This is a genomic window from Sphingopyxis sp. (assembly GCF_035944815.1).
In the GTDB taxonomy this organism is placed as follows: domain Bacteria; phylum Pseudomonadota; class Alphaproteobacteria; order Sphingomonadales; family Sphingomonadaceae; genus Sphingopyxis.
The window spans coordinates 1-115,343 of the sequence record NZ_DASZAU010000004.1 but is presented as its reverse complement, the minus strand read 5'-3'; the positions used below and the strand labels follow the sequence as shown (position 1 = coordinate 115,343).

The following is a 115,343-nucleotide window of genomic DNA, read 5'->3' as shown; positions in this document are numbered from 1 at the left end:
GCGCTGGCGATAATGCTCCTCGAGTTCGCTACCGGGATCGATGCCGTGCGCCCCCGCGCGTTCCTGCCGCCAGTCGCCGTCCCAGATTTTTGAGCCGCGGATAACGGCATCGGGGTTGACGATGTTGACGCGGATCCCGTCGCCCGCCCCTTCGAGCGCGAGGCAGCGGGCCAGATGGTTGGCCGCCGCCTTCGCCGAGGCATAGGCCGACGCATTGGTGGCGGCCGCGACCGCATTCTTCGAGCCGATGAACACCACGCTCGCGCCCCCTTGGCCTTTCATCCGCTTCAGCAGCGGCCAGGCGGACCGGGTGGTGAGGAAATAGCCCTCGGCGAGAACGTCGTAATTCCTCTTCCAGAGCGCCGTCGTCGTCTCCTCGAGCGGTGCCGAGGAGGCGATGCCGGCATTGGCGACGAGGATATCGAGCCCGCCGAATTCGCGGGCGCACAGGGCGAACGCCGCCTCGACATCGGCCTCGACGGTCACGTCGCAGCGCGCGGCGCGCACGACGTCCGCCCCGAACTGCCGCGCGAAGCCCGCGCGGACCTCCTCGACGGCGTCGGCGTCGCGATCGGCGAGCAGGACGCAGGCCCCGTCGCGCATCAGCCGCGCCGCGGTCGCGGCGCCGATCCCGCCGGCACCGCCGGTGACGAGGGCGATGCGGCCGGCGAGTGGCCGCGATGCCGGCATGCGCTGGAGCTTCGCTTCCTCGAGCAGCCAATATTCGATATCGAAGGCTTCCTGCTCGTCGAGCGCGATATATTCGCCGATCGCCTCGGCCCCGCGCATCACATTGATAGCGTTGCCGTAGAATTCACCGGCGAGCCGCGCGGTCGTTTTGTCCGAGGCGAACGTGATGCGCCCGACGCCGGGGATCAGGACCACGACCGGGTTGGGATCGCGCATGGCCGGCGAGTTCGCCCGCTTGCAGCGATCATAATAAGCGGCATAGAGCTGGCGGTATTCCTCGATCTGGCCTGCGAGATAGGCCTCGTCGTCGAGACGCGCGGGATCGAGCGCGAGCGGCGCGATCTTGGTACGCAGGAAATGGTCGGGGCAGGACGTGCCGAGCGCCGCCAGTCGCTGGAGATCGGCGCTGCCGACGAATTCCAGCGTCTCGCGATCGTCGGAGAAATGCCCGACCTTGCGCCTCGAACCGGTCATCAGGCCGCGCAGGCGCGGCATCACCGCCGCCGCGATCGACGCGCGGTCGGGAGTCGGCGGGATGATGCTTCCCCCGAAGGCGGGTTTGGCCCCCAGGCGTTCGTTGAGATAGCGGGCGGCGTCGGCGATGAGGCCGATCGTATGCTCGTAGCAATCCTTAGCATTGCCGGCCCAGCAGATGATGCCATGCCCCGCCAGCATCACGCCCTGAACGCCGGGGTTCGCTGCGACAAAGTCGCGAAGCTGGACGCCGAGCGTGTAGCCCGGTCGCTTCCAGGGGAGCCAGCCGATGCGGCCGCCCCAGATCTCCCGCGTCGCGGCCTCGCCCCAGGAACTCGCCGCGAGCGCAATGATCGCGTCGGGGTGGACATGGTCGACATGCGCGAAGGGCAGCATCGAGTGGAGCGGCGTGTCGATCGAGGCCGCCCGGCCGTTCAGGTTGAAGGTGCAATGCGGAAGATAGCCGACCATCTTGTCGTCGTCGTCCGGCCCGCCATAATGGCTTTCGAGCGCCAGCAGCTTGTCCTGATAGAGCGTCGCGAAGCCGTCGAGCGCCATCGAACCGATGTCGCCGCCCGAGCCCTTCACCCACAACACCTCGACCTCATCGCCGGTGAGCGGGTCGATTTCGGTGAGCTTGGCCGAGGTATTGCCGCCGCCGAAATTGGTCACCGTCAGGTCCGAGCCGAGAAGATTCGAGCGATAGAGGAGGAGGGTTGCCGGATCGAGGCTTGCCGCATGCGCATCGTCCCAGCGGCTGGCGGGAACGGCAAAAGGCGTGGCGTTCGTTGGAATATTGGCGTGGGCGTTCATGGCATTCCTGTCCGTGCTGGAATCGTTCCGCCTCTCGGGCGCTGTGAAGGCCCATAGCGATTTCACTAGAAACAATCAATCCTGACTGTTACTGATGCACGAAATTCGTGATCGGATACGAGGGAAAATGAGCGCAATCATCGTCATCGATCTTGGCAAGACGCTGAGCAAGGTGAGTCTCTGGTCGTCCTCGGGCGAGATGCTGGACCGCCAGGTGCGGCCGAACGAGCGCGCCGAGACCGGCGACATCAGCCGTCTCGACGCCCTCGGCATCGAGACCTGGCTGGTCGAAGCGCTCGGCCGCTATGCGGGCGAGGATGTCGGCGCGATCGTTCCGGTCGGCCACGGGGCGGGGGTCGTCGCGGTGAGCGGTCTCACCCCCATCTTCCTCCCGCTCGATTATGAGCAGCCGGTTCCTCCCAACATCCTCGCAGCCTATCGCGAAGAACGGGACAGCTTCGTCGTCACCGGCTCTCCCGCCCTCCCCGGTGGCCTCAACCTCGGCGCGCAGCTCTACTGGATGGACCGGCTTTATCCAAGGGTGATGGCCGGCGCGACGCTGCTGCCCTGGGCCCAATATTGGGCCCTGTTCCTCAGCGGCCGTGCTGCTAGCGAGGTCACAAGCCTCGGCTGCCACAGCGACCTCTGGAACCCCCTTCGCGGCCGCTTCGCTCCGCTCGCGGACCGGATGGGCTGGTCGCGGCGCTTTGCCCCCCTGTCCCGCGCCGGCGACATTCTCGGCCCGATCCGGCCCGAGATCGCGGCGCGCACCGGCCTTCCGGCCACGACGCAAATCTATACCGGGCTCCATGATTCGAACGCGGCGCTCCTCGCCGCCCGCGGCTTCGCGGAAATCGAAGGCCATGAAGCGACGATCCTGTCCACCGGGACCTGGTTCGTGGCGATGCGCCTTACTGCGGAGGCGGTCGACCCGACGCGCCTTCGCGAAGGGCGCGATTGTCTCGTCAACGTCGATGCCTATGGGCGGCCGGTTCCGTCGGCACGCTTCATGGGCGGCCGCGAGATCGAGACCGTCATCGAAATCGACACGCGCCGCGTCGATATCCGTCCCGACCAGCCGAAACTTCTCGCGGCGGTTCCGGCCGTCATCGAAAAGGGCGCGATGATGCGCCCGACGCTGGCACCGGACAGCGGCCCTTTCCCCGACATCAAGGGCGGATGGCTCGCCGAGCCGGCCGACTGGTACGAGCGCCGGGCCGCCATGTGCCTTTATGCCGCGCTCGTCGCGGACACGTCGCTCTCGCTGATCGGCAGTCGCGATCGCCTGCTCGTCGAGGGCCGGTTCGCCGAGGCAGAGGTGTTTGTCCGCGCGCTCGCGGCCCTCAGGCCGGAAACACAGGTCTTCACCGCCAACGCACATAATGACGTCTCGTTCGGTGCGCTCCGGCTCGTCGACCCGTCGCTTCGCCCGCGCGGCCAACTCGTGCGCGTCGAACCGCTCGGCGAGGATCTTTCGCGCTATCGACAGCGATGGACGGCCGAGACGGGAGCTTTCGCATGACCGTCGCGAGCGTAGCCGATTTTCGCGGCGCCGCGCGGCGCCGGCTTCCGCGCTTTCTGTTCGACTATATCGACGGCGGTTCTTACGCCGAGGTCACGCTCGGGCGAAATGTCGAGGATCTGGCGCGCATCGCGCTCCGGCAGCGCGTCCTTCGCGATGTCTCCGCGCTCGACCTTTCCACGGAATTGTTCGGGCAGCGGCTCGCCCTGCCCGTGGCGCTTGCTCCCATTGGTCTCGCCGGTCTGAATGCGCGGCGCGGCGAATGCCAGGCGGTGCGCGCCGCGAACGCCTGCGGAATACCCTTCACCCTCTCCACTGTTTCGGCATGCGATCTCGACGAGGTCGACCGTAGCGCCAGCGCTCCCTTCTGGTTCCAGCTCTACATGATCCGCGACCGCGCCTTCATGCGCGATCTGCTGGCCCGCGCAGCAGCGATGAAGGTCAGCGCCCTCGTCTTCACCGTCGACATGCCCGTGCCCGGCTCGCGCTATCGCGACTATCATAGCGGACTTGCCGGCGCTCCGGGGCTTGCCGGCGCCTCGCGGCGGGCGTTTCAGGCGATGCTGAAACCGCGCTGGGCCTGGGACGTCGGCATAAGAGGCAGGCCCCATACGCTCGGGAATGTCGCGCCGGTCCTCGCCGGCCGGACGGGTATCGAAGACTTTTTCGCGTGGATGCGGAACAACTTCGACCCGGCCATCACCTGGCGCGACATCGAGTTCATCCGGTCGGAGTGGCGCGGCCCGCTCATCATCAAGGGAATTCTGGATCCCGACGATGCGCGCGAAGCGGCAAGGGTCGGCGCGGACGCGATCGTCGTTTCGAACCATGGCGGCCGCCAACTCGACGGAGTCCTGTCGAGCGCGCAGGCACTGCCGCCCATCGCCGATGCCGTGGGCGACGCCCTCGCGATTCTCGCCGATGGCGGCGTGCGATCGGGGCTTGATGTCGTCCGCCTTCTTGCTCTCGGCGCGAAGGGTATCCTGCTCGGCAGGGCGTGGGCCTGGGCGCTGGCGGCCGACGGAGAGGCGGGCGTGACCAAGATGCTCAAGCTTATCGAAGCGGAAATGCGGGTGGCGATGGCGCTGACCGGCGCGACGAGCGTAGCCGATATCAACCGGAGCATTCTCGTCTAGGCCCTCATCCATCGGAGCCGGCCCGGCAGCTCCGACTTGTACGCTGGAAACCGTCCCTATTGGCTGTTCGTGATCGGACAGCCCCAGGACAGTTGTCGTGCCAGCCGCGGGCCATGACGCACCCGAGGCACTCACATACTTGTTCCCGCGAAGCAGCCTGTCCTGGCGAACTGCCCGAGACTGCGATCGGCAAGGTGCGGCGGATCGTGCTGCGCGCGGGAGAGAGGAGCAGCCGAAAAGGCGTGGAGAAGCGTGGCTCGGAGCCGCCCAGCGCGCTCCGCGCAAACAGAACTCGAATCTTACAAGCAGCCTTGACTGCTAATTCAGCTCGCCTAGGATGCGGCGGACAGGGCCCCGGCAGACGGCCCAAGGGGAGCGATGATGAAAGTGACGAAGACCAAGCGTTTCACCCCGGCATCGCGTCTTGTGCTCGGACTCTGCATCGCGATGGCCGCGCCCGGTCCCGCGATCGGCCAGTCCGACACCGACGCTGAGCTCATGAGCGACTTCGAAACCCCGCCCGCAAGCGCCCGCCCGCGCGTCTGGTGGCACTGGATGAACGGCAATGTCACCGAGGACGGGATCGCCAAGGACATCGCCTGGATGAAGCGCGTCGGGATCGGCGGCCTCCAGAATTTCGATGCGAGCCTGATGACCCCCAAGGTTGTCGACAAGCGGCTCGTCTACATGACCCCCGAATGGAAAAAGGCCTTCCGCTTCGCGGCCGAGCAGGCCGACGCGAACGGGCTCGAGCTGGCGATCGCGGCATCGCCGGGCTGGTCCGAAACGGGCGGTCCCTGGGTGAAACCCGAAGAAGCGATCAAGAAGCTGAGCTGGTCGGTGACCGAGGTCATGGGCGGCCGTAAACTGGCGGGAAAGCTTGCGCCCCCTCCCGAGACGACCGGTCCTTTCCAGGCCGTCACCGACGGAGACGAACTTGGTATCGGCGGAAGCACGAAGACGATTCCGTCCCTCTACCGCGACGTCGCCGTCTACGCGATTCCGCTGGATGGCTCCGCCCGGCTTTCGCCGCCGACGGTGCGGCGCGCCGACGGCACGGCGGCCGACCTCTCGCTTCTCAATGACGGCGATTATTCGAAGACGGTCGATCTCGGCAAAGGGACCGCCGGGGCTCCTCCTGCGTTGCTGCTGACCTATGACGCGCCGCAGGAGGTGCGCTCCGCGACGCTCTTCATGCGCGAGGTGACCGGGCTCGGAGCTTCGCCGCGCTTCACCCCGACCCTCGAAGTGCGTTCGGGATCCGAGTGGACCCCCCTCGCGAAGCTCGAAGTGTCGAACGTGCCGACGACAGTCGCGTTCGCGCCGGTACGCGCCGCCGAATTCCGGGTCGTATTCAGCCCCTACACGGGCAAGAAGGGGCCCTCGCTCATGGCTGGTGCCCCGGGCGTCGTGGTGCCCGGCTCGCTGGCTCCTGATACCGGCCCGCCGGCGGTCAAGGTCGCCGAACTCACATTGTCGAACAGCGCGGTGATCGACCGGTTCGAGAGCAAGGCGGCCTATTCGCTCACCAACGATTATTACGCCCTCGCCACGAGCGCAGACCCCGCCGAGGCAGGAGTCGCGGTCAAGTCGATCGTCAACCTCACCAGCCGGCTGCGCCCCGACGGCACGCTCGACTGGACGCCGCCCAAGGGCAAGTGGCGCATATTGCGGATGGGTTGGACGCTCACCGGCAAGACAAATCACCCGGCGCCTGCCGAGGCGACGGGCCTCGAGGTCGACAAGCTCGATGGCGCGGCCGTCGAGCGCTATCTGCGCCACTATCTCGACATGTATCGCGAAGCCGCGGGAAGCGAACTGGTCGGAGCGCGCGGCGTACGCGCGCTGCTCAATGATTCGACAGAGGTCGGCACCTTCAACTGGACGCCGCGCATGGTGGAGCAGTTCCGGCGTTTGCGCGGCTATGACCCGACGCCCTGGCTGCCAACGCTCAGCGGGATCATCATCGGGACGCGCGCGGAAAGCGACCGCTTCCTCTACGACTATCGCCGCACGCTCGCCGAACTGCACGCCAGCGAACATTATGCGACGGTGGCACGGATCGCGAAGGAATATGGGCTGACCACCTATGGCGAGGCGATCGAGGATCGCCGGATGGTCATTGGCGACGACATGGCCATGCGTCGTTACGCCGATATCCCGATGGGCGCGCTGTGGGTCTGGAACGATGCCGGCGGTGTCCGCCCCACCCTGCTCGGCGATATGAAAGGGGCGAGTTCGGTCGGCCATTTCTACGGCAAGAATGTCGTTGCGGCCGAATCGATGACCTCCGCATTGACGCCCTGGGCGATGGCACCCTCGGACCTGCGGCGCGTGATCGATCTCGAATTCGCGCACGGCATCAATCGGCCGGTCGTCCACACTTCGGTGCACCAGCCGCTCGACGACAAGAAGCCCGGCCTGTCGCTGATGATCTTCGGACAGTTCTTCAACCGGCACGAAAGCTGGGCTGAAATGGCCAAGCCATGGGTCGATTATATGGCTCGCAACAGCTTCCTGCTCCAGCAGGGCGAGAATGTGGCGGACGTCGCTTATTTCTACGGCGAGGAGGCGCCGATCAGCGCCATCACGGCCTACGCCCCGCTCGCCGACACGCCCGTCCGTCATGCCTATGATTTCGTGAATGCCGAGGGACTGTTGGACGGCCTCAGCGTCGATGCCGACGGGCGGCTGCGGGCGCCGTCGGGAAACAGCTACCGTATTCTCTATCTTGGTGGCCGCAGCAGCCGGATGACGCTCGCAGCGCTCCGGAAACTGGCGGCGCTCGCCGAGGGCGGCGCGACGATCGTCGGCATGCCGCCCGCAGCGAGCCCGAGCCTTGCCGACGATCCCGCGCAGACCGAGGCGCTCGTCAAGCGGCTCTGGGCCGGCGGGTCCGAGACGCGTGTCGGAAAGGGCCGTGTGATCGCAAGTTCCGACATCGAGGCGAGCCTTGCCCGCGTCGGCGTCCTTCCCGACGTAGACCTCGGCACAGCCGCGCCAGACACGATGTTCGTCCATCGCCGGCTCAAGGACGGCGACCTTTATTTTCTCGTCAATCGTTCGAAGAAGCCGGTGACGATCGACGGGCGCTTTCGCGTGACCGGCAAGGCACCCGACAGGCTGGACGCCGTCGACGGAACGTCGGCGCCGCTCTCCTATCGGCAGGATGGCGCGGTCACGGTGGTCCCGATCGAGCTGGGTCCCGAGAAAAGCATGCATATTCTCTTCCGCAGGCCCGCGGAGGCCACCGAGCGGACCGTGGTACCGGCCGCGCTTGCGCCCGCCACCGAGCTCATGGGAGGGTGGACGGTCGCGTTCCAGGCCGGCCGGGGCGCTCCCGCCTCTGCCGAGCTGTCGAAACTCGCATCGCTCTCAGACCATAGCGATCCTGCAATCCGCTATTTCTCGGGCGAGGCGGTTTACAGCAAGAGCTTTCGCCTGCCCAAGGGTGCGCGCGCCGGCAAGCCGCTCTGGCTCGATCTCGGTGCTGTCGGCGACCTTGCCGAAGTCCGGGTCAACGGACAGGTCGTGGGCAGCGTATGGCAGGCGCCCTTCCGTCTCGACATCGGCTCAGCGCTCCGACCGGGGGAAAACCGCCTCGAGGTCAGGGTAGCCAATCTCTGGGTCAACCGGCTGATCGGCGACATGCAGCCGGGCGCGACGAAGACGACCTTCGTCACGATCCCTACCTTCAAGTCCGATGCGCCGCTGCGTCCCTCCGGACTGATCGGCCCCGTCAGGCTCCAGCCGCAGCGCTAGAGCGGGATCCGATCCGGCGCGGCGCCACCGCGCTTCCCGGCCCGCATCGGCGAAATGACGACATTTCGCCGATGCGGCTGACCGTAAGTTGCCGCCCGCGGTGCAACTCTGCTTGAAAATCGGGCTGCTATCGTTCACCCCATCGGCAACGCGGCCGCGCGCAACCCCTGGCGGCCCGAGGGGACCCGAGTTGATGGCAAGCAAGACGTTACCGAAGGACAATACCGTCAAGACCGCGAAGCCGCCGCGCAAGACCCAGGCCGAGCGGAGCGCTGCGACGCGAAAAATCCTGCTCGATGCGGCGATCAAATGCCTGTTCGAGCATGGCTATGGAACCACGACGACGATTCTCGTTGCCGAGATGGCCGGGGTCAGCCGCGGCGCGATGCTGCACCAGTTTCCCTCCAAGGCGGATTTGATGAGCTTTGTGGTCGAGGCCGTCTTCGAGGACGAGGTTCGCCAATATGGCAAGCTGCTGAAGGGCATCGACGATCCGCGCGAGCGTCTCCTCGCCTATCCGATGGCGGTCTGGAAGCTGCACAGCCGTCCCGCCGGGGTCGCCGTGATGGAGATTTTCCAGGGATCGCGCAGCGATCATGCGCTCGCCCGGAAACTCAAGCAGACGCAGGCGAAAATCGACAAGTTCGCAGTCGCCTCGCTCGAGTCCGAATTCCCGCATGGCGTTTCGATTCCCCTCCTGCAACTCATCGTGGGCGTCGCGCGCGGCCTCGCGGTCTCGCAGCTCATCGCGCCGACCGCACGCAGCGCCAAGGAACCGATGGAGCTTTTCCAGGATTTGCTGCGCGCCGGGATGGAGGCGCATCTCCTGCGCGCCGACACCAAGGGCAAGAAGAAGTAGCGGCGGGTCCGTTTTCATAAACAGACAGTATTGACTGTATGTCTATACTAAGGCACCTTGGGCGTCTGCCGCTTCCCCTTTTTGGCGGCGCAAGGAAGGATGTCACATGAAGTTGATGCTCGCAGCCACCGCGCTGCTTCTCGCCGCCAGCCCGGCCCACGCCGAGCCGGCGAACACCGCCGCCGCCCCGGCCGCGGCTCCCGCCGCACCCGCTCCGGCGAATGCTCAGCCCTTTTCGCGCGACACCACGCTCGAGGCGTTGATGGCCAATCCCGCCGCGAAGACCGCGACGCTCACCGTTTTTCCCGACCTCGACAAGCATCCCGCCTGGGACATGATCAAGGCCATGAGTGCAAAGCAGATTGCCGAGGCGACGGGTGCCATCCCGGAAGACAAGCTCGTCGCTCTCGACGCAGCGCTCAAGGATGTGAAATAAGCGCCATCGCCGTGGCGCAGAACAGGGCCGCCCCGTCGCGACGCGACCGGGCGGCCTTTTTCGTCAGGCGGCGATCTCGAGCGAAGGAATCTCGCCTGCGAGGACCTGCTCAGCGGAGGACCGGCTGACGGCGAGAGCGAGCGGGCCCTCAGGCACGGCCCATTTCTTCGCCGCGTCGTCCCAGCGCGAATAGGTCCGCGCGTCGAGTTCTATTGTCACCCGCTTGCGTTCGCCGGCAGCAAGCTCGGTTCGCGCGAAGCCCGCGAGCCGCCAGCTTTCCCGGCCGAGCCGGTCTGCGGCGCGAACATAGACCTGCGGCACGTCGGCACCGCTGCGCCCGCCGGTATTTTCCACATCGAAGGACACGCGCGGACGCCCGCCTTCCCGTTCGACCGACAGGTCATGATAGGAAAAACTGGTGTAGCTGAGCCCGAATCCGAACGGGAAAAGGGGCACATGTCCGCTGATCTCGTACCAGCGGTAACCCGCATTCGCGCCCTCGACATAGTCGATGGCAAAGGGAGCGACCGTCGCCGCCGGATCGCCGGCGGCGCGCGCTGCGGCGCGCGCGGCGACTTCCGCGAGCCCGCCGGGTTCGGTGCGCGGCGCCTGCTCGTCGGTTGCCGGGAACGTGATCGGAAGCCGGCCCGAAGGGTTCGCATCGCCGAGCAGCAGGCGCGCTATCGCTTCGCCGCCCCGTTCACCAGGGAACCAGGCCTCGAGCACAGCCCGAACCGAGGAAAGCCACGGCATGAGGACGGGTCCGCCCGTCTCGAGGACGACGACCACATCGGGATTGGCGGCGGACACTGCCTCGATGAGACGATCCTGCTCGCCGGGCAGGGCCAGGGTCAGCGCGTCGATGGCCTCGCACTGCCACTGCGTCGCGAAAATGATCGCGACATCGGCCTCGCGGGCGAGCGCGGCAGCGGCATCGATGTCGACGCCGTCGGCGTAGCGAATGTCCGCCTGCGGAAGCCGCTTGCGCAGGGCTTCGAGGGGGGATGACCCATGGTCGGTCTCGCGGCAGAACCATGCCGCATCTCCCCCGTCGAGCGGTCGCTCGTAGGGAACGCCGGCGCGCGAGCGTACCTGCGAGGAGCCGCCACCCGAAGGCACGCCGCAATCGGCGCGCCCGCCGATAACCGCGATCGTGCGGATATCCTCGCCGAGCGGCAGCATGCCGCCTTCGTTCCGCAGCAGCACGGCGCCCGCTTCGGCGACCTGCTGGGCGATACCGGCGTTGCGCGTCTCGTCAATCTGCGGCTCTTCATCCGCGGGGTCGAGCGCACCGACCGCGATCATCGCGCCGAGGATCCGCGCGGCCATGTCGTCGATGCGGCTTTCGGGCACGCGTCCCGCCTCCACCGCATCGCGCAAGCGGTCGGTAAAGAAGATCGCGCCGTTGAGCATTTCGTCCAGTTCGATGCCCGATTCCTGATCGAGGCCCGCCAGCGCCGCCTTCTCGGTCGAATGAACAGCGCCCCAGTCGGACATCACCCAACCGGGATAATTCCATTCGCCTTTGAGGACGTCATTGATCAGCTCGGCATGCTCGCCGCCATATTCGCCATTGATGCGATTATAGGAGGTCATGATCGAGGCAGGCTGGCAAATCTCGATCGCTATCTCGAAGGCGAGAAGATCGCTTTCGCGCAGATCGGTTGTATCGATCCGCGCGTCGGCCACCATCCGGCCGGTTTCCTGCGAGTTGAGCACAAAATGCTTGAGCGTCGCGCCGATGCGATTGCTCTGGACGCCCGCGACCGAGGCACCGCCGAGGACGCCGGTCAGCAAGGCATCCTCGCCGATATATTCGAAATTGCGGCCGGCCCAGGGATCGCGGGCCAGATTGATGCCGCCCGCGAGCATGACGTTGAAGCCCTTGGCCCGGGCCTCGCTCCCGATCATGGCGCCTCCCGCAAAGGCCAATCCGGGGTCGAAGCTCGCGCCCGTCGCGAGCGACGAAGGCAGCGCCGTCGCGCTGTCGCCCGGTCGCATCTCGAGGACGTTGGCGACGCCAAGGCTTGCATCGATGATCCGCAGGTCGGGAATTCCCAGCCGCTCGCAGCCGCGCGTGAATCCCGAGCACATCGGCATGTCGAGCTCGCGTGCGCGCGGCGAGATATAGGGGAAGGAGCTGACGACGAGCGACAGCTTCTCGTCGAGCGTCAATTGGGCAACAAGTCCCAGCGCCCTCTCGCGATGCCCGCCCACCCCTTTGGCTCCCTGCTTGATCGCGTCGAGATCGGTCATCCTGCCCTGTCGCTCCCTATCGTATTTTTCGGACCTGCTGCCCATTCTCTAGGCAAGCGTCGAAGATTTTACAAGCATTTATGACTGTTTGTTTCTTGATTGAGGCGAGTGCAACATGCCCTCTTGCGTCCTTGCTACAAAACAGTCAGATATGCTTCTAAATGCCCTCGATGCAGGGGCCGAAACGGGAGACGATGAAAATGAGTGTTGAATTGGATCGCCGCGCCATCCTCCTCGGAGCCACGGCCGCCACGATCGCAGCGGCGGCGCCTGCCGCGGCAAAGGTCAAGACGCAGCGCCGGCCCGGCTTTCTCTGGGGGACCTCAGGTGCAGCCTATCAGGTCGAGGGCAATAATGTCGGCAGCGACATCTGGCTGCTCGAGCATCTGAAGCCGTCGCTTTTCAAGGAGGTGTCGGGCGATGCGGCCGACACCTACCACCGCTACGCGGAAGACATAGCGCTCGCGGCCTCGCTCGGCTTCAACACGCATCGCTTCTCGATCGAATGGTCGCGCGTCGAACCCGAACCCGGGCAATATTCGCTCGCGGCCATCGCTTATTATCGCGGCGTGATCGACGAGATCCGCAAGCACCGGATGACCCCCGTCGTCGTCTACAATCATTTCACGGTCCCGCGCTGGTTCGCCGGCATCGGCGGCTTCACCCGCGTCGAGAATGTCGATCATTTCGTGCGCTACTGCCGTTTCGTCACCGAGAGACTCGGTGATCTTTTCGATATCGCGATCACGCAGAACGAGCCCAATCTCTGGGCGCAATTGTCCTGGACCCCCGCCTATCCGCGCCTGCGGGCGGCGTTCGATGCGGCCAACAAGGCAGCCGCCAAGGCAGAGGGCCGCGAAATTTTCGCCTCGCCGACGCTGACCGACTGGAAAGTGCAGCAGCCGATCATGATTGAGGCGCATCACAAGGCGCGCGAGGCGATTCGTGCCGCCTCCAATGGACGCATCGAAGTCGGCTTCACCCTTTCGCTGCCCGACGACCGTGCGCCGCGGAGCGGACCGAGCGGCGTCGAACGCAAGCGTGCCGATTATGTCCTCCCGTGGCTCGCCGCAGACTATGACTTCATCGGTCTTCAGAATTACAGCTATTATGAGGTGGGAGAGAAGGCGGACCTGCCGACACCGGCGGGCGTCGAGGTCGCACAGACCGGCGCTCCGCTTGCCCCCGAGACCCTCGCCAACGTCGTCCGGATGGTGGCGAGCCAAACGAAGAAGCCCATCCTCATCACCGAACATGGCTGCGCGACCGAGGATGACAGCCGGCGTGTCTACCTCATCGAGAACGCACTGAAAGGCGTCTACGACTGCATCCGCGACGGCATCGACGTGCGAGGCTACCTCCACTGGTCGCTGCTCGACAATTACGAGTGGTTCTACGGCTATACGCAGAAATACGGTCTCGTCTCGGTCGATCGCACGACGTTCAAGCGGACCCCGAAGCCCAGCGCGAGGGTGCTGGGCCGGATTGCGAGCCGCGGCCTGCCGGCAGGCCTTGGCCGCCGCTGATGTGGCGACGACGGAGCGAGGCCCCGATGCGGTCTCGCTGCGCGCCCATCGTGTCACGGCCGGTCGCTGCGCACCCCCGGCCCGGCTGATATTTTACGGTCAATATTGATTGCAAGTTCGACGAATGCTATCCCGGCACCGGCGGCATTCATGACGCCGTACGGGGTCGCCCCGGACCTGTGGAGAGCCCATGACACGTTTTCTGTTTTCCTCGCTCGCGATCGCGTCCGCCCTCGTCTCGGCGCCGCTCGTTATGGCCGGTCCAGCTGCGGCGCAAGCTGACCCGGCGCGCGGCGAGACCCTTTTCAAACAGCGATGCGCGATGTGCCATACGGTCAAGGGCAAGGGCGGCAAGCTCGGTCCCGATCTGACCGGGGTTGTCGGTCGCAAGGCGGGCTCGGGAAGCTTCGCCTATTCGCCCGCCATGAAATCGTCGAAGCTCGTCTGGAAGCCGGCGACGATCGAGACCTATCTCGCCGCGCCGACCAAGCTCATCCCCGGGAGCCGGATGACGATCTCGGTGAGCAAGCCGGACGAGCGCAAGGCGCTCGCATCCTACCTCGCTTCGGTCAGGTAGAAATCTCCCCTCGCCTGCGGCGTATCGCCGCGGACCGTCAAAATAGGCGGCATTCCGATTATGGAATGCCGCCCGAGTTGTCCGGCCATTTGACCGGCGGCGGGAGAGAGAGGCGTCTCCCGAAGCTAGTCACTTTTGCCAAGCGGCCCGGCGCTTCACCGGGGCATTCTCACGATCATGCAGCCGTAGGGCGCCAGATCGATATCGCCGTCCGGCGAGGCGACCGTGCGCGCCTCGGCGCCTGTATTCTGCAGGAAGCGATATGTTCCCGACGGCCCGCTGCGGCAGACCTGCTCGACCCCGGGCGGCAGCGCCGGCGGGTGGATGCCGGCTTGGGCGAAGAGCGGGTCGAACAGGCTCGCTGCCAGTCCGGGGGTCAGATAGGTGCCGACATAGATCACTTGGCCGGCTCCGAGCCGGCGACGGGTAATCGCCGCCTCCCCGGCCAGAAAACGCGACGCCCATCGCCCGATGACTTCGGTGCCAGGCGCGGGATCGACGATTTCATAGCCGTGCGCGGCGCGGATTTCCGCGCCGCCCAGCTCGATGAAATGCTCACGCTTCGCAGACTCGGCGACGCGACCGCTCTGAAGCGCCTCGACCTGGAACACCGCGCCCGACAGTAGCGATGAAGCTCCGGGAGCGGGCAAGCGCCCGAACTCCCTGACGCTGACCCCGCAAAGGCCGCGCAGCGCTCCGGGCGCTGCCGTCTCGAGGACATGGTTGTTCTCGTTCCGGGTCGCCGTCCGCGCCCCGACCACGATTATGCCGCCGGCCTCGACGAAGGCTGTCAGATTGTCCGTCCACCGCGCGTCCCAGAGCGCCAGATGCGGGACGAAAGCGATCTTCGCCCGCGCGAGGTCGTCGCCCGGTGCCGCGAAGCTGCAGACGATATTGCGCTGGTAGCAATGGTGATGGAGCGGCAACGACAGCTCGGCGAGGCTCGGCAATCCCAGCGAGAAGCTTGCCTGGGCGATCTCATTCTCCCAGTCGGCCGCGAGGATCGCGACGTTGGCATCGACGCTCGTTCCGAGGATGTCGCCGCGCACCGCCTTCAGGTCGGCGATCGTCTCTTTGAGCTCGGCGTAGCGGCGGCGCGGCACCCGGTCGTGGTCGAGCGCGCCCATCCAATAGGCCTCGGCGCCATAGCGCGCACTCGTCCAGCGGAACCACAGGATGCCGTCGGCGCCGCGTGCGACGGACGAGAAGGCGAAGCGCCTGAGCTCGCCCGGTTCGGGCGCGGGAATGGCAAAACCTGGGTGCGCGCCGCTGCCGAGTTGCAGCTCCGGTATGATGAAATTGCCGCTCCATCCGCGAAAGCTGTCGAGCTGCATGGCCTGCGAATAGCCGAGCCCCGCCTTCAAATATTCGTCGCGCAGCCCGGGATAGACGTCGGTACCGAGGAAATCGAGGTCGGCCCCGAAGTCCCGAAGGTCGGTATCATTCAGCCGGCCGATATTGTGGAAGAGGAACCAGTCCGGATTGGCGGCCCGCAGGATCGCGAGCTGCTCGCGCTGGAAATCGCGTGTCGCATCGGCAAGGAAGCGGCGATAGTCGAGAAGATGCGACGGATCGGCGGATGCGGGCCGGTTGTTCACCGGCGTCTCGATCTCGCCGAAATCGCCATATTGCCGGTTCCAGAAGACGGTCCCCCATGCCGCGTTCAGCGCACCGATATCGCGGTAGCGCGCCCTCAGCCACAGCCGGAAGGCTGCCTGCGCGGCGTCCGAGTGGGTTTCGGAGAAATGCGTGTTGAACTCATTGTCCGTCTGCCAGCCGATGACGTGGCGATTGCCGCGATAATGATCGGCGAGTGCCCGGGTGATGCGGCGGCTGTGGTCGCGAAACAGCGGGCTGGTGACGTCTGCATGTTGGCGCGAGCCGTGGCGCTGCGACCGGCCGTCGCCATCGACGCGCAGGATGCCGGGATGACGGTGGCTGAGCCAGCGCGGCGGTGTCGCGGTCGGTGTGCAGAAGATCGTGTCGATGCCGTGCGCCCCGAGAACCGCGATCGCCTCGTCGAAAAGCGAGAAATCGAACCGCCCTTCCTCCGGCTCGACGACGCTCCAGGCAAACTCCCCCATGCGAACGGTCTCGATACCGGCCTCGGCCATCAGCCGCGCATCGTCGGAGATCTGCTCGCGTGGCTCCTGTTCGGGGAAATGACAGATGCCGATGAGGAAGCGGCAGTGCGGCAGCGGCCGCCACGGCCCAATGTCCTGACCCATCGCGGTCACTTTCCGGCCGGCTGCCCGCAATCGGACGAAGTCAGGCCCATCGTCCACGCGATCGCCTGCTCGAGGAGACGGACATTGTTCGCATCGGAATAGGTCTCGGGGCGGTGGCCGATCGCCGAGTAGAAAGAACGGCCGCGCCCGACGCAGCGCGTCCAGGCGACGGGATGATCGCCCATCCGCAAGTCGCGCATCCCGCTCGTCGGCTCGTAGCTCGTTTCGTCGATCGTGAGCAGGACGCGTGTCTCTGGGCCACGCGGGCTTTTCTCGAAACTGTACCACTCCTCGAGCATCGCCCAGTCGGGCGAAACGCCCGCGGTGATCGGCGAAGCCTGGTCGTCGATGCGGATCCGGGCGGTCTGATGCACATCGACATGGCCGATGAAGCGGGCCCCGATCAGCCTGTCGGCATACCAGTCCCAAAGATAGAGCGGATCGCCGCCCGACCCGTGTATCGCGGCAAATCCGCCGCCGTCCTCGACATAGCTGCGCAGCGCCGCCCTTTGCCTGACGGTCAGGACATCGCCGCTCACATTGTTCCAGAACACCGCCTTGAAACGGCGGAGATTGGCCTTGGTAATATCGCCGGGATTGCTCGTGAACACGAACGACCAGCCCCGCCGGTCGGCCATCGCGCGAAGCGCCGCCTGCGCCGCCTCTACTGAAGGGGCGTCGCGAAACCCGTTGCTGTGCTCGAACACGAGGAGTGCGGGCTTGTCCGCCGGAACGGTCAGCGGCGTGCGGCTGTCGGGCGCATAGCGCGCACAGCGCGCGACAGTCTCCGCCCGGGTCAGCGGGAGCTTCGCGAGGGCGCCGCCGAGCCCGTCGACGACGGCCGCATCGACCTTAAATATGCGCGCGACCTGCCGGAGCGAAACAATGGTGGCAAAGCTCGGCGCCTCTTCGCGGGCGATCATCGGCGGCAACCTGGCGAGGATGCCCGCCTCGTCGATGAGATGCTTCGCGCGCGGGTCGATCAGAAGGTCGAAAAGCGGGGTGTCGGCCGAGTAAGAGGCCGTGGCGAGCGGGCAGTCCGTGACCGGAGCGGCCTGCGCCGCCGGGACGGCCCCTGCCCCCGCGATCGCAACAACGGCAGCGGCGAATGCCTTCCATCCAAGAAGCGCCTTCATGCCTGCAATCCCTGCTTATACCGGCTCCGCCGGCGCTCGATGACACGGACGATCCGGCGGTGTGTCGGCCCCGAGACCGGGTAGAACCAGATCGCGACGATGCTCGCCAGAAACAGCAGGAACGGCCCAAGTCCGTAGAGAAGAACGATCCCGTGCAGCGTCGCCTCGCTTTGCGGCCGATTGGGGACGTAGCCGATCCAGCCCATGATAATTCCGATCATGCCGGTGCCGATGCCGAGGGCAATCTTTTGCGAGAAGGCAATGAGCCCGAATATCGCCCCTTCGGCGCGAAGACCCGTCTTCCACTCGCCATATTCGACCGTATCGGGCAGCATCGACCAGAACGTCAGGATGAAGGCCGAGTTTCCGATACCGACGAGCACCAGCGGGGTCCACAGCATCGCTCCGCCACGCGGCGCCGCCAGCAGGATGAAGAGATAGGCGGCGAGGTTGAAGCAGGCGCCGGTGATCCAGACGAAACGCTTGCTCGTCCTGCGGGCGATGATCATCCAGGGGAGCATGGCGATGGCGGCTGCTCCGAGCGTCACGACTAGGCCCGACGTGACCGCGGCTTCCGATCCCACCCAATATTTGAGATAATAGATGAGCGCCTTCCCCGACATGGTGTAGCCCGTGAGGCCAGCGACGGTCGCGAGCAGAAGCATCAGGAAAGCGCGGTTGTGCCGCATAGTCGCGAGCATGTCGGCGAAACCGGGATGGCGCTCGCCGACATCCGCCACGTCCTCGCGCGTCGCCGCAAAAGTCACGAACAGGATGATGCTCGCGAGCACCGAATAGACGACGCTGACCAGGAAGAAGCCGGCCTGGCCGCCCCCGAAGGCCTTGGCCAGCGGCAGGGTGAGCGAGGCGAGCAGGAGTCCGCAGCTGATTGCGAAGAGCATTCGCGCCGCGGCAAGCTGGCCGCGCGCGTCGCTGTCCTGCGTCAACTGGGCCGACAGTGCGATGTATGGGATGTTCACGAAGGTGAAGACGGTGCGGTAGACGAGATGGGTTGCGAAGCAATAGGCAACGAGGGCGCCGCCGCTGAGCCCGAGCGGCAGGAACATCGCCGCGACGGAGAGCGCGAGCGGAACCGAGCCGAACAGCAGATAGGGACGGTACCGGCCCCAGCGGCTTCTCGTCCGGTTGGCGAGCATGCCGATGACCGGATCGGTGATGCCCTCCCAGACAAGCGCGACCATGATGATGAGGCCGGCCGTTCCCGGATCGAGCTCCAGCACGTCGGTGTAGAAGTAGAGCAGGAAAAGCGAAGCGAAGGTAAAGCTGAGGTTGAAGGCGAAATCGCCCGCCCCGTACCCGATGATGCGCCCGAGACCGAGACGCGCGCCGGCAGCATTGGCCGTCATGCGAGGTCTCCCTGCGCGACCTGCGCGCTTGCAACGGGATGGCGGAGGCAATGGAGGGCGAACATCGCCACGTAGAAATAGCAGAGCAAAGGCACCGCGAACGATGCGGCGAGGCCGAACCCGTCGGCGACCACACCCTGCAGGAGCGGGATGAGCGCGCCGCCGACAATCGCCATGATGAGATAGGCGGATGCCTTCGCCGTGCGGTCACCAAGGCCCTCGATCGAAAGGGTGAAGATGGTCGGGAACATGATCGAATTCATGAGCCCGACGAGGATGACCGACCACAGGGCAAGCCATCCCGCCGTCAGGATCGTCGTGCCGAGAAGCAAGGCCGCGCCGACCGACGCCGTGACGAGTATCAGGCTTGGCAGAATACGGCGCATGAGGCCGGCGCCGAGAAAGCGGCCGGTCATCGCGCCGCCCCAGAAGAGCGACACATAGAATGCGGCTTCGGCATGAGTCATCGGGACGACGTGCGGGGACGAGATATAGTTGATCAGGAAGGTGCCGACCGCGATCTCGGCTCCGACATAGAAGAAGATCGCACCGATGCCGAGGATCAGCCGCTTTTCCGTCCACAGCGAAGGCCCCTCCTCGATGGCACCCTCGTGCCGCACCGCGAGCCGGGGAAATTTCCAGGCGAGGATCAGGAGACCGAGGATGACGAGCGTGGCGGCGATCGCGGCGTAGGGCTCGCGAACCGCCAGCGCGTCCTGGATGCGTTCCGCCTGGGTCAATATCCGGCCGGCTTCGGAGGTTCCCGAGGTGCTGTTGGCGAGGATCAGCATGCCGCCGAAGAAAGGCGCCACCGTCGTTCCGAGCGAATTGAAGGCCTGTACGAGGTTGAGGCGGCTCGAGGCGGTGCTGGCGGGCCCGAGCATGGCGACATAGGGGTTCGCCGCGACCTGGAGCATGGTGATGCCCGAGGCCAGCACAAAGAGTCCGCAAAGGAACAGGCCGTAGGACGGCAGCGTTGCCGACGGAAGGAAGAGCAGCGCGCCGACCGCGGTTGCGAACAGCCCGCCGGCGATCGAGCGCTTGTAGCCGAGCCGCTCGAGAATCCAGGCCGATGGCAGCGCCGCGAGGAAATAGGTTCCGAAGAAGACGAACTGGATCATCGTCGCCTCGGTGTAACTGAGCGCGAAGACCGAGCGCAGGTGCGGCACCAGCACGTCGTTCAGGACGGTGATGAACCCCCACATGAAGAAGATGAGAGCGAGGATCGCAAGCGATGCGCCGTGGCGCCCGGGCGCCTGGTCCGAGCCCGGCGCCGTCCCTGAAAACTGAACCAACTTCCCTCTCCCCGAGGATTATAAACAAGCGTTTCTGACTGTTTGTTTCATCTTGCCGGCTAGGCTGTCAACCCTAATCGGCGACGCGGCACAATCAGTAGGTCGTGCGCCCTCCCGAAGTGTCGAAGGTCGCAGCGGTGGAAAAACTGCACTCCTCCGACGCGAGGAAGCAGACCATCGCCGTCGTCTCCTCGGTTCGGCCGAGACGCCCCATCGGAATCTTCGAGCGCATGAAATCGATCTGGCTCTGCGGCATCTGGCCCAGCAGCGGGCTGTCGAAGACCGCCGGCGTCACCGCGTTCACGAGCACGCCCTTCGTCGCAAGCTCTTTGCCTAGCGACTTGGTGAAGGCGAGCACCCCGGCTTTCGACGCCGAATAGGCCGCGGCATTCGGATTGCCTTCCTTGCCTGCCACCGAGGCGATGTTGATGATCCGCCCATAGCCCCGGTCCGTCATCGATGCCGCCAGCGCGCGGCACGCGTAGAAGGTGCCGGAAAGATTGATGTCGATCACCTTGTGCCAGCCTTCGAGGGGAAATTCGGTCACCGGCGTCGTCGGTCCCGTGATGCCCGCGGAGTTCACGAGAATGTCGATCGCGGGCGCGGCCGCGAGACTTTCCGCCGCCGCCGCCTCGACCGCTTCCCACGAGGCGATATCGACCCGAACGGCCGCAAGAGCGCCGATGTCCGCATGCGCACGCGCCAGGGCGTCGGTGTCATGATCCCACAGGATGGCCCTCCCGCCTTCGGCGACAATGCGCCGCGCGACGTCGAGCCCCAGTCCCGAGGCGCCGCCGGTCACGACTGCGGTACGGCCCGCGAAGCGATCAGCAAAAATTGTCATTGTCCATCCCTTTCACGAATGCGCAGATACTGCCCCGGGGCGCCGGTGGACGGCGCGAGCGGGGATCATTCGACAAATTCCGCCACCTGCCGCTGGCGGCCGATCAAAAAGGCGTCCGCCGCCAGCGCCAGCGGCGCGGCATCGACTTCGGATTCGCCGCGGCCCACGAGCGCCGCAAAGCGGCGGTAGATCGACGGATATTCGCGGCTCGGTCCGATATTCTGGCGGCTGCCCGCGATGCTGAGTTCAGCGCCGCCCATGGCGAGCGACATCGTCCCGACGTCGGTCACGACCTCGATCGACCAGATCTGCTCGCCCTCCTTCAGAAAATCGAGCGTCGCCTCGAACTGCCCCGCGTTACCAACGCGCCCTTCGAGTGCCGCGGCAATCGGGGTCGCGCAGTTCGCGGGAACGTCGAGCCGCGCGGCTGTGAGAACGAGACTGTCCGGAAGAATGCGGGTCAGGATCGACAAGGCATTGATGCCGGGATCGAACACGCCGAGTCCGCCGGGTTCCCAGATCCATCGCTGGCCGGGATGCCATTCGCGCACATTCTCGCACCATTGCATCCGGACTTCGCGGATATTTTTTCCCGTCAGCCACGCCCGGGCCGGGAACACCGCAGGGGCATGCTGCGAATGCCAGCCGGTGTAGAGGCTGAGCCCGCTTCCCCGCGCGATCCGCTCGAGTTCGGCGAGCGCCGACAGGCTGCCCGCGGGCGGCTTTTCGAGGAGGACATGTTTTCCCGCAAGCAGGGCCTCGCGGGCGATGTCGAAGCGCAGTTGCGGCGGCGTATTCACCGCTACCGCATCGATATCCTCGGCCGAGAGCGCCGCCCCGAGATCGGGGTAGACCGCGAGGCCGTCCGTGCGGCTGTTCGGCGATACGCCCGCCACAAGATAAAAGTCCCGGTCTTCCGCGATCGAGGGGATATGCTGATCGATGCTGATCTTGCCGAGCCCGACAAGCGCGATCCGGATGGACATCAGTGATTATCCCGCGGAACGCCGAAGGTCGAACTGATCCGCTGGAACGCGTCGGCGCCCTCGAGAATGGCCCCTTCGCTGAGATGTCCGACCGAGCTGCGCTGAAGGGCCTGCCAGGGGGTTTGCGACGCGGGGTAGCGATAGCCCCTGTTCGCCTCGAGGGCCGCGCGCCGGCGTGCGATCTCCTCGTCGGCGACAAGCAGGTCGACGCGTCCGCGCAGCAGGTCGACCCGGATGCGGTCCCCCGTCTCGAGGATTGCGAGATTTCCGCCCGCGGCGGCTTCCGGCGAGGCGTTGAGGATCGATGGCGAGCCCGAGGTGCCCGATTGGCGGCCATCGCCGATGCACGGCATCGAATGGACGCCTTCGCGAATGAGCCGCGCGGGCGGCTGCATATTCACCACTTCGGCGGCGCCGGGATAGCCGATCGGCCCTGCCCCCCGCATCACGAGAATATCGGCCGCGGTCACCGCGAGCGCGGCGTCGTCGATCCGGGCATGATAATCTTCGGGCCCGTCGAACACGACCGCGCGTCCCTCGAAGGCGTCGGGATCGTCCGGATTGGAAAGATAGCGCCCCCTGAATTCTTCCGAAATCACGCTGGTCTTCATGATCGCGGAATCGAACAGGTTGCCCGTGAGGACGAGGAAACCCGCTCGCTCCTTCAGCGGCTCGCCGAACGGCCGGATCACCTCGGGCAGCAGGGTTTCCGTCTCCCGGCAATTCTCGCCGATCGTACGGCCGTTGACGGTTCGCGCGCCTTCGTTGATGAGCCCCGCACCGATGAGCTGCGCGACCACCGCCGGCACGCCGCCCGCGTGATGGAAATCTTCGCCGAGATATTCCCCGGCCGGCTGCAGGTTCACGAGCAGCGGCACCTCGAGACCGATCCGCTGCCAATCCTCGATCGGCAGGTCGACCCCCATATGGCGCGCGATCGCCGCGAGATGGACGGGCGCATTGCTCGACCCGCCCAGCGCCGAGTTGACCACGATCGCATTGTGGAAGGCGTCGCGGGTGAGGATTTGCGATGGCCGAAGGTCCTCGCGCACCATGTCGACGATGCGAAGGCCGGTCCGATAGGCCATCTGCGCCCGCTCGCGATAGGGAGCGGGGATAGCCGCCGATCCCGGCAGCTGCATGCCCAGCGCCTCGGCGAGCGAATTCATTGTCGTCGCCGTGCCCATCGTGTTGCAATAGCCTGGCGACGGCGCCGAGCTCGCAACGAGGTCTAGGAATTCGGCATAGTCGATCTCGCCGGCAGCCATCCGCTGCCGCGCTTCCCACACAATTGTTCCCGACCCCGTGCGCCGGCCCCGATGCCATCCGTTAAGCATCGGGCCGACCGACAGGGCGATCGCCGGAATATCGACCGTCGCGGCCGCCATCAGCAATGCCGGCGTCGTCTTGTCGCAGCCGATGGTGAGCACGACGCCGTCCAGCGGATAACCGAAAAGGCTTTCGACGAGCGAGAGATAAGCGAGATTGCGGTCGAGACCCGCGGTCGGGCGCTTGCCGGTTTCTTGGATCGGGTGCACCGGAAACTCGATCGCGATACCGCCCGCCTCGCGAATACCTTCGCGAACGCGCTTCGCGAGTTCGATATGGTGACGGTTGCACGGCGCGAGATCGCTGCCGGTCTGCGCGATACCAATGATCGGCTTGCCCGACTGGAGTTCTTCGCGGGTCAGCCCGTAGCTCAGATACCATCCAAGATAGAGCGCCGTCATGTCCGGATTTGCGGGATTGTCGAACCAGGCGCGCGAACGCAGCCCCTTGCCCTTCGTCATGGCCTCTTCTCCAAGCGGCGGCCCCTTCTCCGAGTCCGATCCGATAGCCTCCTCCGTAGATGCAAGAACGACATTTGCAAACAGGAATGATTGTTTGTTGTGTCACATCCCGCGTTTTCGCGGTGAAGCGCCGGCAATCGCGGCCGGTTCAGCGGGCTGCGCCGACATAGACCCCGAAGCTGAAACGATCCCCAGCGATCACAATTGCCAACCGCCCGCCCGCCTTCTACTAACAAGCAGCCCAGACTGGATTTATATGGCCGATTCCGTGCCACTCGGCACCTGGCCCCGGTCGGCCAATAATTCAGGTGGATGATAGGAGAAGACGATGACCCTCACGCGGCGGGAGTTTGGTTTGGCCGGCTCGGTGGGGCTACTGGCTACATTGTCGCCGCGCGCGGCCGCGGCCGCAACCGACCCGCGCGTCAAGCAGGCAGCCTGGTATGATACGGTCAAGCGGATCGGCCAGACGAACCTGAACGAACGCGATCCCGAGCATGGCGACCCGGAGAGATGGGCGGCGTTCTGGGCATCGGCAAAGGCGCAGGCGGTGCTTGTATCCGTGTCCGGCCCCATCGCATTCTATCCAAGCAAGATCCCTTTCTTCCACCACAGCCGCAGGCTGGGCGAACGCGACTTCGTCGGCGAATGCGTCAGCGCGGCCAGGAAGCGCGGATTGCGTATCATCGGACGCATGAGCCCTGACCATCAATGGTATGACGAGGCCACGGCCGCTGCCCATCCCTCCTGGTTCCGGCGGCTGCCCGACGGCAAACCGATCCTCTTCGATCCGAACATCGCCATCACATGTCACATGAGCGATTACTTCTCGGATCAATTGCCCCGAACGCTGGAAGAAATCCTCGATCGCTATGAATTCGACGGCATGTTCACGAACGGCTGGCCGACGATCCAGAAGTGCTATTGCGATACGTGCCGCAAGATCGGCGATCCCAATTCCGCGGTGTATCAGGCGGCGTTGCAAAAGCAGCACGATGCCTCGCTCGCATTGTTCCGCGGGATGATCCTCAAGAAAAATCCCGGCGGCTTCTTCACCAACTCCTTCTTCGGCGGCTTTGGTGGGGGCGATATGCCATGGCGGCTGTCGCGCAGCTCGTCCTTTTCCGCCGGCGATGCGCAAGGCCGGCCCAAGCTGGAAGATCCCGTCTGGGACGGTTCGATCGACGCCAAGATCGCCCAGTCGCTGATGCGCGATCGTCCCTACGCGCTGGTGACGTCCGGTTTTGGCAGCACGTCGGGCAGCGACTGGCGCCACATCTCCAACACCACCGCGGAATCGCTCAGCCGAATGGCGCAGACTGCGGCGTCGGGCGGCGTGGTGTGGCATCACATGCTGGGCATGACGCAAAGCTTCAGTCAGGATCAGCGCTGGCAGGAGCTGGTCAAGCCCTTCTTCAACTGGATGGCCGCGAACGACATTCATTTCCAGAACAAACGGCCACTGGCGAAGGTCGGCGTCCTGATCTCGCCCCGGTCGATGGAGCAGTACAAGGCGCCGGCCGGCAACGAGCGGGCGACCGCCGTCGAGGGCATTTGCAAGGTGCTGGTCGAGAACCGGATCGCCTATGACTTCGTGCACGTAAATGATCTGGGTGCCGAGCGGCTCGCGCAATATGACACGCTGCTCCTTCCCAATGTCGCATTGATGAGCGATGCCCAGGCGACCTCGCTGCGGCAGTTCGCGCAGCGGGGTGGATCGCTGATCGCAACGTTCGAGACCGGCCTGTATGACGAGACCGGAAAGCCGCGCGCCGATTTCGCGTTGGCCGATGTCTTCGGCATCCACAAGATCGGCGATCGGCAGAAATGGAATCCGCCGCCCTTCACGCCGCAGGCAATGCACTATCAGGCATTGAAAGGCGCGAGCCCGTTGACCGACGGTTTCGGCAACACACCATGGATCGCCGGCCCGCTTTGGCGTATCCCGCTTGCACCTGTGGCCGACGCACCGGCAACATTCATGCCGCTCGCACCCGACGGTCCGCCGGAGATGGTATTCGCCAATGGCGGTCCGACAAACGAGCCGGCCGTCGTCATGCGACAGGTCGGCAAGGCCCGAATGGTCTATTTTGCAGGCGATAACGATGCGAGCTATGAACGCGCCGACATGCCCGACCTCGGCCGCCAGCTTGCCAACGCGGTGCGCTGGACGCTCGGCGACGACGCCGGGCTCACGGTGTCAGGAGATGGGCTGATCGAGGTGAACGTCTGGGAAACCCAGGCCGGCTTCGCGGTCCATCTGCTGAACTACAATGCGCCCAATGCGCTCAACGGACGCCTGCGCAAGCCCATCCCGCTGGGTACGCAGTCGGTTACGCTAACGCTGCCGACGGCGACAAAGGTCCGCCGCATCGACCTGCTCGAAGCAGGCGAACCGGTCGAGTTCACCCAGGAAGGCCGCACAGTCCGCTTCGCCCTGCCCAGCGTCGGCTTCTACGAGGTCGCGGCGCTGATCGTTTGAAGCCGGAGCCGCCTCGCCCGCTCGATCCGAAGGAAGTGTAAATGCGCCGGAAGATGTCACTGATCCTGGTTTGCGGCATGCCGTGCCTGCTGGTTGCTGCCGCCCCGGGCGCCAGCACCGCACCGTCATTCGTCCTCGCGCCGGCCACCGAAGCCGAGGATCCGCCCTTCAGGCCGCAGCGCCTGGTCCTGCGCCGCCTGCCCAAAGCGGTCGGGCCGTCGATTACGCTGTTCAACGGCAAGGACCTCAACGACTGGGACACATGGCTGGGCTATGCCGACCCGGCCGAGACGTACCGCGCCAATAGCGGCAAACCGCTCGGGACCGCTTATGCCGGCGGCACGTTCAATGTGGTGACCGAGGATGGCATGCCGGCGCTGCGCGTGTCGGGCAAGCTATTGGGGGCGCTCACTCACAAGGGCGATTTCGGCGACTATCATCTCCGACTCGAATATAAATGGGGCAAGGCTCGCGGCTCGTCCCGCGCGGACAGGCCTGCCAACAGCGGTTTGCTTTACCACAGCTTCGGACAGCCGGGTGTCATGTTCGGTACGTGGATGAAATCGGTGGAATTCGCGCTGCTGCAAGGGTCGAGCGGCAAGGTCGTGCCGGTTGCGCCGGAGATGCGAATTCGTACCTCTGTCGCGGTCGACCGGTCGGTCATCGATCCGCGTCGCAGCTTCATGCTGGGCGGCCGCGACGTCGAGATCAGGGCGCCGGCGAGGGGCGTCGAGGCGGGCCGCGATGCCGAGCGTCCCGCCGGCCGGTGGAACCGGCTGGACCTGTACGTGCTGGGGGACAAAGCGATCCATGTCGTCAATGGCGCGCCGGTGATGATGGTTCACGGTATCGCGACGGGCGATGCGCAGACCGGCAGCACGCCGCTGACCCACGGCCGTATTCAGATCCAGTCGGAGGGGTCGGAAGTCTATTTTCGCAATATCGTGCTGCAACCGATCGATCGTTTACCGATCGTGATGGCTCGCTGACGCCTCGCAGCGATCGCAGCACGTTTGACGCGTGCCGCGATCGCTTCGCGGACCCTAATCGGCCAACTCGCCCACCACGAACTGACCGGAGATTGCTCCCACCTTCAGCTTCAGGCGGGTGGTCTCGACCCCGCCCCTGCTCTGGTAGCTGACCTCGGTCGCGGGAGCCACGGTCCCACTATGCGGATCCCAGATCTGCGGTTTGTTCACCCGGCCGCGGAGTTCGACCATGGTGTCGAGCGGCGTATCACTCGAATTGCCGAAGAAGTAGATCTCCTTCCCCTCCTTTTGCCGGTGGATGTAGCCGAAGACGCCATTGCCCGAGCGCGGGGACGGGTTGCCATCAATCGCCACGTCAGGCGCGGCGCCCAATCGGTCGAACACATCTGCCAGAACCGCGGCACTCGGCTTGGGGACAAAGACCGTCTTGCCGCCGCGCCGGTTGGCGCGGATCGGCGTGACGCCTTCCGGCATCGGCGCGGCGGGGTCGAGGCCGAATATTCCCCGCACCAGCGCGCGAACCTCCTTGTCCTTGCCGAACTCGGCGGATTTGAACGGCAGTCGTGACGTCGCGATCACCGTTCCGCCGGCGTCGTGAAACGCCTTGATCTTGGTGAGCGCGGCGACCGACAAGACCTCGCCGCCCGGCAGGATGACGATCTGGTATCGCTCGCGATTGACCTTGTTGTCCACCACCAGCGCGCCCGGCTCGACCTTCAGCTTCGGGCTCCTGAGATGCTCGGGATCAACGAAAGTGAAGTCGCGATGAAGCTCGTCCACCAGCATGCCGCCAACGGCCTGATAGTCGGTGTCCTGCGAGATATAGTTGCCATAGGGCAGAGGCGGCGCGTTGCCCGGCGCATCGAAGGAATAGAAGGCCTGTAGCGATTCGATCGGATACACGATGGCGATGTCGGCAACATGCCGCCCGCCCTGTAGCAGCATCGAGCTACGCCCCGCCCAGCGGGCGAAATCCCGCTGCTCGCCGATAGCGCCGCGCGTCAGGAACGGCGTCACGACGAACCGCGTCAAGCCACGGACGTACAGCTCGATCAGGCGGCGATAGCCCATCGTGGTGGCTGACGCGCTGAACACCTCGGCCCCGGCGACCGGCAAATCGCGCAGAGAGGCAACCGAGCTCATCAGCTTGAAGCCGTCGCGCCCGAAGCCATGTCCGAAGATCACATCGGCGAGCGGCACGTCGGTGTGCGCGAAAAACGAGAAGGGATCGCCGTTCATGTCGGTCGGCTGCGGGTCGTAATTTCCCGGTGGATGGCCCATCGCCTGCACACCGTGCGCCCGGGCCCAATCAGTGGCAAGCTTCGGCAAGCCCTCGCCCAGCAGCTGCGCGCGCGCCTTGAAGAAAGCGACCCGCGCCGCCTGGGTTTCCGGTCCGATATCGCGCCACAGCGCGGCATAATAGGGCGCGGGGTCGCGCCCCGTCAGCGCCGTAAAGCGCGCGGCAATTCCGGGCGACCATGAATTCTCGAACGAGTAGATGCCGACGTCATCGAAGAAACTCGCGAAGATGACCGACCCGACATAGGGTTTGAACGCATCGTTCATGCGGTCATAGCTGTTCTTGATAAACCAGCTGGATGCCACCGGATCCATCGGGTCGATCGACACGGCAGCATCGCTTGCAATGCCGCTTGGCTTGGCGCCGACAAGCGAGAATATCTCGAGTTTCCAGTCGCCTTTGGGCGCATGCCATTCAAGGCGGCCGGACGTGAGGTTTGACCGCAGGTCAATCCGCCTGCCGCTCCGCACGTCATGCGCACTGATGGCCTGAACCACACCTTCCACCGGGACATCGATCGACTGGCCCGCGGCCACCGCCAGCTCGGTCCGTTTCAGTACTTTCCGCCGATATTCGAGCGGCGCGGTGTGATCTGCGATGCCGCTTGGATAGCCTGCTTCGTCATAGAATACCGCCAGCCTTCCGCCACGGCGCGCGATGTCCAGCGTCTCGCGGATCGTTGCGACATATTCGGGCGTCCAGAACCCCGGGCCGCCGACCTTTCGCCGTATGGGCTGCGACGGGAGGGCCATCGAAAGATCGGACAGGAATGTGCCGAGGCCCGCCTCGCCGGGCAGGGCTTTGGGAAGCCACTGCGATGCACACTCCGGATATTTGTCCTGGAGCGCGACGCCGCGGCGGATGCTGCCAATGTCCACCGGCACATCCTTTTCGGCCCGCACCGGGTCTCGCGAGGGGCTGAACATGAACGAGCCATATTCACCGTCCTCCAACGCCCGGCGAACTTTATCCGCTGCCTCTTCCGGAACGACCGTGGTGCTCAAGGTCGCGATGGGTCGATAGACGGGTGGCGGGTCGCGGAACATCTGTTCCGTCAAGACGGAGGCGGGCTCCTTGCCATGAACCGGAACACCGGCCGCCCATATGCCGGCGGTTGCGCCCGCCAGCAGAAGCGCCAAGGCGCGGTTGGTGTTCACCGACTTTTCTCCTCGCATAGCGGCGTCGGGTGCGCGGACCTGACGGAGTTTGAGTTGGGTTCAGCCGGCAGCGCCGACGTCGACCGCGAAGCTGAACAGGTCCCCGGCCAGCGGCTGGGCGGCCAGATCCGCCGGACCCAGCCCCTTGCGCGCGGTCGTCGCATAGGCGGTTCGGCCATCGGGTCCGCCGATGGCGATCTTGGTGACATTGGCGACCGGGAACCGCACTTCGGCCGTCACCTCTCCCGATGCATCGTATCGCCGTGCGCGCCAGCCGTCCCAGAGTCCGAGCCAGACACCCCCCTCGGCGTCGCAGCAGACACCGTCCGGCCAGCCATCCCCGGGCGCGATCGACGCGAACAGTCTGCGATCGGAGGCGCTGCCGTCGGCACCGATGCTGTTTGCCCAGATCTCGCGCGCGAGCGTATCGACCGTATAGAGGATCGTACCGCCGGGCGACATGGCGGGTCCGTTGGTAATGCACGCCGGCGGGAGACCGCAGTCACGAACCTCGCCGTCGTAGCGGTAGAAACGGCCGACGGCGTCGGTCTCGCGGTCATCCATTGTGCCGAACCAGATAGCGCCGTCAGGACCTCTCGTCCCGTCGTTGATCCGGTTCGAGGGAAGGTCCGGCTCGACCTCTGCCAACAAGCTGAACGCGCCGCTCTCCGGCGCGAAATGATAAAGTCCGTCGGCGAGGCCGGCGACGAGGCCATCCTCTGAAGCGGGCAACACCCAGCCGATCTTCGCAGGCGCAGGCCAGCTGTTCCGGACGCCCGTCGCGGGGTCGATGGCATGGAGAGCCGGAGCGTTGATGTCGACGCACCACAGGAGCCCCCGCGCGCCGTCCCAGACCGGACCCTCGCCGAGTTCCGCCTGCAGCGAGTGGAAGTGCGTCGCTTCGAGGGTCATGATCAATTCCAGTGTTTGGCGCGGCTCGTCTTCCCGATGCCCGGGTTGAGCGTGTTGACGGGATCGAGCGCGCGATAGTGATCGGCCAGTGCCGGCGCCGCCGGATAGAGGTGGCCCACATTATGTTCGGCGGGATATTCGGCGCCCCGCGCCCCCATCAGGGCGAGCAGCCTGTGTTCGAGCGCCACGGGATCGACGCCCTTTCGGACAAGATAATCCTGGTGGAACACGTGGCAGAAGAAGTGGCCGTAGTAGAGCTTGCCGACGAGATCGCGCTCGATCTCCGCGGGCAGGGTCTCCAGCCAGTCGATGCAATTGCGCGGCAGCGCGACATCGAGCGCGACGATATCCTCGACCTCGCGAGGATGCAGCGCGCGGTAGCGGACCGCCGCGCCTGCGACAGCGAAGCGATGCAGCATGGCCCGTCCGGCCTCGGCGGGGCTGCATTCGAACATGTCGCCGGTTTCGCTGGGGAACATGCCGCCGAACAGGCGGCGGGCGAATCCGGCCGTGTCGCGCGACACCTTCACCACGAGATGATGCTCATAGGCGTCGCGGAAAGCGCGCATCCGCGGCGGCAGGTGATCGCCGAACAGCCTCGATGCCGCGTGCAGTAGCCGGTCCGCGAGCGCGGCGGGAAGGATGCGCGACAGGCGCGCGAAGCGGTCGATCGCGGCCTTGAGTCTGAACAGGCGCGGCAGCCGGGCGGTCCCGAGCGCATCGATCGCGAGCACCATGTCCTTGCCGTAGCGATCGGCGAGATCGAAGGCGTCGCGATGGATATATTCGCCCGAGATCGGGAGCGACGGTGCATCGAGAAGCAAGCGGCGCCGGATCCGCGTCAGTTCATGGGGGTCGTTGGTGCCGACATAGAAGACCGCCGGATCCACGTCCTGCTCGAAGCTGTCGACGCGAACGGCAAATACGATGAGCTTGCCCGCGCTCCCCGATGCCTCGAACAATCGTTCGGGATCGGCATTGTAGCGGGCGGGAGACGGCGCATCGACCGCCCGCACGATGCGGTCATAGTCGCTGGCGGCCGAGGCGGACCTGTCGTCCGCGACAATGTCTTCGTCTCCGAAGCGGCCTTGCTCGAGGTTCGCAAGGATCGTCTCGGGATCCTCGCCAAGCGCGATGCCGAGACGGTTTTCGAGTAAGAGCCGGCCATCCTCCTCGACCCGTCCGTAAAGGGCATATTCGGTATAGGCGGGGCCCCTGCGGACCAGTGCGCCGCCCGAATTGTTGCAGATCCCGCCGACGACCGACGCGCCGATACAGGATGAGCCGATCACCGAATGCGGTTCGCGGCCGAGCGGCGCGAGGCGCCGCTCGAGTTCGTCGAGGGTCGTGCCCGCGAGGCAGACGACCTGCTCGCCGCCGCGCAGGGGGAAGACGCCCTTCAGCCGCCCGGTGCTGAGGATGACGACGGGGCGGTCATAGGCACCGTCAGGCGTCGAACCGCCGGTGAGACCGGTGTTTGCCGCCTGGACGATCAGGATGCGTCCTGCCGCCACGCAGGCTTCGGCGACGCGCCACATGTCGACCAGGCTGCCGGGACGGACCGCCGCCTCGACTTCGCCCGTTCCGAACCGGTAACCCGTTGCATAGGGAGCCGCCGCCGCGCCGGTCAGCACATGGGCCGGGCCCGCGATCGCGCGCAGCGCCGAGAGGAAGGGCGCGGACGAGGGCCGGTCAGCGGCCATCGTTCCAGGCGATGACCTTGTGCTTCTGCGCGCCGAGCTTCTCGATCCCGAGTTCGATGACATCGCCTTCCTTGAGCCAGACCTGCGGCGACTTGCCCATGCCGACGCCCGGCGGCGTCCCGGTCGTGATGATGTCGCCGGGGAGCAGGAGCATGAACTCGCTCACATAGCTCACCAGTTCGGCGCAATCGAAGATCATCGTCCGGGTGTTGCCGGTCTGCATGCGAACGCCGTTGACGTCGAGCCACATGTCGAGATCCTGCGGATTGCCGACCTCGTCGGATGTGACGAGCCAGGGTCCGACCGGCCCGAACGTCTCGCAGCCTTTCCCGCGGTCCCAGGTCTGGCCACGCTCCATCTGGAACTGGCGTTCCGACAGATCGTCGACGACGAGATAGCCCGCGACATGATCGAGCGCCTTGTCCTTGTCGACATAGGAGGTCCGCTCGCCGATCACGATACCGAGCTCGACCTCCCAATCCATCTTGGTCGCGAGGCGCGGCTTGCGCACATCGTCGCCGCATCCCTGGATGCATGAGACCGCCTTGGTGAAGATGACGGGCTCGGGCGGCGCTGCCTGGCCGGTTTCCGCCGCGTGATCGGCATAGTTGAGCCCGATCGCGATGAACTGGCGGGTGCCGGCAACCGGCGGCCCGTATCGCACTGGCTGCTCGACCAGCGGCAACATGCTCCAGTCGAGCGCGCGGAGACGGTCGAGCCCCTCGCGCGACAGGGTGTCGGCATCGATGTCGGCCACGACATCGCCGAGGTCGCGCAGGTTGCCGTCGGCATCGATCAGCCCTGGGCGTTCAGCGCCGGCGTCGCCAAATCGAACGAGTTTCACCAGTCATTCTCCTTCATATTTCCCTGCCCTTCCGGACCCGGGACTTGTCTTTTGCCCCCGCAGCGGCGGCACGGAAAGGTCGCCGCGCGCAATCCGCCAGGGAGGCCGATGCGAATTCCGGCCGCGATCGTCGCTCGCCCCTCGCGCTAGGCGGGCGGATCGAAACCGGCGGCCGCGATCGCGGCACGCGCCGCGGCTTCGTCCTGCTCGGTCGTTCCACCCGATACCGCGACGGCGCCAACCAGGCGGCCATTTTCGAACAGCGGGTAGCCACCGCCCACAGCGACGACGCGCGGCAGGCGCGAAAGCGGCGCGAAGGCGGGATCCGATGACAGCTTGTTCCAAAGACCCGTCGGATATCCCATCGAGGCGGCAGTCCACGCCTTGCCGATCGCGACATCTACGGTCAAAAAGCGTGCGCCGTCGCTGCTCGCAAAAGCCCGCAAGGTGCCCGCCGGGTCGACGACCGCGACCGACGCCTCGAACTTTGCATCGGCGATGAAGTCGAGGGCCGCCTCGACGAGATGCGCGGACGCGCGGCGACTGACCGACGCGGCGGCGTTTGACAGGAGGCCCGCGCCACCGGCCGCTGGCTGATCGCTCAATAGGGCCATGGTGCCCTGCTGAATACACCGCCATCGACCCAAAGCGTCTGGCCCGTGACGAAGCGCGCCGCATCACTGGCGAAAAAGAGAATGACGTCGGCGACATCGCCGGGTTTGCCGACTCGCCCGAGCGGCGTGATCGGCGCCCAGCTCGCCTCGTAATCGGGCGACTCTTCGAGCGTTCGCGCCGTCTCGATCGCGCCCGGTGCGACGCAGTTGACGCGGATGCCATATTGGCCGAGCTCGACCGCCGAGGATTTCGTCAGCTGTTCGATGCCGCCCTTCGAGGCCGTGTAATCGACGAGGTTCGGGAACGCATGCTTGTTGCAGCCCGAACCCAGATTGACGATCGCGCCGCCGCCCGCCTCCTTCATCAGGCGGCCCGCCGCCTGGGTGTTGAGGAAGCATCCCTTGAGATTGGTCGCGATCACCCGGTCCCAGCTCTCTTCGGCGAGGTCCAGGAGAGGCGACCAGGTCTGCACACCGGCATTGTTCACGAGCAGCGCGGGCGCCAAGCCTGCCCAATCGGCTGCACGGCTGTGGAAGGCGTCGACTTCGGCTCTGGATGCGACATCGCAGCGCAGCGCAAGCACCCGTCCGCCGCCCGCCGATGCCTCGGCAGCGCTCGCCTCCGCCCCTGCCACGTCGCTGTTGAAACTGAACGCGACGTCATAGCCCGCCGCGACGATCGCCGCGACGAGATGGCGACCGATGCCGGTGCTGCCGCCCGTCACGATGGCAAGACGATTGGTCAAAGGCTCATTCCCCCGTCGATCACCATATTCGCGCCCGTCATGAAGCGTGCCTCGTCCGATGCGAGCAGGATAGCCGCAGCGGCGATTTCGTCCGGTGCGCCGAGGCGCCCCATGGGCTGGCGCGCGACGAAGGCGGCGCGCGCTGCCTCGATGTCGCCCGTCGCCGCCCAGCGGTCGTGGAGCGACGGTGTCTCCACCGTACCCGGGCTGATCGCATTGCAGCGGATGCCGCTTTTCACGAAATCGAGCGCAACCGACATGGTCAGTCCGATCACCGCGGCCTTGGTCGAAGCATAGGCAAAGCGCCCAGGGGCCGCCATGACCGACGAAACCACCGATGCGATATTGATGATCGAGCCGTCGCCGCGCTCGATCATGCCGGGCAGAAACGCACGGATGACCGCCGCGGTGCTCCGGACGTTGAGCCGGTAGCTGTCGTCGAGTTCGTCCAACGGCGCGTCGAGGATCGTGCCCGACGCGACCTTGCCGACGCAATTGACGAGCACGCTTACCGCCCCCGCCGCCCGCACCGCATCGGCCAGCGCGGCGTCATCGGTGACATCAAGGATGAGGCGCTCGACCCCGGGCGGCAGCACGTCGTCGGCGAAACGCAGGTCCGCGGCGACGACCTCGGCGCCTTCGGCCGCAAAAGCCTCGGCGATGCTGCGGCCGATCCCCTGCCCCGCCGCGCTGACGAAACATCGCTTACCCGCGAGACGCCCGCCCTTGCCTGCCATTCGATGATCCTTTCCCACAAGACTCGCGCAGCCATGCCGCGACGCCTCAATTGCGGTTTAATAGCGTAAGTAACAAACAGTCAATCCCGACTGCAAATATACTGCTCATCCAGCTCTCGATGGAAGCTCGACCGCGGCCGAGGCCGCACGGCACCGGCCTCAGGGCGTGTCGGCGGCTGCGATCCCCATTAGACGCCGGTTTGCGGCCCGGTCGGCGCTACCCGCCGCAAAGTCGTCGAAGGCATGCTCGGTCACCCGGATGATATGGTCGCGGATGAAGGGCGCGCCTTCCGCGGCCCCGTCTTCCGGGTGCTTGAGCGCGCATTCCCACTCCAGCACCGCCCAGCCGGGGAAATCATATTGCGCCATTCGCGAGAAGATGCCCGAAAAATCGACCTCACCATCGCCAAGCGAACGGAAGCGGCCGGGCCGGTCGACCCACGACTGATAGCCGCCATAGATGCCGACGCGCGGCGAGGGTTTGAACTCGGCGTCCTTGACGTGGAAGCAGCGGATGCGCTCGTGGTAGACATCGATGAAGCCGAGATAGTCGAGCTGCTGCAGGACGAAATGGCTCGGATCGTAAAGGATGTTGGCGCGCGCGTGACCGCCAACCGCGCCCAGGAACATCTCGAACGTCACCCCGTCATGAAGATCCTCTCCCGGATGGATTTCATAGGCGACGTCCACCCCCGCCTCGTCGAACGCATCGAGGATCGGCTTCCACCGCCGGCCAAGTTCGGCGAACGCATCCTCGACCAGTCCTGCGGGCCGCTGCGGCCAGGGGTAGAAATAGGGCCAGGCGAACGCGCCCGAGAAGGTCGCGTGCGCCGCAAGGCCGAGGTTCCGGCTCGCGCGCGCTGCCAGTCGGAGCTGCTCGACGGCCCAGCGCTGGCGTGCGGCGGGATTGCCGCGCACCTCGGGCACGGCGAACGCGTCGAACTGCTCGTCATAGGCGGGGTGGACCGCGACGAGCTGGCCTTGCAGGTGGGTCGACAGCTCGGTGATCTCGAGGCCCTTGCCCGCGAGCATGCCCTTGACCTCGTCGCAATAGGTCGTGCTTTCGGCAGCAAGAGCAAGATCGAAGAGCCGCCCGTCCCAGCTCGGGATCTGCACGCCCTTGTAGCCGAGACCCGCGACCCAGTCCGCGATCGCCTCGAGCGAGGAATATGGCGGCGCATCGCCGGCGAATTGGGCAAGGAAGATGCCCGGTCCTTTTATCGTGCGCATGCCTGCTCCCTTCAGATGTTGAAATCGGTCCAGCCGCGCCCGTCGCGGCTGGCAGCGACTGCGGCCGATACGAAGGCCATGCCGCGCAATCCCTCGTCAATCCCCGGCGCCGCCGTGCCGGGCTCGCCGCGCAGCTGCCGCGCGAAGTCCCGGTAGATGTTGGCGAAGGCCTCGAGATAGCCTTCGGGATGCCCGCCGGGCGTCCGCGTCGCGCCGCTCGCCGCGGCGCCGAGTGCGGTGCCGGCGCGCAGGATTTCTGTGCCGCCGTCGGCGCGGTGGACGACAAGGCTGTTGGGCTCTTCCTGGCGCCAGACCAGGCCGCCGCGCTCGCCGTAGAGGCGAATGCGAAGGCCGTTGAGTTCGCCGAGCTCGATCTGCGAGGCAAGGAGGACGCCCCTCGCGCCATTCTCGAAGCGCAGAAGGACCGCGACATCGTCGTCGAGGAGGCGCCCCGGTACCACCGTGCCGAGATCGGCGAACAGGCGGTTGACGCGGAGACCCGAGATATATTCGGCGAGATGAAAGGCATGGGTGCCGATATCGCCGATACAGCCGCCTTCGCCGGCGCGCGCGGGATCGACGCGCCACTCCGCCTGCTTGCCTTCGGCCGCGCCCGCGAGCCAGCCTTGCGGATATTCGACGACCACCTTGCGGATGGCGCCGATATCGCCGCGGGCCACGCGCTCGCGCGCTTCGCGGACGAGCGGATAGCCCGAGTAGGTATAGGTGACGCCGAAAGCGAGCCCCGAGGCCGTTACGGCATTTGCAAGCTCATGCGCTTCGGCAAGCGTCGCGGTGAGCGGCTTGTCGCTGAGGACCGGAAAGCCCGCGGCAAGCGCGGCCTTCGCCGCCGGAAGATGGTGATGGTTGGGCGAGACGATCGCGACGAAGTCGGCGCCATCTCCCCGCGCCCGTTCGCCCTCGAGCAGCGCGGCGACGTCGCGATAGGCGCGCGCGGGATCGATCCGGTACGACAGGCCGGCGGCACGGGACCGCTCGGCATCGCTGCTGAAGGCCCCGGCAACGAGTTCGATCTCGCGGTCGAGTTCGGCCGCAATGCGGTGGACCGGTCCGATAAAGGAGCCTGGTCCGCCGCCGATCATGGCCATCCGCAATCGTCGCATCGTCTGTTCCTTCAACCGTGATCTTGTTCAGGCGCGCAGCTGCGCGAGGAAAGCGTAGGATTTGGCCGCCGCCTCGATGCGCGGAATCGCGAAAGGCGGCTCCTGTTCATAATAGAAATGGCGCACGCCTGCGGCGTAGGCGGCGGGAAGGACCCGCGCCCAGTCGACGCTCCCCGTTCCGACTTCGGTCGGGTCGGTGCGCATCTGGGTGTTGGGGACCAACCCGCGCTTCACGTCCTTTACATGGAGCTGCCGGACCCGTCCGCTGTAACGCTTCAGGAACGCGACGGGGTCGAGGCCCGCCGATACGATCCAGCCGATGTCCGCCTCGAAATGGACGAGCGCCGGGTCGGTTTCCTTCGCGAGGATCTCCCAGCCGGTGCGCTTGTCTATCGGCGCGAATTCGACGCTGTGGTTATGGTAGCCGAGCGACACGCCGCCGGCCTTGAGCGGCACGGCCTTCTCGTTGAGCCTCGCCGCGAGCTTCACCCACATGTCGGCGCCGGCCTCGCGGACCGTGCGCGCGATGAGCGCGGCGAAATCCTCCCCCGGCTGCAACTTTGCGCCGGCGGGCAGCTGGAACATCGGCACAACGATCTGGCGGGCGCCGATCATGCCGGCGATATCGAGAAGCTTCTGGCTGTCGTTCGACAACGAAAAATCGCCCTGCGCGCCGACATGGATCGAGCTGATCGAGACGCCGGCGTTGTCGGCCGCGCGGCGTATCGTCGCCGCGTCGCGCCCGAGCAGGCCTGGCAGCTCGATATCGCGAAACCCGATCGCGGCGACCTTCGCCAAGGTGCCTTCGAGATCCTTCTGCGGCTCGTCGCCGAGCGCATAGAGCTGGATGCCGACGGGCAGCGACAGGCGGTCGAAGAAGCGCCCTGCGGGCGCCCGCATCGCGCAGGCGGGAAGCGCAAACGCGGCGGCGGTCCCGGCAGCACCCATCAGAAGCGAACGGCGGTCCAGGGCGAGGTTCATGGCAAGTCTCCAGGCGGTGTAGGGGATTGGGACGAGGTCTCTCCTCGCGCGGCGAGCGGTCGCGCCGACGGAGGCCGGAACGCCACGAGAAGCAGGAGGGCCCCGACCATAGCCAGGGCGGACGGGATCAGAAACAGCGCCTGATAGTCGGTGGCCCTTCCCTCGGCGGTTTCGATCGTGAGCTGCGACATGAGCCACGGGAAGAGAAAGCTCGCGACGACCATGCCGGCGCCCAGAATGAGGAAGTTGAACAATCCTTGCGCGCTCGAGCGCACATCCTCGGGAAAGGCCTCGTCGACGAAGATATAGACGGTCGCGAAGAAGAAGGCGTAGCAGATGCCGTGGAGCAGTTGCACCGCGACGATCGTCGGCACGCTGTCGGGCAGGAAGGCGAAGACGAGGAAACGCGCCGCGTGCCCGAGTATCCCGATGATGAGGACGGGGCGCCAGCCGAGCGCCGCAAGGACGCGTCCGAGAATGAGCATCGTCAATATCTCGGCCACCTGACCGAGGCTGAGGACCACCATCGAAAGATTGCCCGCAATGCCTACGCGTTCGGTCAGAAAGGCGTCCGCCATCACGAAATAGCCGTTGTGAACCACGGCGTCGATCAGGGTGACGAGGAACAGCACGCCAATGAAGGGCGTCCGTAGCATGCTTGCGGCACGCCGCCAAGCGAGGCGGTCGATGCCGCCGCCGGTGCGCGGCGGGGTGTGGGGAAGCGTCAGCGAATAGGCCGCCATCGCGAACGACAGCAGCGCGCCGACGAGGAAGATCGTCCGCACCTCGGACCCGTCGGCATCGGCGCCGAGAAGCAGAATGAAAGGCCAGCTCGCGATCACCCAGCCGATCGTGCCGCCCATCCGCACCGATCCGAACTGGCGCGCCGGATGCGGGAGATTGGCGAAGGCCATGCTGTTGGCGACCGACAGGGTCGGAACGTAGACGAGACTATAGCCGAGATAGAAAAGGAAGAAGGGCAGAAAGCTCGTGCTGTAGGCTGTGCCGAGCAGGCAGAGGCCGCCGATCGCATGGCTCGCAGCGAGGAAGCGCTCGGCCGCGAAGGTCCGGTCGGCGAACTGGTTCGAGAAGAAGATGCCGACGATCGCGGCGATGCCCCAGCTCGTTCCGACCAGTCCCTGCTCGCCCGCGCTGAACCCGAGCATCGACATATAGGGGAATAATTTGGGCTGCCATGCGCCCCAGATCGCGACCTGCAGCACCATCATCAGGAACAGGCGAAACCAGACCGTCATTTTCACTCCCCGTCGGCCGGCTCGAATCCCCGATGCCGTGCTCACCCCCTGCTTAGCGGGTCGCAACTTACGGGACAACATGCTTGTAACTTTATCAGAGAATCGGTACATCAGACGGAAATACCGGCGGGAGGATGGAGATCATGGACAGACGCAGCATGCTGCGCAACATCATGCTTTTGGCAGGTGTCGCGGCCGTCCCGCACACAAGTGCCGGGGCGCTGTTCGCCGGACCCGAGTCGCTCCCCGCCCCGACGGCGAAGCTGCTCGCGGCGGTTGCCGATACCATCATTCCGGCCACGGACACGCCCGGCGCCCTCGCGGCGGGCGTTCCGGACGCCTTCGAAAAGCTTCTGGCGAACTGGGCGGCACCCGTGCACCGCGCGAAGCTTGTTGGAGCGCTCGAGGCGATCGACACCAAAGCGCAGGGCGAGACGGGCACGGCCTTCGCTGCGCTCGCGCCGGACGCGCGGTTCGGCTTCCTCGATGCCTATGACAAGGCGAACGGCCTGAATGCCGACTATGCCGAGCTCAAGGAGTTGATCGTCACCCTCTACTATCTTTCCGAACCGGGAGCGACGGTCGAGCTTCGCTACGAGCATAATCCGGGCGCTTGGGAGCCCTCGATCCCGGTCACCGCCGAAACCCGCGCCTATGGCGGGCCGTCCGGCTTCTGACGCGACGTACGACCTGCCCCACGGGAGTTTGAAGAATGTTTGACGCCATCGTTATAGGATCCGGCATGAGCGGCGGCATTGCCGCCAAGGAACTCAGCGAGCGGGGCCTCAAGACGCTCGTTCTCGAACGCGGCGTGCGAATGGAACATGGCGCTTCCTACTCGGATTCGGTGCTTCCCTGGGAACTGATCAACGCCAACAAGGTCAATGAGGAAGAGCTCAAGCGCGACTATCCGGTTCAAGGCCGGCAATATGCGATGAGCGAGGTCAATAAGCACTATTGGGCGAAGGACAGCGAGCAACCCTACAGCGTCGATGAGGACAAGCCGTTCGACTGGTTTCGCGGCAATCTCCTCGGCGGCCGCTCGGTGATGTGGGGACGACAGACCTACCGGATGAGCGAAATGGATTTCGAGGCGAACGCCAGGGATGGTCATGGTTCGGACTGGCCGATCCGCTACGCCGACCTTGCACCCTGGTATTCGCACGTCGAGACCTTCATCGGGGTTTCGGGGTCCAGGGAGGGGCTGCCGCAGCTGCCCGACGGCGAATTCCTGCCGCCGTTCGCGTTGAATGATGTCGAAAAGGATTTTGCAGCGAAGGTCGCGAGCAAGTTCGACGGCCGCCGTGTGATTCCGGGACGCTGCGCGCATCTGACCGAAACGCGCCCGCACCATGAAGAGCTCGGCCGCATGCAATGCCAGGTTCGCTCGCTGTGCGAGCGGGGATGCACGTTCGGCGCCTATCATTCGAGCCTGAGTTCGTCGCTACCCGCCGCCATGGCGACCGGCAATTGTACGATCGTTACCGACGCGATCGTGCACAGCATCATTCAGGACCCGAAAACCGGCAAGGCGACGGGCGTGCGCGTCATCGACGCGAACAGCCGCGAGGGAAAGACCTATCAGGCGAAAATCATCTTCCTATGCGCCTCGACGATCGGCAGCGCGCAGATCCTGCTCAATTCGGCGTCGGAGAAGAACCCCACGGGGCTCGGCAATTCCTCGGACATGCTCGGGCGCAATCTGATGGACCATATCATGGCCGGAACCGCGGGCATCTACCCCGGCTTCCGCGACAGTTTCTACCGCGGCCGCCGGCCTACCGGCTTCTATTTGCCCCGCTTCCGGAACGTCACCGAACCCGGCGATTTCCTGCGGGGTTATGGATATCAGGGCGGCGGGATGCGGCTCGGCTGGAAGACACCCTGGAAGGCGGGCAAGGGCGTCGGCGCGCCGGTGAAGGAGATCGCGCGCAAGCCCGGCCCCTGGGTCGTGTTCCTGAGCGCCTTCGGCGAGATGCTGCCCAACCCCGAAAACCGGGTTACCCTGCACAAGACGAAGACCGATATCTGGGGCATCCCGCAAGTTCACATCGAATGCGCGCATGGGGACAATGAGACCAGGATGGCCAAGCAGATATCGACGGATGCCCGCGCGATGATCGAGGCGGCGGGCGCTATGGTCATAATGGATGCTGCCGGAAAATTGGGAACGCCTGGAGCCGGAATTCACGAAATGGGTACCGCCTGCATGGGCAAGGATCCGAAGACCTCGGTTCTGAACAAATATAACCAGCTTCACGACGTGCCGAACATCTTCGTCACCGACGGCGCCGCAATGGCGTCGGGCGGCTGCCAGAATCCGTCGATCACCTATATGGCGCTCAGCGCGCGCGCCGCGCATCACGCGAGCGAATTCCTGAAGGAAGGCGCGCTCTAGAAAATCGCGGCCGAGCGGCGTCGCGGAACCCCCGCGGCGCCCTCCCCCCGGGCGCCTTCTGCCCGCGCGCTCGAGCTGGCGCCGCATCGCCGTGCCTCGGCCGTTCCGGGTTCGACCGCCGGTCGGCCCGGCCTCAGAAGATGCCGAGCGTTCCGCCCTTTGCCTTGTGATCGCGAAACAGCGCGAGGCGCGCAGGGTCGATGAGCGGTTCACTGTCCGCCTGCCCGATCCGCCAGATCGTTGCCGGGTCCGCCCCCGCCCGCCGCCATCGCGGCTTCGATCGGGCGCTGCCAGGATCGCCGGTTTTGATGAAGGCCAGCCAATGGTCCTGGACAAGGCGCGAGAGGGCGCGGTCCTTGCCGGTGAAATGCGCGTCCGAGATGTCGAGGTTGCCGAACACATAGGGCAGATCGCCCGTGTGGAACGCGCCGAACGCATCCGGATCGCTTCCCGGGAACGGATGCTCGAAATGGTAGGAAAAGACCGGTACACCTTGCGCCGCGCGCGCCTCGGCCCACAGAATGAGCCCCGCGATACGGCGATCGCGGGCGATTCTGACCCCCGATCGTGCCGCCTCCGCGTCGGTGCCGTGCGGGTAGAGCGCGAGCGCTCGCGGGGCGAGATCGCCGAAGCGCTTGCGCACCTCCGCCTCGAAGGCGCCGACAGTCTGCGGACCGTCCGCGGCGGCGCTTTCGTCGCGCGTGAAACCGATGATGAGAGGAACCGGCGATGCGAGCGGGGTTGCCATATTTTCCGGACTGGCGGGGATGACCTTGCCGTCAGCGACGGGCAACGGGAAACCGACAGCGGATTTCAGGATGGTCTCGACGGGCGCCGCCCGGAGGCCCGCAATGTCCTTCACTCCGGCCCGTGCGACAGTCGCGCTTCCCAGCGCCTCGGCGGTCGCATAGCTCGGACCGGGGATGCCAAGCTCCGGCCCGCTCTGGAGCACCGCGCGGTGAAACAGCCCGCTTGCCAGGGGCGAGACGAGCAGATCGTTGACGAGCGCCGATCCGGCCGACTGCCCCGCTACGGTGACGTTCGCCGGATCGCCGCCAAAGCGCGCGATATTGTCGCGGACCCAGCGCAGCGCCTCGATGGCATCGAGAAGACCATAGTTCCCCGAAGTCCCGAGCGGCGACTCCCTGGCGAGCTCGGGATGCGCCATGAAACCGAGAAGACCGAGCCGGTAGTTGATGGTGACCACCACCGCGCCCTTGCGGGCGAGCTCCGCGCCATCATAGACGGCAGCGTTCGATCCGCCGCCGACAAAGGCGCCGCCATGGATGAACAGATAGACGGGCCGCTTTCCCCCGCCATCTGGCGACCAGATATTGAGATAGAGGCAATCCTCCGACAGCTCGCTCGCCGGCATGAATGCGGCGCTATAGGGACCGAACGGCTTGGGGTCCGGCTGCGGGCAGGACGGCGCGAAGTGCGTCGCATCGCGCCGGCCGGTCCATGCCGCCGCGGGACGCGGAGCCCGCCAGCGCAAGTCACCCACCGGCGCCTCGGCATAAGGAATGCCGCGAAAGACGCGGACGTCCTTTTCGATCCGTCCCGCGACCTCGCCGGACGCGGTCATCACGACGTCCTCGCGCGCGCTCGCGGCCGGGGCCAGAAGCGATGCGAAGGCGGCAACGACAAAGGCGCATCGCGCCCGCATCGCAGCAGCGGCGGGCTCGCCCCGATCGCATTGGCCGGCAGTGCGCCCCGGCGAGCGGTTAACGGCAGACATAGCTTCCAGCCTCCTCCATTGAACCCGAGCCGCGGTACTGCGCCGCCTTCGGCCAGGCGCAGGCGGGCCGGCTTCGAAGCGCCTTCCCCGGCGCGCTCGTGTAGGCGGCAAAGGCGCTTTCGAACTTGGTCGCCGTGAGCTGGTCGGGCGCAATCCCGCTTTCCGCCCAGCGGTCGATTTCGGCAAGATAATCGACCGTATCGGGTCCGCTTCCGCCCGTGCAATGTCCGACGCCGGGAAGCATGAAGAGCCGTGTCGCCCCTGCAAGCCGGCTTCCGACGGTTCGGCGCATCGACTCGAAGTAGCGGATGGAATTTCCGGCCGGGATCGCGGCGTCGTTCCAGCCGTGATACATGAGCAGCTTCCCGCCGCCTCCAAGGAAGGGCCGCAGGTCGGGGTCGAGCGCGTCGATCATATTGCTTACCGTCGCCCTGCCCGCCTTCCATTCACGGTCGATATCGAAATTCTCGGCCGACCAGCTATCGTCGCTGTGGACGAAATTGCGGTAGAAGGCGGTCGCCATACCAGCACCCTGCGGCGTCGACCCGGTCAGCCAGCTGCTCCAGTCGCCTTCGCTTCCTGGCGGCAATCCGGGCATCACGAGCGTTCCGTCGCGCAGGCGGCTGTCAGCATAGACGGCCTTCACGGCCGAAAGCTCGGTCTTCGAAAGACAGGTTTCACCGGACGCTCCCGCCTTGCAGGCGAGAACCGCGGGATCGAAGCGGCACTTCGCCGGATTTCCGATCAGCCCGTCCCTGGCGCCGTCGAGGCCGTCGCAGCGCGCCACCGCCGCATCGCGGACAAGCTTGAGCTTGGGTTCGAGCGCCTTGCCGAGCGTTCCGCGGCCGAGCTGGCCCAGGCGGCCAAATGACGCCATGAGCCCCGAAAAATCATTCGCGGGCGCTCCAACCACGATCGCGTCATAGTCGCGAGGATAGCGCTGGGCGAGCATGAGCGCGTCGCGGCCGCCGTTCGAGCAGCCATGAAACAGCGCCCGCTTGACGGGCGCGCCATAATAGTCGGCAGCGACCGCCTTGGCGACGACCGCCCCGACATGGTTGGCGCGATTTCCGAAGTCGGCGATTTTTTCCGGCTGTCCGAACGCCCATTTCGGCACGATTGCGCGGTCGTGGCCCGCATCGGTCACCACCCCGGCAAAGCCGGCCCTGACCGGCATGCGAAGCACGATGTTCGCAAGGGTGTAGCCTCCTTCGAAGCCGCCTCCCCCGATTCCGGCGAGTTTCCCGTTCCACGTATCGGGGAGCCAGATTTCAAGCTTGATGCGTGAGCCCGCGACCGGCACGGCTTCGGCGCGCACCCGGCAGAACGCCGGGCTGTCCGCCGTTGGCAGCGGCGGCAGCGTGGAGCCTGCCGCGACATGCTCGGCTTTCGTCACGACCGCGCCGGCGAGGCTTTTTCCTTCGATCCCGCTACAGCGCGTCGCAAAAGACGATCCGGCCGGCTGGGCCGCCGCAAGGCCGCCGGAAGCCGCCCCGAACATGACGGCGGCAAGTCCCGTCCCCATTGCAAGCCACGAACGCATAGCCATCGCACTCCTCCCACCGCGCCAAGGGCGCCTGGATCTTCGTCCACGCCGAATGTCTAGCCAAAGTCAATGTTACGGTCAACATTGACCGCAAGTTTGACTCGGCAAGCCTCCTGGAATAGCTTGACCGGCACGGGCTCCGCGAAACATCGATCGACAATATGTCGCGGGCGGTCGAAGTGATGAGGCCAGTATCGGCGCGGTGATGGAAACAGCCTGGCCTGTCTCGTCGGCGAGCCAACGGCGAGCCAGACGAGCATGCATCGGGACCGAGGCGCGAGGCCTTCGCCCCTGGAGACGAGGAACCTGCAATTGAAAAGCGACCGCATCGCAACCTGGCTGACATTAAGGCGCACGACGATCATCGTAGGCGCAGTTTCCGCCTACATCAGCCTGTTGGCGATCTTTGCCTTCCGGGACCTCCCATATCTGTCAGACGGGAGTTTTTATATCGCGGAATGGCCGTTCGCGTGCGTTGCGCTGGTTGTCGTCCTCCTGCTGGTAAATCTCTATCTTGTCTCCAGGAAGCGCACGCGGCCCAGAAAGATCCTGGCGATCCTGTCGGCGCTCGCTGTGGTCGGCGTCCTCTTCAATTCGATCGCTTTTGCCCTCGACAAGGATGGCGAGGGATCGACGCGCGTCGTCTCGCGTCCGCACCCCTTCCCTGCCGGACCCGGGTTCATGGCCGGCGCGGCGAAAGGCGAGATCACGCCGTCCTCGTATCTGATGCCGATGCCGCTCCTTTACGGTCTCAAGTTCAGGTCGATCAACGACCCGGTCTACGCCAGGGTCCTGGCAATGTCCGACGGCGCGCAGCAGTATCTGTTCATCACTCTCGACATGACCCTCGTGCCCGAGGCCGAAGAGACGCTGCGGTTCCTCCACCGGCAGACCGGGATTCCGATCCAGAACATCTTCATCGCCGCTACCCACACCCATGGCACGACGCCCATCTCCCTTTTCGACTATACCAGCCCTGCAGACAGCAGAAAGAGCCGCAAGTGGTACGAGGAGATCAAGCGAACGCTTGCGTCCACCGTCGCGGCGGCCCGGTCCAATATGGTTCCCGCCCGTTACGGTTACGGGGAAGGACAGTCCCTGATCAACGTCAACAGGGACATCGTCTTTGGCAAAAAGTCCGTGCTCGGGAGCAATTTCGAGCGGCCGAGCGACAAGACGATCAGAATGGTTCGAATCGAGGATCTGAACGGGAAGGTCATTTCCCTGATCGTGAACTATGCCGTCCATCCCGTCGTGATGAACGGAAATCTCTCCGGCATCGGGACGCCGATCACCGGCGATATCGCCGGCAGAACCAGCTCCAAGATCGAAGCGCGGTGGGGCGACGCGGTCGTGCTGTGGACCATGGGCGCGGCAGGAGACCAGAACCCGAGATTCCTGACGCAGTACACCATCCAGACCAAGGGCCGAGAGCCGCACAACAGGAACCTCGGGAGCGCGGGATCCTCCATATTGGAGTATCTCACCGACGAGCATGTCCGGGACATATTGAAAGCCAATGCCGGGATCGAGGCGACGCAGACCGATCCCGAGATCCACAGTGCCGAAGCGATTGTTCGGGTGGACACGATCGATGTCGGCAAGACGCAGCCCTACAAGCTGCGACTGCTGACGCTGGGCGATATCGCGTTTCAAGGCGTATCGGCGGAGGTGGTGACGTCCATCGGCAAGGCCGTGAGGGAAACATCGCCCTTTCGAAACACCATCCTTGTGACGGCCGCCAATGGATATGAAGGCTATATTGCGGATGACTGGGAGTATGAGCATCAGGCCTTCGAGGTGGGCGACACGCGCGTGAAGAAAGGAGCCGCGCAGATAGAGCTCGTCAAGGGGTTCACGGGATTGTTCAAAGGCACGGCGCACCCGCGGCAAGAGCCTTGAACGGAACCTCGCTGCGCGGCCGGATCCGCTGCAACATCCGAGCAATGCTGCTTGCATGTTGATCGCCGCTCCAAAATATGCTTGTTGAGCTTCAGGGAACCGATCGGCCCGAATTTGGGCCGATCATGTTGCCCGGGACGCCGCTCGCGGACTTGATCCGCCGAGTCCGTCGTGTCCCGCAGGGCAAATTTACGGGAGTGGATGATGACGATTGACCGCCGCACGATGATCGCAGCCGGGCTTGCGCTTGCCGCTGCGCCTGGCGCCGCAGCCGGCGCTGCGCGCAGCACCGCCTTCCCTCGAGGCTTTCTGTGGGGAGCCGCGACGGCTGCGCATCAGGTCGAGGGGAACAATGTCAACAGCGACACATGGCTGCTGGAGAACGTCAAGCCTACGATCTACGCCGAACCCTCGGGCGATGCGGCGAACAGTTTCGAGATGTGGCCGCAGGATCTCGACCTGGTAAAACATATCGGGCTCAATACCTATCGATTCAGCCTGGAATGGGCGCGGATCGAGCCGGAGCGCGGGATGTTCTCGGTCGCCATGCTCGATCATTACAAGGCGATGATCGACGGTTGCCGCCAGCGCGGCATCACGCCGTTCGTGACATTCAACCACTTCACCACCCCGCGCTGGTTTGCAGAGCTTGGTGCCTGGACCAACCCTGAATCCATCGAACTGTTCGCGCGCTTCTGCGACCGCGCGGCGCGTCATCTGGCAGGGAATATCGCTTATGCGGCGACGCTGAATGAGCCCAATCTCTCCATGGTGGTCCGCAATGCGTTTTCCCCGCAGATGTTTGCGGGGATCAAGACAATCCTCGACAAGATGAACGATGCTGCAAAGCGCGCCTCGGGCAGCCCGAACTTCGTCGCGGGTAACACGATCAGCGTCGAGGATTTCGACGAGCTCACCCGCAACATGATCGCCGCTCATCGCGCGGGCCGCGCGGCCATCAAGGCGGTGCGCTCGGACCTGCCCGTCGGCGTCACGCTGGCGATCCCCGACGACCAGGCGGTCGGCACCAACAGCATTCGCGACCGGATCCGTGCGACAACCTATGGCGCCTGGCTGGAGGCGGCGCGGGGCGATGACTTCCTCGGCGTCCAGAATTACGAGCGCAGCCTGTGGGACGACAAGGGCGCGGTCGAAGCCAAGAGCGGTCCGGGCGATCGCAACGCCGCCGGCACCATAATTCATCCGGACAGCTTGGCGAATGCCGTCCGCTACGCCCATTCGGTGGCGCGAGTGCCGATCATTGTCACCGAACATGGTGCCAACACCGACGACGACGCGGTGCGGGCGCGCCTGATTCCAGCGGCGCTGAGCGAACTCAAAAAGGCGATCGACGAAGGTGTTCCCGTGAAGGGCTACATCCATTGGTCGCTGCTCGACAACTTCGAATGGATTTACGGCTACAAATATCGCTACGGCTTGATTGCCGTCGATCGCAAGACCTTCAAGCGCACGCCCAAGCCGAGCGCGGCGGTGCTTGGCGCGATCGCGCGGCGCAATGCGCTGGCGTTACGCTGATGGTGAAATAGCTACCGAGCAACGTACACTTCACACGAGGATCGGTCATTGACACAGCCCGTTTCACCAGCCGGCGCCGAACCTCGGACCGGTAGACGCCTTGCGCAAATTGGGCGGTCCGCATTCACATGCGGCTTGGTGGTCGCGCTCGCGCCGCCCGCGGCCAGTTTCGCACAAATCACCTATGAGAGGGCGCGCTCGATCGCCGGCGATCCCCCGAAGGCAGTGGAGCGTCTGATTCTCACGGATTTGCCGCGCCCCGCTGGAAAGCGCGTCGCGCTATTTGACGGACGTACCCTGGCAGGATGGAGCCCGTGGTTGGGCTATGCCGATCCTGCCGCTACCTACAGCAGCGGTACCGTCGCCGCACCAATCGGAACGAGCCGTGACACTAGCGACGACTTCGCGGTCAGACGGATCGACGGTAAGCCTGCGATCTGGATCAAGGGGCAGACCTGGGGCTCCCTGACGCATCGCGCCGACCTGCGCGATTATCACCTGCGACTACAGTTCAAATGGGGTGAGCGGGTCTGGGCGCCGCGCGAAAAGCTGCCCCGCAACAACGGTCTACTTTACCACACCCATGGCAAACCCGGCGAGGTCTATGGTACGTGGCAGCCATCGCTTGAGTTCGAGATCATGAAAGGTTCGGTGGGTATGTTCCTGCCGGTCGGACCCGCAGTGCGTGCGCGCACGAGCGTGGCATTCGATCCCTCGCTCTACTGGCCACATCTCCGCTTTCGAACCGATGGGCGAGATGTGGAAACGCGCAATGGATCTCCGACCTGGGCGATCGAGGCCGCCAGTGACGCGGAACGTCCGGTCGGCGAGTGGAACACACTCGACCTGTATGTCGTCGGCGACCACGCCATTCATGTGGTCAACGGCGTTCCGGTCTCTGAAGTGCGCGACCTCGCCGTGATCGGCCCGGATGGCAGCCGTCAGCCACTGACTCATGGCCAGATTCAGTTACAGTCCGAAGGGGCGGAGACTTGGTTCCGGCAAATCACAATCGAGCCCATCCGCCGCTTACCCCGAATCCGTGCGGTCGCACCTAGGCCGTAACATTTCGTCCTGCCGCAGGCCGGACAGGGGCGAAAGCCCCGGCATCTTCACTTCCCTCGCCCTCGGCGGCGCAGCGTTTCGCGACGCCCGCATGCGAGCAATCGGCGTCGGCGATCGCACGGGCGGTCCCGACCACCATGCTGCATCGCCGCAGTCCCGGCCGCTCGCAAGCCATCCGGTTATGCAAGCAACTCTGCTTGTAAGTTGACAAAAGGGCGCGGCCTCGATAGCCTCTCTATTCGCGGTGTGACGGCATCGCGGCAGGAGACGCCGAAAGCGGCGCTATGACACCGGGAGAAGAGCGTGCTGCAAGCGGATACAGGACATTTGCCGGCGCCATCGGCGCTGACCGCGAACGTATTGGCATTTCCGGACTTGCGCGAAGAAAGATCGCCTGCTGCTCATGGCATATCCGCGCCGCCGGTGCGACAAATCGAAGCGCCACAGCACCGGCGCATCTCGGGGCTGGCTTTGGGGCTGCTCCTCCTTCCCGGCACGATGCTTCTCATGGAAGTCATCCGGCGCCTGATCGAAGCCGCATAGGCCGACCACAAGACCCTCGCCAAGTCCCCGGCCGCACGTCCCGGCCCCTTGAGACAAATTGAACCCTGCAAGCGCGCCACCGAGGGCGCCATTCCGAGATGCTTGCGCTGCGTTGCCGCCGCCGAGATTTCGTCGCCGCCATCCGGTGCGCTGACCGCGCCGGCCCATTATCGCAGATAGGCGGGGGCCGGACGGGGAAAGTCAGGATAATTGGCGCGTACACATCTGAAGCTCGATGCCTTGAGCGAGTCTCCCTTGCCGTCGTAGCGCGGCAGCGCCGGGAAGGCGCAAACCGGCCGTGCCTCGGGTACCGGTCCCGCCATGGCGAACGGGGGGATGGAATATTGCTGCTGGGTCTTGCCGGCCATCAACCGGTCGGGTGCGGTTCCCTTCTCGACCCAGTGCTCGAGGGCCTCCAGAATATCGTCGCGAACGACACCCTCTGGACGAATGTCGAGGAGCTGGCCGAAATCGGTTGCCCCCGGACCGCTGGCGCAGTGGCCCATCCCCGGCACCATGAACAGGCGCGCAAATTGCTCGCGTGGCAGCGAGCCGCCCGTGATCTGGCGATAATAGTCGAGCGAACCCAAGGGGCTGATGATCCCGTCGGCCCAGCCATGATAGATGATCAGCTTCCCGCCCCGGCCCGCGAATGCCGACAGATCGGGATCCATCGCGTTGAGTTCCGTCGCGTAGCGGTCGTCGAGCGCTTTGAGGTCATGATCGAAGTCGAAGCTCGAGATCGGACGATCCCGGGGAAGTATCCAACGGGTGATGTCATAGCCGCTGCTCGGAAAGATCGGCGGATTATACGCCGCGAAGATCGATTCTTCGGCGCCGCGGACGTCGGGATGATAATAGACCTCGCCCGTGCGCGGGTTCCGCATCCCGCCGTAAATCTTCTCCAGCGTGCCGATCTGTACGTCCGAAAGGCAGGCCGACTTGTCCTTCGCGCGCGAACAGGACAGAAGACGCGGCGAGACTGTGCACTGAAGCGGGTTGGTGAGAAACTTGTCGCTTGGCGCCCCGCCGTCGCGACCGGCGCAGGCCTTGACGATCGCGTGCTGCCACGCAACCATCAGCGGCATCGGGACCGATGCGCCCGGCTGCAACCCCAACTCCCGCAATGCCGAATAATGGACATGCATGTGCGTGCGGTTATGCGCAGGGGCTCCCGCTATGATGCCGTCATAATCGGCCGGGAACTTCTGCGCTTCGCTGAGCGATTGATTGCCGCCGGTCGAGCAGCCGACGAAATAGGAGCGGTCGGCCGCTTTCCCATAATATCGCGCGATAATGTCCTTCGAGAGCACGGTCATTTCATGCGTCGCCCGGTAGCCGAAATCCTTGATCGCCTCGGGCCTGCCATTGCCGAAATTGAACTCGACGCCCGGCACCGCTGCGGGACTGCTGCCCATGTCGGTGCTTGCCGCCGCGTAGCCGCGCTTCAGCCCCCCGGCGAGGCTCGATGAGCCGATCTTGCCTGCGTTTCCGCCGTTCCCGATCCCGAGAAACTTTCCATTCCACTTGTCCGCTTGCGGCATCCAGAGTTCGATGAGGATATGCGAATCCGGATGCGAACTGGCGACCGCGAATATACGGCAAAAAGAGGGCATGCCGGTCAACCTGACGCCGTCGGCGGCGGTATAGCCTCCCGCCGCAACGGGCTGCGCCAGCACGACGACCGCATTGCCTATGCGATCTCCGCCGCCGAGCCCTTCGCAATCTTGCGAAGCCGCTGCCGTCGGTGCGACCGCGACGCACAGCAAACCTGCGGCCGCCAGAATTGCCATACGAACCCGCAGTACCACCGAATGCATGTGCATCGCCGCTTCTCCCCTCGCCTGACTGGCCGCCCACGGATCGCAGGACTCGCCGGACGGCTGGTCGAAATTACCGACGCCCGCCCATGTTACAAGCAAGATTGACCGGTAGTTAGAGTGCGCACCCTTCCCGTTCCCGGAAATGCGGCGATAACGGCTACAAAAACCGGCCCCAAACCAGTCATCATTCCGGCATTGAAGATCTTCCCAATGATATTTTACAGTCACAAATGCTTGTATATGCGAGCAGCCGTGTTATCGATGTAATACCCCGAATCAAGGAGAGGCTGAATGATCGATCGCCGCGCGATGTTGAAGATGAGCGCGATGTTCGGCGCCGGCGCCGCGCTGTCAGGCTGCATGTCGGCGCGCGTCTCGCAGGGTTCGGCTCCGGCCTTCGGCTGGACGCTGCAGCCGCCTGCGGCGGCAGGCATGACGGAAGCCGGCATCGAGGGAATTCGTGCGGCCATCGAAGCGCACATCAAGGCGAACGACCTGAGCGGTGCCGTGACGGCCGTTGCCCGGCACGGCAAGCTGGTGTGGTACGAGGCGCAGGGTTTGCGGGTCGTCGAGGATGGCACTCCGATGCGGAAGACCGATATCTTCCGCCTGATGTCGAGCAGCAAGCCGGTCACCGCAGCCTGTATCCTCATGTTGCAGGATGCGGGGAAGCTTTCGATCGACGACAGCGTCAGCCGCTTCCTTCCAACGTTCCGGAACCAGCGCGTCGCACAGCTGCCTCCCGAAGCGGAGCCGTTCCGTTACGATCTGGGGAAACGCGACAAGCTCAAGTCGCAGGTCACGATTGTCGCCTCGGAGCGCGATCTCACCCTCAAGGACCTTTTGACCCACACCAACGGCCTCGGCAGCGTCTTCGGAATGGGAAGCAAATCGCCCGACGTGCAAAGGGATAAGACGCTCGCCGAGCGGATCCCGCTGCTCGGCGAAATGGTACTCGACTTTCAACCCGGATCGCGGTGGGCCTATTCGCCGCTCGACGGCTTCGACGTCCTTGGCCATGTCGTCGAGATTGTGTCGGGCATGCCGCTCGACGAGTTCATGCGGGTACGCCTGTTCCGCCCCCTTGAGATGGGCGATATGACCTTCCATCTCTCGCCGGAGCAGCGGTCGCGGTTCGTGCCCTTCTACGAACGCCGCAAGGACGAATGGAAGCCGGGCGTCGATATCCTCGGCGCCGGTGACCCCACGTTGAAATATCTCTGCGGCGCGGGCGGCCTCGTCGGAACGGCCCACGACTATATGCAGTTCCAGATGATGCTCGCGAACCGCGGCACGCTCAACGGGAAGCGCGTGCTCAGCCGCGAGGCCGTCGCGCTCATGTCGACCAACCATGTCGGCAAGATGTTCGAGAATTTTCCGTTCATGGGCCGCAAGGGATGGGGCTTCGGCCTCGGCGTCGGCATTGTGGTCGACCCGGTCGCGGCCGGCTCGGCCCGCGGCCGCGGCTCCTTCGGTTGGGACGGCGCCTATGGCACCGACGGCTGGGTGGACCCCGAGCATGATCTTGCTGCGGTCTATTTCGTGCAGCAGTCGGTCAAGCCGCCGCTGATTGCCTTCGACAAGGCGATCGGCTCGGCACTGGCCGGTTGACCGGCATTTTTGGCGGTCGCGAGCCACCGCAGCGCAGATCGACGGGAGAGAAAAATATGAGAATGATGCTCGCAGCATTTGGCGCCGCCAGCCTGCTCGCCCTCGCCGCGCCCGCCGCGGCACAGGAGGTGCCTCAAAAGGGCGCCCCGTCCGGCGCGGTCGCGATCCCGCTCTATGGAAAATCGAACCCCGGCAAGCCGTCCGACGATCTCGTTTTCGGGCCGGAAGGATCGATCCGCAATGTCACCTATCCGACCCTGATCCCGGTTCTCCCTCGCCCCGGAACGGCCAATGGCACCGCAGTCATCGTTGCGCCCGGCGGCGGGTTCATGTTCCTGTCGATGGAGAGCGAAGGCTGGGCCGTCGCTCGTGCCCTCGCTGACCGCGGCGTCACGGCCTTCGTCCTCAAATATCGGTTGACCCCGACTCCCGCGGACGACGCCCAGTTCCAGGCCGCGATTTTCAAGCTCATCACTGGGCTCGCGAAGAAGGATCGGCCGCCGCCGAAGCTTCCGGATACAGAGGCTGGCCAAGATGCGCTCGCCGCCCTGAAGCTCGTACGCACCCGCGCGAAGGACTGGCAGATCGATCCGAAGCGCGTCGGCATGATCGGCTTCTCGGCGGGCGCGATCACGACGCTGAAGGCGGTTCTCGACGCCGGATCGGACGCCGATGCCGCGACGCTGCCCCCCGACTTCTTCGGATATATCTACGGTCCGATGGACGCGGTCGCCGTCCCGGCAGACGCGCCGCCGATGTTCGCGGCGCTTGCCATGGACGACACGATGTTCAGCCGGGGCGGCTATGAGATTGTCGGCGCATGGCGCGACGCCCGGCGGCCCGTGGAACTTCATGTCTATCAGACCGGCGGCCACGGCTTCGGGCTGGGAAAGCCGGGACAGACGAATGCGCTGCTGATGCCGGAGTTTCTCGCGTGGATGGAGATGCAGGGACTTTTGAAGGCAGCCCCCCAGCCCTGAGCGCCACGGCCGCGAGACTTTTCGGGAGACTATGATGGAACTGAACCGCAGAACGCTGATCGGCGCGGGTGCGGCGCTTGCCGCCACTTTGCCTCTGGGTGAGGCCATGGCTAAGGGCCGACGCGGAGCGCGCTTTCCCAAGGGCTTTCTCTGGGGCGCCGCGACCGCCGGGCACCAGATCGAAGGCAATAATGTCAATAGCGACATCTGGCTCGCCGAGAATGTGAAACCGACCTTCTTCGCCGAGCCGTCGGGAGACGCGGCGAACAGTTTTGCGCTCTGGCCCCAGGATCTCGACCTCGTGAAGGCGATGGGGCTCAACAGCTATCGGTTCAGCATCGAATGGGCGCGGATCGAACCCGAGCCCGGCATGTTCTCGATCGCCATGCTCGACCATTACAAGGCTATGATCGAGGGGTGCGCCAAGCGCGGTCTCGTCTCGATGGTGACCTTCAGCCATTGGTCGACGCCGCGCTGGTTTGCGGCGCGCGGAGGCTGGGCCAACCCCGAGGCCCCCGATCTTTTCGCGAATTTTTGCGACAAGGCGGCGCGCCACCTGGCCGCAGGGATCGGCTACGCCGTCACGCTGAACGAGCCCAATCTGCTCGTCGGCAGTTTCGAGGCGCCGCGACCCGAGCGCGTGCAGCAACTGCTCGCCGCCACCATGGCGGCCGCCGCGAAGGCCTCGGGCAGCGACCGCTTCGCAATGGGGCTGATCGGGATCAAGGACCTGGGTCAATATACCGAGCATCTGATCGCCGCCCACAAGAAGGGCAAGGCCGCGATCAAGGCCGTCCGCGGCGCCTTGCCCGTCGGCGTCACGATGGCAATTCCCGACGATCAGGAAGCCGGGCCGGGCAGCCTGCGCGATCGCTTTCGGCAGGAAGTCTATGTCCCCTGGCTCGAGGTCGCGCGCGCCGACGATTTCCTCGGTGTCCAGAATTATGATCGTCAGCTCTGGGACGCAAAGGGCAAGGCGAAGCCGCCGGAAGGTGACAGCCGCAGCACGGACGATGCACTGGTGTACAACGCCAGCGGCGGCATCGTCTATCCGGACTCGCTCGCGAATTCCGTGCGCTACGCCTATTCCCTCGCGAAGGTCCCGATCTTCGTGACCGAACATGGCGTCAACACAGCCGACGACCGCATTCGCGCAAACCTGATCCCCGCGGCGCTCGGCGAGCTCAAGAAGGCGATGGACGAGGGCATCCCCGTTATGGGCTATTTGCACTGGTCCCTGCTCGACAATTTCGAGTGGGTCTCGGGCTACAAGCATCAATATGGGCTGATCGCAGTCGACCGGAGCAATTTCAAGCGAACCCCCAAGCCGAGCGCGAGTGTCCTCGCGGCGATAGCGCGCGCCAACGCCCTGCCCGCTGGCTGAGGGGCCGCTCGAGGGATTGCCGGCCGGTCGCTCTCATGGCGAAGCCGGCTATCTTCAAGCCTACGCGGCCGGCCGTTCACGGCGCCGGAGATTAGCGTGCTTTGCGCGCTGCAAGGCTCCACCGCGATCCGCGGCGGTCCCGATCAGGCCAGCCCCGTCCCGTAATAGACCGCAATCGCGAAGAAGGCGGTCAGCGTCTTGATGATGGTGATGACGAAAATATCCTTATAGGCCTCGCGGTGCGTCAGTCCGGTGACAGCCAGCAAGGTGATGATGGCGCCGTTGTGAGGTAGCGTGTCCATGCCTCCCGATGCGAGCGAGGCAATGCGGTGCAGGACGTCGAGGGGGATGCCCGAGGCGTTCGCCGCGGCGATGAACCGGTCGGCGAAGGCGCCAAGGGTGAGACTGAGGCCGCCCGAAGCCGATCCCGTAATTCCGCACAGGATGTTGGTCGTGACGGCGACATTCAGAAGCGGATCCCGGATCGTCGAAAGCGCAGTGGCGATCTGGTGAAAGCCCGGGAGCGCCGCAATCACCGCCCCAAAGCCATATTCGGACGCGGTATTGAGGCTTGCCAGCAGCGAGCCGCCGATCGCCGCCTGCGACGCCTCGGCAAACCGCTCGCGGATGGTCGACCAGCCGATCGCGACGGTCGCCGCGATCCCGAGCAGCAATGCCGCCTCGAGCGACCAGAGCGCTGCGTTGGCGGTCACTTCCTGGACCACGGGCTTTGCGGTCGGCACTGCCGGGTTGAGCAAGGCGACCGCGCTCTCGCCATAACCCGACTGCACGAGCGCGAGAAACAGCCGATTGCCGACAGCGACGAGCAGCAGGGGCAGGACAGCGAGCCAGACGGGCAGCGCCGATCCGCCTTCGCCGATGTCCGGCTCGTTTCGGTGACCGGTTCCATAGCCTTCGCCGCGCTGTTGCGCCCGCCGCTGCTGCCAGCGCAGATAGGCAAAGCAGAGGCCGAATGTAAAGGCGGCCGAGGCAAGGCTCAGCCAGGGGGCGGCGTAGGCCGTCGTCCGGAAGAAGGTCGTCGGGATGATGTTTTGGATCTGCGGCGTTCCGGGCAGCGCATCCATCGTGATCGTGAAGGCGGAGAAGGCGATCGTTGCCGGAAGGAGGCGCTTGGGAATATCGGCTTGCCGGAACATTTCGACAGCGAAGGGATAGGTCGCGAACACGACGACGAAAACCGACACGCCGCCATAGGTCAGCACCATGCCGACGATCGTGATCGCAAGGATGGCGTGCCCCGGGCCGAATAGCCGCGTAATGCCGCCGACGATCGCGCGCGCCGCCCCCGACACTTCGATCAGCTTCCCGAAGACGGCGCCAAGAAGAAACACGGGGAAATAGAGCTTCACGAAGCTCGCCAGCTTCTCCATGAACAGGCCGCTGAACGCCGGCGCCACCGCCGAGGGATCGGTCAGCAGCACGGCGGCCATGGCCGCCAGCGGCGCAACGAGAATGACGCTGAATCCCCGATATGCGAGGAAGATGAGCGCGGCGAGCGCGCCGAGGCAGATGATCAGCGACATGGGCTAGCCTGCATAATGGTCAGGGAGGCCGTTAGCGCCGGCGCCGGCTGCTACGGTCCCCGATGTGCCGCCGCTTACTGTAATTACCGAGCCGCTCAGCGACATATTGATCATAACCCACTCCCGCATCATGTCCCCACAGTCTCGTGTCGCCGCGAGGGACCTGCCGCCGTTCCCGCGCTGACCACGCTCGACGACCCAATCGCACCTCGCCCATTTGCCGGAGGAAAAATTCGCTCTCGCACTCTCCGCATCGCACGGCGCGATGTCAACTTACAAGACGCCCTGCCTGTTTGTGAGCAATCGACCCGGCGGCGGAGAAGTGCTTAGTCTGGATGGCAGCGCAGCCCTTCCCGCTTGAGGCGTCCAGGGCTCTGCCGGAGCGGAGCGATTTCAGTCCAGCCGGGCGAGGAAGCGGTGGTGGCCCGGAGGCACGGAATAAACCATATAGCCAGTTTCATTGCGCAGGGGGCGAGCCGCGCGCGGCGCTTGCGCAACCTGTCCGGGGCACCAGATTTCTGCGGAGGAATTGCCTGGTATGATGACCGTCAACTCAAGCCTCCCGTCGCGCTGACGCCATTTCGATGTCACGCCGCCTTTCACGGTCTGCAGCGTGGCGGACACGTCACCCAGGTCGCGAGGTACGAAGGGCTTGATGACAATGCGATCATATCCGGGGGCTGCAGGGCGAATACCGGCCAGACCTTGATAGAACCAACTCGACACCGACCCCCAATAGTGGTGGTCGTAGGATCGGCTCGTCAGTTCCCACGTTTCGAGCATCGTGGGGATGTCGTTGCTGATCCAATAGCCCCAGCTCGGCGCGCTGGTCTGGGTCACCAGTCGCCAGGCGGTGTCGCCATGACCGAAATCGCTGAGCAGTGTCAGCAGATAGCGGCCTGAAAAGGCGCCGGTGGATGACAGGTGATAATCGTGCGCTACGATATCCTCGTTCACTTTCGCCACGACCCCAGCCGCCTCGTCATCCGGCACCAGACCGAACACGACCGGCAGGACATTCAGATATTGCAGGAAACGCTGCTTCTCGTCCGTGCGAGCGGCCATATGGTAAAATCCCCTGCGTCCATCCCAGAAGGCACGGTTGAACGCGGCACGGATTTGCCGGGCCTTGGCGGCGTAGCGCTCGGCGTCTTCAGCCTTGCCGAGCAATTTCGCATTGCGCGACAGGCGATCGACCATCCAGTAGAGATAGGCGGTCGAGACGGCATCGACCTCGGTCGCCGGTGCATCGAGCCCGTTGGCGAGCCGCAGCGCAGCGGCGTCTGCGTCCGGTGCAGCGGAAGCCGGCATGGCATATTCGCCCAGCAAGACGTTTGTCGGACTTTTGTAACGATACTCGTCGGGGGTAAACCAGCCCAGCGTGTAATCCACCAGCCGCCGCTGCGTGTCGTACATGTCCGCCAGAACGCGGCGATCGCCGGTCAGCGTGTAGAGGTCGTCGGGCACGATCAGCGCCGCGGCGTCCCACGCCGGTGTGGGCCCGTTGACCATCGACCAGCCGGGCGTCCCTTCATAACCGTAAGACGGCGTTGCGGGAACGATCTCCGGGATCTCGCCGCTGGGCGCCTGCGCATCGCGAAAATCCGCGAGCCACTTCGTCCAGACGGGCGCGACCTCGAAATTCAGCGCGGCGGCCAGCGCCGACGCCTGGGCGTCGCCGGTCCAGCCATTTTTCTCGAACGTCGGGGTATCGGTCTGAAAGCCGTGCATATTGTTGAGGATCGTGACGCGCGCGGCGCGGTGAATCGCATTCACCAACGGCTCGGAACTCTCGAACTCGCCCAGCGACGCCACGTCGGAGTGCATGACTTCGCCGACAAGCGTGTCGACCGTCGGCGTGCCGGTGAAACCCCGCAATTCGACATAGCGAAATCCGCCATAGCCGAACTGCGGCGCCCATTCTTCCACACCGCGGCCCGCGAAGATGTAGCGATCGACCTGCAATTGCGCATCGACATGGCTGCTGGTCGACCAGACACTACCGTCCGGCCGCAATTTCTCATGCTTGGTCAGGGAAAGCGTCTGACCCGCAGGGCCGCTTGCATGCACGCGAACGCGGCCAGCGAATACGCGGCCGAAATCGAACACCCAGACGCCGGGCGAAACCTCGGTAATTTTCCGGGCGCGCAATGTCTCGGTGACGGCTATCGGCTGTTGCTTCGCGGCGTCGAGCCGGCCCGCCGGACCTCCGACGATGCGGACGGGGCGCCAGTCGCCGTCGACATCGCCGGCCCGAGCCCAAGCCAAGGATGCGCGGCGCGCATCGAACCTCTCACCCGCATAGATGGAATCGTGCAGCGTCGGCCCGGGCATCCAGGTCCAGCTATCGTCGCTGGCGATCGTCTGTCGACGGCCGTCGCGCAGCGTCAATTCGAGTTGGAGCTTGAGCGCCGGCCGCGCCCGCCAGGGCGGCGCGTGCCAATACCATTCGTTCGGCTCGGCCAAGTCGTACCAGCCCCGGCCCATCTCGACGCCAATCGCGTTTTCGCCGCGCCGCACCAGCTGCGTCACATCATAACTGCGATAGAGCACCCGGCGATCATAGGCGGTGAAGCCATCGGCGATCGGCTCGCCGACGCCGTGCCCGTTCAGGAGGATGCGCGGAAATCCCCCCGCCGCAACATATAGCCGCGCGCTGACCACATCGTCTTCGCTAAGGAAGGACTTGCGCAGTAGCGGTGCCGGGGCCGCGAGCGGAAAGACGATGTCGATGCCCTTGGCGTTGCCCGGCAACAGGCCGCCGTCGGTGACGGTGCCGCCGCTCAGCGGATTGTTGTTGCGCGCGAAGTCGGCGGTGGTGGCCGCGCCGCCGGCCGGGGTCACTTCAATCGAATGCAGCAACATCGCGTCTGGCGGCGACACCGGGCTTGTGAACCCCGGGCGCGGCTCCGTCTGAAAGATGCCGGCGGTGCCTCGCACATGGTCGTCGTCGCGCAGTTCGTCCACGACGCGGCCGTCCAGCCGGGTGATGATCCGCGTGCCGCGCGCTTCGACGGCCAGCGAAAGCGGACGCGCGCGCGCCTCCGCAACACTGAGCGGAAGGCGTATCTGCTTGATCACCCGTTCCTTGACCAGCGGCGTGCCGCTCGGCTCATAATTGCGCGAGAGCGCGGTCAGCATCGCCTGCCCGCGCGTTTCGCTCAGCCGCCACACATAGGCTTCACCGAATGTCTTGCCCTCCGGCGAAGCGCGAAACAGAAAATCGACGGGCAGCCCATACCAGGTGAAATTCCACTCCGTCTTGGCATCGGACCAGTCATGCTCGATGGGCGACGCCGCCGAAATCCATCGAGCCTGCCAGTCAGTATCGACGAGCAACGACATTTCCCAGGGCGATGATGCACTCCAAAGGGATCGTCCGCTGCTGTCCGTCACCAGGACCCGCCAGTAATAGGTCTCTCGCGCCTGCAACGCCGGTCCGGCATAGACGATGCCCGATTGTCCGGAGGAAGCGACGGTGCCGCTGTCCCAAACGAGACGACCCTCCCGAAGCGCCGCGGGCGAGGTCGCGACCTGGATCCGGTAGTGGGTTTGCCGATTGACCGAAGACGGCAGAAGCCAGCTGAAACGCGGCGCTCGGACGTCCGTGATGATGTGGCCGGGCGCGCCCTCCACGCGGAGCTCGAATGGACGGGCCGCTGCCGCCTGGAGCTGAGCCGCGACCGCTGTGCACCCCGCCCCCCCGCTGCTCATCAGAAAGGCCAGGATCGCAAGACGGGGTCCACAGCGTCGACGCATCATAGTCGCGGGCCCTATTCGTTACGCGCTCGCGGCGCGGCGGTGGATTCGCGGACAACAAGCTCGAACGGCAGGATGCGATGCGTTGCCGACCCATCCTCGGCGACATCGCGCGCCATGCCATCGATCAGAATAGCTGCCGCCTCCGCCGCCATTTCCTCCGTCGGTTGCCGGATCGTCGTCAGTTGCGGCCAACCGACCGAGCTGAATATCGAGTCATCGAAACCGGCGATGGAAAGATCCTCGGGCACATGCAGGTTCAAACGATGCGCCTGGGCAAGCGCGCCCAACGCCATTTCGTCATTTGCCCCGAATATCGCAGTCGGCGGTATCGGCTGGGCCAGCAGACGTTCGGCCGCCTCAAGTCCCGAGGGAAAGGTGAAAAGCCCCGGTTCGACATAGTCGGGATCGAACGCGATACCGCGCTCGTCGAGCGCGCGGCGATAGCCCGCGAGGCGGAGCGAGGAACTGGGATGATCGGAATTGCCGCCGATAAAGCCGATCCGCTGATGGCCCAGGCCCGCGAGATAGGTGACCATCTCGAATACGGCCCGTTCGTCCTCCATTTTCACGAAGGCGGAGCGATAGACGTCGACCTGCGGAGAAACCCGCACGTAGGGAATGCGCGAACGATCGATGATCGCAAGGACCCGCGGATTGTCGCTCAGCGGCGGGACGAGGATCAATCCATCGACGCGCAATCCGCGCAGGATGTCCTTGAGCGCCTCGTCCTGGTCGGGTGAGGTCACGTCCAGCGGCTCGGGAAAGACGCGATAGCCGGCCTGCCGGCATCGTTCGATCGCACCTTTCAGCGCCTTGCCCTGATAGTCCGAAATCGCATTTTCGAACAATAGGGCGATCGTATAATTGCGGGCGCCCGGCAGGCTGCGCGCCGCGAGGTTCGGCAGATAACGCAGTTCGTCGATCGCGTCGTTCACGCGGCGAAGTGTTGACACTTTCACGCTCGGGTCGCGGTTGAGGACCCGCGAAACGGTCTTGATCGACACCCCGGCTTCGCGTGCAACATCGACGATCGTCGGGGGTTTCAGCATTCCATTTCACCGGCAATCAGTTGAGGGGCACCGGTGGGACTTTTATCCGACGCAAGCAATGTGGCAATCGTGCTGACACCGCTTTCGGCATGATCGCTGATCCATAGCTCGAACTTGCCCGGCTCGAGGATCATGTTTCCGTCTCGATCCGGAAAGCGAAGCTGCTCCGCAGCGAGCGAGAAACTGACCGTTTTTCGTTCACCAGGTTCCAACGCGACCCATTCAAAGTCCTTCAACTCGCGAACCGGCCGCACGACACTGCCGACGAGATCGCGGACATAAAGCTGCAGCAGCGCATCGCCCGCCCGCTCGCCCGTATTGGCGACCGTCGCGCGGACCGTCAGCTGCCGGTCGGGCGTGAAGCTTTCGCTATCCACGCGCGTTTCGCCCACGACAAAGCTGGTGTAGGTCAATCCAAAGCCGAAGGGGTAAAGCGGTGTTGGCCGCAGGTCCTCATATGCCGTGCGGAAAGGCTCCCCGTCATATTTCCACGGCCGCCCTGTAGCAGGCCGGTTATAATATAAGGGGGTCTGCGCGGCATGCCGGGGAAAGCTTACAGGAAGGCGCGCGCGTGGCTGGGCCGCTCCGGTCAGGAGATCGCACAGCGCCGGTCCGCTTTGGGTGCCCAGGAACCATCCGATCAGCATGGCGTCGAACAGCGGTTCGAATTCGGCCAGCGGCACCGGCCGGCCGGTCGTCACGATGCCCACGACGGGCTTGCCGCAGGCGGAAACCGCCCGGGCAAGTTCGAGCTGGGCCTCGGGAAGGTTGGTTTCGGCGCGCGATCGCGCTTCACCCGACCAGCGTTCGCTTTCGCCGATCGCCAGGATGACGACATCCGCCGCGCGCGCCGCGGCGCACGCCGCATCGATGCCGCCCGGGATAGGCTCGGTCAGCGCGCAACCGGGTGCGTGAAGGACGCGCTCCGCGCCGAGTTCCGAAATCATGGCCGTCTTGAGTGTCACCGGATCTGCCGAGGAGCCGAAGATGCTCCAGCAGCCGTTCAAATGCGATTGATCGTCCGTGAGAGGCCCGATCAACGCGACCTTGCACCCGGGCGCCAGCGGTAAAGCGGAAATATTCTTGAGCAGCACGGGGCTCCGGGCCGCCGCCTCGCGCGCCAGCGGCAGGTGCGCCGGCTTGTCGGCTTCCTCCCGATCGGGTCGAAGCCGCCGGAACGGATCGTCGAACAGGCCGAGCGCCAGCTTGGCCCGAAGCATCCGGGTCACCGCTGCGTCGATGACTTCGATCGGCACCTCGCCGCTCTCGACCAAGGCTTCGCCATGCTCGAGAAAAATCCCGCTTTCGAGGCTGACATCCAGCCCCGCCCGCAGCGAAAGCAGCGCGGCATGCCGCGAATCTTCGGCAAGCCCGTGCGCAACGAGCTCATAATCCGACGTATAGTCGGACACGATCACGCCTTCGAACCCCAGTTGGTCGCGCAACACACCGCGCAGCAGTCGGTCGTTCGCGGTGCAGGGCACGCCGTCGATGTCGTGAAACGCCGTCATCACCGAGCCCACGCCCGCTTCGATCGCCGCCTTGAAGGGTGGCAAATAGTGTTCCAGCAGCGTTTGCCACGACATGTCCGCGCGGTTGTAGTCCATGCCCGCTTCGGCCGCCCCGTAGCCGACAAAATGCTTCGCCGTCGCCATCACGGCATCCGCGCGGCTGAGATCGCCGCGTTGATAGCCCAGCACGCGAGCGCTCGCGAAGCGACAGGCAAGCGTGACGTCCTCGCCGTTCGATTCGACCATCCTGCCCCAGCGTGCATCGCGCGCCACGTCGACCCCGGGCGCGAATGTCCAGTCCACGCCGGCGGAACTCGCTTCCGCAGCCGCCGCACTTGCCGTCCGGCGAGCGATATCGGGATCCCAGCTTGCCATCTCGGCCAAAGGCACCGGAAAGATGGTGCGAAACCCGTGGATCACATCGGCGGCAAAGATCAGCGGGATGCCAAGCCGGCTCTCGTTGACCGCACGCCGCTGCAACGGGAGCAAATCCTTCACACCGACCGCGTTGAAGAACCCGCCGATCTCGCCCCGTCCGATCGATGCAAGCCGTTCGTCGCGCGGCACCGGGAGATAGACAGGATTGAACAGATCGGCCGAAAAGTCCTGCTCGACGGAGTAGAGGCAGAGCTGCCCCAGCTTTTGGCGCAGCGTCATCGCCTCGATCAGATGACGGATAAATCCGTCATGATCGTGTCGATGCTGGGCGTACAGATCGGAAGCGATGGTCAATTCACACCTCGTATCGGTTTGACCAGGACGGCCCCCGTCAGGGCAATCACGGCGGCGATGCCGAACAGCATCGGATAATTATTGTCGGTCGCGCCAAGCACCTGCACAGCCACCAGAGGCGCCAGCGTCTGTCCGAAGATGTTCGTCAGGTTGATGATGCCGAGATGCTTGCCGGCATCGCCGCCCGGAGGAAGAACCTGCGCGATCAGCGCGATGTCGACGGCAAAGAAGCAGCCGATGCCAAGGCCGAAAAAGGCATAGCCCACGATCATGCCGGGCCAGGTCGGGAAAAGCGCAAATATCGCCATCGCGCCCGCCATCGTCGCTCCGGCGGCCAGCACGAAAATCTTGCGCCGCCCCAGCCGGTCGGAAAGGAAGCCGCCAGCCAGCGTCGAAACCACGCTCGTAAACGTCGAGATGGCAGTCAGCGTGGCCAGACCCTGCTCGGCCTTCGCGCCTGGAAACAGCTCCTGATATCTTACGGCGTCCTGCAGATAATAGAGCATGTAACCCGTCACCAGGCTGTAGGGGATCATCACGAGGAACCGCGCGAGCCAGGCCCAGGCAAAGTCAGGGTGCTTTCGCGGGTTCACGCGAAAATCCCAGAGCGGCAGCGCGGCGGCCCGCTCGGCCTCGATCGGGACATCCTCCCGGACGAACAGGGCGAAGGGCAGAACACTGATCAACAGGATGACGGCGATCGCGACGAAGCGCAGCGCGCTGTCATCGATCAGGCGACCGATCAGCGTGACCCCGAGCACCGAGCCGACGGGCAGCCCCAGGCCGATCAGGCCCGATACCGATCCCTTCTGGTCGTCCGGGATACGATCGGGGACGACGGCGTTCAGCGGCGCAAACAGGAAGTTGAACGTCAGTTGGAACAGCACGAAGCCAAGGACGAGGGCCGGCAGCGAGTTGGCGAGCGCGATCACCGCATAAGAGATAACGGTCCCGACCGCGCCCGCCACGATCCACGGACGCCGGCGGCCCCAGCGCGACCGCGTCCGATCGCTGATGCTGCCTGCGATCGGATTGGCAAAAAAGGCCATGACGGAACCGCATATAGTGACGAGGGCCAAGGCGGACGCCTTGTCCGCACCTCCGATGGCCTGCGCCTTGAGCGGCAGAAGAATGGCAAGGAGCGGTACGAAGCTCAGGAAGCTGCCGATTTGCGCAAGCACGAACAAGCTGAGGGGGGCCGGCCCGATTCGTGGCGGCTGCGGCTGGCGCACACCCCCTTTAACCCCCTGAGACTCCTGCATAGCCACCTCCCCGACCCTTATGATCCAACGTTGTCATTTCGGTCAATGCGTTATTTTTAGCGTTTTATCGAACCGAAAATAGATCAATTGACAACGTTTGTCATTTTGATAGTGACAGCTTGTCTAGCGACTCTGAAGCTGCGGCGGCGCGTCATCTCGTAAGCCGCAAGACGCACCCCGCTCTGGATCTCGCGCAGGACGCAAAAAATATCTGGGAGAGGGATCATGGCATTTTCGTACAGAAGCCGCCTTTACGTGACTGCATCCGCGGCCGTTTGGGTCCTGTCAGGAGCACCGGCGTGGGCCCAATCCACATCGGCGACCAACGAACCGGATGGCGCGGCTCAGCCCGCCGCTTCTGAGGAGCAAGCGCCAGAGGGGGATATTGTTGTCACGGGCACGCTGATACGGGGCGTCGCACCGACCGGCACCAATGTCGTCAACCTGACGAGCGAGGACGTCGTCGCGTCCGGCGCCACCAGCACCAACCAGCTACTCGCGCGGATCCCGCAGATCACGAGCGCCTTCAACCAGACCCCCACCATCCAGGGCGGCTCCGGACTTCAGATCAACCGGCCGAACATCCGCAATCTCGGCGCTGCCGGCGGATCGACAACACTGATCCTGATCGATGGCCATCGTGCTGTTCCTGCGGGCGTGCTCCAGACGACTCCCGACCCCGACGTCATTCCGCCCGGGATGCTCGAGCGGGTCGAAGTCGTGCCCGATGGCGGATCGGCGATCTACGGGTCGGATGCCATCGGCGGCGTGATCAACCTGATTACCAAGAAGCGCTTCGACGGGGTAGAAGTCACGGGACGCGCCGGCTTCGCGGACAACTACCAGACCTATGACGCCAATGTGACCGCAGGCAAGGACTGGGGCAGCGGCTCTGCCTTCGTTTCCTATGCCTTTTCCGCTCACGACGCGATCTTCGGCCGCGACCGCGATTATGTTCGTCAGACGTCGCCCAATGCCGGCTTCTGCCCCCCGGGAACCGTCAGCGTGACGCGAGCAGGCGTGACGACGACCTATGCCCTGCCCGGCCGGACGCCCGGCACGATCACGATCTGCGACAGCACCGACAATCTGTCGATCTACCCGAAGGAGCGGCGCCATTCGGTCTTCGCGGGCCTGACCCAGGACCTGAGCTCCTGGCTGTCTTTCGACATCCGGGGTTTCTACACGCAGCGAAAACTTACCAACTATATCGATCTCAGTGCCAGCATCGCATCTGGGGGCCAAACGGGCACGATCACGTCGGGCAACCCCTTCTATGTCCCGATCGCCCCGAACGATCCGGGCACGCAGACCGTCGCCTTTTCCTATGCGGGTCTGCAGGACAATAGAGCGCCCAACAAGCTCGACGAGTTCCAGATTACCCCGAGCTTCACCGCCAAGCTGGGCGGCGACTGGCAATTGCGCGCGCTTGGCAGCTTTGGCGTGAGCATCCTCGACGCCACCAGCCCCGCCATCAACGCGGGCGCGCAGGGCGCAGCGCTTGCTGGCACGACGACCGCCACCGCGCTCAACCCGTATAATCTCGGCGCGACCAACCCGGCAGTTCTGGCATCGATATTCGAGCAGAACAGGAGCCATGGCAAACAGGAGTTGTTCAACGCTCGCACTGTCGTGGACGGCACGTTGGTCAATCTGCCTGGCGGCAACGTTCGCCTCGCCGTCGGTGCGGAAATTTTCGAGGAGACATTCGACGCGTTCAACGGGCAGGTCCCGGACAACAATTACAGGTCCGCACCGCGGTCCCGGAACGATCGTACGGTGAAGTCGGTGTTCGGCGAGATTGTCGTCCCGATCGTCGGAGCGGATAACAGCTTCGCTGCTGTCCATTCGCTGCGACTTTCAGCTTCGGCCCGGTATGACGATTATTCGGATTTCGGCGACACCTTCAATCCCAAGTTCGGCATCACCTATGAGCCGGTCGACTGGATCGCCGTCCGCGGCAACTGGGGCAAGGCGTTCAACGCGCCAAGCCTCGCGGACACCAGCTCGTCGGACAATGTGGTCTTCTTCGTTCCGGTCAGCCCATGGCTTGATCCGGCCGACGGCGCGGCAAATTTCTTCAGGCCGACGCTCGTGCTGGCAGGCGGCAACTCCAACCTGGGGCCGCAAAAGGCGACGACCTGGTCGATCGGCGCGGATGTGAGCCCCCCCGTGGTTCCCGGTCTGACGCTCAGTGCGACCTATTATAATATCGCTATCACCGATCAAATCGCCCTCATTCCGTTCACCAGCCCTGGCGTCTATGCCGCCCCATACGCGCCCTTCGTCGTCAAAGACCCGACGCTCGCCTATGTCCAATCGGTCGCCGCCGGCTTCCCGGTCCTGGGTGGGACCACGCTCGAGGCAGCCTTCGCCGGCCTGCCGCCCTACGTGCTGCTCGACGCGCGGCGCAACAATCTGGGCGAGGTCGAGCAGGACGGTATCGACTTCCTCGCCAGCTACAACAGCACGACGTCGTTCGGCGATGTCTTTGGCAGCATCGGCGGGTCGTACATCCTGAACCGCCGCATCTCTCCCGTCGCGGGCGGGGCGTTCTCAAACGCGTTGAAGACCCCCGGCGCCAGCCGCCTCAGCCTTGTCGCCACGGCCGGCGCCAGGGTTGGCAAGCTGTCGGGGAGCGTGACTGCGAGCCACAGCGGCGGCTATGATATCAATCCCACGATTGTTAATCCGTTGTTCGGGACGCAGACGCACGTGAAGAGTTTCACCACCGTCGACCTGTTCTTCGAATATGATCTGGCAGATACGGGGATCCTCAAGGATGCATCGCTCACACTCAACGTGAGCAACCTGTTCGATACCGACCCGCCGGTCTACTATGCAGACAACGGCTATACCAACGGCGGCACATTCGGCCGGCTGGTTCAAATCGGCATCCGCAAGCGGTTCTGATGCGCTAGAAGCGGCGCCCTTGCCGAGGCGCCGCTTCAACCGGGACGGGCTGCGCCACGGCCGGATTGTGGCAACACAGGTCGGCCATTCGAGGCGGCCGGAGCCCCGTCCCGTCGTCGTTCGCATCACCTGCCGACGCCTGACCCGCACCCGAATCCGCCGCCCGGCTGTATGTTAAAAACAATCACGATTGCTTTTATCCTAGTCGCGTTCAGGATAATCGGTAACAATGCCCTGCCCTGCCTCTCCTGAAGGCGTGTCCCGCGATGGGAGGCACGGGAACAATTGCGGCGGGGAGCTTTGAAAATGAAACTGATCACAGGCGCGGCAGCCTTGGTACTAGCCAGTGTCTCGTCGGCATCGGCACAGACTGTCACCGTTCTCTCCAGCCGCCCGGATATGGTGAGTGACGGAGATGCGCTGATCGCGGTCACCCCGCCGGGCGGCGGCGACTCTTCCGGTATAAGGGTGACCCTTGGCGACGCCGACGTGACGTCCCGGTTTCAACTGAAGGGCGGATCGATGATCGGGCTGGTCGACGGCCTCACAAGCGGACCAAACAAATTGACCGTGACTATGGGAAGGCGGTCGGTCGGGACAACCTTGGTCAATCACAGCCGCAACGGCCCGATCTTTTCAGGCCCGCAGCAACAGCCCTTCATCTGCGAGACCGAGCGCTTCCGCCTTCCTGACGGATCGACGCTCGGACCCGCGCAGGACGCCTTTTGCAACGCCCCCACCAAGGTCATATATGTCTATCGCCCCGCTAACGGCCGCGATTTCAAGCCGCTACCTGAGGGGCCGGCGCTTCCCGCCGATATGGGGAAGGCCACGACGACGACCGGCCGGACGGTCAACTACATCGTCCGGATTGAGACGGGCACGATCAACCGCGCAATCTATCAAACCGCGGTGTTGTTCGACCCGACCGTGGACGATGCTCCTTCGCCAACCGCACGTTACAATGGCTGGAACGGCCGGGCCGTCTATGTGTTCGGCGGCGGCGCGACGTCGGGCTATCATCAAGGCGCGCTCATGGGCGAGCCGCTCGATCATGAAAAGCTCTCGCGCGGCTACGCGGTCCTCAGTTCCAGCCTCAACGTGTTCGGCATCGTCGGCAGCGATCTGGTGTCGGCGGAGACGGCTTCGATGGTGAAGGAACACTTCATCGAAACCTTCGGTCCTCCGGTCTACACGATCGGCTGGGGCGGCTCAGGCGGCTCTATGCAGCAGCATCTGATCGCCAACAATTATCCCGGCATTCTTGACGGGATCGTGCCGGGGTCTTCTTTTCCCGATCTCTTTTCGCTGTCCGCCTATCCGGTGGACTGCGCCCTGATGGCCCGCGCCTTCACGCGTGGGAGAGAAAAATGGACCGAGGAGCAGCAGCGCGCAGCCACGGGCCTCAATAGCTGGAAGACATGCGCGCAATGGAACATGTTCTTTTCCCCCGAATGGGTCCAGGCAAAGCCCTCGCAACCTGGGCGGCCGCCCATTTGTGACCGCATCATTCCGCGCGAGCTCACCTATGACCCGGTGAGCAACCCGCGCGGCGCACGCTGCGACATCTATTCGTCAGCCCGCAATTCGGTTGGGTTCGATCCGAACACCGGCAAGACCTATCGCCCCTACGACAATGTCGGCGTCCAATATGGCCTCAAGGCCTATCGCAGCGGCGCGATCTCGCCCGAGCAGTTTGTCGAACTGAACGAGATAATCGGCGGCATGGACGATGATGGCGACTTTCGCCCGGCCCGGGCTGTAGCCGATCCGCTCGCGCTCCGACGAATGTTCGAAAATGGCCGTATCAATCAGGCAGAAAATCTGGGCGACCTGCCCGTCATCGATCTGCGCGGCAATCCCGGCCGGGGCCCGGACGTGCACGACGCGGTGAAGTCGGAGACGACGCGGGCGCGCATCATCCGCGCCAATGGCAATGCCGCGGGACATGTGATGGTTCGCGCCGAAGCGCCCGGGGCCACCGGCGCCGGCTCGGGCGCGGCGTCCAACTCCCGGGAGATGAACATTTTTGCCCTGCTCAAAATGGATGAATGGCTGGGCAACATGGCGGGCGATGCGAGGCGCTATCGCAGCAAGGCAGTGCGAGTGGCCGCCAACAAGCCCGCCGATCTCGCCACCGACGTCTGCTTCATGGCGGACGGCACCCGCATAAACGAGGCGTCGTCCCTTGCAAATGTCGGCGCCTGCGGCAGCAAGCTCCCCTATTTCGAGGATCCGCGCATGACGGCCGGTGCACCGCTGACCAATGACGTACTGAAATGCCAGCTGCGCCCGTTCCGCGCGGCGGACTATCCCGGCATGCCGCCCGAACTGATCGCACGGTTGAAGAGGGTGTTCGCAGCCGGCGTGTGCGATTATTCGAAGCACAGCGTGGGCTACCGCCGGTTGAAGGGTGTCTGGCTCGCTTATCCGACGCCGGGCTCCGCCGTGCCGATGCGTTGAAGGGCATCCGACCGCTCCCGTGCGCTCGCTGTCACAATATGCAGGCGGGATGAAGCGGTCCGGGGCAGCGAGTGCTGGTTCGTTGCAAGGCCCGCCAAAGCGCCGCAGCCAAGGGCACGCCGCCCGATTTCCATGTCACTGCCCCTCCCCTCGCCACCGTAGCTGAAAAAGTTCGCTGCACCGCGCTGAGGACGGGACTGCGCGTAAAGGCGTGCCTTCTCAGCCGATTTTCAGGGCAAGCGAGCCGCTCCCGAGGCCCGGACTCGTCACACGAACGGTTGCCTTACCGGGCTCATAGCCCGGCTGCACGATCGCCAGCGCGGTCCCGTGGAAGGTAAGTGTCCGAGGATCGGTAAAGCTCTTGATGCCGCGCGGGTTGGCCGATCCCGTAGCCTTGATCAGTCCCTCGCCTTCGAGCAGGAAGGTGAGCGGGACCTGGGCATCGGGAACCAGTCGGCCCTTGGCATCGAGCACTTCGGCAAAGACAAAACCTAGGTCGTTGGGCGAGGCGGCAAGGCGGACGCGTTCGGCGCGTAGCCGCAGCTGCGCCGGCTCGCCTGTGGTCACAAGCGCCTTGCGCGCGATTTCGCGTCCGCCGCGATAGGCGACGGCGACAAGTTCGCCGGGCCGGTACGGCAGTTCGAAACTTGCCGTCAGCCGGTCGGCCGGAACCGCAAGCGGCTTGCGACCGACCTCCTTGCCGTCGAGCATCAACCGGACCTCGTCCCCCGAGCTATAGGCGCGCACAATCATCGGCATGCCGTCATGGCCCGGCCAGCTCCAGCTCTCCAGCTCGTCATGCCACGACCACGGTCCCCGCCGTTCGACCATCCCCTCGGGCAGCGGGCGCTGCACCAGCAATTCCAGCGCGCTGTTGCCCCACAACACATCCCGATACAGCCCCTGCGGCTTGCGCAGGCCAAGGATGTCGATCTCGCCGCAGCCCGAAACGAATGCGGGATAATCCCACAGGAAGATCGCGAATGACCTCCAGTCGAGTTTCTCGCCCGCGGGCCTGAGGTCGGTGCCGCCCACGCCCACTTCGCCGAGATAGTCGATTCCAGTCCACACAAATTCGCCGAGCATCCACGAATTGGCCTGTGTCAGCCGCCAGCCGTCATGGATGTCGGCGGCCCATTGTTCGGTCGCCATCATGATCATGTCTGGATAGGCTTCGTGATCCTTGATGTGGTCCGGCAGCTCATAGTTGAAGCCCACCACGTCGAGGCTGGCGCGCGTAATCTCCCCCTTCTTGCCGGTCGATCCGTTGATCCCCGCCGTAATCGGGCGCGACCGGTCGAGCGACAGCACCAATTCGCGAAGCTGCGCGGCAATTTCCGCGCCGCGCGGCTTCTCGCGCTCCGGGATCTCGTTGCCGAGACTCCAGAAGATCACGCTCGGATGGTTGCGATCCTGGCGGATCAACCGGGTCATGTCGGCGCGCCAGTTCGCCTTGAAATGCTTGGAATAGTCGCCTGGCGTCTTGGCTTCCTCCCACATGTCGAAGACTTCGTCGATGACAAGCAGGCCCAGTTCGTCGCATGCGTCGAGAAACGCCTTGGGAAACATGTGGTGGCTGAGGCGCACAGCGTTATAGCCGAACTTCTTGAGCAGCCCGGCCTTGCGCCGTTCCGCCCCGTCGAAGGCGGCGGTGCCGATGATGCCGTGGTCGCTGTGAACGCAAGCACCTTTCAGCTTCACCTGCCGGCCATTGATCCGCAGTCCGGCTTCCTTCGATACCGCGATGGTGCGGATGCCGAAGCGGGTCGAGACCTGGTCGGTCGCCGCCCCGGCCGCGCTGACCGTGACCTCGGCGGTGTAGAGATTGGGCGCTTCCATGCTCCACAATAAAGGGCGCGGCAGCGAGATCGTTGCCTGCGCCGTCCCCTTCGCCCCTGCGGACAACGAGACCTGCGCCTCCCCGCGGCCGACCGAACGGCCGCGCGCGCGCAGCTCGACCGCGACTTGCGCCAATGTCGGCGTTGCCAGGTGGTTCTCAAGTTCGACATCGACCTGTACTTCGGCCGATCCCTCGTCGACTCTGGGCGTGGAAACCGCCACGCCCCACGGAACGATACGCACCGGGCCGGTGATGTTCAGCCAGATATGACGGTTGATGCCGGACCCGGTATACCAGCGTGCGGTGTCGCCGACATTGACGACACGCACCGCCAGCAGGTTGCGCTGCCCCGGCTTCAGATGCGGGGTAATGTCGAACGAGAAGGCACCGAAACCGTAAACATTACCGCCCAGCTTGACGCCGTTCAGCCAGATCTCGCTTTCGGAATAGGCGCCATCGAACTGGATCTCCACGCGCTGCCCGACGCGCAGCGCGGGCGCGACGAACGCCTTGCGATACCAGCCGGTGCCGCCTGGAAGCGCGCCGCGTGCCATCGCCATCGGCGAGGCAGCGGCAAGATCGAACGGACCGACCCGGCTCGGCGCCCCCTCGACGAGCGGCTTCTCGTAGCCGCTGATCATATTCTCTGCAGTCCGCGGCGCACGCTTGAGCGTCCAGGTTGCGGTGGGTGGGACCCAATCGCCCGTCGTCCCGGGCGCTCCGGGAATATTTTCGATGCCCCAGTCATGGGGCAAATGAACACTCGACCAGCCTCGATCGTCGAACTCCGGCCGCTCGCCGCCGTCGACGTCGCCACGCCAGAACAACCATCCTGCGTCGAAGGAGGTGGTCAATCGTGGAAAGCCCGGCGATGCAGCCCTCACAGCGCCTGTCGGGCCGAGCGCCCAGGCAGCGGCGGCGACACCGGCCGAAAGCACGCCGCGGCGACTGAACCCATGCGTCTGGTGTTCACTCATCTTCGAGTTCCTCTCGTCCAAATCATCTCCCCCATCAGAGCGGAAGGCTCGCCACCCCGGATCCGCCAGATCGTGGCAGGTTCCGTTGTGCCCTCTGCCCGGTCAGCCCCGGATACCACGGCGCAGCGGCGGCGAGCAGCCTGCCGGAAGGCCTACGGCGGCGAGAGTCGTCGGGCAAAAAGATCTTCGCGTAGCTCCGGAGCGTCTCCGTGATCGGGCCGCTGAACATCGGCGCCACAACCGCGCGATCGGTCGTTGGCATATCTGCCTCAGCCCCCAGCCACGCAAATGGCCACGACCTGAAGGCGGGCGAAAAGGATGAGCGCAGCGAACGCGTCAAGGCGAGCGGTCGGCGACACCCTCTAGCCGGCATCGTCGTGAAGGCCCGCAATCGCGAAGCCGCCGTCGGCTGCGATCGTCTGGCCGGTTACATAGCTCGCGTCATCGGAACACAGAAAAGCGACTAGCGGCGCGACCTCTTGCGGCGCTCCGAAGCGCCCCATGGGGACCCGGTCGGTCCATTCCTTTCGTATCGCTTCGGTATAAAAGGCGTTCACCAGCGGGGTGTCGATCGGTCCGGGACAAACGACATTGGCGCGTATCCCGTCGCGTGCATGCTCTACCGCGATGATCTTGGTCAAATGGATCACCGCAGCCTTCGACGTGCCATAGGCCGAGCGGCGTCCATTGCCGAGCATGCCCGACACGCTGCCGATATTCACGATCGAGCCGCCGCCGGTCCGGAGCATCGCGCGCGCCGCCGCTTGGCACGTGAGGAAGGTACCGCGCAGATTGACGGCCATGATCCGGTCGAATTCTGCGACGGGCGTCTCGAGGAACGGCAGGGTGCGCGCGACGCCGGCGCTATGGACAAGTCCGTCCAGCCGGCCGTGCCGCGAGACGATCGTCTCGATCGCATCATCGACCGACGCTGCGTCCGCGACGTCGAGGTGCAGGCTATCGCCGCCTGCCTCCCCGTTCTTGAGATCGCCGACGACGACCGTTGCACCGTCGGCCCGGAGACGGTCGGCGGACGCCGCGCCGATCCCCGACGCCCCGCCCGTTACCAGCACGACCTTGCCCGCAAGACGCCCTGCGCTCACTCCGAATTCCTCTCCAGTCAGGCACTCGCCGGTTTTCCCAGACTGCTTCGTGCGCTTCCGCGCGGCGGCGTGCAACTATCGTAAAATTACAACCTCGGCACCGACGGAACCGGGTCGGTAATCACCGCCGCAGGCACAACCCCCGAGAAGCTTCTTGGGGCCTCGGCATGAGAGCCCGGACCAGGCCGTCGCTTCGGCGCATCGGACTGTGCGCGAGTCCCCCTCTGGAGCGAGAGACAAGGCTTCCTAGAGTGACGCCTCCTGGTTCGGGACGCCTGCTGCGGGGCGGAGGCGCATGCCGAGTTCAGCGACATTACGAACCGCAAGCTTATGCTTGATCCGGGCAAGATAGGTTTCGACCGTCCGGGGAGACAGGTCAAGCAGGCGCGCGACCTCCTTTGCCGTCCGTCCCTCGCAGATGAGGATTGCGACCTCGCGGTCTCGCGGGCGCAGTTCGCTCAGGTTCCAATGAAGCGACATGTCCTGGAAACACCAGACGCACTGGGCAAAGGGATCGTCCGGGCTTAGCGACCGGCCACTCACCGCACACCAGAAGAGCGCTCCGCTCTGACGCTGCATGGTCCTCTCGTCCGAATGAAGACCGGTCTTGCCCAGCGATCGATATGCCGAACCCGCGACCCTCTCGGAATCGTCATGCGAGGGATAGAAGAGCTCGGTCGAGAGGCCTTCAATCGAGCCACGCGGAAGCTCGAACATCTCCGCGAAGGCTGCGTTCGCACGGCGAATGATGCGCTGCTCGGTGTAAATGGTCGCGACGGGCGACTGCTCGAATGCGAGCGCGGACAGACCGCCTTCAATTGCCGATGTGTCGAGTTCGGGAGCCATTCCTCTCCTTAGCACGCCGGAACGAAAATGGCATGCGGCGCATGATACAGACAAGATTGCTTGCAAAAATCATTCGTAAATATACGATTATTGACGCTGCGCCGAGAACGGCCCACGCCATGCAGGAAGGACCCGCGAGGAAGGCAGGGTCGACCGACGGGAGATATATCGATGGGCATGACAAGCTGCTGGCGGCTGCAAGGCGGCGGCCGTGCATTCCGCCGAATGGTCTGGGGCACACTGGGCCTCGCAGCTTCGTCTCTCGCCGCCACCCCGGCCGCCGCCGCGACACCGTGCGAAGCAATGGGAAGCGGCAGCCGGATCGGCACTGCGACCGTCGTTCTCGCCCAGGATGTTCCCGCGGGTGACTATAGCGGGTCCGACGGCGTCAAGATCACCGGCTTGCCGTCCTTTTGCCGTATCTTCGCGGTCGCGAACCCGCACCCCTCGTCGCGGATCCTGATCGAGATCTGGATGCCTGCCACCGACAAATGGAATGGCAAGCTGCTCGGGATCGGAAATGGCGGCGCCGCCGGAAAAATATCGCCGACGTCTCTTGCGGGCGGTCTTCGCCGTGGCTTCGCGGCAGCGACCACGGACCTTGGCAGCTATCCGGCGGGGCAAACCGGGATCGGTTTCAATTTTGGCGACGGGCGCCCGGAAGCCGTCCGCGATTGGGCGTACCGCGCGACGCACGAGATGACGTTGCTGGCGAAGGATGTCGTCCTTCGATATTATGGCCGCAAGGCGAGCAAGGCTTATTTCGTCGGATGCTCGACGGGCGGCCACCAGGGGCTTTCCGAGGCGCAGAAATATCCGGACGATTATGACGGTATCATCGCGGGCGCGCCCGCGCACAACCGGACGCGGCTGCATATTCGTTTCGCGGCGCTGCGGCAGCTCGGCATGCAGCCCGGCGCCGCCATCTCCACCCCGCTCATCACGGCGTGGCAGCAGTCGATCATCAAGGCGTGCGGCGGCCGCGACGGCGGCGCGCCGGGTGACAAGTTCCTGACCAACCCGCTCCAGTGCACGATCTCGCCGCGCCCGCTCGCCTGCAAGCCGGGCGCGGCCAGCGACAGCTGCCTTTCGCAAACGCAGGTCCGCGCGCTTGAGAAAATCTATGCCGGAACGCGTAATCCGCGAACCGGGGAGCTGATATATTTCGGCGACGTCCTCGGGTCCGAGCCGCAGCTCATGTCGGTCTATGGCGACACAGCATTGTCGCGCGACTTCAATATCACCCACTGGTCGTTGCCGCCCGATCGCGCATCGGAGAGCTTCGACTTCGACCGCGACATGACAGAGATGGACGACAGGCTCGCTGTCGAGGTCAACGCAATGGATCCCGACCTCTCGCGCTTCGCCGCGCGCGGCGGAAAGCTCATCATCCATCACGGGTGGGCAGACGGGCTGATCACAGCGACCGATTCGCTCGACTATTACCAGCGGATGCAGGCCGGCGGCCTGGACAAGGGTTCGTTTGCGCGCCTTTTCATGGTGCCCGGGATGAGCCATTGTGCCGGCGGCGGCTATGGCATCTTTGGCCAATTGGCGGAGATTCCTTACTTCAGGGATGCAACGCCCGAGAACGACCTCTTGCTTGCTCTCGACCGCTGGAGCGAGGGTGGGCCAGCCCCCGACATGATCCTCGCGCGGCAGTCCTTCATCAAAACGCCCGCGAAACCGGGCGAAGAGGGCAAGGGTCTCGGCATGCGGCCGATCTGCGCCTTTCCCAAAATCGCGCGCTACGACGGCAAGGGCAATCCGGACTCCGCGACGAGCTTCGTTTGCATGAAAGCGCCGGTTCCCAAATATGCGCGCCCGGCCGCCGTCTATCTTCGCTAGGCCATTTCCATGCAAAGCCGCCGGAGCGAGCGACAATGACGCGCGGGTTCGTCGTCGAGCGGCGGTTCGGTCGCCTTCCCGATGGTGAGGAAATGCTCGTCTACGAGCTGTGCCTCGCAAATGGCAACAAAGCTACGATTTGCGAACTTGGTGCGGCCCTCGTCGGCCTCACTTGCCCGGACCGCGACGGAGCCAGCGAAGATATCGTGCTCGCATGCGGCGACGCGCCGGCGCAATTTGCCCAAAATGCCTATTTCGGCGCAGTGATCGGCCGCTGTGCCGGCCGGATCAGCGAAGCCCGGATTGTCAGGGGAAATCGCGAACTCGCGCTTCGCCCCAACCACGGGCGCCATCAGATGCACGGCGGGCCGATCGGCCTGTCCCGTTTGCGATGGCATGCCCGCATACGCGACGGCGACTGGCCCTCGGTCCGGTTCGAAGTCGAAAGCGCGGACGGCGACGAAGGCTATCCGGGCAATCTGCGGGTCGCGGCAACCTGGACGCTCGCACCGCCCTGCCGTCTTTCGGTCGAGATCGAGGCCAGTTGCGACGCGCCGACACCTTTCAACCCGACGATCCACCCCTATTTCAACCTCGACGGTCATGCGAGCGGAACGCTTGAGCATCATCGCCTGTCGCTGGCTGCCAGTCGCTTCACGCCGATCGGCACCGACCTGCTTCCGACCGGCAAGATCGAGGCCGTCGACGCCACGCCATTCGATTTTCGGCAATCGCGACCGATCGGAGCCGATCCTCGCCCTCCGCTTCGCGGCTATGATCACAACTTCGTGATCGACCACGCAGATGCGGCCGGCAGCCTGGCGGCCTGCCTCGAATCCGTGGCGTCAGGCCGCAGGCTCACCCTGTCGACCGATCGTTCCTGCCTGCACCTCTACACCGGCGGCAGTCTCGACGGGATCGTCGGAAAGGACGGCGCCGTCTATGAGCGGCACGCGGGCATGTGCCTTGAGCCCCAAGGCTTCCCCGACATGTACAGCCATGAAGATTTCCCGGACGACTGGCTATTGCCCGGCACGGTCTTTCGGAGCCGTTGTCTCTACGCTCTGGACGTTTCGGCCGCGTCCAGATAGCGGACTATCCAGTCAGAACTGATTGCTAATTGATCGCGCATTTCCGGCCATGATGTATCGGCGCCGCGAAAAGGAGAATGACGGATGAAAGATGCGGCGACACCAGCGCGACCGATCGCGAAATGGTCAAGGAGGATCGCCCTGCTGGTCATCGGCGCGATCGTCCTTCTTTGCTTTGCGCTGACACTGGGCGCTTTTGTCCCCGCCCTCCCCTTTCTCGGGGTTTTCGGTTCGCTCGCACTCTCGATCTGGCCCGCCGCCATCGCGAGCGTTGCCATCGTCGGCGCGCTCGTCATGGCGCGCCTCGCGTCGGGACGTGCTCGATCGATTTTCGTCTTCGCCGCCGGGCTCGCCGCGCTGGGCGCCACCGTCGCGACGGTAAGGCTGCTGTCTATGGCAGCGCGGAATGACATTCGCCTGTCGGCCGGGGCGCCTTTCGGTTCCGGCGGACTGCTCGGCCCGGCGGCGCCCCCGGACCAAACGCTGACCTATCTGCGCGATCTCGGCGAGGACCTCACTCTCCATATCTGGCGCCCGGCAGGCGCACCGCCGCCTGGCGGTTGGCCGGTCCTCGCCTATGTTCACGGAGGCGGCTGGACGTCGGGGGATGCTCTTGGGCGCGGTACCGACATGCGCTGGTTCGCCCGCCAGGGCTGGCTCACCGTCGGGATCGAATATAGTCTTTCCGGCCCGAAGCGGCATTTGTCGGACCGGGTGCACGGCCAGCTCGGCTGCGCGCTCGCATGGACCGCAAATCACATCGCCGAGCGTGGCGGCGATCCCGGCCGAATAGGCCTGTTCGGTGAGTCAGCGGGTGGCAATCTGGTGCTGAACCTCGCCAGCATGGCGAACGCGGGAACGCTTCCCTCGGCATGCGGAGGCTCGGTGCCTCGGATCGGCGCGGTAAGCGCTGTCTACCCCGCGGCCGACATCGCGGCGGTATGGGCAAATGATTATATGCCGACCGGCGCGGGCGTGAGGGTGATGGCCGAACAATATACGGGAGGGAGCCCCGCCAGTTTCCCGGCCCGTTACGCGGCTACGGCATCGGCCGCGCATCTCGGCCGCGCGACGCCGCCGACGCTCCTCTTCATCACCGAAAATGATCATCTCGTGCCGCCCGCCAGCATGCATGCCTATGACGCCGCGGCGCGCCGGGCAGGCGTCGAGGTCAAGACAATCTCAATTCCCTACGGCGAGCATGGTTTTGACGCCGCCGGCATCGGACACGCGACGGTGCGTCAGGCGACGATCAATTTCTTCCGCTCGCACATCGCGCGGTGATCCCGTCCTGAGCGGCCGGGTTGCGCGCAGCTGCTTCCCGAGAAAGGCCGGCGCAAAAAAAGGTGCTGCGAGCATCCGCAGAAACGCGGCCCCAATGATCTCGGCCCACAGGAGCTGGCGATCTCCGTCCGATCTGAAGGCTGAGACAATTGCCTTCTAGTGGCCGCGATCCATCGACGCGCCGACGGCCCCGGCTTGCTTGCGGTCAGTTGATCGGTGCGCCGCTGGCGCGGGACAGGATGACCGGTCCCAGGAGCCCCGAAGGCTGGAGCGGGGTCGTGGCCTTGAGCTTGTCGAGCGTGGTGAACGCATGCTTGCCGGCGGCGCCCGGCTGCAGATCGCCGATAAGCCGGTTGGTCCAGAAGTTCGCAACTTCAATCTTCAGCTCGTTTCGGCCGCTGCGAACCGCATCGCTCACATCGACCCTGAACGGCGCCTTCCAGACGATGCCTGCCTCGCGACCGTTCACTGTGACACGAGCGAGATTCTTCACGTCACCGAGGTCGAGATAAATACGATCCGTCGTTCGCTTGCGCCTGGGCATGGTGAAGGTCGTGCGATAGGTCGCGGTACCGGAGAAATATTTGATTTCGCTACGCGCATTTTCGGTCCACGAGCCGAGCGCCGCGCTCGTAATGCTTACCGGCGGCTGGCCGGATTGCGAGAAATCGATTTGCCACGGACCGCCGATCCGCGCCACCTCAGCAGCGACGGGTTCGACAATCTGGCGCGATTTGACAGCCGCGGGCCGATCGAAGACGACGAACAGCGCGTCGCGCGGGGCGAGCGCAAGGGGAACCTCCGTTACCGCACCATCGATGGTGTAGCTCGCGTCGCGAATGCTTGCATCGTCAGCGCGCCAGATCTGCGCGGCCTTACCGGCAACGCGAAACCGGCCTGTTGTGTTCACCGCATCGTCCGAGAGATTCGCGACAAAATAAACGTCCGCGTCGCGCAGTTTGCGATGGAGATACGAGACCGTGCCTGTCCCGGCGAAGGACGCGTCGGGGACGAGCCCGATCGCCGCAGCCGCCGCGTCGATCGTCGGATATATCCGGCCCGAGCTCCAGAGGCGCTCGGCAAGATTCTTGAACTCTGCCTCGTCGTCGGCAAGACTGGGGCTGGCCACCGGCATTTGCCCCACGACGACAGCGCCCCGGTCCACAAGCGCCGCGAGTTTACGCAACGTCGGCAGCGTCATCCGCTTGGACGGCGCATCGAGGACGAGGATTCGGTAACTCGCGCCACTGGGTGCGATCAGCCTGCCATCCTCGACTTCGAGCAGATTTCGCAGCGCATCCGCGTTGACCAGATCGAGCGCAAATCCCGCTGGCATACCGGGAAATTTCGTGGAGTAGATCGAAGTGCTGTTGTCATCCTCACCATAAAACCATGCGAAATCCGCTACATGCCGACCTTGCTGAAGCATGGCGCCCGATCGGGCGAGATATTGCGTCCAGGCCCCTGCCATATCGGCCCAGCTTTCCTTTCGCGTAAACCACTGACCGAAGATGCCGAGAGTCATGCCCGGACCAAGCCGCTCGTCAGGCTGATGAACCGACGTGTGAATCACGAAGCGGTTGATACCGTTCGCCATCATCGCGTCCGCCAGAGGCTTGAGTTGAGCGGGACCAAAAGCAAAGGGGGTGACGCTTCCGTCGAGCGCGTCGGGCGAGGCCGTGAAGGATTCCGCTGCAACGACATTCTGTCCGTAGAGATGGGCGACAGAGGCGCTTTCGATCTGCTCCGGCATGATGCGCTCGGGCTTGGCGCTCACCCACGCGCCGCCCATCGGCACGGTGGCGAGCTTTTTGACTTCCATGCCATCGCCGAGAAATCCTCGCGCCCCTTCGTGGGCCTCGACATAATGACCCATGCCGCGCTCTTTAAGGATGCGCCCCAATTCATTGTAATGGGCATCGGCAATGAGGTCGGAGAGCGTCCGGCGGTAATCCCACAGGAAGCGTTCGCTCGTCTCGGCGCTGCCCACGACCTTGCCGGTCAGCACGGGGAGGTAGGGAAGCGGATCGTAACCCCGCCGGTTTGCGAACTGCGTGAGAATATCATCCGTCCAGTTCGTTGGACCGGCCTCGTAACTGTCGTTCAGCAGATTGCTGATGCCGGCCGGACCGAGACCGCCCTGCCCGACCGCTTTTTCCAGTTCGCCGAGATAAGCCTCGGCATAGGCGCGAACATGGCGCTTGTTGAGCTTGTCGACCTCCAGACCCACCCCTTCAGCCGAGGCGGGGTGCACGGTTGCACCTGTCAGCGACCAGCCGAGCCGGAGAATGCGCCATCGCCCGGCTGGCGCCGCCCATTCGAGCTTGCCGTCCGGCGACACGCGATCGGTCAGATCGACAACATCCGACGTCTTGACGGCCGCCGATGGGTCGACAGCGACAGGCAATTCTTCACCCAACCCGGAGGGGGCCGTGAAGCCGGCCTTGTCCTCGAAGCGGTTCACACGCGCCCCGCTCAGAAATTCGATTTCGCGCACGCCGTGCAATGGACGCGAGGGCCAGTTCATCGTCTTGCCCCCCAGGCTCAGCGGGGAGAATCCGCGCTGAAGCCTCAAGCGGAAAAAGCGGGCCGTCGTCGCCGGGAAAGCGACTGTCTGCTGGACGGCGCCGCCCATGGGCAATTTGGCGAGGGTGCGAAAAGTCTTGCCGTCATCGCTCGCCTCGATCGATCCAAGCGGAATCAGCGGCACCAGCGGTCCGAGAAAGACGGGTGTGAGCGCGACCCGGGCGGCACGCAGCGTTTGCGGCTTCCTGTAGGCAAACATGATCCAGCCGCTATTGTCATGATCGAGCTTGATTTCGACCGACTTGTTGATGTCCCCGTCGGTCAGCACCGCTGTATCGACGGGGTTCGAAGCGGTGATCACGGCCCCGGCATCGGCTTCGATATCCGGTATTCGGTAGGCGACGACTTTGGTGTCGCGGTAGAACCGGGTCGGGACGAGGGCCTCGCTCGCGGTTTCGGTCTTGCCCGACCCCGGAAAAACGCCCGTTCCGCCGACAAGCCCCGGAAACATGCCCGTCTCGTTCGGCGGCGCAGGCAACAGGACCGAAAGCTTGCGCCCGCCGGTCACGTCGAGCTCGCTCCACGCGAGCTTCTTCATGCCCTGTTCGGGCCGGACCCACGGCCCGCCCGTTTCGCTCCAGCCGGGAGAAGCGGCAATCGTAAATTCCAGCCCCTTGGCGTGCGCTGTTCGAACCGCGCGGCGAATGGCACTCTGCCAGGCGGGCGAACGGTAAGGGACGCGTTGCTCAACCACCTGCGGCGTTCCCAGCGAGCCTTCGAAATTCTGGACGCCTCCGATGCCGACGCGCTCCATCCACTCGAGATCCCGGTCGATCCCGGCCTCGCTCACATTCCCGTTCATCCAGTGCCACCAGACGCGCGGCCGTGCCGAGGCGGGCGGATTCTCGAAATCGTCTCGGAGTCCCGGCGAGGCCTTGCCGCCAGAATGCTCGGCGCCGCCATCGGAACCTGCCGCAGACTGGGCCCGGGCAAGCTGACCACCGGCCGTCAGGATCGCCAGCACAGCAACCGAACCCATGGCAAATCTGGACAACTCCGGTCTCCTCATTTGGGGCAGCCAGGCCGTGACCTATCGTTCCAGCGCCCGATTTGCAAGCCGAGCTGACTGTATTTTAGAGGCTCCTAACGGTCGAGACAGATCAGCAGATGCTTGGCTTCGACCAGGTCTCCGACCTTGACGACCAGTTCGCTCACCGTTCCCGCGTACGGCGCGGTGATCGATGTCTCCATCTTCATCGCCTCGAGCGTGACAAGCCGATCGCCCGCAGCGACGACCTGACCCTGCTTGACATCGATCCCCACGACAAGGCCCGGCATCGGCGCCGCCACATGCCGGGCATTTCCCTCTTCGGCGATCGGGCGCGTGACGCGGCCTCCCGCCGATTTCTTGTCGGCGACCGTGATCACGCGCGGCTGGCCGTTGAGCTCGAAGAACAGCCGGACCGATCCGTCCTCCTCGGTCTCGCCGATGGCGGTCAGCACGATGACAAGCGTCTTGCCCGGCTCGATTGCGACGTTGATCTCTTCTCCGATCTGCATGCCGTAGAAATAGGTCGGCGTGGGCAGCGTCGACACCGGCCCGAAGCGCCGCCGCGCCGCCGCAAAGGACGAAAAGACCTTGGGATACATGAGATAGCTGGCGAAATCGCGATCGTCGAGCGGAGCGCCGCATTCGCTCTCGGCGGCCACCTTCTCGGCCGCGAGGTCGAGCTCGCCGAGCAGGCTCGCCGGGCGCGCCGTCACGGGGGGTTCCGAGCCGAGCACGCGGGTCCGGATATCGTCCGGCCAGCCGCCTTTGGGCTGCCCGAGGTCGCCGCGCATCATCTCGACGACCGAGGACGGGAAAGCAATTTCGCGCGCCGGGTCGAGCACGTCGGCGCGTGACAGCTCCTGCGCCACCATCATGAGGGCCATGTCGCCGACCACCTTCGACGACGGCGTCACCTTCACGATATCGCCGAACAGCATGTTGGCGTCGTGATACGCGCGCGCGACATCGTGCCATCGCGCCTCGAGACCAATGCTGCGGGCCTGTTCCTTGAGATTGGTGAACTGGCCTCCCGGCATCTCGTGCAGATAGACCTCGCTCGCGCCGGCCCTGAGATCGCTTTCGAACGCCGCATATTGCCCCCGCACCGCTTCCCAATAGAAGCTGAGCCGGCGAATGGCCTCGCCGTCGAGGCCAGTGTCGCGCGCCGTTCCGCGCAACGCCTCGACGATCGAACCGAGGCACGGCTGCGAGGTGGTTCCCGACATGGCGTCCATTGCCGCGTCTACGCTGTCGACCCCGGCGTCGACCGCGACGAGCACGCTGGCCGCTGCGGCGCCCGAGGTATCGTGGGTGTGGAAGGCGATCGGCAGATCGGTGCTGTCGCGCAGCGCCCTGAAAAGCAGACGCGCGGCTTCGGGCTTCAGCAAGCCCGCCATATCCTTGACCGCGAGCATCTGGCAGCCGGCCTCTTCCAGCTCGCGCGCCAGCTGGAGATAATAGGCAAGATCATATTTCGCTCGCGCCGGATCGAGGATGTCGCCGGTATAGCAGAGCGCGCCTTGCGCGATCTTGCCGGCGTCGCGCACCGCCTCGATGGCGACCCGCATGTTGTCGACCCAGTTGAGACAGTCGAACACGCGGAATATGTCGATGCCCTTCGCCGCCTCGGCGATGAAACGGCGCACGACATTGTCGGGGTAGTTCTTGTAGCCCACTGCATTGGCACCGCGCAGCAGCATCTGGGTCAGAAGATTGGGCGCGCGCGATCGAATCTCCGCGAGGCGCTCCCAGGGATCCTCGGACAGGAAGCGCATCGCTACGTCGAAGGTCGCGCCGCCCCAACACTCGAGGCTCAGCAGTTGCGGGAGGCTTCGCGAATAGGTGCCCGCTGCATTCACCATGTCGTGCGTTCGCATCCTGGTTGCCAGCAGCGACTGGTGGGCGTCTCGCATCGTCGTGTCGGTAACCAGAACCTGCGGCTGGTCGCGGATCCAGCGGCAGAGCGCGTCGGCGCCTTGCTCTTCCAGGAGATGCCGCGCCCCCCTGGGAATCTCGCCGGTCGCCGGCGGCAGCGACGGCAATCGCGCGCCCGCTGCCGGCCGCGGCCGATCCTTCACGTCGGGATGACCGTTGACCGTGACGTCGGCGATGTAGCTCAAGAGGCGGGTCGCCCGGTCGCGCCGCTGACCGGGGACGAGAAGTTCCGGAGTCTCGTCGATGAAGCGGGTCGTATAGCGGCAGGCCGCGAAGCCGGGATGTGTCAGCACATTCTCGAGAAAGGCGAGATTGGTCGCCACGCCGCGTATGCGATATTCGCGCAGCGCGCGCGTCATGCGCGCTATCGTCTCCTCCGCGGTGGGCGCCCAGGCCGTGACCTTCTCGAGGAGCGGGTCGAAATGACGCGTTACGATCGCGCCCGAATAGGCGGTCCCGCCATCGACACGCACGCCATAGCCGAAGGCCCCGCGATAGGCGGTCAGCCGCCCATAATCCGGAATGAAATTGTTGAGCGGATCCTCGGTGGTAATGCGGCATTGGAGCGCATGACCGTTCAGGGAGATATCCGATTGCGGCGGCACGCCGGTTTCAGCCGCAATACCGATCCGCCCGCCCTCGGCGATGCGGATCTGCGCCTTCACGATGTCGATGCCGGTCACCATTTCCGTGACCGTGTGTTCGACCTGGATCCGCGGATTGACCTCGATAAAATAGAACGCGCCGCTCGTCTCGTCGAGGAGGAATTCGACCGTACCAGCGCCAAGATAGCCGGTAGCCCGCCCGATCGCGAGGGCCGCCTCGCAGATGGCGGTCCGAGCCTGTTCCTCAAGATAGGGCGCCGGTGCCCGCTCGATGACCTTCTGGTTGCGGCGCTGGATCGAGCAGTCGCGTTCGAAGAGATGGAAGAGATTGCCATCCCCGTCACCGAGCAGCTGCACCTCGACATGCCGTGCGCGCCTGATCAGCTTCTCGAGATAGACCTCGTCGCGGCCGAAGGCCGAGCGAGCCTCGCTTCGTCCCGAGTGCACCGCGTCGATCAGGCCGGCCTCGCTCTCGATCGGGCGCATACCCCGCCCCCCGCCTCCCCAGCTCGCCTTCAACATCAACGGATAGCCGATGCGCGCCGCTATCGCGCGGATCTCCGCCTCGTCGCTCGGAAGGGGACCGCTTGCGGGCACCACCGGAACATTTGCGGCGACCGCAACACCGCGCGCGGACACCTTGTCGCCGAGCTCGCGCATCGTTTCCGGGCGCGGGCCGATGAAGGCTATGCCCGCATCGAGGCAGGCCTGCGCGAAATCGGGACTTTCGGATAGAAAGCCGTAGCCCGGATGAATGGCGTCGACGCCGGTCTCGCGTGCGATCGCGATGATATGCTGGATGTCGAGATAGGCTCCGATCGCCGACTTTCCGTCCCCGGTGAGCTGGTAGGCCTCGTCGGCCTTGAAGCGGTGGAGCGAGAGCTTGTCTTCGCGGGCGTAGATCGCAACGGTCCGTATCCCGAGTTCGGTCGCCGCGCGGAATACCCGAATGGCAATCTCGCCCCGATTGGCGACGAGGAGCTTTGCGATCTTTCTTTTCTGCACGACGAATGTCTCCGTGAGTGACCCATGTGGCGGCACGGCGCGTGCTAACAGAGCCGAAACAAAAAAGCGACACAAACAGTCAGTCTAGATTGTAAATTACATACAGCGGCGCCGCGCGACTCGGTCACCCGCCTTTCGAGGGTGTCCGGCCGCCTGCATCGCGAACGTTGAAATTCCTTGGGTTTGAGGTGCCTCACGGGCAAGACCCGCGGCACTTACATTATGGGATGCGGTTGGATCGCGGCGGCATCGAAACGGCCACAAGTCGAACGCCGATTGTTGCCGAACCCGCATCACCATCCTACTAACAAGCAATTTTGACCGTATGTTGCGAGACGACAGGAAGGCAAAGCTTCGATCGCTCTTCGCAGATTTGCGGCCCAGTAACGGGAGGACAAGATGTCGCTGACACGTCGCGAATTCGGATTGGCCGGCTCCGCCGGACTGCTGGGCGCCATGGTTCCAGGCGCCGCGATGAGCGCCGTGCGCGGCGAGAAGAAGGCGAAGTGGTACGAGACGATCAAGCGGATCGGCCAGACAAACCTCAACGAACGCGATCCCGAGCTCGGAGAGCCGGCAAAATGGGCCGAGTTCTGGGCGTCGGCAAAGGCCCAGGCAGTAGTCCTCTCCATATCCGGGCCGATCGCCTTTTATCCGAGCAAGGTAGAGTTCTTCCATCATAGCCGCTGGTTGGGTGGGCGTGATTTCACCGGTGAATGCATCGACGCGGCGCGCGCGCGGGGACTGCGCGTGATCGGACGGATGAGCCCAGACCATCAATGGTATGACGAGGCGACTGCCGCCGCGCATCCCTCCTGGTTCCGCCGCCTGCCCGACGGGAAGCCGGTGCTGTTTGATCCCAATGTCGCCATCACCTGTCAAATGAGCGACTATTTCTCGGAGCAGCTGCCAGCAATGCTGCGCGAGATTCTGGACCGCTACCCGCTCGACGGCATGTTCACCAATGGCTGGCCGACGGCACAAATCTGTTATTGCGACACCTGTCGAAAAATCGGCGATCCCAAGTCAGCGGCTTACAAGGCCGCACTGGACAAGCGGACCGACGAAACGCTCGCGCTGTTCCGCAAAATGTTCCTCAACAAGAACGCCGCAGGCTTTTTCACCAATTCCTTTTTCGGCGGGTTTGGCGGCGGTGATGTGCCGTGGCGGATTTCGCGCAGCTCCTCCTTTTCGGCTTGCGACGCGCAAAGCCGGCCGAAGCTGGAAGATCCTGTCTGGGACGGCTCGATCGACGCCAAGATCGCGCAGTCGCTGATGCGCGACCGCCCCTATGCGCTTGTAACATCGGGCTACGGGAGCGTCCCTGGCAACGACTGGCGCCACATCTCTAATACCACCGCGGAATCGCTCAGCCGCATGGCGCAGACTGCGGCGTCGGGCGGCGTGGTATGGCACCATATGCTGGGCATGACGCAAAGCTTCAGCCAGGACCAGCGCTGGCAGGAGTTGGTCAAGCCCTTCTTCAACTGGCTGGCCGCGAACGACATTCACTTCCAGAACAAGCGGCCGCTGGGCAAGGTCGGCGTCGTCATCTCGCCCGGTTCGATGGAGCAATACAAGGCGCCGGCCGGCAATGAGCGAGCGATCGCGGTCGAGGGCATTTGCAAAATGCTCGTCGAGAACCGGACTGCCTATGACTTCGTGCACGCCAACGATCTCGGCGCCGACCGTCTCGCGCAATATGCGGTGTTGATCCTGCCCAATCTGGCGTTGATGAGCGATGCTCAGGCCCTGTCGCTGCGCCAGTTCGCGCAGCGCGGCGGATCGCTGATTTCAACGTTTGAAACCGGCCTGTACGATGAAACGGGCAAGCCCCGCCCCGACTTCGCGCTGGCCGACATCTTCGGCATCCGCAAGACCGGGGAGCGCCAGAAATGGAACCCGCCCGCCTTCACGCCGCAGTCGATGCATTACCAGGCGCTGAAAGGTACAAGCCCGCTCACCGACGGCTTCGGCAACACGACCTGGATCGCCGGCCCCCTGTGGCGTGTCCCGCTCGCGCCGGTGGCCGATGCGCCCGCCACTTATATGCCGCTTGCACCCGGCGGCCCTCCGGAAATGGTGTTTGCCAACGGCGGGCCCACCAACGAGCCCACCGTCGTCGCGCGACAGGTTGGTCGGTCGCGGCTGGTCTATTTCGCGGGCGATCACGATGCAAGCTACGAGCGCGCCGACATGCCCGATTTGGGCAGGCAGCTGGCCAACGCGGTGCGATGGACGCTCGGTGACGATGCCGGGCTGACCGTGACCGGCGAGGGGCTGATGGAGGTCAATGCCTGGGAGACACAAGCAGGGTTCGCCGTCCATTTGCTGAACTATAACGCGCCGAATGCTCTCGGCGGTCGATTACGCAAGCCCATCCCGTTGGGCGCGCAATCGGTTACGCTCACGCTGCCGTCCAAGGTGAAGATGCAGCGCGTCGACCTGCTTGAGGCGGGCAAATCGGTGGCCTTTGCGCAAGATGGGCGAACGGTTCGATTCACCCTGCCGAGCGTGGGCTTCTACGAGATTGCTGCCTTGGTGGTCTGAACTGCCTGCTGGCCCTTCAAGGCGTCGAGCCGCGTGCCGCGGAACGAGGTCGGCACATGCGTCCGGACCCTGGAACCGGGGCGCGAGACTTCGCTCTATTGCCGGGCACAAGTCCCGTCTCGCGCGTCCCGGATGGTGCGGATGGTCGGAAGGGCATCGATTGGCTCGATTACCAGCGACCGAAAGTAGGTTTCCGCGCCTTGGGACTGAAGCTGGATCCTGCCATGGGTCAACGGCACCGCGCGACCCGTCGCATCCACCGTCCGGATGCCGCGAACCATCATGACGGGTACGCCGTTGACCACATGAATGGCCTTGTCGCCTAAAACATAGAGGTCGAGCCTGTTCCATTCGCCATGTGGCCGTTCGGCGTTCTGCGCGACCTTCACGTTCAGCATCGGAGCAACCACCAGGTCCTCCCCGCCTTCCATGAAGCGATAGTGTGGGGCAGGAAGGGAAAGATCGACGGCGACGCTGGTATTGAAGCGAATGTTTAGCGCAATAGGCAGCGCCATGCCGAGGGAGCCCGGTACCATCTCGAATTCGACCGACTTCATCCACGTCCCGAAGATCTCGCCGGGATTGCCATGGCTGTGATACATGACGCCGTTATTGGGAGGATTGCCCTCGCTGGGAGGCCAGCGTTTCTCACCCCATTTGAATTCAAGCCGCAAATGGTAATTTCCGAAATCGCCCTTGTGCGTTAGCGCGCCCCAAGTCTTTCCCGAGATGTAGATTGCGGGTTTGCCGTCTTCGCGTACTCGTTTGAAGACGCCATCGGCGCCCTCGTGCCCCAGCGGAGATCCGGCCGGACCACGATAGGTCCGTGCAGGATCGCCATATCCGAGCCACCCCTCCCAATCTTCAAGGTTTTTGCCATTGAACAGCAGGATCTTGGGACCCGTACGCTTCGGCAGATGGTCCAGGATCAATCGCTCGCCCTTACTATCGGCGCAAGCGGCGACTACCGAAGCCGATGCGTCCGGAGACGCATGCCCCGCGCCCGGCATCGCAATGGCGACACCTCCCAGAATGACTGAAACCAGGAGGCGTGTGATCATGCGTTTCGCTCCACCCTCGCGCCGGTAAGCCCCGCGCCTATCAGAATCGAACGACGGTCTGACAAAACAGCTTCCTCCCCATGCACGAGCCTTACGCTAGCGAAGCATATGACATAGATGCAAGCAGTATTGACCGTAACGTCGCCGCATGCGAACGCTTGTGCCGGGATGGGGACGGTACCGCTCCGGTCCTTCGCTCCTGCGTACTGAACGCACGTCGTTGAGCGCCTCAGGGAGACTTAAATGAAAGTTGTCGTTCCGTTTCTGGTCCTTCTGCTCGCTGGATGTGCGCCGCAGTCGGCGATCAACGTCGCGCCGGCGACAACCGTTGCACCCGCGCCGCGCGCATTTCCGGCTGTCCAGGCTGCCGTTGACGCTGCTGTCCGGGAGGGCCGCGTCAATGGAATTACTGTCGCAGTGGGCGTCGGCGATGATCCGACCACCTTCATCTCGGCCGGCGAACTCACTATCGGCACCGGCATCGAGGCAACGCAGGATTCGCTGTGGCGGATTTATTCGATGACGAAACCAATCACTGCCGTCGCGGCCATGATCCTGGTGGACGAAGGCAAGCTGGACCTCGATCAACCGCTAAGCGAATTCTTTCCGGAGTATAAGAACGTCCGCGTGCTGATCGATCCCGACAACGGCCTCGAAACGCGCCCGGCAACGGGCCCCATCACCATTCGTCATCTCCTGACGCACACGTCGGGCCTGGGCTATGCGATCGGGGGCAAGTCGCCTGCGGTCGACGCCATGAACAAGGCCGGGATCCTGCCGTTCCAGTGGAGCCGGGCGACGGAGGCCGCAGTCCGGACAGCACGCCCGACCACGCTCCAGGATTTCGCGAAGCGCGCCGCGACAGCCGGGCTTGTGGCCGACCCCGGCACGCGCTTCAGCTATTCGATGAGCCTCGACGTCCTTGCCGCCGTGGTCGAAAAGGCGGCAGGCATGCCCTTTGAAACATTCCTGCAGCAGCGCCTGTTCACGCCGCTTGGCATGAATTCGACATATTGGCAGGTGCCCGCCAGCGAAGTCGGGCGCTTCGCGACCAACTATCTCAGCGTTCCAGGCGCCTTGCCCAGCGCGCCGGCATCGGCCAAATTCTCGCCCGCCGACCCGGCGGCGAGCTCGGTGTATCTCGATGCGCCCAGCTTCCCATACGGCGGCGCAGGGCTGGTTTCCAGTGCTGCCGATTATGATCGGTTCCTTCATATGCTGGCAAATGACGGGACGCTGAACGGTGTCCGCGTGTTGCGGCCGCAGACCGCTCGCCTTGCCAAGTCGAACCTCATGCCGAAAGGGGTCCTATATCGCGGCCTCGGTCCGGTTGTAACCAAAGAGCCGGCGGGGTTCGGGGCAGGCGCGATGGTCACTACGGCCGAAACCGACAGCCTCGGACGCAAGCGTGGCACTTATGGCTGGGACGGCGCCGCCGGGACGCACGCCTGGGTCGATACTGTCAGACGCGTGCGGGTAACCACGATGATCAACAATCCGATGGCTGCCGCAATTACCGAGGAGATCGACAAAGCCGTCGCCGCAGATCTCGGCGTGGCGAGATAAGCGGGGCTTCCGGCCCATTGTGCTCGGTCAGCAGCATTTGGAGCTTTCGCTGAGCATCGCGCTCCTGACTGATCACTGCCGCGATCCCGGGTGTTGCGCTCCGGCGTGATGAAAGCCATCCCGCAACCCCGCCCAGCCGTGGGATCCGGATCATTGCTGCGCCGGACAGGTCGGGATTGGGCATGCTCGACAAAGGCGCTAGAAACAATCAAAACTGACTGTTACAAGCTTCCCGATATCGGGAGAGCAAGACCGTGCGAAGCAAGAACGCGGTAATCGTCCACGTCGGAAAGACCGTTAGCAAGGTCAGCCTCTGGTCGAGTGCGGGGACGCTGCTCGATGGGCAGCAACATATCGCACCCCCTCACGCGACCGGCGGCATCAGGCGCCTCGACGCCGAAGGCATCGGCGCGTGGCTCCTTGAGGCTCTCACTCAATATGCCGATGAGAATGTCGGCACGATCATCCCGATCGCGCACGGCGCGACCCTTGCTGCAATCAACGCGGATGGGCTGGCATTTGCGCCTCTCGACCACGACGAACCACTCCCGAAGGATATCGCCGCTGCGTATCGAAACGACCGCGACGCGTCTGCGCCAACCCGGTCGCCGCGCACATCGGGTGGCCAGGATCTCGGCGCTCGGCTCTATTGGATGGAGCAAATCACTCCCAATGCGACCGAAGGGGCGACAATTCTTCCGTGGGCTCAATATTGGGGGTGGTTCCTCTCGGGTCGCGCGGCGACCGAGGTCACCGGTCTCGGTAGCCATGGCGACCTTTGGTGCGCGGACACCGGACGCTATTCGCCCCTTGCACTCAGCCGCGGTTGGGCACGGAAATTCGCCCCGATCATGTCGGCCTATGAGCCGCTGGGTTTCATCCGTCCTGAACTCGCGAAACGGTCCGGCCTGCCCCGCATCACACGGATCCTCACCGGCATGTCTGACCGGCACGCCGCGCTTCTGGCCGCCCGGGCCTTCGCCGAAATCGGCATGTCCGATGCCACGCTCATCACCACAGACAATCAGCCGGTGGCGATGCGTATCGTCTCCGACCCGCTTTGCGCAGACGGCTATCCTGTCCAGCGCAATTGCTTTCTTGAAGTCGACCCCTACGATCGGCCAGTCGCGGCGGCGCGGTTCAAAGCCACCCGCCAGTGGGGCAGTGCCGGCAATTTGGGCGACTTCGCCGCGCCGGCGCGACCGGACCCTGAGCACGAGACGTCAAAAACGGAATCCGGCCAACGGGTCGATGGCCTCAACGCCGCGCTCGAGGCAGATGCGGCGCTCTCGACGATCGGGAGCCGCACAAGACTTCTCGTCTCCGGTGACCTCGCCGATCTGGATGACTTCGCTCCCGCGCTTGCTGCGCTGCGGCCTGATATGAAGGTCTACACAGCGCCGTCCGTCGATCTCGTCGCCCTCGGGGCGATGCGCCTCATCGATCGCAAATTCGCGCTCGGCGCCGCACTGCGGCCCGCGGATGCGCTCTCCGACGACATTCGGGCCTGCAGGCGTGACTGGCAGGACGCAAAGGCGCGGACCGGGCTTTTCAGGGCATGGTCAAACCACCGCGACACCCGCAATGCGCGCCGTCCAGCGATATCCCTATAGGCCAATCCTTCTCTCCTGTTCAGGATTGGCTCCCATAGAATCCAAATTGGTTCACACAGACCTTTCAGTTCAAACTACTGCATTAAAACGTAAAATGTTGCGATTGGCGAGTTCAATCCTCAGAAAATCTCGCCAATATCGACAAAATGATGGACATTGGTTCACCCATTATCCATAAATCCCGCGATCCAATGGGGGTGAAAAGGGGTTCGATGAAAAGAAGGACGCTACTTGCGAGCGCCGTCACGGCGAGCCTTGCGAGCTTCGGATCTGGCCTGCTTGCAAAGGTGCCGGAGCGTCCACGGCGTCTTTCCGTGACGCCTGTATCGTTCCGCGACTGGTTCGCCCAAACGCCGAAGCCTTTCACGAGCGGGCGCCCGCCAGCGCGCCCCATGACGCTCGGCGAGTTTCCGGCGTTCGCGGCAGACGAGCTTGGCATCCGCGAAATCGAACTTTGGTCGGTATTCTTCGAAGATGTTTCGCCTGCCTATTGCGCCTCGCTCCGGTCGGCAGCGCGCAAGGCGGGCGTCCGGGTCGGCAATATCCAGCTCGATGCTATCGACGCGGACCTTGCTTCCACGGATGATGCGGTGCGCGCCCGCGGCATCGCCACCGTGAAGCAATGGATGGACCGCGCAGCCCTTGTTGGCGCTCCGCGTGTGCGCGCAAATACCGACCAGCCTGTGTCGGGAAGGCCATTTGACCCAGACCGCATCGCGGAGTCCTTTCGCGAGCTTGCGCGCTACGGCGACAAGGTCGGCGTCGACATCCTGATCGAGAACCATACCGGGTACAGCGCCTCGATCGCCAATGTCATTGCGATCCACGAGCGCGTCGGCCATCGGCGCTGCAGACTCCTCGCCGATTGGGGTAACAGCCGCGCCGCCGATACGGATGGCCGCATCGCCGATCTCGCGAAGATGTTCCCGGATCTTGCCTTTGTATCGGCGAAGGGAATGACCTTCGACGAGCAATATCGCCATTCGGCTTACGACATAGCAGCGATCGTCCGCGCGACCGAGGCCGCCGGCTATCGCGGCACCTATTCGATCGAGCTCTTTACCATGGGCAAGGCGATGCCCGAGGACCCGGTCCGGGCGGTTCGGTCGATGGCCGACACCATCACGGCCAATCTCGCGCGAAGATGAGCGCGCCTTCCGGTTCGAAAATCAGGAGATTATCTGCGTGACCAGCCTGCCCCTCGCCAATAGCCGTGTCGGAACGACGCCCGTCTGCTTCCGCGACTGGTTCGCTCAAACACCGGCCCAATATACGAGCGGGCGCGATCCAGCGCGCCGAATGAAGCTCGCGGAGTTTCCCCAGTTCGTCGCTGACGAACTGGGAATGCCCTTCACCGAGCTCTGGTCGGTCTTTTTCGATGACATCTCGCCCGCCTATTGCGCGTCGCTGGCTGAAGCCGCCGCGAAAGCAGGCGTTTCGATCGACAATATCCAGCTCGATGCAATCGACGCGGATCTGGCATCCCTCGACAACGAACGGCGCGACCACTCGGTCGAGGTGGTCAAGCAATGGATGGACCGCGCGGCGCTGATCGGGGCCCCCTCGGTACGCGCGAACGCGGACCAGCCTACCGCAGGCCGCCCATTCGATCCCGACAGAATCGCCGATTCCTACCGGCGCCTTGCCGAATATGGCGATCGGATCGGCGTCGACATCCTGGTCGAGAACCACTTCGGCTACACGGCGCAAATCTCGAATGTAATGGCCATTCATGAGCGTGTCGCCCATCCGCGCTTCGGCCTTCTCGCCGACTGGGGCAACAGTCCTGCGGAAACGACCGAGGCCCGCATCGCCGATCTCTCGCACATGTTTGGCGACCTCCGGCTCGTCGAGGCGAAGGCAATCCGGTTCGACGAAGATTATAACCATCTCAATTACGACATTGGGGCGATTGTCCGCGCGACCGAAGCGTCGGGCTATACCGGCAAATATGCCGTCGAGCTCTTCACGCTCGGCGACGCGATGCCCCTCGATCCCGTCCGCGCCATCCAGTCGGTCGCAGCGACCATTCGCGACAATCTTCGCGCCGCGGACGCGAGCGCTGCGATCAAGGAATGAGAAGGACCGCTCTGATCGGCGGTGCCGCTCTGGCCGCCGCAATCGCGCTCTCACCTGCTGCCGCCAGCGCACGCAGCACGGACGCACCCAAGGCGCAGACGGGCGTCCTCAAGCCGCAAACGATCGCCGAAGCCGAGGTCCGCGGCACGGCTCGCTGGACTGTCCGCAACGGCGTCATTTCGGGCGACGGTGTAAAGGGCGACGGTTGGCTTCTGTTCGATTTTCCATTGCAGGATATCGAAGCGAAGGGGCAATTTCGCTGCTCAGGGCCGTGCCGGCTCGGCGCCCTCCTCAGGATCGAACGGACCGGGGCCGGCGGTTGGAGCGGCATTCTCGTGCCCGTGGGAGAGCCGGGCAGACCGGCCGAGCGGATCATTGTCGATCGTTCAGGGCGCATTGCGGAACGGAAGCCTCTGCCGACCGGCGGCGCCATGAGCCGCCTCGCGGTGCAGCCCCCTGCCGGAGCCCCCTCGATCCCGAAGGCACGCGCACCGGCAACGAGTACTGCCCCCTTCCCTCCACCGCCGACCGATCTTCGCACGGCGGACTGGAACGACCTCGGGATCGTCTTCGACGCCAATGTCGTCAGGGTTATCGTCAACGGAGCGACCGTTGGATCCTGGGTCGCCGATGCCGATGGCTATGGGGCCGCCGCGCTCTTCATCGAACGCGGTAGCCGCGCCGATATCAGGGGTCTGTCGATCGGCGACACGAGCGCGCGCGTGCGCGAGCCGGATATAGTCGCGGGAGGCTTCACGAAGCAGCAACTCAACGACTTTTTTTATGGCTGGTCCGCTGCGGCAGGCGACATCGACCGCGACGGAAAAACCGATATCGTCGCGGGGCCCTTCATCTATTTCGGTGGCGATTTCCAGCAGTTCCGGGAGTTCGACCTGCCCGAAGCCGCGAACCCCGCGACGGACTATCCGAAATTTTTCGAGCAATATGTCGCCGACTTCACCGGTGATGGCTGGCCCGACATATTGGCGGTCCGGCATGCCCCGCCTTTCGGTCAACTCTACGTCAATCCGAAGGGCGAGAAGCGGCGCTGGGCTGTCGCGACGGTCCTCGACATGCTCGTCACCGAAAAGACCGCGCTTGCCGACATCGATGGCGACGGGAAAGCCGAGCTTCTTTACACCATACCGGGCGAATTGCGCGCGGCCCGCCCGGACCCGGCTAATCCTGCGGGAAAATGGCTGGTCGAAACGCTCTCCAAAGAGGGCGTGGGGCCCGGTGGAAACCACGGATTCGGCACCGGGGATCTCAACGGCGATGGCCGTCTCGACATTGTGTCGCGCTTCGGTTGGTGGGAGAACCCCGGCGCTGCCGCTACTCCCTGGCGCCACCATGCGCAATTTTTCGGACGACACGGCCCCGGCGGCGCGGGCGGCGCAGGAATGGCTGTCTACGACGTCAACGGCGATGGGCTGAACGATGTCGTAACAGCGCTCAGCGCGCACGGCTATGGTCTCGCCTGGTTCGAACAAACGCGCGATGCCGCGGGAAAAATCGGCTTTACGCAGCACCTGATCATGGATGGCCCCGGCGGGACGAATGCAGGCGGCTTTGTCTTCTCGCAGGCGCACGGCAGCATCGCGGCCGACGTGAACGGCGACGGCATCCCCGATTTTGTCACCGGCAAGCGCTATTTCTCGCACCTTGAATCCTGGGGAGACCCCGACAGCTGGGGACCGCCGGTTCTCTACTGGTACGAGACCGTCCGGGATCCGTCGGCTCCCGGCGGCGCGCAGTTCGTCCCGCATCTCATCCACAACCGGTCGGGGGTGGGTTCCGAGCTGCTCGCGGCCGATCTCGATGGCGACGGACATTCCGATCTGGTGACTTCGACCCGGTTCGGGACTGCCATATTCTGGAACCGCGATGCAGCTAGGCGTTGACGGGACCGCGTGGTCGAGGAATGACAACCTCGATGGCGCCTGAGCATGAAGAGGAAGGACCGATGACAATGGAAACGGCGTCCTCGAAGGACAATGAAGACGAGGACGTCATCCTTTCGCCGCGCACGCTGACGCCCGCGGAGGAACTCGCCGCGCTCGTGACCGATTTCAAGACGAAGATCGACAGCGGCGACTGGGCACCCGGAACTCGCCTTCCGACGGAACGCGAACTCGAGAAGCGCCTCGGCATCTCCCGCAATCTGCTGCGCAAGGGGCTCAACCAGCTGAGAGCCGAAGGCAAGATCCATCGCCATGTCGGGCGTGGCACGTTCGTGACCGGTCTCGCTGGCGCCCGCGGCATCGATACGATGATGGAGCAGCTGGGCGCGCTGACGACGCTCTCGGAAGGCGACAGCCTGCTCGGAATATTGCGTGCCGCAAGCCCCGCCGACCTGATGGAGGTGCGGCTGATTATCGAACCGGCCGTCGCTGAACTTGCGGCGCACCGCGCGTCGGCGCGGCAACTTGCCTATCTGGAAGAGTGCCTCGAGCGCATGACGGCAGCAAGTGAAGAGAGCGAGTTCGACATCTGGGACGGGCAGTTTCACGAAACGCTCGTCGGTGCGGCGCGCAACGAGACGCTGGCCTTGCTTTACACGGCGATCGTGCAGGCCCGCAATTCGCCGGTCTGGGCCGACATACGCCGCCGGTCCGTCACGCCCGAACGCCGCGATCTCTACCATCGGCATCATCGCGCCATCTTCGAGGCGGTCGCCAACCGCGACGCCGAGCGGGCGCGCACTGAATTGCACAATCACCTGCGCGAGCTACGCGGCCACTTGCTCGCAGCCTGAGGCCCAACCGCTTTGTTGGCAGCCGAAGCATGAGAAATGCGCCAGGGTCGGCGACACGTCTCCCGCCGGGTTGCGGCGCTCAAACCGCCGGAACCGCACCGATCGCGCGTCGCCCCCTGCCCTTCTCACCCGTTGCCGTCAGCGCAGATTCCCTTTGCCGCCCTGCCCCATGCGCGGATCTGATCACATCTTGAGCGACGCGCAACCAATCATCATATTGGTTCAGCCATTTGTGGCAATTGGTTCTGAATTGGCTTGAATGGTCGAGCAGAATAACATTAAGTCGCGGAAGAAGGCGCGCAGAGACGCCAAACATGGAGAATCGAGATGCAGCGGTCAGGGCTGGAACGATCGGGTCGCAATCACAGGCTGCCGCGATGGCTCGGAACGTCAGGGGTGCGAACGACGGCGGCCCTTCTCTCGTTGCTCGCCGGATATGGGCTTGTCTCTGCGACCGCGGCGCCGACCGGTGGCTCGAACTCCGGATGGGCCGCCTATGAAGGCGACGCCGCATCCTCCCATTTCGCTGGCGTCGATGAACTCTCCCCGGCCAACGTCGATCGCCTCAAACCCGCATGGACATTCGACCTTGGCGACAGCGACAGCTCGGCGGAGCCGATGCTGCTCGGAGATCGCCTGATTGTCGTCGGGGGCGCCGGTACCATCGCAGCGCTCGATCCGGCGACCGGAACAGCGCTCTGGAAGACCGATACGAAGCTCCCGCTGGGCGCAGTTCGCGGCTTCTCCTATTGGCGCAGCAAGGACGGGAAGGAGGAGCGGCTTCTCTTCGCAGCCGGACAGCGGCTTCGCGCCCTCGATCCCGCCACCGGTGCGTTGATCTCGGGTTTCGACGTGGACCTTCGCGAGGGTCTCGGCCGCGACCCCGCGACCATCGGCCGCATCGCGCCGCCGACGCCCGGCCGCGTGTTCGAGGATCTCATCATCATGGGTTCGGTGACAGGGGAGAATTACGAAGATCCTCCCGGCCATGTCCGCGCTTATGATGTGAGGACGGGCGCGCTTGTCTGGACATTCCGCACGATCCCCTCTCCCAGCGACGAAGGCGATCAAAGCTGGCCTGCCGATGCCTGGAAAAAGGCCGGCGGCGCCAACGTGTGGGGCGGCATGTCGGTCGACGATGCGCGCGGTATCGCCTATTTCGTAACGGGCTCCGCGACCTATGATTTCTACGGGGCCGACCGCAAGGGTGACAATCTCTACGCCAACAGTCTCGTGGCGGTGGATGCGCGGACCGGGCGCCGTCTCTGGCATTTCCAGACCGTCCATCACGACCTCTGGGATTATGACCTCACGGCCTCGCCTGTGCTGATGACGCTAAAGCAGGCAGGCAAGCCTGTTCCCGCGGTCGTCATCGCCGGCAAGACGGGCTTCGTCTATGCGTTCGACCGGGTCACCGGGAAGCCGCTCTGGCCGATCCCGGAGCGCGCCGTTCCCCAGAGCGATGTCCCTGGCGAATATTCGTCGCCGACACAGCCGATGCCGCAATGGCCGCTGCCCTTCGCCCGGCAAAGCTTTACCGAGGCCGACATCGACCCCGCGCTTGATGCCGAAGAGCGCGCCGCCGTCATCGCCAAACTGACGGGTTCGCGCAACGAGGGTATTTTCACGCCCCCGTCGCTCAAGGGTTCGATCCAGGTCCCGGGAAGCCATGGCGGCGCCAATTGGGGCATGGCGGCCGGCGATCCCGCAACCGGGCGCTTCTACGTCCTGTCCTACGACATGCCCGCCTTTCTGAAACTCAGCGAGGGAATGACCGCGGGGGCGCTCGAGATACTCGCCCAGTCGAAAGGCCGGGGCGCGGCGGTCTATGCGACCAATTGCCAGGATTGCCACGGTGCAGACCGCACGGGCCAGCCGCCGCTGATCCCGTCGCTCGAGAATATCTCGGGACGTATCGCGCCGCCTGCCTTCCTGAAGCTGATCCGCGAGGGCCGCGGCCAGATGCCCGGTTTCCCCGACATGGACGCAACCGATATCCGCGGCCTTGCTGTGTATCTCTCGAATGTCCCGGTGGCGGCCGCGCCCGACAAGCCCATCGAGCGCAAGCCTGGAGAGCCGCTGCGCTATCGCACTTCGTTCGGCTACATGCTGTCCAAGGCGGGGAACTCGGTCATGACGCCCCCGTGGCAGACGATCACTGCCTATGACATGAACAGCGGCGAGCGCGTCTGGCAGACACCCGTGGGGACCGCTCCCGGTCGTCCCGCACCGACCGGCTCGAGCGTTTCGAAGGGCGGGTTGGTGATCACGTCCGGAGGCCTGGTCTTCGCTGCCAGCGAAGCGGACCGGATGCTGCACGCTTTCGACAGCCGGAGCGGGCGGCATCTCTGGCAAGGCGCCCTGCCCTCGCGCCCGCGCGGCGGCCTCGCCATCTATCGGTACAAGGGCCGTCCGTATATCGTCGTCCCCGCCGCCAATGCGAGCGGCTTCAGTCTCGGCGAACTACCTTCGACCTTCTCGGCCGGACGCAATGCCTATATCGCCTTCTCATTATGATCGGCGGCGCCTGCCGGGGAAGCCTGGCCGAACGACGCCCGCAGCCGCTCGATCGCAACCATCGATGCGACGAAATCATCTTCCGGGACAGGAAATGACGCGCCATCTGACAGCGTGGCCGCAACGGCGGCGAGCTGCGCCTCGAACGAACTGGGCCCGCCGACCTGCTCATCCTTCTGCTGCCCACCGACACAAAGGGTCAGACGATGCCCGAGTTGCGGCAGGACGGGATTGATCGCCTCGATCCAGCCATCCTCACCCTCGATCCTCAGCCGGGCAGCTGGAGCCTGCGCGATCATCGAGGCGGCAATACGGCACTCGAGGCCATTGTCATACGCAAGAACGGCCTCGAAGCGCGCATCGACCCCGCCCATGAATTCCGCCTCGGCCGATTTGACCTCGAAATCCTCGCCGGCGATGCGCCGGACGAAGGCCAGCGGATAGACGCCGAGATCCATTAGTGCGCCCCCGCCAAGCTCCGGCGACCAGCGGATGGCATCCCCCCTGTCGATCGGAGCCTCGAACAGCGCATCGATCGACTTCAGATGGCCCAACTCGCCTTGGCTCACAAGTTCGCTGATCCGCTGGAACAGCCGGTGGTGCGGCGAATGCATCGCCTCGAAAACCCGGACGCCCGAGGCGGCCGCGGCGTCACGCACCCGGACGGCGTCGGCAGCGGTCAAGGAAAAAGGCTTTTCGACAAGGACGGATTTGCCGGCCGTAATGGCCGCGAGAGCCTGCTCGGCATGGTGGCTCGGCGGGGTGCCGATATAGACGAGATCGACGTCGGGATCGTTCAGGAGCGCCGTATAGTCACCATAGGCCCGCTCGATCCTCTGCTCCTTCGCGAACGCCAGCGCCCGCCCGAAATCGCGCGACGCGACGGCGATGACCTCGACATTGCCGACATGGGCAGCAGCTCCGGTGGCCGCATGTAGCGCGACGCGAGACGCGCCGATCAATCCGATCCGAACAGGCTGCATGAAATTCTCTCCGATTTGCAAATCACACGAATGATTGGGCCAAACAATAAGCTACATTACGACGTTTGCAATCACTTCTGACCGTAACTTTCGACGCGGCCGTTTGCCCGGCTTTCTCGTCGTCAGGAGGCCCCGCGCACTTCGACGGGCGCGGTGCCCATTCCGGCGTCCCCGACGACGGTGGGCGTACCGGTTCCGCGGCACATCAGATGAATGGAACGCCCGCCAATGTCGACGCGGCTGTCTACAGCATTCCCGTTCGAGCCCTCGGCATGGGCAATCGTCGCAGTCATGATGACGATCGGCAGGGCGAGCAAAAGCGCATCAACTGCTTCAAATCGGTCGGATATAAAAACCGTAGACGGTCGCTCGATGTTTTTTGGATGCGAAATCCAAAGAAGCGCAATCGTCATTTTCCGGTACGCCGATGATGGCCGATGCACGAACCGCTATCGCGGATTGGAGCTAGCGGCGATGTAAAGCGGCCCGGCGAGCGCCGCGCCTGATTGAACGGTCGCTGCCATGGGTGGACCCTTTCGACTCCTTCAACTGAGGGGTCGAACGATGAATGAGCTTATCCAGATTGGCCCGATCAGCCCGCTGCGCCAGCGCCTGATCGACGACATGACCATGCGCCGTTTCACCGAGGAGACGCATCGCAACTATTTGCGCGACGTCGGACGGTTCGCGACCTGGCTCGGGCGCTCGCCCCACACCGCGAGCGCCGAGGACGTCCGCCAGTTCCAGATCGAGCAGCAGCAGGCGGGTGTTCCGGCGCCGACCATGAACAGCATCGTCAGCGCGCTCTAGTTCCTGTTCACGCACACGCTCGACCGCCCCGACCTCGCGCGCAAGCTGGTCCGCACCCGGCAGGTGCGCAAGATCCCGGTGGTGCTGACCATGGCCGAGGTGAAGCGCCTGCTCGATGCGACCCGCTGCCTCAAGCACCAGGCCGCGCTGTCGGTCGCCTATGGCGCCGGGCTGCGCGTCGCCGAGGTGTCGGCGCTGAAGGTCAGCGATATCGACAGCAAGCACATGCTGCTGCGGGTCGAGCACGGTAAAGGCGGGCGCTACCGCAAAGCCATGCTGCCCGAAGGCCTGCTCCTGTTGCTGCGCGACTGGTGGCGCGCCGGACGGCAGCAGGGCATCCTCGTTCCCGATGGCTGGCTCTTTCCCGGGCAGAACGCGTCGGCTCCGATCAGCACGCGCCAGCTCTACCGGATCGTCGTCGAGGCCGCAGAGGCGGCGGATATCGACAAGCGCGTCGGACCGCATACGCTGCGCCACAGCTTCGCCACCCATCTCCTTGAAGACGGCGTTGATATCCGCGTCATCCAGGCGATGCTCGGCCACGCCGCGCTAAATACCACCGCCTTTTACACGAAGGTCGCGACCAAGACGATGTGTGCGTTGACCAGTCCGCTCGACAGGCTCGCGCTCGCATCGCCGAGCGAGGAGGCACCCGACGGCTGACGCTAACGCGTGCCTCACTCGAGGTCGCCGACATCTTCCGTGCCGCGGGGCCTGCCTATCGCGTCGCCCATGCCGGGCATCTGAGCCTACATCAGCTCAAGATCATGTCGGCGATCGAGCATTGCCGCACCGCCGCGCTCGGCGGCCACGTGGAGGCCTGTACCGACTGCGGCCACTGGCGGATCGCCTATAACAGCTGCCGGAACCGGCACTGCCCAAGGTGCCAGGGCGCTGCCGCGCGCACATGGCTCGAAGCGCGCGAGGCCGACCTGCTCCCGGTCGGTTACTTCCACGTCGTGTTCACGCTCCCCGCCGAGGTGGCCGCGATCGCCTTCCACAATAAGGCGCTCGTCTATGATCTGCTGTTCAAGGCCGCTGCCGATACGATGCTGACCATCGCCGCCGACCCCAGTCATCTTGGCGCCAAGATCGGCATCACCGCCGTCCTCCACACATGGGGCTCGGCGCTGACCCATCATCCCCACATCCATATGATCGTGCCCGGCGGCGGTATCTCCCGAGACGGGACGCGCTGGATATCCGCACGCCCCGCCTTCCTGCTCCCGGTCCGCGTGCTCGGCGCCCTGTTCCGCCGCCTGTTCCTGACGAGGCTGCGCGCCTTACATGACCGTGGGCAGCTCACCTTCTTTGGCAGCATGACACAGCTCGCTGACCGGCGCGCTTTCCTGCGGCACCTCGCTCCTGTCAGGAAGAAGCGCTGGGTGGTCTACGCCAAGCCGCCGTTCGCAGGCCCCGAAGCGGTCCTCGCCTATCTGCCGCGATACACCCACCGGGTCGCCATATCGAACAGCCGCCTTCTTCGCTTCGATGAGGCCGGGGTCACATTCCGCTACAAGGACTATCGCCAGTCCGGGCCCGGACGACAGCAGGTCATGACCCTCACCGCCGACGAGTTTATACGCCGCTTTCTCCTCCATGCCCTGCCGCGCGGGTTCCACCGCATCCGCCACTATGGCCTGCTCGCCTCCGCCAGGCGCAAGGCTCATCTCGAACGCGCGCGCCGGCTGCTCGATGTCGCACTTCCACCGACCGACGAGCCCGTCGTCGATGCACAGCCCCGACCGGCCTGCCCGTGCTGCGGCGGTACGATGATCATCATCGAGGTGTTCGAACGCCGCTATCAGCCTCGCGCACCGCCTCCCTCAGCCCTCGCACCCGGGATAGAGGCGCCGTGATCCGGCACGGCCTGGCACCGACACGATCCAGGGCAGGCCCGCGCCTGGACGCGGACCCGCTCGCGCCGGCGCTGCGCAAAAGCAGACGCCGCACTATCAAAATCGGCCCGTCCGCTTTTGAACGTCCGCTTTCGCGATCTAAATCCAGACGGTCTGCTCTCGGATGCGTCCGCTTTTCGGCAGCACCTGGCTACCCCACGAACCGCGCAAAACAGCTTGCCCCATAGTCAGCCCATGATCCCCGCAGTTCGGGCATCGAAGACTTTCCGACGCCTATCGGCGTCCGAAGCTCTCAACGATTTTGAGACGGTCTGCTTCCGATCAGAAAGCGTGAGAAGCAGACATTGAGTAGTGCCAAGGTGTCAACGCCATGAAACTTTGGCGTTGGCCGATTCCGATCTGGGGGCAATATCGGCCCGATCGAGCCGGTCTACTTCGCGCAGGATCTTAGCGTAGGAGCGCGCGACGGCCTCCAGCGCGGGCGCGGGCACGATATCGGGTGCATTGGTGTGATAGACCGGCTGCGCGTCAATGAGCTGCAGATTGGGAACGTCGCGGTGGATGTGTGAGATATCGCCGGGTGCGTGGGGCTCCATCGTGTCGAACAGAGTCACGCCGAATCTTTTCCACGCATCGAGCGCAATCGATGCCAGCCGGTCGCTGCCGAAGATCCACCACATGCGGGCGTTCACCGAGTTCGAGAGGCGCAGCGCAGGTTCGACGCGGGCGCCGGCGCCGTTCACGCCCCAGATATAGGTTTGGGCGGACGCGACATGCTCAGAGTTGATGACCAGCGCCGTTTTTGCGAATATCTCGCTACGCCCCTCATGCATGGCGGCGGTGGCCGGCGACCCGTTGTGATGGCCCGCGGTGCTCACGAAATGGATCGTGCGCCGCCGCTGCTCCTTCGGTATTTTTGCAAAATGTTCCGCCAGCGCGAGCATGACCGCCATCCCCGAAGCATTGTCCATGCCGCCGGTGAAAACCGCGTCATGATGCGCGAGAACATAGACATCTTCGTCCGTCGTTCCCGGTAGGCTTCCCCAAATGCTGTAATCCTTCAGATTTTCGCGCATCTCGGATCGATAGTCGGCGTGAATCCGTACCGGCCCCTTCTCTATCAAGGAGCGGAGCGCGTCGGTGTCGCGTGTTCCCATCGTGAATGTCGTGAGCCCGGTGTTGGAGCGGGGGCCCGGCGCCACCTGCACCTCGAAATTGCCCGGCAGGGCGATGTTTACGAGAAGAGCGGCGGCGCCCTTCTCCTGCGCGCGCTTGGCGACGCCGAGCCAGCCCGCCGAATGGCTGATCGTGCCCGGCTGCGGGATGCTGGAGACCACGACGAGCTTGCCCCTGACATCGCGTCCCGCGAAATCGGCCTCGGTTCCTAACCCGACCCAGATCGGTTCAAGTTCCAGCCCGCCCTCGGGAAGCGGCACGCCGCTCGCCCGGGCGCTCTCGAAACTGATCTTCTGCCCTCCCGCCGAGGCGGTCAGCCGCCACGACGTCGGGAACCATTGCGGCGGCAGGTCGAAGGTCTCTCGCTTCACATTCTCGAGACCTATAGCCCTGAAGCGGCGCTCGACCCATTCGGTAACGGCCGCGTCATTCTTGCTGCCAGCGACCCGCCCCCACAGCAAATTGCCGTCGGCCTTGTCCTTGATCGAAAAGGCAACAATCTCGTCGACGTCCTTCGACATGCGCTTGCCATCGAGGCTTTCAAAGGCCTCCTCTCCCGTCGGGAGCGGAAGCTGCACGAAACTCGAGTTCAGATCATAGCCATGGTTCCTGACGCCTTCTGGCCAGGGGCTTGACTGCGATTGCGCCGCCGTGGGGCCGAGGCACAGGGTGGCGGCAAGCAGCGTCATCGTTCCGGCTCTTGCTTTCGGCAGCGATCTCATGGCATTTCTCCTCCACCCTGATTTTCGTCGATTTAGCTATTCCGAAAAGCCGTTAGCTCGCGAGCAGTTCGAGCCGCAGCGCCTTCTTGTCGATCTTGCCGGTCGCGCCGAGCGGGATGGCGTCGGCAAAGCGGATCTCATCAGGAATCCACCACTTCGCGATCTTGCCGCTCAGCAGCGTGCGGATTTCATCGGCGAGCCCCTCCGAAGGGCGCTCGCACACCAGGATCAGCAGCGGCCGTTCGCCCCATTTCTCGTGCGGCACGCCGATCACTGCCGCGCGGGTAACCTCGGCGTGCGAGGCGGCGATATTTTCGATATCCATCGAGCTGATCCATTCGCCTCCCGACTTGATGACGTCCTTCGCGCGGTCAGTGATCTGCATGAAGCCCAAGGGATCGATGCGCGCGATATCGCCGGTATCGAACCAGCCTTCGGCATCGAGGATCGGCGTGTCCTGGCGGAAATAGGCGCGGGCGATGGAATGCCCGCGGATCATCAGCCTGCCGTTCGCCGCCCCATCACGTGGTGCAGCTTCACTCTCATCGCCCTTCAGTGCCAGTGAGACACCGAGCGGCGGCCGCCCCTGCTTCAGGGTCAGCTCACTCCGCTCGTTGCCCTCAAGACCTGCGGTCTCGCAGACGTCGGCATTCACTGTCCCGATCGGAGAGGCCTCGGTCATCCCCCAGGCGTGGATCACGCGCACACCGAAGGATGCCAGATCGCAGACGAGCCCCTCGGGGACGGCGGCGCCTCCGATGAGCACACGGTCGAGTGCCGCAGGCCGCTCGCCCGACGATTTCAGATAGTTCACATAGTCTTGCCAGACGGTGGGAACCGCCGCCGCGAACGTCACGCCCTCGCTATTTATCAGCTCCGACACCGACGCGCCGTCCAGCCGGTCGCCGGGAAGCACCAGCTTCGCGCCGACCGCAGGACAGGAGAAGACCAGCCCCCATGCATTGGCGTGGAACATCGGCACAAGCGGCAGCACGGTGTCGGTCGCCCTGAGCCCCAGCATGTCGGGCTGGATCGACGTCAGGGCGTGAAGATAATTGGAACGGTGCGAATAGAGCACGCCTTTGGGATCGCCGGTGGTGCCCGACGTGTAGCAGAGCCCCGCTGCAGCCTCCTCGCCGAACGCGCCCCACCTCGCCCCCTCCTCCTCACGGTCCTCGATGAGGTCGTCGTAGCGATGCAGGGCCGGGCCAGTCTCTGCGCCCTCGTCGCCGCCCCTTAATACGATCACGGCCTCGATCGAGGGGCAGCGCGCGGCAAGCTCGCGCGCGAGCGGGAGCAGGCCCGGGGAGACGACGAGCAGGCGATCCTCTGCATGGTCGATGATCCACGCGATCTGATCGAGGAAGAGACGCGGGTTCAGCGTGTGGCAGACCGCCCCCAACCCCATAATACCGTACCAAGCCTCGACATGGTCGATCGTATTCCAGGCGAGGGTCGCGACGCGGTCGCCCTCGACCACCCCCAGATGGCGGAGCGCATTCGAGAAGCGCATCGCTCGCAATCGGACCTCGCGGTAGCTCGAACGCAGCTTGCGGCCGCTCGCCGCCCAGGTAACGACCTCGCGCCGTCCATGCCACTCGGCAGCATGATCGAGTATCCTGTCCAGGGTCAGGGAATAGGGCTGCATCAAGCCTTGCATGAAATATCCGTCATCTGAGGTCATTGGGGTGAAGGTGTGCCGCAGGTGCGCGATCTAAAAGCGGGCGCGCACTCCGACCCGCCAGCTGCGACCGAGCACGTCGTAGATGTCGCTCCGCGTCGGCACGTAGAAATAGCCTGGGCTCGAGGCGGGGCCATTGGGGATGATCGGCGGGCTCTTCGCGAGGAGATTGTCGACCGCGACATAGGCCTGCACCTTCCGGTCGCCGTCGAGGTAGGCGCTCGCGCGCAGATCGACATAGGCAACGGCGGGAACGCTGTTGTCGTCGACGTCGACGCCTTCGACATAGGCATTGTTGAGCTTGGCCGCGCCGATCACGCGAAGCTGGCTGGTAAAGCTGTATCGGTCGGACGCATATGTCGCACTCGCCTCGCCCCGGAATTTCGGGGCCCCCTCCCCGTTCACGAGGTTCGGCGGCGCGAAGTTCAGACTGCCCGCATAATCGAAGACCGTCCCGAGGCCATCGCGCACCAATTCATGCGTGTAATTGCCGAGCAGCGAGAAAGTGAAATTCCCGTCGCCTAGGGGGCGGCGGTAATCGAGCTGAAAGTCGACGCCCGAGGTTTTCACCGACGCCGCATTGACCGGGCTCGAGATGATCGTCGTGATCACCCCATTGCCGTCGCGGGTGATGAAGGGACAGAAGGTCTGGTCGCCTGCGGCGCACTGGCTCAGCACATAGGTGAAAAGCGGCGTGACGATCGCGCCGTTGATCTTGATCGAGTAATAATCGACCGAGGCGCTCAGCCCCGGAAGGAAGCTCGGCGTGAAAACGACACCGCCAGTATAGGTCTTCGCGCGTTCGGGCTTGAGATTGGGATTGCCGCCGGTCAGCGCGAAGATGTTGGTCGTCGGATTGCCGGGTCGGGTAACGTCGGTGATGACCTGGGTGGATGACGATCCGTTGCTGAAAAGATCGAGTAATGTGGGTGCGCGAATATCGGCCGAGATCGTGGCGCGTACGCGGATATCGGGAATGATCTGGCTCGTCAGTCCGACCTTCCAGGTCGCGACGCTCCCGCTCGTGCTATAATGGGTGTACCGGCCCGCAGCACTGAGATCCATCGTTTCGACAAAGCCATCGCGCACAAGCGGCACGTTGACTTCAGCGAAGCCCTCATAGACGTCGTTAGCAAAGTCCTGGAACTGGAAATTTCCCGCCGCATAGGCGCGCGCATACGAGAGAGGGTCAGCGGTCTGTTTGACCGTCTCGCGGCGATATTCGGCGCCGACCGCTACCGCGACCGGACCCGCCCAGGTCGAGAAGGCCTCACCCTCGATCGAGGCACCGGTCGAATATTGCGCCAAGGTCAGGTTGGACTCCGCAGGTCCATTATTGACGTAGGCGATAGCCGCCGGCGAGGCGACGCCCTCACCGAGGACGTTCAGCGGAACGCAGCCATTGTCGGGATCGGTAAGGGTAGAGCGGCAGACGATCGTTCCGATCGCGAGGCCCGAGCTGCCCTGGTTGGCCGCAGTCACCCGCACCGCGTCGACGGCGCGGTTATAATTAGCGATGACGGGGTTCACGACGAGCTTGGTGAAGCGCTTGTTGGCGGAATGCTGGCCATAGACTTCCCATTTCCACGATCCGATCTCGCCCGTGAACTCGATGAGCTGGCGAAACAGCTTGCGGTTCGCGTAATTGTGGAGGTTTCCGAGGCCATTGGGTTCGAGAAAATCGTCCCCCGCCGCACCATTCAGATTGTTAGTGTTGGTCGTGCCAAGCGGAAAGGAGGTCAGCCCGAGATCGATCATCTGCTGCCGGATGCCTGCGTCGAGATAGGGATTGTCGACCTGGATGTTGAGGTTGCCCTGCCGCGTGTAGGAGGCGCTCGCGCTGGTCGTGTGCGTCCAGCCGTAGTTGAGCTCGACCGCGGCCTGGACCTTGTCGCTGATTTCATAGGAAAGGCGCGCGAAACCCGTGAAATTCTTGATCGGCACCGTGAGGCTGTTCGCCTGACCGTTCAAAACGGGGTTCACGAAGGTGCCGCCATTGGAGATGGTGCCAGAAACATTGCCGAAGTCGAACGGCACCGGCGTCCCGTTCGGGCCGACGAACTGGATACCGCGTAGCGGCCCCCCCGTAATCAGTCCGCCCTGCGTAGCGGAGGAAAGACCCACATTGTCGGCGTGAATGAGCCGCGGCTGACCGTTTGTCGGTGTCCAGGCGGGGTTGTTCACGAGATTCTGCGACTTGTACCATCCTGTCTCCTGCGGAACGACATGATCGGGCGAGTAAAGATAGCCGCCGCTCACGATGAGATGGGCACGGTCTCCGATCTTCGTGCCGTAGGTCAGCTCGCCCTTCAACGATTGTCGCGTGCCGCGCTGGTTGCTCGCGGCCTCGATGTTGCCGCCCCATCCCGTGAAGCTCTTGTTGAGAACGACGTTAACGACGCCTGCCACCGCGTCGGAGCCCCATGCCGCCGACGCACCCGCGGTCACGATGTCGATGCGCTGGACGAGGCTTTGCGGCAGGAGATTGAGATCGACGCCGCCGGTTTGCGTCGAACTTACGACCCGCTTGCCGTCGAACAGCACCAACGTACGCGGGACGCCGAGATTGCGAAGGTTGACGAGGCTGAGTCCGGCCGTCCCCGAGCTCACATTCTGCGACGCGTTCGAGGAGTTCGGCGACGACATGTTCCCGGCCGACGGCAGCTTCGAGATCACGCTGGCAAGATCGGTATGATTGTCGCGCTCCAACTTCTCGGAGCTCACCACGGTCACGGGCGTGGGCTGCCGATAGCCGCTGAGCGTGAGGCGCGAGCCGGTGACGACGATGTCGCCGCCGGGATCGGAAGCGCCGGTATCGGCGCTCGCGGCGTCATCGGCTGCCTCTTCCTGACCAACGGCGGCGCTTGCCGAGGGCGGATCGGAGGCGACATCCTGAGCAAAGCAGACACCAGGCAACATGAGCGAAGCCGACGCGAGCAGAAGACTGCGCGAAGTGATCATATCTCTCTCCCATTTTTTTCGGGAAGCCGGTGCGCTACGCGGACCGGATTCTCGCCTTCTCATTTTTTTCAGAAGTCAGGCCAATTTCGATCCAAGTCAAGATCTTTCTTTTCTCCAGAAGAAAGAGAATGTAAGAGACGGCAAATGCCACGGAACTGGTTTCGCTGGCGCCGACTGTCCCCGCTGTTCGCTATCGCACCGGCGCGTTTTGGTATTGGAATGTGGCGCCGGGTCTCCTAGCTCCCTGCAAAGGAGAGAAAGTCCGCCATGAAGGAGAGCCTGCCTTGACCAAATCGGGAGTCGAATTGACCGAGCCCGACCCGAAGAATGGGCGCGTCCGGCAGGCCGATCGCCGCCAAGCGTCGATGGATTCAATCCTGGACAATGCCGAATATTTGTTTGCGGAGCATGGTTATAATGGCGTGACCTTTGCCGAGGTGGCGAAGGTGGCCAATGTCGATACGGCCCTGATCCGTTACTATTTCGTCGACAAGAAGCAGCTGTTTCGCGAAGTGTTCACGCGGCGGGGCCCGGAGATCAACCGGTTGCGGCTTGAGGCGATGGCGAGGGCGCGGCATAACGGAAAAAATGGCATCCCCCGTCTCGCGGACATCGTCGACGCCTTCATGCGCCCGGCCTTCGTCAAGATGTCGGACGATGCAGGCTGGGCCAATTATATGGCGATCGTGAGCTATGTGAACAGCTCGCGCGGCATTCTCGACGAGTTGATGTCCGAAGTCTTCGACGAGGTATCACGCGAGTTTCTCAACGATTTGCGTGCAATTTTTCCCCGCGCCCCCGAGCGCGAGATCTACTGGAGCTATCACCTGCTCACTGGCGCCTTCACCTTCTCGCTCGGCCGGACAGGGAGGATCGACAGGCTGTCGGATGGGCTCTGCAGCTCGAGCGACTCCCTCGCGATCGCTGATCGGCTGACCACGAGCCTGACCGTCGGAATCAGCGCGCTCTGCGGACAATTCTAACCTCCCTCAATCGAACCCCGGGGCCCCCGCCCGCACTTTCCAGTTTCTGGTGTCCGAAAAATCCTGACATTGCCACCCCTGATTCGTAACTTCTTCCCTCTTTCGGAAATTTCTGTTGACAAGTGGCAACGCTCATAGGATGCCTCGGGCAGGCAATGGCCACGCAAAGAATGGGTCATGCCCGCCGGATCCCGCTCCGCCCCGGCGCGACATTGATCCTGCGGAATGAGAGAGGCTGCCGAAGCTGCCGCGCCGCGCGCGCCGGCAAGCTCGATATCGGCTGAAAATCATTTCCGCAGGCATCGATTGACGTCCCCGGAAAGCGAATGGTCCGCGCGTCCTTCAACATCCTGGGAGGGTCCCGCCATGCCGCATCAAATCCGTTTCCTCACCTCGAGCGCTTGCGCCGCCGCCTCGGTTTTGGCGCTTGCCCTCGCCGCTACCTCCCCTGCTGCGATCGCCCAAGACGCGGCCCCTGCCGACGCATCGAAACCGGGCTCCCGGATTCTGAGCGTCATGCAGCCCGAACAGGCGGACCCCGACGCTGTCGACGCGCTCAAATGGCCGGTGCCCAAGGGTCTTGAACGCTACGGCCGGATCGACGGCGTCCACCTGAAGGCAATGGTGGAGGCGCAGGCCCAGATCTCGCGCGACTATCGCGACAAGGGTCACCAATATTGGGGAAGGATCATGGGCACGGAAGCCGACGCCGTCGGCGCCGCCTGGATGGAGGCGGAGTTCCGCCGTATCGGGCTCACCGGCATCCGGATGCAGTCGTTCGACGTTCCCGAGACGATCATGCCCAAGTCCTGGTCGGTGACCGTCGGAAGCGGACCGACCAGCCTCGCGATCCCGAGCGCCCTGCCGATCGGGAGGATCCCGGCGGAGACGACCACGGCAAAGGCGCTCGACCTCGTCTATGTCGGACTCGGAGGGCCAGTCGATTTCGGCGACCGCGCAGTCAACGGCAAAGCGGTGCTCATTCACGCGATCCCGGAGCCCAGCGCCTTCTTTTCTTCCGCCAGCCTCAACGGGGCGGTGGAACGCGCCGAACGGCTCGGTGCTGCTGCCGTGTTCATAACTCTCGGGCTCCCCGGTAATATCACGGGCCACATGTCGCTTCGCTGCGAGAAGGTGCCCTGCTTCGTGATCGGTAAGGAGGATAGCGAGAGGATCCTCGGCGAGATCGATCGGGCGGGTGGCAAGGTCAGCCTGTCCTATCGCCTTGAGACTGAGAGGCGTATCGACCTCAAGACCACGCAGGTGTGGGGTGTGCTCGAGGGTGCGACCGACGAGAATATCATGATCATCGCGCACCGCGACGGCTATTATGAGGCCGCGCTGGACAATGGTTCGGGCGTAGCCACCATGCTCGGCCTCGCCGAATATTTCGCCGCGGTACCGAAGAAGGACCGCAAGCGGACGCTCATATTCGTCGGTACGCCCGGCCATCATGATCCGAATTTCCTGGGCACGACGTGGATGCACGACAATCGCGAGCAGGTCTTCGGGAAGACCGCTGTGCTCATCAATGCGGAGCATACCGCCTATACCGAGGCGGAAGACATATTGGGCAAGCTCCGCAAATCGAACAGCCTCCCGGCTTTCAACTGGTATGTGGGCGGCAGCCCGCTACTGCGCGACATCAGCGTCAAGGCATTCACCGACTTCGGGGTTCCGCTTCTCGCCCAGCCGGACCGGACAGCGCCGGGCGAGGTCGGCAAAATCCGCGACGACGCTCCGATGGTCCAGATCATCACTGCGGCCTGGCCCTATCACTCGAGTCGCGACGATGCCGCGATCATACCTGCGGCGGGCATCGAGGCATCGACGCGCGCCTACGCGCGGATCATCGATGAGGTGAACAAGCTGCCGGCGAAGGCACTCGCTGCTCCCGCCAATACGACGCCTTGATCCTCCCCATCCGGGCCGGCATCCTGACGCCGGTCCGGATCAAACAAAACACGCGCGCCCTCTTTTTTGGAAGCATCAACCGGATCGTCGAAATCCCAGCCTCCCCAATCCACGCGCTCCGCCTTGCTGCCCTCCACCCCTGCTATTTACAGCTAGGGAGCCGACAAAGATTTAAAAGACCGGTATGCAAGTTATGGGGCGGGGATGATCGCTAGCTGATTCAGGCCTTTTTGCCCGGCCTATTGGCAGCTGCGGTCTCGCCGCGCGGGGCCCTCGGCCTAGCTCGAGGGACCCTCCGTGCTGAGGTAGCGAGACAAGCAATGCAAGTGACGTGCTCCCCTGAAATGTGACCGATTTTGAGTAGAGTCCGACGCGAAGGAGTCGGACAGAATGAAACGAAGCAGGTTCAGCGAAGAGCAGATCATCGCGATATTGAAGGAGCATGAGGCGGGGATGCCGACGGCGGAT

73 protein-coding genes and 1 pseudogene (1 of these 74 running past the window's edge) are annotated in these 115,343 nt (G+C 64.5%); 35 read left to right on the top strand and 39 right to left on the bottom strand.

Annotation, left to right across the window (positions count from 1 at the left end; all coding sequences use genetic code 11):
• Positions 1-1,977 carry the 5' portion of a bifunctional rhamnulose-1-phosphate aldolase/short-chain dehydrogenase gene (locus tag VGU00_RS05995; RefSeq protein WP_327466520.1) on the bottom strand. The gene continues 135 nt to the left of window position 1, outside the view, so only the first 1,977 of its 2,112 coding nucleotides appear in the window; it begins with the start codon at positions 1,975-1,977; its stop codon lies off the left edge, out of view.
• A 127-nt stretch (positions 1,978-2,104) separates the two neighbouring features.
• Between VGU00_RS05995 and VGU00_RS05990 the strand changes: the two genes are divergently transcribed.
• The 5 genes from VGU00_RS05990 (at position 2,105) to VGU00_RS05970 (ending at position 9,692) form a co-directional block, all read left to right on the top strand.
• Positions 2,105-3,499 (top strand): carbohydrate kinase, encoded by a 1,395-nt coding sequence (locus VGU00_RS05990; RefSeq protein ID WP_327466518.1) that lies wholly within the window; start codon positions 2,105-2,107, stop codon positions 3,497-3,499.
• Positions 3,496-4,635, top strand: a complete 1,140-nt coding sequence (gene lldD, locus VGU00_RS05985; protein WP_327466516.1) for an FMN-dependent L-lactate dehydrogenase LldD — start codon at positions 3,496-3,498, stop codon at positions 4,633-4,635. Before VGU00_RS05990 ends, lldD begins: the two co-directional genes overlap by 4 nt.
• Positions 4,636-5,013: 378 nt before the next feature.
• On the top strand, positions 5,014-8,397 hold the full coding sequence (locus VGU00_RS05980; protein ID WP_327466514.1) for a glycosyl hydrolase: 3,384 nt from the start codon (positions 5,014-5,016) through the stop codon (positions 8,395-8,397).
• A gap of 193 nt (positions 8,398-8,590) precedes the next feature.
• Positions 8,591-9,256 carry a TetR/AcrR family transcriptional regulator gene (locus VGU00_RS05975; protein WP_327466512.1) on the top strand — a complete coding sequence of 222 codons (666 nt, stop codon included), beginning with the start codon at positions 8,591-8,593 and terminating at the stop codon, positions 9,254-9,256.
• A gap of 106 nt (positions 9,257-9,362) precedes the next feature.
• On the top strand, positions 9,363-9,692 hold the full coding sequence (locus tag VGU00_RS05970) for a hypothetical protein (protein ID WP_327466510.1): 330 nt from the start codon (positions 9,363-9,365) through the stop codon (positions 9,690-9,692).
• 63 nt (positions 9,693-9,755) lie between these two features.
• On the opposite strand, the gene VGU00_RS05965 is transcribed toward VGU00_RS05970, so the two are convergent.
• Positions 9,756-11,948 carry a beta-glucosidase gene (locus VGU00_RS05965; protein ID WP_327466508.1) on the bottom strand — a complete coding sequence of 731 codons (2,193 nt, stop codon included), beginning with the start codon at positions 11,946-11,948 and terminating at the stop codon, positions 9,756-9,758.
• Between the two features lie 200 nt (positions 11,949-12,148).
• Between VGU00_RS05965 and VGU00_RS05960 the strand changes: the two genes are divergently transcribed.
• Complete coding sequence (locus tag VGU00_RS05960; RefSeq protein WP_327466506.1) at positions 12,149-13,474, top strand: family 1 glycosylhydrolase; 1,326 nt, start codon at positions 12,149-12,151, stop codon at positions 13,472-13,474.
• A 190-nt stretch (positions 13,475-13,664) separates the two neighbouring features.
• Positions 13,665-14,051, top strand: a complete 387-nt coding sequence (locus VGU00_RS05955) for a c-type cytochrome (protein ID WP_327466504.1) — start codon at positions 13,665-13,667, stop codon at positions 14,049-14,051.
• A 155-nt stretch (positions 14,052-14,206) separates the two neighbouring features.
• Here VGU00_RS05955 and VGU00_RS05950 read toward each other — a convergent pair whose 3' ends face one another.
• From VGU00_RS05950 to VGU00_RS05920, 7 genes are all read right to left on the bottom strand, one after another.
• Positions 14,207-16,279: a beta-galactosidase gene (locus tag VGU00_RS05950; RefSeq protein WP_327466502.1), complete on the bottom strand. Its 2,073-nt coding sequence runs from the start codon at positions 16,277-16,279 to the stop codon at positions 14,207-14,209.
• 5 nt (positions 16,280-16,284) lie between these two features.
• Positions 16,285-17,415 (bottom strand): ThuA domain-containing protein, encoded by a 1,131-nt coding sequence (locus VGU00_RS05945; RefSeq protein WP_327466500.1) that lies wholly within the window; start codon positions 17,413-17,415, stop codon positions 16,285-16,287.
• Positions 17,412-18,782 carry a glycoside-pentoside-hexuronide (GPH):cation symporter gene (locus tag VGU00_RS05940; RefSeq protein ID WP_327466498.1) on the bottom strand — a complete coding sequence of 457 codons (1,371 nt, stop codon included), beginning with the start codon at positions 18,780-18,782 and terminating at the stop codon, positions 17,412-17,414. Before VGU00_RS05940 ends, VGU00_RS05945 begins: the two co-directional genes overlap by 4 nt.
• A complete protein-coding gene (locus VGU00_RS05935; RefSeq protein WP_327466496.1) occupies positions 18,779-20,077 on the bottom strand; it encodes a sugar MFS transporter in 1,299 nt (432 codons plus the stop codon). Before VGU00_RS05935 ends, VGU00_RS05940 begins: the two co-directional genes overlap by 4 nt.
• 94 nt (positions 20,078-20,171) lie before the next feature.
• The gene (locus VGU00_RS05930; RefSeq protein WP_327466495.1) at positions 20,172-20,921 is read right to left on the bottom strand and encodes an SDR family NAD(P)-dependent oxidoreductase; all 750 of its coding nucleotides are present in this window, start codon (positions 20,919-20,921) and stop codon (positions 20,172-20,174) included.
• 65 nt (positions 20,922-20,986) lie between these two features.
• The gene (locus VGU00_RS05925; protein ID WP_327466493.1) at positions 20,987-21,907 is read right to left on the bottom strand and encodes a Gfo/Idh/MocA family oxidoreductase; all 921 of its coding nucleotides are present in this window, start codon (positions 21,905-21,907) and stop codon (positions 20,987-20,989) included.
• On the bottom strand, positions 21,907-23,697 hold the full coding sequence (locus VGU00_RS05920) for an IlvD/Edd family dehydratase (RefSeq protein ID WP_327466491.1): 1,791 nt from the start codon (positions 23,695-23,697) through the stop codon (positions 21,907-21,909). Before VGU00_RS05920 ends, VGU00_RS05925 begins: the two co-directional genes overlap by 1 nt.
• 328 nt (positions 23,698-24,025) lie before the next feature.
• Here VGU00_RS05920 and VGU00_RS05915 point away from each other — a divergent pair, with 328 nt between their 5' ends.
• The gene (locus VGU00_RS05915) at positions 24,026-26,179 is read left to right on the top strand and encodes an alpha-amylase family protein (RefSeq protein ID WP_327466489.1); all 2,154 of its coding nucleotides are present in this window, start codon (positions 24,026-24,028) and stop codon (positions 26,177-26,179) included.
• Positions 26,180-26,220: 41 nt separating this feature from the next.
• A complete protein-coding gene (locus tag VGU00_RS05910) occupies positions 26,221-27,168 on the top strand; it encodes a DUF1080 domain-containing protein (RefSeq protein ID WP_327466487.1) in 948 nt (315 codons plus the stop codon).
• 54 nt (positions 27,169-27,222) lie between these two features.
• Here the strand turns inward: VGU00_RS05910 and VGU00_RS05905 are convergent, their stop codons facing one another.
• From VGU00_RS05905 to VGU00_RS05855, 11 genes are all read right to left on the bottom strand, one after another.
• The gene (locus tag VGU00_RS05905) at positions 27,223-29,625 is read right to left on the bottom strand and encodes a glycosyl hydrolase (protein ID WP_327466485.1); all 2,403 of its coding nucleotides are present in this window, start codon (positions 29,623-29,625) and stop codon (positions 27,223-27,225) included.
• Positions 29,626-29,685: 60 nt separating this feature from the next.
• Positions 29,686-30,537 carry an SMP-30/gluconolactonase/LRE family protein gene (locus VGU00_RS05900; protein ID WP_327466483.1) on the bottom strand — a complete coding sequence of 284 codons (852 nt, stop codon included), beginning with the start codon at positions 30,535-30,537 and terminating at the stop codon, positions 29,686-29,688.
• A 2-nt stretch (positions 30,538-30,539) separates the two neighbouring features.
• A complete protein-coding gene (dld, locus tag VGU00_RS05895; protein ID WP_327466481.1) occupies positions 30,540-32,240 on the bottom strand; it encodes a D-lactate dehydrogenase in 1,701 nt (566 codons plus the stop codon).
• Complete coding sequence (locus VGU00_RS05890; RefSeq protein ID WP_327466479.1) at positions 32,230-33,084, bottom strand: fumarylacetoacetate hydrolase family protein; 855 nt, start codon at positions 33,082-33,084, stop codon at positions 32,230-32,232. The genes dld and VGU00_RS05890 overlap by 11 nt, the downstream gene beginning before the upstream one ends.
• A gap of 146 nt (positions 33,085-33,230) precedes the next feature.
• Positions 33,231-33,698, bottom strand: a complete 468-nt coding sequence (locus VGU00_RS05885; RefSeq protein WP_327466477.1) for a heme-binding protein — start codon at positions 33,696-33,698, stop codon at positions 33,231-33,233.
• Positions 33,686-34,444 carry an SDR family NAD(P)-dependent oxidoreductase gene (locus tag VGU00_RS05880; RefSeq protein WP_327466475.1) on the bottom strand — a complete coding sequence of 253 codons (759 nt, stop codon included), beginning with the start codon at positions 34,442-34,444 and terminating at the stop codon, positions 33,686-33,688. The genes VGU00_RS05885 and VGU00_RS05880 overlap by 13 nt, the downstream gene beginning before the upstream one ends.
• Positions 34,441-35,181, bottom strand: a complete 741-nt coding sequence (locus VGU00_RS05875; protein ID WP_327466473.1) for an SDR family oxidoreductase — start codon at positions 35,179-35,181, stop codon at positions 34,441-34,443. Before VGU00_RS05875 ends, VGU00_RS05880 begins: the two co-directional genes overlap by 4 nt.
• Before the next feature lie 159 nt (positions 35,182-35,340).
• The gene (locus tag VGU00_RS05870) at positions 35,341-36,411 is read right to left on the bottom strand and encodes a sugar phosphate isomerase/epimerase (RefSeq protein ID WP_327466471.1); all 1,071 of its coding nucleotides are present in this window, start codon (positions 36,409-36,411) and stop codon (positions 35,341-35,343) included.
• Positions 36,412-36,422: 11 nt separating this feature from the next.
• Complete coding sequence (locus tag VGU00_RS05865; RefSeq protein ID WP_327466468.1) at positions 36,423-37,535, bottom strand: Gfo/Idh/MocA family oxidoreductase; 1,113 nt, start codon at positions 37,533-37,535, stop codon at positions 36,423-36,425.
• Between the two features lie 27 nt (positions 37,536-37,562).
• Positions 37,563-38,516, bottom strand: coding sequence for a sugar phosphate isomerase/epimerase (locus VGU00_RS05860; RefSeq protein ID WP_327466466.1), 954 nt, complete (start codon positions 38,514-38,516; stop codon positions 37,563-37,565).
• Entirely contained in the window at positions 38,513-39,772 is a 1,260-nt protein-coding gene (locus VGU00_RS05855; protein ID WP_327466464.1) for an MFS transporter, read from the bottom strand. The genes VGU00_RS05860 and VGU00_RS05855 overlap by 4 nt, the downstream gene beginning before the upstream one ends.
• Positions 39,773-39,915: 143 nt before the next feature.
• Here VGU00_RS05855 and VGU00_RS05850 point away from each other — a divergent pair, with 143 nt between their 5' ends.
• Both VGU00_RS05850 and VGU00_RS05845 read left to right on the top strand, forming a co-directional pair.
• A complete protein-coding gene (locus VGU00_RS05850; RefSeq protein ID WP_327466462.1) occupies positions 39,916-40,449 on the top strand; it encodes a gluconate 2-dehydrogenase subunit 3 family protein in 534 nt (177 codons plus the stop codon).
• A 35-nt stretch (positions 40,450-40,484) separates the two neighbouring features.
• Entirely contained in the window at positions 40,485-42,170 is a 1,686-nt protein-coding gene (locus tag VGU00_RS05845) for a GMC family oxidoreductase (protein WP_327466460.1), read from the top strand.
• A gap of 133 nt (positions 42,171-42,303) precedes the next feature.
• Here the strand turns inward: VGU00_RS05845 and VGU00_RS05840 are convergent, their stop codons facing one another.
• Complete coding sequence (locus VGU00_RS05840) at positions 42,304-43,908, bottom strand: carboxylesterase/lipase family protein (protein ID WP_327466458.1); 1,605 nt, start codon at positions 43,906-43,908, stop codon at positions 42,304-42,306.
• Positions 43,895-45,457, bottom strand: coding sequence for a tannase/feruloyl esterase family alpha/beta hydrolase (locus VGU00_RS05835; protein WP_327466456.1), 1,563 nt, complete (start codon positions 45,455-45,457; stop codon positions 43,895-43,897). Before VGU00_RS05835 ends, VGU00_RS05840 begins: the two co-directional genes overlap by 14 nt.
• Before the next feature lie 309 nt (positions 45,458-45,766).
• On the opposite strand from VGU00_RS05835, the gene VGU00_RS05830 reads away from it, so the two are divergent.
• The 4 genes from VGU00_RS05830 (at position 45,767) to VGU00_RS05815 (ending at position 50,500) form a co-directional block, all read left to right on the top strand.
• The gene (locus VGU00_RS05830; RefSeq protein WP_327466454.1) at positions 45,767-47,356 is read left to right on the top strand and encodes a hypothetical protein; all 1,590 of its coding nucleotides are present in this window, start codon (positions 45,767-45,769) and stop codon (positions 47,354-47,356) included.
• Positions 47,357-47,557: 201 nt separating this feature from the next.
• Positions 47,558-48,892 (top strand): glycoside hydrolase family 1 protein, encoded by a 1,335-nt coding sequence (locus tag VGU00_RS05825; RefSeq protein WP_327466452.1) that lies wholly within the window; start codon positions 47,558-47,560, stop codon positions 48,890-48,892.
• A 138-nt stretch (positions 48,893-49,030) separates the two neighbouring features.
• The gene (locus VGU00_RS05820) at positions 49,031-49,957 is read left to right on the top strand and encodes a DUF1080 domain-containing protein (RefSeq protein ID WP_327467440.1); all 927 of its coding nucleotides are present in this window, start codon (positions 49,031-49,033) and stop codon (positions 49,955-49,957) included.
• 303 nt (positions 49,958-50,260) lie between these two features.
• Positions 50,261-50,500: a hypothetical protein gene (locus VGU00_RS05815; protein ID WP_327466451.1), complete on the top strand. Its 240-nt coding sequence runs from the start codon at positions 50,261-50,263 to the stop codon at positions 50,498-50,500.
• A 167-nt stretch (positions 50,501-50,667) separates the two neighbouring features.
• Here VGU00_RS05815 and VGU00_RS05810 read toward each other — a convergent pair whose 3' ends face one another.
• Positions 50,668-52,326 (bottom strand): tannase/feruloyl esterase family alpha/beta hydrolase, encoded by a 1,659-nt coding sequence (locus VGU00_RS05810; protein WP_327466449.1) that lies wholly within the window; start codon positions 52,324-52,326, stop codon positions 50,668-50,670.
• A gap of 288 nt (positions 52,327-52,614) precedes the next feature.
• On the opposite strand from VGU00_RS05810, the gene VGU00_RS05805 reads away from it, so the two are divergent.
• Genes VGU00_RS05805 through VGU00_RS05795 form a run of 3 tightly spaced genes read left to right on the top strand, consistent with a single transcriptional unit; the run spans position 52,615 to position 56,298 of the window.
• On the top strand, positions 52,615-53,934 hold the full coding sequence (locus VGU00_RS05805; protein WP_327466447.1) for a serine hydrolase domain-containing protein: 1,320 nt from the start codon (positions 52,615-52,617) through the stop codon (positions 53,932-53,934).
• A gap of 56 nt (positions 53,935-53,990) precedes the next feature.
• Positions 53,991-54,914: an alpha/beta hydrolase gene (locus tag VGU00_RS05800; protein WP_327466445.1), complete on the top strand. Its 924-nt coding sequence runs from the start codon at positions 53,991-53,993 to the stop codon at positions 54,912-54,914.
• Positions 54,915-54,948: 34 nt separating this feature from the next.
• Positions 54,949-56,298 carry a family 1 glycosylhydrolase gene (locus tag VGU00_RS05795; RefSeq protein WP_414713513.1) on the top strand — a complete coding sequence of 450 codons (1,350 nt, stop codon included), beginning with the start codon at positions 54,949-54,951 and terminating at the stop codon, positions 56,296-56,298.
• Positions 56,299-56,441: 143 nt separating this feature from the next.
• Here the strand turns inward: VGU00_RS05795 and VGU00_RS05790 are convergent, their stop codons facing one another.
• The 5 genes from VGU00_RS05790 to VGU00_RS05770 form a co-directional block, all read right to left on the bottom strand.
• Positions 56,442-57,842, bottom strand: a complete 1,401-nt coding sequence (locus tag VGU00_RS05790) for a GntP family permease (RefSeq protein WP_327466441.1) — start codon at positions 57,840-57,842, stop codon at positions 56,442-56,444.
• A 393-nt stretch (positions 57,843-58,235) separates the two neighbouring features.
• Positions 58,236-61,478 carry a family 78 glycoside hydrolase catalytic domain gene (locus VGU00_RS05785; protein WP_327466439.1) on the bottom strand — a complete coding sequence of 1,081 codons (3,243 nt, stop codon included), beginning with the start codon at positions 61,476-61,478 and terminating at the stop codon, positions 58,236-58,238.
• Positions 61,479-61,615: 137 nt separating this feature from the next.
• Positions 61,616-62,653 carry a LacI family DNA-binding transcriptional regulator gene (locus VGU00_RS05780; protein ID WP_327466437.1) on the bottom strand — a complete coding sequence of 346 codons (1,038 nt, stop codon included), beginning with the start codon at positions 62,651-62,653 and terminating at the stop codon, positions 61,616-61,618.
• The gene (locus tag VGU00_RS05775) at positions 62,647-64,896 is read right to left on the bottom strand and encodes a glycoside hydrolase family 3 N-terminal domain-containing protein (protein ID WP_327466435.1); all 2,250 of its coding nucleotides are present in this window, start codon (positions 64,894-64,896) and stop codon (positions 62,647-62,649) included. Before VGU00_RS05775 ends, VGU00_RS05780 begins: the two co-directional genes overlap by 7 nt.
• Positions 64,893-66,158: an MFS transporter gene (locus VGU00_RS05770; protein WP_327466434.1), complete on the bottom strand. Its 1,266-nt coding sequence runs from the start codon at positions 66,156-66,158 to the stop codon at positions 64,893-64,895. Before VGU00_RS05770 ends, VGU00_RS05775 begins: the two co-directional genes overlap by 4 nt.
• A 225-nt stretch (positions 66,159-66,383) precedes the next feature.
• Between VGU00_RS05770 and VGU00_RS05765 the strand changes: the two genes are divergently transcribed.
• The gene (locus tag VGU00_RS05765; RefSeq protein WP_327466432.1) at positions 66,384-69,071 is read left to right on the top strand and encodes a TonB-dependent receptor domain-containing protein; all 2,688 of its coding nucleotides are present in this window, start codon (positions 66,384-66,386) and stop codon (positions 69,069-69,071) included.
• A 306-nt stretch (positions 69,072-69,377) separates the two neighbouring features.
• Positions 69,378-71,534, top strand: coding sequence for a DUF6351 family protein (locus VGU00_RS05760; protein WP_327466430.1), 2,157 nt, complete (start codon positions 69,378-69,380; stop codon positions 71,532-71,534).
• Positions 71,535-71,753: 219 nt separating this feature from the next.
• Here VGU00_RS05760 and VGU00_RS05755 read toward each other — a convergent pair whose 3' ends face one another.
• The 3 genes from VGU00_RS05755 to VGU00_RS05745 form a co-directional block, all read right to left on the bottom strand.
• Positions 71,754-74,351 carry a glycoside hydrolase family 2 TIM barrel-domain containing protein gene (locus VGU00_RS05755; protein WP_327466428.1) on the bottom strand — a complete coding sequence of 866 codons (2,598 nt, stop codon included), beginning with the start codon at positions 74,349-74,351 and terminating at the stop codon, positions 71,754-71,756.
• Positions 74,352-74,713: 362 nt separating this feature from the next.
• Positions 74,714-75,454, bottom strand: coding sequence for an SDR family NAD(P)-dependent oxidoreductase (locus tag VGU00_RS05750; RefSeq protein WP_327466426.1), 741 nt, complete (start codon positions 75,452-75,454; stop codon positions 74,714-74,716).
• Between the two features lie 246 nt (positions 75,455-75,700).
• Positions 75,701-76,300, bottom strand: a complete 600-nt coding sequence (locus VGU00_RS05745; RefSeq protein WP_327466424.1) for a PAS and helix-turn-helix domain-containing protein — start codon at positions 76,298-76,300, stop codon at positions 75,701-75,703.
• Between the two features lie 171 nt (positions 76,301-76,471).
• Here VGU00_RS05745 and VGU00_RS05740 point away from each other — a divergent pair, with 171 nt between their 5' ends.
• The 3 genes from VGU00_RS05740 (at position 76,472) to VGU00_RS05730 (ending at position 80,523) form a co-directional block, all read left to right on the top strand.
• On the top strand, positions 76,472-78,148 hold the full coding sequence (locus VGU00_RS05740) for a tannase/feruloyl esterase family alpha/beta hydrolase (RefSeq protein WP_327466422.1): 1,677 nt from the start codon (positions 76,472-76,474) through the stop codon (positions 78,146-78,148).
• A gap of 35 nt (positions 78,149-78,183) precedes the next feature.
• Positions 78,184-79,239: an aldose epimerase family protein gene (locus VGU00_RS05735; protein WP_327466420.1), complete on the top strand. Its 1,056-nt coding sequence runs from the start codon at positions 78,184-78,186 to the stop codon at positions 79,237-79,239.
• A gap of 84 nt (positions 79,240-79,323) precedes the next feature.
• A complete protein-coding gene (locus VGU00_RS05730) occupies positions 79,324-80,523 on the top strand; it encodes an alpha/beta hydrolase (RefSeq protein ID WP_327466418.1) in 1,200 nt (399 codons plus the stop codon).
• 205 nt (positions 80,524-80,728) lie between these two features.
• On the opposite strand, the gene VGU00_RS05725 is transcribed toward VGU00_RS05730, so the two are convergent.
• On the bottom strand, positions 80,729-84,103 hold the full coding sequence (locus tag VGU00_RS05725) for a glycosyl hydrolase (protein ID WP_327466416.1): 3,375 nt from the start codon (positions 84,101-84,103) through the stop codon (positions 80,729-80,731).
• An 89-nt stretch (positions 84,104-84,192) separates the two neighbouring features.
• A complete protein-coding gene (gene pyc / locus VGU00_RS05720; RefSeq protein WP_327466414.1) occupies positions 84,193-87,645 on the bottom strand; it encodes a pyruvate carboxylase in 3,453 nt (1,150 codons plus the stop codon).
• Between the two features lie 399 nt (positions 87,646-88,044).
• Here pyc and VGU00_RS05715 point away from each other — a divergent pair, with 399 nt between their 5' ends.
• A complete protein-coding gene (locus VGU00_RS05715; protein WP_327466412.1) occupies positions 88,045-90,195 on the top strand; it encodes an alpha-amylase family protein in 2,151 nt (716 codons plus the stop codon).
• A gap of 95 nt (positions 90,196-90,290) precedes the next feature.
• On the opposite strand, the gene VGU00_RS05710 is transcribed toward VGU00_RS05715, so the two are convergent.
• Positions 90,291-91,256, bottom strand: a complete 966-nt coding sequence (locus tag VGU00_RS05710) for a DUF1080 domain-containing protein (RefSeq protein WP_327466410.1) — start codon at positions 91,254-91,256, stop codon at positions 90,291-90,293.
• 243 nt (positions 91,257-91,499) lie between these two features.
• On the opposite strand from VGU00_RS05710, the gene VGU00_RS05705 reads away from it, so the two are divergent.
• From VGU00_RS05705 to VGU00_RS05675, 7 genes are all read left to right on the top strand, one after another.
• Complete coding sequence (locus VGU00_RS05705) at positions 91,500-92,822, top strand: serine hydrolase domain-containing protein (RefSeq protein WP_327466409.1); 1,323 nt, start codon at positions 91,500-91,502, stop codon at positions 92,820-92,822.
• Between the two features lie 254 nt (positions 92,823-93,076).
• Positions 93,077-94,435: a carbohydrate kinase gene (locus VGU00_RS05700; protein ID WP_327466407.1), complete on the top strand. Its 1,359-nt coding sequence runs from the start codon at positions 93,077-93,079 to the stop codon at positions 94,433-94,435.
• A gap of 146 nt (positions 94,436-94,581) precedes the next feature.
• Positions 94,582-95,583, top strand: coding sequence for a sugar phosphate isomerase/epimerase family protein (locus tag VGU00_RS05695; RefSeq protein WP_327466405.1), 1,002 nt, complete (start codon positions 94,582-94,584; stop codon positions 95,581-95,583).
• Between the two features lie 37 nt (positions 95,584-95,620).
• Positions 95,621-96,514 carry a sugar phosphate isomerase/epimerase family protein gene (locus tag VGU00_RS05690; RefSeq protein ID WP_327466403.1) on the top strand — a complete coding sequence of 298 codons (894 nt, stop codon included), beginning with the start codon at positions 95,621-95,623 and terminating at the stop codon, positions 96,512-96,514.
• The gene (locus tag VGU00_RS05685) at positions 96,511-98,415 is read left to right on the top strand and encodes a VCBS repeat-containing protein (RefSeq protein WP_327466401.1); all 1,905 of its coding nucleotides are present in this window, start codon (positions 96,511-96,513) and stop codon (positions 98,413-98,415) included. Before VGU00_RS05690 ends, VGU00_RS05685 begins: the two co-directional genes overlap by 4 nt.
• Positions 98,416-98,477: 62 nt before the next feature.
• Positions 98,478-99,269, top strand: coding sequence for a FadR/GntR family transcriptional regulator (locus tag VGU00_RS05680; RefSeq protein WP_327466399.1), 792 nt, complete (start codon positions 98,478-98,480; stop codon positions 99,267-99,269).
• 396 nt (positions 99,270-99,665) lie between these two features.
• Positions 99,666-101,786, top strand: coding sequence for a PQQ-binding-like beta-propeller repeat protein (locus tag VGU00_RS05675; RefSeq protein WP_327466397.1), 2,121 nt, complete (start codon positions 99,666-99,668; stop codon positions 101,784-101,786).
• Here VGU00_RS05675 and VGU00_RS05670 read toward each other — a convergent pair.
• Positions 101,765-102,769, bottom strand: a complete 1,005-nt coding sequence (locus tag VGU00_RS05670) for a Gfo/Idh/MocA family oxidoreductase (protein ID WP_327466395.1) — start codon at positions 102,767-102,769, stop codon at positions 101,765-101,767. The genes VGU00_RS05675 and VGU00_RS05670 overlap by 22 nt on opposite strands.
• A 122-nt stretch (positions 102,770-102,891) precedes the next feature.
• Positions 102,892-103,182 (bottom strand): hypothetical protein, encoded by a 291-nt coding sequence (locus VGU00_RS05665; RefSeq protein ID WP_327466393.1) that lies wholly within the window; start codon positions 103,180-103,182, stop codon positions 102,892-102,894.
• Positions 103,183-103,333: 151 nt separating this feature from the next.
• Here VGU00_RS05665 and VGU00_RS05660 point away from each other — a divergent pair.
• Positions 103,334-104,242 (top strand): annotated as a pseudogene (locus VGU00_RS05660) (tyrosine-type recombinase/integrase).
• A complete protein-coding gene (locus tag VGU00_RS05655; protein WP_327467438.1) occupies positions 104,239-105,438 on the top strand; it encodes an IS91 family transposase in 1,200 nt (399 codons plus the stop codon). Before VGU00_RS05660 ends, VGU00_RS05655 begins: the two are co-directional and overlap by 4 nt.
• Before the next feature lie 362 nt (positions 105,439-105,800).
• Here the strand turns inward: VGU00_RS05655 and VGU00_RS05650 are convergent, their stop codons facing one another.
• From VGU00_RS05650 to VGU00_RS05640, 3 genes are all read right to left on the bottom strand, one after another.
• Positions 105,801-107,336 (bottom strand): M28 family peptidase, encoded by a 1,536-nt coding sequence (locus VGU00_RS05650; protein ID WP_327466391.1) that lies wholly within the window; start codon positions 107,334-107,336, stop codon positions 105,801-105,803.
• Between the two features lie 52 nt (positions 107,337-107,388).
• Positions 107,389-108,984 (bottom strand): long-chain-fatty-acid--CoA ligase, encoded by a 1,596-nt coding sequence (locus VGU00_RS05645; protein ID WP_327466389.1) that lies wholly within the window; start codon positions 108,982-108,984, stop codon positions 107,389-107,391.
• A gap of 66 nt (positions 108,985-109,050) precedes the next feature.
• Entirely contained in the window at positions 109,051-111,978 is a 2,928-nt protein-coding gene (locus VGU00_RS05640) for a TonB-dependent receptor domain-containing protein (RefSeq protein ID WP_327466387.1), read from the bottom strand.
• 221 nt (positions 111,979-112,199) lie between these two features.
• On the opposite strand from VGU00_RS05640, the gene VGU00_RS05635 reads away from it, so the two are divergent.
• Both VGU00_RS05635 and VGU00_RS05630 read left to right on the top strand, forming a co-directional pair.
• A complete protein-coding gene (locus VGU00_RS05635) occupies positions 112,200-112,961 on the top strand; it encodes a TetR/AcrR family transcriptional regulator (RefSeq protein WP_327466385.1) in 762 nt (253 codons plus the stop codon).
• 516 nt (positions 112,962-113,477) lie between these two features.
• On the top strand, positions 113,478-114,875 hold the full coding sequence (locus VGU00_RS05630) for a M28 family peptidase (protein ID WP_327466382.1): 1,398 nt from the start codon (positions 113,478-113,480) through the stop codon (positions 114,873-114,875).
• The last annotated feature ends 468 nt before the right edge of the window (positions 114,876-115,343 follow it).

Excerpts from the sequence above, each read along its gene's own strand:
- VGU00_RS05770 (WP_327466434.1), bottom strand. The coding sequence starts at position 66,158 with ATGCAGGAGTCTCAGGGGGTTAAAGGGGGTGTGCGCCAGCCGCAGCCG.
- VGU00_RS05850 (WP_327466462.1), top strand. The coding sequence starts at position 39,916 with ATGGACAGACGCAGCATGCTGCGCAACATCATGCTTTTGGCAGGTGTC.
- VGU00_RS05965 (WP_327466508.1), bottom strand. The coding sequence starts at position 11,948 with ATGACCGATCTCGACGCGATCAAGCAGGGAGCCAAAGGGGTGGGCGGG.
- VGU00_RS05630 (WP_327466382.1), top strand. The coding sequence starts at position 113,478 with ATGCAGCCCGAACAGGCGGACCCCGACGCTGTCGACGCGCTCAAATGG.
- VGU00_RS05645 (WP_327466389.1), bottom strand. The coding sequence starts at position 108,984 with ATGCAGCCCTATTCCCTGACCCTGGACAGGATACTCGATCATGCTGCC.
- VGU00_RS05885 (WP_327466477.1), bottom strand. The coding sequence starts at position 33,698 with ATGGCCCTATTGAGCGATCAGCCAGCGGCCGGTGGCGCGGGCCTCCTG.
- VGU00_RS05685 (WP_327466401.1), top strand. The coding sequence starts at position 96,511 with ATGAGAAGGACCGCTCTGATCGGCGGTGCCGCTCTGGCCGCCGCAATC.
- VGU00_RS05740 (WP_327466422.1), top strand. The coding sequence starts at position 76,472 with ATGGGCATGACAAGCTGCTGGCGGCTGCAAGGCGGCGGCCGTGCATTC.
- VGU00_RS05910 (WP_327466487.1), top strand. The coding sequence starts at position 26,221 with ATGCGCCGGAAGATGTCACTGATCCTGGTTTGCGGCATGCCGTGCCTG.
- VGU00_RS05950 (WP_327466502.1), bottom strand. The coding sequence starts at position 16,279 with ATGGGTCAGGACATTGGGCCGTGGCGGCCGCTGCCGCACTGCCGCTTC.
- VGU00_RS05900 (WP_327466483.1), bottom strand. The coding sequence starts at position 30,537 with ATGACCCTCGAAGCGACGCACTTCCACTCGCTGCAGGCGGAACTCGGC.
- VGU00_RS05695 (WP_327466405.1), top strand. The coding sequence starts at position 94,582 with ATGATGGACATTGGTTCACCCATTATCCATAAATCCCGCGATCCAATG.
- VGU00_RS05940 (WP_327466498.1), bottom strand. The coding sequence starts at position 18,782 with ATGACGGCCAATGCTGCCGGCGCGCGTCTCGGTCTCGGGCGCATCATC.
- VGU00_RS05780 (WP_327466437.1), bottom strand. The coding sequence starts at position 62,653 with ATGCTGAAACCCCCGACGATCGTCGATGTTGCACGCGAAGCCGGGGTG.
- VGU00_RS05990 (WP_327466518.1), top strand. The coding sequence starts at position 2,105 with ATGAGCGCAATCATCGTCATCGATCTTGGCAAGACGCTGAGCAAGGTG.
- VGU00_RS05760 (WP_327466430.1), top strand. The coding sequence starts at position 69,378 with ATGAAACTGATCACAGGCGCGGCAGCCTTGGTACTAGCCAGTGTCTCG.
- VGU00_RS05805 (WP_327466447.1), top strand. The coding sequence starts at position 52,615 with ATGATCGATCGCCGCGCGATGTTGAAGATGAGCGCGATGTTCGGCGCC.
- VGU00_RS05970 (WP_327466510.1), top strand. The coding sequence starts at position 9,363 with ATGAAGTTGATGCTCGCAGCCACCGCGCTGCTTCTCGCCGCCAGCCCG.
- VGU00_RS05710 (WP_327466410.1), bottom strand. The coding sequence starts at position 91,256 with ATGATCACACGCCTCCTGGTTTCAGTCATTCTGGGAGGTGTCGCCATT.
- VGU00_RS05875 (WP_327466473.1), bottom strand. The coding sequence starts at position 35,181 with ATGGCAGGCAAGGGCGGGCGTCTCGCGGGTAAGCGATGTTTCGTCAGC.
- VGU00_RS05915 (WP_327466489.1), top strand. The coding sequence starts at position 24,026 with ATGACCCTCACGCGGCGGGAGTTTGGTTTGGCCGGCTCGGTGGGGCTA.
- VGU00_RS05650 (WP_327466391.1), bottom strand. The coding sequence starts at position 107,336 with ATGAGATCGCTGCCGAAAGCAAGAGCCGGAACGATGACGCTGCTTGCC.
- VGU00_RS05735 (WP_327466420.1), top strand. The coding sequence starts at position 78,184 with ATGACGCGCGGGTTCGTCGTCGAGCGGCGGTTCGGTCGCCTTCCCGAT.
- VGU00_RS05680 (WP_327466399.1), top strand. The coding sequence starts at position 98,478 with ATGACAATGGAAACGGCGTCCTCGAAGGACAATGAAGACGAGGACGTC.
- VGU00_RS05745 (WP_327466424.1), bottom strand. The coding sequence starts at position 76,300 with ATGGCTCCCGAACTCGACACATCGGCAATTGAAGGCGGTCTGTCCGCG.
- VGU00_RS05975 (WP_327466512.1), top strand. The coding sequence starts at position 8,591 with ATGGCAAGCAAGACGTTACCGAAGGACAATACCGTCAAGACCGCGAAG.
- VGU00_RS05865 (WP_327466468.1), bottom strand. The coding sequence starts at position 37,535 with ATGCGACGATTGCGGATGGCCATGATCGGCGGCGGACCAGGCTCCTTT.
- VGU00_RS05665 (WP_327466393.1), bottom strand. The coding sequence starts at position 103,182 with ATGACGATTGCGCTTCTTTGGATTTCGCATCCAAAAAACATCGAGCGA.
- VGU00_RS05855 (WP_327466464.1), bottom strand. The coding sequence starts at position 39,772 with ATGACGGTCTGGTTTCGCCTGTTCCTGATGATGGTGCTGCAGGTCGCG.
- VGU00_RS05860 (WP_327466466.1), bottom strand. The coding sequence starts at position 38,516 with ATGAACCTCGCCCTGGACCGCCGTTCGCTTCTGATGGGTGCTGCCGGG.
- VGU00_RS05845 (WP_327466460.1), top strand. The coding sequence starts at position 40,485 with ATGTTTGACGCCATCGTTATAGGATCCGGCATGAGCGGCGGCATTGCC.
- VGU00_RS05825 (WP_327466452.1), top strand. The coding sequence starts at position 47,558 with ATGATGACGATTGACCGCCGCACGATGATCGCAGCCGGGCTTGCGCTT.
- VGU00_RS05980 (WP_327466514.1), top strand. The coding sequence starts at position 5,014 with ATGATGAAAGTGACGAAGACCAAGCGTTTCACCCCGGCATCGCGTCTT.
- VGU00_RS05930 (WP_327466495.1), bottom strand. The coding sequence starts at position 20,921 with ATGACAATTTTTGCTGATCGCTTCGCGGGCCGTACCGCAGTCGTGACC.
- VGU00_RS05835 (WP_327466456.1), bottom strand. The coding sequence starts at position 45,457 with ATGGCTATGCGTTCGTGGCTTGCAATGGGGACGGGACTTGCCGCCGTC.
- VGU00_RS05765 (WP_327466432.1), top strand. The coding sequence starts at position 66,384 with ATGGCATTTTCGTACAGAAGCCGCCTTTACGTGACTGCATCCGCGGCC.
- VGU00_RS05795 (WP_414713513.1), top strand. The coding sequence starts at position 54,949 with ATGGAACTGAACCGCAGAACGCTGATCGGCGCGGGTGCGGCGCTTGCC.
- VGU00_RS05730 (WP_327466418.1), top strand. The coding sequence starts at position 79,324 with ATGAAAGATGCGGCGACACCAGCGCGACCGATCGCGAAATGGTCAAGG.
- dld (WP_327466481.1), bottom strand. The coding sequence starts at position 32,240 with ATGGCCGCTGACCGGCCCTCGTCCGCGCCCTTCCTCTCGGCGCTGCGC.
- VGU00_RS05925 (WP_327466493.1), bottom strand. The coding sequence starts at position 21,907 with ATGTCCATCCGGATCGCGCTTGTCGGGCTCGGCAAGATCAGCATCGAT.
- VGU00_RS05800 (WP_327466445.1), top strand. The coding sequence starts at position 53,991 with ATGAGAATGATGCTCGCAGCATTTGGCGCCGCCAGCCTGCTCGCCCTC.
- VGU00_RS05955 (WP_327466504.1), top strand. The coding sequence starts at position 13,665 with ATGACACGTTTTCTGTTTTCCTCGCTCGCGATCGCGTCCGCCCTCGTC.
- VGU00_RS05755 (WP_327466428.1), bottom strand. The coding sequence starts at position 74,351 with ATGAGTGAACACCAGACGCATGGGTTCAGTCGCCGCGGCGTGCTTTCG.
- lldD (WP_327466516.1), top strand. The coding sequence starts at position 3,496 with ATGACCGTCGCGAGCGTAGCCGATTTTCGCGGCGCCGCGCGGCGCCGG.
- VGU00_RS05960 (WP_327466506.1), top strand. The coding sequence starts at position 12,149 with ATGAGTGTTGAATTGGATCGCCGCGCCATCCTCCTCGGAGCCACGGCC.
- VGU00_RS05945 (WP_327466500.1), bottom strand. The coding sequence starts at position 17,415 with ATGAAGGCGCTTCTTGGATGGAAGGCATTCGCCGCTGCCGTTGTTGCG.
- VGU00_RS05715 (WP_327466412.1), top strand. The coding sequence starts at position 88,045 with ATGTCGCTGACACGTCGCGAATTCGGATTGGCCGGCTCCGCCGGACTG.
- VGU00_RS05705 (WP_327466409.1), top strand. The coding sequence starts at position 91,500 with ATGAAAGTTGTCGTTCCGTTTCTGGTCCTTCTGCTCGCTGGATGTGCG.
- VGU00_RS05920 (WP_327466491.1), bottom strand. The coding sequence starts at position 23,697 with ATGACGAAGGGCAAGGGGCTGCGTTCGCGCGCCTGGTTCGACAATCCC.
- VGU00_RS05870 (WP_327466471.1), bottom strand. The coding sequence starts at position 36,411 with ATGCGCACGATAAAAGGACCGGGCATCTTCCTTGCCCAATTCGCCGGC.
- VGU00_RS05790 (WP_327466441.1), bottom strand. The coding sequence starts at position 57,842 with ATGTCGCTGATCATCTGCCTCGGCGCGCTCGCCGCGCTCATCTTCCTC.
- VGU00_RS05670 (WP_327466395.1), bottom strand. The coding sequence starts at position 102,769 with ATGCAGCCTGTTCGGATCGGATTGATCGGCGCGTCTCGCGTCGCGCTA.
- VGU00_RS05840 (WP_327466458.1), bottom strand. The coding sequence starts at position 43,908 with ATGTCTGCCGTTAACCGCTCGCCGGGGCGCACTGCCGGCCAATGCGAT.
- VGU00_RS05640 (WP_327466387.1), bottom strand. The coding sequence starts at position 111,978 with ATGATCACTTCGCGCAGTCTTCTGCTCGCGTCGGCTTCGCTCATGTTG.
- VGU00_RS05810 (WP_327466449.1), bottom strand. The coding sequence starts at position 52,326 with ATGCACATGCATTCGGTGGTACTGCGGGTTCGTATGGCAATTCTGGCG.